Source organism: Streptomyces sp. NPDC048504, assembly GCF_043200035.1.
Classification (GTDB): domain Bacteria; phylum Actinomycetota; class Actinomycetes; order Streptomycetales; family Streptomycetaceae; genus Streptomyces.
This window is the reverse complement of record NZ_JBICXA010000015.1, coordinates 199705-314749: the sequence shown is the minus strand read 5'-3', so window position 1 is coordinate 314749 and position 115045 is coordinate 199705. Positions and strand designations below refer to the sequence as shown.

At 69.7% G+C, this 115045-nt stretch carries 97 protein-coding genes and 1 pseudogene; 38 read left to right on the top strand and 60 right to left on the bottom strand.

Going from position 1 to position 115045, the window contains the following annotated elements:
* Nucleotides 1-508: 508 nt before the first annotated feature.
* The gene (locus tag ACGFY9_RS33770) at nt 509-1756 is read left to right on the top strand and encodes an IS256 family transposase (protein ID WP_393760485.1); all 1248 of its coding nucleotides are present in this window, start codon (nt 509-511) and stop codon (nt 1754-1756) included.
* Between the two features lie 326 nt (nt 1757-2082).
* Here the strand turns inward: ACGFY9_RS33770 and ACGFY9_RS33765 are convergent, their stop codons facing one another.
* Nucleotides 2083-2334 carry a hypothetical protein gene (locus tag ACGFY9_RS33765; RefSeq protein WP_393760483.1) on the bottom strand — a complete coding sequence of 84 codons (252 nt, stop codon included), beginning with the start codon at nt 2332-2334 and terminating at the stop codon, nt 2083-2085.
* A gap of 187 nt (nt 2335-2521) precedes the next feature.
* Here ACGFY9_RS33765 and ACGFY9_RS33760 point away from each other — a divergent pair, with 187 nt between their 5' ends.
* Nucleotides 2522-3676, top strand: coding sequence for a helix-turn-helix domain-containing protein (locus tag ACGFY9_RS33760; protein ID WP_393760481.1), 1155 nt, complete (start codon nt 2522-2524; stop codon nt 3674-3676).
* A 246-nt stretch (nt 3677-3922) separates the two neighbouring features.
* Here the strand turns inward: ACGFY9_RS33760 and ACGFY9_RS33755 are convergent, their stop codons facing one another.
* Nucleotides 3923-5179: a glycoside hydrolase family 10 protein gene (locus ACGFY9_RS33755; protein WP_393760479.1), complete on the bottom strand. Its 1257-nt coding sequence runs from the start codon at nt 5177-5179 to the stop codon at nt 3923-3925.
* Nucleotides 5180-5347: 168 nt separating this feature from the next.
* Here ACGFY9_RS33755 and ACGFY9_RS33750 point away from each other — a divergent pair, with 168 nt between their 5' ends.
* Nucleotides 5348-6208, top strand: coding sequence for a 3-hydroxybutyryl-CoA dehydrogenase (locus ACGFY9_RS33750; RefSeq protein WP_318015261.1), 861 nt, complete (start codon nt 5348-5350; stop codon nt 6206-6208).
* A gap of 204 nt (nt 6209-6412) precedes the next feature.
* A complete protein-coding gene (locus ACGFY9_RS33745; protein ID WP_033282181.1) occupies nt 6413-6670 on the top strand; it encodes a hypothetical protein in 258 nt (85 codons plus the stop codon).
* A gap of 63 nt (nt 6671-6733) precedes the next feature.
* Here ACGFY9_RS33745 and ACGFY9_RS33740 read toward each other — a convergent pair whose 3' ends face one another.
* From ACGFY9_RS33740 to infC, 10 genes and pseudogenes are all read right to left on the bottom strand, one after another.
* Nucleotides 6734-7267, bottom strand: a complete 534-nt coding sequence (locus tag ACGFY9_RS33740) for an NUDIX hydrolase (protein WP_393760476.1) — start codon at nt 7265-7267, stop codon at nt 6734-6736.
* 82 nt (nt 7268-7349) lie between these two features.
* Complete coding sequence (locus ACGFY9_RS33735) at nt 7350-8690, bottom strand: transcriptional regulator (RefSeq protein WP_393760474.1); 1341 nt, start codon at nt 8688-8690, stop codon at nt 7350-7352.
* 212 nt (nt 8691-8902) lie between these two features.
* Nucleotides 8903-10033 carry a PP2C family protein-serine/threonine phosphatase gene (locus ACGFY9_RS33730; protein ID WP_393760472.1) on the bottom strand — a complete coding sequence of 377 codons (1131 nt, stop codon included), beginning with the start codon at nt 10031-10033 and terminating at the stop codon, nt 8903-8905.
* 271 nt (nt 10034-10304) lie between these two features.
* Nucleotides 10305-12809, bottom strand: coding sequence for a phenylalanine--tRNA ligase subunit beta (gene pheT, locus ACGFY9_RS33725; RefSeq protein ID WP_393760470.1), 2505 nt, complete (start codon nt 12807-12809; stop codon nt 10305-10307).
* The gene (gene pheS / locus ACGFY9_RS33720; RefSeq protein ID WP_393760468.1) at nt 12809-13936 is read right to left on the bottom strand and encodes a phenylalanine--tRNA ligase subunit alpha; all 1128 of its coding nucleotides are present in this window, start codon (nt 13934-13936) and stop codon (nt 12809-12811) included. Before pheS ends, pheT begins: the two co-directional genes overlap by 1 nt.
* Nucleotides 13937-14102: 166 nt before the next feature.
* A complete protein-coding gene (locus ACGFY9_RS33715; protein WP_393760465.1) occupies nt 14103-15230 on the bottom strand; it encodes an ATP-binding protein in 1128 nt (375 codons plus the stop codon).
* Nucleotides 15231-15286: 56 nt separating this feature from the next.
* Nucleotides 15287-16135, bottom strand: coding sequence for a TrmH family RNA methyltransferase (locus ACGFY9_RS33710; protein WP_393760509.1), 849 nt, complete (start codon nt 16133-16135; stop codon nt 15287-15289).
* Between the two features lie 173 nt (nt 16136-16308).
* Nucleotides 16309-16692, bottom strand: coding sequence for a 50S ribosomal protein L20 (gene rplT / locus ACGFY9_RS33705; RefSeq protein WP_019066261.1), 384 nt, complete (start codon nt 16690-16692; stop codon nt 16309-16311).
* A gap of 102 nt (nt 16693-16794) precedes the next feature.
* Nucleotides 16795-16989, bottom strand: a complete 195-nt coding sequence (gene rpmI / locus ACGFY9_RS33700) for a 50S ribosomal protein L35 (protein WP_019065473.1) — start codon at nt 16987-16989, stop codon at nt 16795-16797.
* A 107-nt stretch (nt 16990-17096) separates the two neighbouring features.
* Nucleotides 17097-17817 (bottom strand): annotated as a pseudogene (gene infC, locus ACGFY9_RS33695) (translation initiation factor IF-3).
* 339 nt (nt 17818-18156) lie between these two features.
* Between infC and ACGFY9_RS33690 the strand changes: the two are divergent.
* A complete protein-coding gene (locus ACGFY9_RS33690) occupies nt 18157-18528 on the top strand; it encodes a DUF1844 domain-containing protein (RefSeq protein ID WP_019065475.1) in 372 nt (123 codons plus the stop codon).
* A gap of 4 nt (nt 18529-18532) precedes the next feature.
* Here the strand turns inward: ACGFY9_RS33690 and ACGFY9_RS33685 are convergent, their stop codons facing one another.
* Nucleotides 18533-19267 (bottom strand): SseB family protein, encoded by a 735-nt coding sequence (locus ACGFY9_RS33685; RefSeq protein WP_393760462.1) that lies wholly within the window; start codon nt 19265-19267, stop codon nt 18533-18535.
* Between the two features lie 150 nt (nt 19268-19417).
* On the opposite strand from ACGFY9_RS33685, the gene ACGFY9_RS33680 reads away from it, so the two are divergent.
* Nucleotides 19418-20419 carry a serine hydrolase gene (locus ACGFY9_RS33680; RefSeq protein WP_393760460.1) on the top strand — a complete coding sequence of 334 codons (1002 nt, stop codon included), beginning with the start codon at nt 19418-19420 and terminating at the stop codon, nt 20417-20419.
* A 73-nt stretch (nt 20420-20492) separates the two neighbouring features.
* Here the strand turns inward: ACGFY9_RS33680 and mycP are convergent, their stop codons facing one another.
* Entirely contained in the window at nt 20493-21668 is a 1176-nt protein-coding gene (mycP, locus tag ACGFY9_RS33675) for a type VII secretion-associated serine protease mycosin (RefSeq protein ID WP_393760458.1), read from the bottom strand.
* The gene (locus ACGFY9_RS33670) at nt 21665-22525 is read right to left on the bottom strand and encodes a hypothetical protein (RefSeq protein ID WP_393760456.1); all 861 of its coding nucleotides are present in this window, start codon (nt 22523-22525) and stop codon (nt 21665-21667) included. Before ACGFY9_RS33670 ends, mycP begins: the two co-directional genes overlap by 4 nt.
* A gap of 3798 nt (nt 22526-26323) precedes the next feature.
* Here ACGFY9_RS33670 and ACGFY9_RS33665 point away from each other — a divergent pair.
* The gene (locus ACGFY9_RS33665; protein WP_393760454.1) at nt 26324-27526 is read left to right on the top strand and encodes an amino acid deaminase/aldolase; all 1203 of its coding nucleotides are present in this window, start codon (nt 26324-26326) and stop codon (nt 27524-27526) included.
* Between the two features lie 84 nt (nt 27527-27610).
* On the opposite strand, the gene ACGFY9_RS33660 is transcribed toward ACGFY9_RS33665, so the two are convergent.
* Genes ACGFY9_RS33660 through ACGFY9_RS33650 form a run of 3 tightly spaced genes read right to left on the bottom strand, consistent with a single transcriptional unit; the run spans nt 27611 to nt 31210 of the window.
* Nucleotides 27611-28393 carry a 3-oxoacyl-ACP reductase gene (locus tag ACGFY9_RS33660; RefSeq protein ID WP_318015271.1) on the bottom strand — a complete coding sequence of 261 codons (783 nt, stop codon included), beginning with the start codon at nt 28391-28393 and terminating at the stop codon, nt 27611-27613.
* On the bottom strand, nt 28390-29799 hold the full coding sequence (locus ACGFY9_RS33655) for an aldehyde dehydrogenase family protein (protein ID WP_393760452.1): 1410 nt from the start codon (nt 29797-29799) through the stop codon (nt 28390-28392). The genes ACGFY9_RS33660 and ACGFY9_RS33655 overlap by 4 nt, the downstream gene beginning before the upstream one ends.
* Nucleotides 29800-29839: 40 nt before the next feature.
* Nucleotides 29840-31210, bottom strand: a complete 1371-nt coding sequence (locus ACGFY9_RS33650) for a glutamine synthetase family protein (RefSeq protein ID WP_393760450.1) — start codon at nt 31208-31210, stop codon at nt 29840-29842.
* Between the two features lie 85 nt (nt 31211-31295).
* Between ACGFY9_RS33650 and ACGFY9_RS33645 the strand changes: the two genes are divergently transcribed.
* On the top strand, nt 31296-32030 hold the full coding sequence (locus ACGFY9_RS33645; protein ID WP_393760448.1) for a FadR/GntR family transcriptional regulator: 735 nt from the start codon (nt 31296-31298) through the stop codon (nt 32028-32030).
* 71 nt (nt 32031-32101) lie between these two features.
* Nucleotides 32102-32794, top strand: coding sequence for a gamma-glutamyl-gamma-aminobutyrate hydrolase family protein (locus ACGFY9_RS33640; RefSeq protein WP_393760446.1), 693 nt, complete (start codon nt 32102-32104; stop codon nt 32792-32794).
* On the opposite strand, the gene ACGFY9_RS33635 is transcribed toward ACGFY9_RS33640, so the two are convergent.
* Nucleotides 32791-33714: a LysR family transcriptional regulator gene (locus ACGFY9_RS33635; protein WP_393760444.1), complete on the bottom strand. Its 924-nt coding sequence runs from the start codon at nt 33712-33714 to the stop codon at nt 32791-32793. The two genes, ACGFY9_RS33640 and ACGFY9_RS33635, sit on opposite strands and share 4 nt — an antisense overlap.
* A gap of 70 nt (nt 33715-33784) precedes the next feature.
* Between ACGFY9_RS33635 and ACGFY9_RS33630 the strand changes: the two genes are divergently transcribed.
* Nucleotides 33785-34894: a TDT family transporter gene (locus tag ACGFY9_RS33630; RefSeq protein WP_393760443.1), complete on the top strand. Its 1110-nt coding sequence runs from the start codon at nt 33785-33787 to the stop codon at nt 34892-34894.
* On the opposite strand, the gene ACGFY9_RS33625 is transcribed toward ACGFY9_RS33630, so the two are convergent.
* The 4 genes from ACGFY9_RS33625 to ACGFY9_RS33610 all read right to left on the bottom strand — a co-directional run bounded on the left by ACGFY9_RS33625 (nt 34821) and on the right by ACGFY9_RS33610 (nt 39392).
* Nucleotides 34821-35540, bottom strand: a complete 720-nt coding sequence (locus ACGFY9_RS33625; protein WP_393760442.1) for a helical backbone metal receptor — start codon at nt 35538-35540, stop codon at nt 34821-34823. The two genes, ACGFY9_RS33630 and ACGFY9_RS33625, sit on opposite strands and share 74 nt — an antisense overlap.
* Nucleotides 35540-36106 carry an XRE family transcriptional regulator gene (locus ACGFY9_RS33620; RefSeq protein WP_327405312.1) on the bottom strand — a complete coding sequence of 189 codons (567 nt, stop codon included), beginning with the start codon at nt 36104-36106 and terminating at the stop codon, nt 35540-35542. Before ACGFY9_RS33620 ends, ACGFY9_RS33625 begins: the two co-directional genes overlap by 1 nt.
* A 384-nt stretch (nt 36107-36490) precedes the next feature.
* Nucleotides 36491-38314 (bottom strand): ABC transporter permease/substrate binding protein, encoded by a 1824-nt coding sequence (locus ACGFY9_RS33615; protein ID WP_393760440.1) that lies wholly within the window; start codon nt 38312-38314, stop codon nt 36491-36493.
* Nucleotides 38307-39392, bottom strand: a complete 1086-nt coding sequence (locus ACGFY9_RS33610) for a glycine betaine/L-proline ABC transporter ATP-binding protein (RefSeq protein ID WP_393760438.1) — start codon at nt 39390-39392, stop codon at nt 38307-38309. Before ACGFY9_RS33610 ends, ACGFY9_RS33615 begins: the two co-directional genes overlap by 8 nt.
* A 233-nt stretch (nt 39393-39625) precedes the next feature.
* Here ACGFY9_RS33610 and ACGFY9_RS33605 point away from each other — a divergent pair, with 233 nt between their 5' ends.
* Both ACGFY9_RS33605 and ACGFY9_RS33600 read left to right on the top strand, forming a co-directional pair.
* Complete coding sequence (locus ACGFY9_RS33605) at nt 39626-40555, top strand: 5'-3' exonuclease H3TH domain-containing protein (RefSeq protein ID WP_393760507.1); 930 nt, start codon at nt 39626-39628, stop codon at nt 40553-40555.
* A gap of 89 nt (nt 40556-40644) precedes the next feature.
* Nucleotides 40645-41484 (top strand): siderophore-interacting protein, encoded by an 840-nt coding sequence (locus ACGFY9_RS33600; protein WP_393760436.1) that lies wholly within the window; start codon nt 40645-40647, stop codon nt 41482-41484.
* 90 nt (nt 41485-41574) lie between these two features.
* Here the strand turns inward: ACGFY9_RS33600 and ACGFY9_RS33595 are convergent, their stop codons facing one another.
* The 3 genes from ACGFY9_RS33595 to ACGFY9_RS33585 form a co-directional block, all read right to left on the bottom strand.
* Entirely contained in the window at nt 41575-42351 is a 777-nt protein-coding gene (locus ACGFY9_RS33595) for an ABC transporter permease (protein WP_393760434.1), read from the bottom strand.
* Nucleotides 42348-43367 carry an ATP-binding cassette domain-containing protein gene (locus ACGFY9_RS33590; RefSeq protein WP_393760432.1) on the bottom strand — a complete coding sequence of 340 codons (1020 nt, stop codon included), beginning with the start codon at nt 43365-43367 and terminating at the stop codon, nt 42348-42350. Before ACGFY9_RS33590 ends, ACGFY9_RS33595 begins: the two co-directional genes overlap by 4 nt.
* Nucleotides 43368-43550: 183 nt before the next feature.
* Nucleotides 43551-44171 carry a PadR family transcriptional regulator gene (locus ACGFY9_RS33585; RefSeq protein WP_393760430.1) on the bottom strand — a complete coding sequence of 207 codons (621 nt, stop codon included), beginning with the start codon at nt 44169-44171 and terminating at the stop codon, nt 43551-43553.
* 237 nt (nt 44172-44408) lie between these two features.
* On the opposite strand from ACGFY9_RS33585, the gene ACGFY9_RS33580 reads away from it, so the two are divergent.
* Together ACGFY9_RS33580 and ACGFY9_RS33575 are read left to right on the top strand one after the other, a co-directional pair.
* Nucleotides 44409-45962, top strand: coding sequence for an amino acid permease (locus ACGFY9_RS33580; RefSeq protein ID WP_393760428.1), 1554 nt, complete (start codon nt 44409-44411; stop codon nt 45960-45962).
* A 24-nt stretch (nt 45963-45986) separates the two neighbouring features.
* Complete coding sequence (locus tag ACGFY9_RS33575; RefSeq protein ID WP_393760427.1) at nt 45987-46934, top strand: pseudouridine synthase; 948 nt, start codon at nt 45987-45989, stop codon at nt 46932-46934.
* Here the strand turns inward: ACGFY9_RS33575 and ACGFY9_RS33570 are convergent.
* From ACGFY9_RS33570 to ACGFY9_RS33545, 6 genes are all read right to left on the bottom strand, one after another.
* A complete protein-coding gene (locus ACGFY9_RS33570) occupies nt 46928-48415 on the bottom strand; it encodes a cytochrome P450 (protein WP_393760425.1) in 1488 nt (495 codons plus the stop codon). The genes ACGFY9_RS33575 and ACGFY9_RS33570 overlap by 7 nt on opposite strands.
* A gap of 52 nt (nt 48416-48467) precedes the next feature.
* Nucleotides 48468-49088 (bottom strand): ATP/GTP-binding protein, encoded by a 621-nt coding sequence (locus ACGFY9_RS33565; protein ID WP_200680124.1) that lies wholly within the window; start codon nt 49086-49088, stop codon nt 48468-48470.
* Entirely contained in the window at nt 49069-49473 is a 405-nt protein-coding gene (locus ACGFY9_RS33560) for a DUF742 domain-containing protein (protein WP_393760422.1), read from the bottom strand. The genes ACGFY9_RS33565 and ACGFY9_RS33560 overlap by 20 nt, the downstream gene beginning before the upstream one ends.
* Complete coding sequence (locus ACGFY9_RS33555; RefSeq protein WP_393760420.1) at nt 49470-49877, bottom strand: roadblock/LC7 domain-containing protein; 408 nt, start codon at nt 49875-49877, stop codon at nt 49470-49472. Before ACGFY9_RS33555 ends, ACGFY9_RS33560 begins: the two co-directional genes overlap by 4 nt.
* Entirely contained in the window at nt 49874-51460 is a 1587-nt protein-coding gene (locus ACGFY9_RS33550) for a sensor histidine kinase (RefSeq protein ID WP_393760418.1), read from the bottom strand. The genes ACGFY9_RS33555 and ACGFY9_RS33550 overlap by 4 nt, the downstream gene beginning before the upstream one ends.
* Before the next feature lie 319 nt (nt 51461-51779).
* The gene (locus tag ACGFY9_RS33545) at nt 51780-52415 is read right to left on the bottom strand and encodes a TetR/AcrR family transcriptional regulator (protein WP_393760416.1); all 636 of its coding nucleotides are present in this window, start codon (nt 52413-52415) and stop codon (nt 51780-51782) included.
* Nucleotides 52416-52590: 175 nt separating this feature from the next.
* Here ACGFY9_RS33545 and ACGFY9_RS33540 point away from each other — a divergent pair, with 175 nt between their 5' ends.
* Genes ACGFY9_RS33540 through atzF form a run of 4 tightly spaced genes read left to right on the top strand, consistent with a single transcriptional unit; the run spans nt 52591 to nt 59244 of the window.
* The gene (locus ACGFY9_RS33540) at nt 52591-53415 is read left to right on the top strand and encodes an urea amidolyase associated protein UAAP1 (protein WP_393760414.1); all 825 of its coding nucleotides are present in this window, start codon (nt 52591-52593) and stop codon (nt 53413-53415) included.
* Nucleotides 53416-53435: 20 nt separating this feature from the next.
* A complete protein-coding gene (locus ACGFY9_RS33535) occupies nt 53436-54053 on the top strand; it encodes an urea amidolyase associated protein UAAP2 (RefSeq protein WP_393760505.1) in 618 nt (205 codons plus the stop codon).
* Nucleotides 54050-57559 carry a 5-oxoprolinase/urea amidolyase family protein gene (locus ACGFY9_RS33530; protein ID WP_393760412.1) on the top strand — a complete coding sequence of 1170 codons (3510 nt, stop codon included), beginning with the start codon at nt 54050-54052 and terminating at the stop codon, nt 57557-57559. Before ACGFY9_RS33535 ends, ACGFY9_RS33530 begins: the two co-directional genes overlap by 4 nt.
* 32 nt (nt 57560-57591) lie before the next feature.
* Nucleotides 57592-59244: an allophanate hydrolase gene (gene atzF / locus ACGFY9_RS33525; protein WP_393760410.1), complete on the top strand. Its 1653-nt coding sequence runs from the start codon at nt 57592-57594 to the stop codon at nt 59242-59244.
* Nucleotides 59245-59322: 78 nt separating this feature from the next.
* Here atzF and ACGFY9_RS33520 read toward each other — a convergent pair whose 3' ends face one another.
* The 11 genes from ACGFY9_RS33520 to ACGFY9_RS33470 form a co-directional block, all read right to left on the bottom strand.
* Nucleotides 59323-62187, bottom strand: coding sequence for a DEAD/DEAH box helicase (locus tag ACGFY9_RS33520; protein ID WP_393760408.1), 2865 nt, complete (start codon nt 62185-62187; stop codon nt 59323-59325).
* Nucleotides 62188-62272: 85 nt separating this feature from the next.
* Nucleotides 62273-63235 carry a twin-arginine translocase subunit TatC gene (gene tatC, locus ACGFY9_RS33515; RefSeq protein ID WP_393760406.1) on the bottom strand — a complete coding sequence of 321 codons (963 nt, stop codon included), beginning with the start codon at nt 63233-63235 and terminating at the stop codon, nt 62273-62275.
* 48 nt (nt 63236-63283) lie between these two features.
* On the bottom strand, nt 63284-63565 hold the full coding sequence (gene tatA, locus ACGFY9_RS33510) for a Sec-independent protein translocase subunit TatA (protein WP_033283742.1): 282 nt from the start codon (nt 63563-63565) through the stop codon (nt 63284-63286).
* 259 nt (nt 63566-63824) lie between these two features.
* Nucleotides 63825-64019: a hypothetical protein gene (locus ACGFY9_RS33505; protein WP_393760404.1), complete on the bottom strand. Its 195-nt coding sequence runs from the start codon at nt 64017-64019 to the stop codon at nt 63825-63827.
* Nucleotides 64020-64038: 19 nt separating this feature from the next.
* Nucleotides 64039-64350, bottom strand: coding sequence for a hypothetical protein (locus tag ACGFY9_RS33500; RefSeq protein WP_393760402.1), 312 nt, complete (start codon nt 64348-64350; stop codon nt 64039-64041).
* Nucleotides 64347-65372 carry a WYL domain-containing protein gene (locus tag ACGFY9_RS33495; RefSeq protein ID WP_366495624.1) on the bottom strand — a complete coding sequence of 342 codons (1026 nt, stop codon included), beginning with the start codon at nt 65370-65372 and terminating at the stop codon, nt 64347-64349. Before ACGFY9_RS33495 ends, ACGFY9_RS33500 begins: the two co-directional genes overlap by 4 nt.
* A 19-nt stretch (nt 65373-65391) precedes the next feature.
* A complete protein-coding gene (locus ACGFY9_RS33490) occupies nt 65392-66345 on the bottom strand; it encodes a helix-turn-helix transcriptional regulator (protein ID WP_393760399.1) in 954 nt (317 codons plus the stop codon).
* A gap of 132 nt (nt 66346-66477) precedes the next feature.
* Nucleotides 66478-66849: an FKBP-type peptidyl-prolyl cis-trans isomerase gene (locus ACGFY9_RS33485; protein WP_033283738.1), complete on the bottom strand. Its 372-nt coding sequence runs from the start codon at nt 66847-66849 to the stop codon at nt 66478-66480.
* 94 nt (nt 66850-66943) lie between these two features.
* The gene (locus ACGFY9_RS33480) at nt 66944-67957 is read right to left on the bottom strand and encodes an FKBP-type peptidyl-prolyl cis-trans isomerase (protein WP_393760397.1); all 1014 of its coding nucleotides are present in this window, start codon (nt 67955-67957) and stop codon (nt 66944-66946) included.
* Between the two features lie 142 nt (nt 67958-68099).
* Nucleotides 68100-69461, bottom strand: coding sequence for a Pup--protein ligase (gene pafA, locus ACGFY9_RS33475; protein ID WP_033283736.1), 1362 nt, complete (start codon nt 69459-69461; stop codon nt 68100-68102).
* Nucleotides 69462-69470: 9 nt separating this feature from the next.
* Complete coding sequence (locus tag ACGFY9_RS33470) at nt 69471-70724, bottom strand: MFS transporter (RefSeq protein WP_393760395.1); 1254 nt, start codon at nt 70722-70724, stop codon at nt 69471-69473.
* Nucleotides 70725-70859: 135 nt separating this feature from the next.
* Between ACGFY9_RS33470 and ACGFY9_RS33465 the strand changes: the two genes are divergently transcribed.
* Complete coding sequence (locus ACGFY9_RS33465; protein ID WP_393760393.1) at nt 70860-71876, top strand: LacI family DNA-binding transcriptional regulator; 1017 nt, start codon at nt 70860-70862, stop codon at nt 71874-71876.
* Nucleotides 71877-71954: 78 nt separating this feature from the next.
* Here the strand turns inward: ACGFY9_RS33465 and prcA are convergent, their stop codons facing one another.
* The 6 genes from prcA to arc form a co-directional block, all read right to left on the bottom strand.
* The gene (prcA, locus tag ACGFY9_RS33460; RefSeq protein ID WP_033283733.1) at nt 71955-72701 is read right to left on the bottom strand and encodes a proteasome subunit alpha; all 747 of its coding nucleotides are present in this window, start codon (nt 72699-72701) and stop codon (nt 71955-71957) included.
* Nucleotides 72702-72770: 69 nt separating this feature from the next.
* Nucleotides 72771-73616, bottom strand: a complete 846-nt coding sequence (gene prcB / locus ACGFY9_RS33455; RefSeq protein ID WP_318015304.1) for a proteasome subunit beta — start codon at nt 73614-73616, stop codon at nt 72771-72773.
* On the bottom strand, nt 73568-74080 hold the full coding sequence (locus ACGFY9_RS33450) for an endonuclease VII domain-containing protein (protein ID WP_393760390.1): 513 nt from the start codon (nt 74078-74080) through the stop codon (nt 73568-73570). Before ACGFY9_RS33450 ends, prcB begins: the two co-directional genes overlap by 49 nt.
* Nucleotides 74081-74166: 86 nt before the next feature.
* Nucleotides 74167-74385 (bottom strand): ubiquitin-like protein Pup, encoded by a 219-nt coding sequence (locus ACGFY9_RS33445; protein ID WP_393760388.1) that lies wholly within the window; start codon nt 74383-74385, stop codon nt 74167-74169.
* A gap of 155 nt (nt 74386-74540) precedes the next feature.
* Nucleotides 74541-76052 (bottom strand): depupylase/deamidase Dop, encoded by a 1512-nt coding sequence (gene dop, locus ACGFY9_RS33440; protein WP_199811048.1) that lies wholly within the window; start codon nt 76050-76052, stop codon nt 74541-74543.
* 244 nt (nt 76053-76296) lie between these two features.
* A complete protein-coding gene (gene arc / locus ACGFY9_RS33435) occupies nt 76297-78063 on the bottom strand; it encodes a proteasome ATPase (protein WP_033283729.1) in 1767 nt (588 codons plus the stop codon).
* Nucleotides 78064-78449: 386 nt separating this feature from the next.
* Here arc and ACGFY9_RS33430 point away from each other — a divergent pair, with 386 nt between their 5' ends.
* On the top strand, nt 78450-78755 hold the full coding sequence (locus ACGFY9_RS33430; RefSeq protein WP_328686559.1) for a ferredoxin: 306 nt from the start codon (nt 78450-78452) through the stop codon (nt 78753-78755).
* A 17-nt stretch (nt 78756-78772) separates the two neighbouring features.
* On the opposite strand, the gene ACGFY9_RS33425 is transcribed toward ACGFY9_RS33430, so the two are convergent.
* The 3 genes from ACGFY9_RS33425 to ACGFY9_RS33415 all read right to left on the bottom strand — a co-directional run bounded on the left by ACGFY9_RS33425 (nt 78773) and on the right by ACGFY9_RS33415 (nt 82210).
* Nucleotides 78773-79354, bottom strand: coding sequence for a hypothetical protein (locus tag ACGFY9_RS33425; RefSeq protein WP_393760385.1), 582 nt, complete (start codon nt 79352-79354; stop codon nt 78773-78775).
* 271 nt (nt 79355-79625) lie between these two features.
* A complete protein-coding gene (locus ACGFY9_RS33420; protein ID WP_033283726.1) occupies nt 79626-80531 on the bottom strand; it encodes a tRNA (adenine-N1)-methyltransferase in 906 nt (301 codons plus the stop codon).
* A 50-nt stretch (nt 80532-80581) separates the two neighbouring features.
* Complete coding sequence (locus ACGFY9_RS33415; protein WP_393760503.1) at nt 80582-82210, bottom strand: site-2 protease family protein; 1629 nt, start codon at nt 82208-82210, stop codon at nt 80582-80584.
* Nucleotides 82211-82847: 637 nt separating this feature from the next.
* Here ACGFY9_RS33415 and ACGFY9_RS33410 point away from each other — a divergent pair.
* Nucleotides 82848-83873 carry a RecB family exonuclease gene (locus ACGFY9_RS33410; protein ID WP_393760382.1) on the top strand — a complete coding sequence of 342 codons (1026 nt, stop codon included), beginning with the start codon at nt 82848-82850 and terminating at the stop codon, nt 83871-83873.
* A 177-nt stretch (nt 83874-84050) separates the two neighbouring features.
* On the top strand, nt 84051-84722 hold the full coding sequence (locus ACGFY9_RS33405; protein ID WP_019066105.1) for a response regulator transcription factor: 672 nt from the start codon (nt 84051-84053) through the stop codon (nt 84720-84722).
* A gap of 200 nt (nt 84723-84922) precedes the next feature.
* Here ACGFY9_RS33405 and ACGFY9_RS33400 read toward each other — a convergent pair whose 3' ends face one another.
* The 3 genes from ACGFY9_RS33400 to metH form a co-directional block, all read right to left on the bottom strand.
* Entirely contained in the window at nt 84923-86527 is a 1605-nt protein-coding gene (locus tag ACGFY9_RS33400; protein WP_393760380.1) for an ABC transporter substrate-binding protein, read from the bottom strand.
* Between the two features lie 426 nt (nt 86528-86953).
* Nucleotides 86954-87652: an HAD family hydrolase gene (locus ACGFY9_RS33395; protein WP_393760378.1), complete on the bottom strand. Its 699-nt coding sequence runs from the start codon at nt 87650-87652 to the stop codon at nt 86954-86956.
* A gap of 149 nt (nt 87653-87801) precedes the next feature.
* Entirely contained in the window at nt 87802-91317 is a 3516-nt protein-coding gene (gene metH / locus ACGFY9_RS33390) for a methionine synthase (RefSeq protein WP_393760376.1), read from the bottom strand.
* Nucleotides 91318-91677: 360 nt separating this feature from the next.
* On the opposite strand from metH, the gene ACGFY9_RS33385 reads away from it, so the two are divergent.
* The 5 genes from ACGFY9_RS33385 (at nt 91678) to ACGFY9_RS33365 (ending at nt 97549) form a co-directional block, all read left to right on the top strand.
* Entirely contained in the window at nt 91678-92451 is a 774-nt protein-coding gene (locus ACGFY9_RS33385; RefSeq protein WP_393760501.1) for an IclR family transcriptional regulator, read from the top strand.
* A 390-nt stretch (nt 92452-92841) separates the two neighbouring features.
* Complete coding sequence (locus ACGFY9_RS33380; protein ID WP_393760374.1) at nt 92842-93621, top strand: MIP/aquaporin family protein; 780 nt, start codon at nt 92842-92844, stop codon at nt 93619-93621.
* Nucleotides 93622-93704: 83 nt separating this feature from the next.
* Complete coding sequence (glpK, locus tag ACGFY9_RS33375) at nt 93705-95243, top strand: glycerol kinase GlpK (protein WP_393760372.1); 1539 nt, start codon at nt 93705-93707, stop codon at nt 95241-95243.
* Between the two features lie 9 nt (nt 95244-95252).
* A complete protein-coding gene (locus ACGFY9_RS33370) occupies nt 95253-96869 on the top strand; it encodes an FAD-dependent oxidoreductase (RefSeq protein WP_393760370.1) in 1617 nt (538 codons plus the stop codon).
* Nucleotides 96870-96988: 119 nt separating this feature from the next.
* Nucleotides 96989-97549 (top strand): SMI1/KNR4 family protein, encoded by a 561-nt coding sequence (locus ACGFY9_RS33365; protein ID WP_393760368.1) that lies wholly within the window; start codon nt 96989-96991, stop codon nt 97547-97549.
* A gap of 6 nt (nt 97550-97555) precedes the next feature.
* On the opposite strand, the gene mtnK is transcribed toward ACGFY9_RS33365, so the two are convergent.
* From mtnK to ACGFY9_RS33345, 4 genes are read right to left on the bottom strand one after another with little or no spacing between them, the layout of a single operon-like run.
* Nucleotides 97556-98716 (bottom strand): S-methyl-5-thioribose kinase, encoded by a 1161-nt coding sequence (mtnK, locus tag ACGFY9_RS33360; protein ID WP_393760366.1) that lies wholly within the window; start codon nt 98714-98716, stop codon nt 97556-97558.
* Nucleotides 98717-98738: 22 nt separating this feature from the next.
* Complete coding sequence (locus ACGFY9_RS33355; RefSeq protein ID WP_393760364.1) at nt 98739-99785, bottom strand: ABC transporter permease; 1047 nt, start codon at nt 99783-99785, stop codon at nt 98739-98741.
* A 25-nt stretch (nt 99786-99810) separates the two neighbouring features.
* Nucleotides 99811-101355 carry a sugar ABC transporter ATP-binding protein gene (locus ACGFY9_RS33350; RefSeq protein WP_393760362.1) on the bottom strand — a complete coding sequence of 515 codons (1545 nt, stop codon included), beginning with the start codon at nt 101353-101355 and terminating at the stop codon, nt 99811-99813.
* Nucleotides 101342-102439, bottom strand: coding sequence for a substrate-binding domain-containing protein (locus ACGFY9_RS33345; RefSeq protein ID WP_393760360.1), 1098 nt, complete (start codon nt 102437-102439; stop codon nt 101342-101344). Before ACGFY9_RS33345 ends, ACGFY9_RS33350 begins: the two co-directional genes overlap by 14 nt.
* Before the next feature lie 570 nt (nt 102440-103009).
* Here ACGFY9_RS33345 and ACGFY9_RS33340 point away from each other — a divergent pair.
* Genes ACGFY9_RS33340 through mtnB form a run of 3 tightly spaced genes read left to right on the top strand, consistent with a single transcriptional unit; the run spans nt 103010 to nt 104948 of the window.
* Nucleotides 103010-103609, top strand: coding sequence for an acireductone dioxygenase (locus ACGFY9_RS33340; RefSeq protein ID WP_393760358.1), 600 nt, complete (start codon nt 103010-103012; stop codon nt 103607-103609).
* The gene (gene mtnC / locus ACGFY9_RS33335) at nt 103606-104331 is read left to right on the top strand and encodes an acireductone synthase (RefSeq protein WP_393760356.1); all 726 of its coding nucleotides are present in this window, start codon (nt 103606-103608) and stop codon (nt 104329-104331) included. Before ACGFY9_RS33340 ends, mtnC begins: the two co-directional genes overlap by 4 nt.
* Nucleotides 104328-104948, top strand: a complete 621-nt coding sequence (gene mtnB, locus ACGFY9_RS33330; RefSeq protein WP_393760354.1) for a methylthioribulose 1-phosphate dehydratase — start codon at nt 104328-104330, stop codon at nt 104946-104948. Before mtnC ends, mtnB begins: the two co-directional genes overlap by 4 nt.
* 74 nt (nt 104949-105022) lie before the next feature.
* Here mtnB and mtnA read toward each other — a convergent pair whose 3' ends face one another.
* Nucleotides 105023-106063, bottom strand: a complete 1041-nt coding sequence (gene mtnA / locus ACGFY9_RS33325; protein WP_393760352.1) for an S-methyl-5-thioribose-1-phosphate isomerase — start codon at nt 106061-106063, stop codon at nt 105023-105025.
* A gap of 308 nt (nt 106064-106371) precedes the next feature.
* Between mtnA and ACGFY9_RS33320 the strand changes: the two genes are divergently transcribed.
* From ACGFY9_RS33320 to ACGFY9_RS33285, 8 genes are all read left to right on the top strand, one after another.
* Nucleotides 106372-107424: a BMP family ABC transporter substrate-binding protein gene (locus tag ACGFY9_RS33320; protein WP_393760351.1), complete on the top strand. Its 1053-nt coding sequence runs from the start codon at nt 106372-106374 to the stop codon at nt 107422-107424.
* On the top strand, nt 107405-108928 hold the full coding sequence (locus tag ACGFY9_RS33315; protein WP_393760349.1) for an ABC transporter ATP-binding protein: 1524 nt from the start codon (nt 107405-107407) through the stop codon (nt 108926-108928). The genes ACGFY9_RS33320 and ACGFY9_RS33315 overlap by 20 nt, the downstream gene beginning before the upstream one ends.
* A gap of 1 nt (nt 108929) precedes the next feature.
* A complete protein-coding gene (locus tag ACGFY9_RS33310; RefSeq protein ID WP_393760347.1) occupies nt 108930-110039 on the top strand; it encodes an ABC transporter permease in 1110 nt (369 codons plus the stop codon).
* A complete protein-coding gene (locus ACGFY9_RS33305) occupies nt 110039-110911 on the top strand; it encodes an ABC transporter permease (protein ID WP_393760345.1) in 873 nt (290 codons plus the stop codon). Before ACGFY9_RS33310 ends, ACGFY9_RS33305 begins: the two co-directional genes overlap by 1 nt.
* Nucleotides 110908-111666, top strand: coding sequence for a nucleoside phosphorylase (locus ACGFY9_RS33300; RefSeq protein WP_393760343.1), 759 nt, complete (start codon nt 110908-110910; stop codon nt 111664-111666). Before ACGFY9_RS33305 ends, ACGFY9_RS33300 begins: the two co-directional genes overlap by 4 nt.
* Before the next feature lie 5 nt (nt 111667-111671).
* Entirely contained in the window at nt 111672-112967 is a 1296-nt protein-coding gene (locus tag ACGFY9_RS33295) for an amidohydrolase (RefSeq protein WP_393760499.1), read from the top strand.
* 85 nt (nt 112968-113052) lie between these two features.
* Nucleotides 113053-113724 carry a FadR/GntR family transcriptional regulator gene (locus ACGFY9_RS33290; protein ID WP_033283704.1) on the top strand — a complete coding sequence of 224 codons (672 nt, stop codon included), beginning with the start codon at nt 113053-113055 and terminating at the stop codon, nt 113722-113724.
* A 198-nt stretch (nt 113725-113922) separates the two neighbouring features.
* Nucleotides 113923-114924 carry a PAC2 family protein gene (locus tag ACGFY9_RS33285; RefSeq protein WP_366495654.1) on the top strand — a complete coding sequence of 334 codons (1002 nt, stop codon included), beginning with the start codon at nt 113923-113925 and terminating at the stop codon, nt 114922-114924.
* Nucleotides 114925-115045: the final 121 nt, after the last annotated feature.

Here is a 115045-nt window from a genome sequence, read left to right as displayed (position 1 = left end):
ATTGCCCGCCTGGCAGCCACGAGGAGTCGCGGTCCAGCACTCGAACGCCCCCAGGAACTACCGCTCCCTCGGAACGCCCTCAACAAGGGATTAGGCAGCCACCAGGGGGCGAGCCTCGAAGAACAGGGGGCCGATCGGGCTGAACACGGGCAGGCTCCAAGAGACTGCCCGATCCGCTGGCCAGCGTAAGGCCCCCCGTTCACTCGCCCCATGGCAGCTCCCGCCCAAAGCCTCTACGGCCGGCGGCGTGCCCAAACCGCGCCACTACCAGAGCAAAGCCCCACCCCCGCCAGAGCCTTTCGAGAGCGGGGGAACATCTCGATCAACTGCACCAGCGGGGGCGGGAATCGATGGTGCCCCGCCGAGTGGTGTAGCCGGTCGGGGCCCTGGAACGCGCGGGTGTCTGCCCGGGGCGTGCACCCGCTGTCGGTGACTGCTCCCTGAACAAGAGGCAGGCCACCGCGCAAGTCTCCCTGGTGAACGGGCAGTTCAACCGGAGGAGCACGCGATGGCCTTGTCCCAGTCTGACCTGATCCAGCTGCTTCAGTCACTACGTGCGGCCGATGGAGTTGAAACGATCAGGATGCTGTGCGAGCGCATCCTGCAGGAACTCATCGAGGCCGAAGCCACCGAGGCCATCGGTGCCGCCCCGGGCGAGCACTCCGACCAGCGCGCCACGTGGCGCAACGGCCACCGCGAGCGGCTGCTGACCACCCAGGCCGGCGACCTCGACCTGAAGATCCCCAAGGTGCGGACCGGATCGTTCTTCCCCTCGCTGCTGGAGCGGCGCCGGCGGATCGACCGGGCCCTGTTCGCCGTGGTGATGGAGGCATACGTGCACGGCGTCTCCACCCGCTCGGTCGATGACCTGGTCAAGGCCCTGGGCGCCGACACTGGGATCTCCAAGTCCGAGGTGTCACGGATCTGCGGCGAACTCGACGCCGAACTGACCGCGTTCAAGCAGCGGCCGCTGGATCACACGGTCTTCCCCTATGTCTTCCTGGACGCCACCTACTGCAAGGCGAGGGTGAACCACCGGATCGTCTCGCAGGCGGTGGTCATCGCGACCGGCATCTCCGCCACCGGGCACCGCGAGATCCTCGGACTGATGGTCGGCGACAGCGAGTCGAAGCCGTTCTGGACGAAGTTCCTGCGTTCCTTACGGGCCCGCGGCCTGGACAACGTCCAGCTGGTCATCTCCGACAGCCACAGCGGGCTGGTGGCCGCGATCCGCACCGTCTTCCTCGGCTCGGCCTGGCAGCGGTGCCGGGTTCACTTCGTGCGAGACGTCTTCGGCGTGATCGAGAAGGGGTCGGGAGAGATGGTGGCGGCGACCATCCGCACTGTCTTCGCACAGACCACCGGCGAGGCAGTGCGCACCCAGCTGAATGTGGTGGCCGACATGCTCGGACGGCAGTTCCCCCAGGTCAAGAGGATGCTGCTGGACGCCGCGACAGATATCACCGCGTTCGCGGACTTCCCGCCGACGCACTGGAAGAAGATCTGGTCGACCAACCCGCTGGAGCGGCTGAACCGGGAGGTCAAACGCCGGGCCGACGTCGTCCAGGTCTTCCCCAACCCTGCCGCTCTGGACCGGCTGGCCGCCGCGGTCCTGGCCGAACTCCACGACGAATGGCAAGTCTTCGACCGCCGCTACCTCTCCGAAGCCTCCATGGCCGAACTCCTCACGACGCAACCGGCCGAGGACGACCACCAGCTTCCTCCGCAGCAGGGACCGAATCAGCTCGGCCAGTGACTACACCACTCGGTGGGACACCATCCGGGAATCTGGAGTTGGGTCAAGCCAGGCGTCGAAGTGGAGGCTCAGTACGCGGAGCGAGACGGCCCATCACCCATACCGCCCGGTGCGCCACGAGCGGACGACAACCTCACGAAAGGTGCGGTGCGACGGGTTCTGGGTGGAGTGCGCCAGCACCCACCCCTGAGGGTCGGCGAAGTCCTCACTGCACACCGACGTTTCCTGACACGTCGAGCACTTCATCGCGTAGGTGGTCGCCGCCGCATCCGGCTCACTGTCCGGGACCAAGGTCCACGTCTCAGACCCGGTCACCGAACCCTCGGTCACAACCCACGCTCCGCCCGCGCATTGGCCGCCTTCACACCCGCACTCAGCCGCTCCTCCGCAGTAGCCGGACGGATCTGCTCAGGGTCCGCCTCCCACTCCCGGCCACCACCCACCGGCCGCAGCATGGCGTACGGACCGGCCTTGTCCTGGTACTCCCCAACCTTGGGTAAAACGGGGTCGTACATCAGCGCCCCACGCTCCGGGGCTCCCCCCACCGCTGCGTTCGGCGTCGTTGTACGGTTCGTCATGTCGACTCCTAGCCAGTCGGCCACGCCCCCGGGCCGTTCGCGCGGTCGCGGGGGTTCTTGTCCTAATCAGTCAACGCCTGTGGCAGACAGCCGACTTGCACACTTCTTGCACAGTCCCCAAGCGGATGGCCCAGGCTTTTGCGACCATGGGTCGTGAGGACATCACCGAGCGGGGAAGACGCAAGGTATGAGCGCTTCGCAGGTACCAGGACCAGGCGCCAATGTTGCCGCGCGCCGCAAAGAACTTGGACTGAGTCAGGTAGCCCTAGCCCGTAGGGCAGGGCTGTCGGTATCGCTTCTCAGCAAAATCGAGGTAGGAGACCGAGCGCTCACTCAGGGCGTCGGCGCTTCGCTCGCCCATGCCATGAACCTCACTCTCGATGAACTCCTGGGGAGTGCTCCGGAGCGAAACCTCAGCGATCTGGACTGGGCTATCCGGCGATTTGATATCCCCGGAGACCCGCCGGAGCACCCCGAGACTCTGCAACAGGAAGTCGATGAGCTGAATCAGCTTCGATGGAATACGGAGCTGTCCAAGGTCCTCCTGAGACTCCCGAACGTTCTCACTCGGGCAACCAATCACGCCCACTTCACCGGACAGCCAGGGGCCTGGACTCTGGTAGCCGATGCGTACGGCGTCGTCTACTGGCTCGCCGCCCGCCACAGGTGGATGCACCTTGCCGAGTTGGCCACCATGAAGCAACGCGTAGCAGCCGATCGAGCAGACCCGGTTGCAGCCATTGTCGCCGCGCGGGACGACGCAGGGACGTTCCTCAACTCTGGCGACTTCGCAGGTGGGTTGACCATCGTCGATCGCGCGGTTGTCCAGGCCGAGTCGACGCTGACCGGTCGTGACCGTGCCTACGCTCTCGGCATCCTTCACCTACGTGGCTTGACTCTCGCCGGACGCCTCAAGGACAAGCAGACGACCAACCGGCACATCGACGCAGCATGGCGAGCGGCCGCAGAGTTCCCGGAAGACATCGTCGAGCACGGAATCCATTTCGGACCGGAGAACACAGCCACTCACGTAATTTCCACGGCGTCGGACATGGACCAGCACCGCCGAGCCCTCGACACTGCGGACGACTTGATCCGAGGTGGAATGTCCCTTCCGGCAACCCGAATCGGCCCGCTGTACATGAACCTTGGCCGCTCCCAGCTCGCGCTAGGGGACCAGGACGGAACCCTGGAAAGCCTGGAAAAAGCTTGGGTAGTCGCTCCGGAGATGGCGGCGGTTCACCCGACCAGTATGGAACTGACCCGAGTCCTGGTGACCCAGCACAAGCGCAGCAACGAACGGCTGACCAAGTTGGCCAAGCGCGCCGGTATCAATCTCTGAGGCCCTCCGGCACCCCGAGGGCCTCAGAACGGAACTACCCTCGCTTTCGAACAACAACCTTGACGGAAGCCGCACGCCCCTGAGGCAGCGGAGTAACCACCCGCGCTTCTGCGCACTGCTGTCGCGGAACCGCCTCAGCCCCGAACAGCACACCAAGCAGGAGGGCCTGCTCCTGCTCACTGTGCTGATCAAGGAGTTCAGTGAGCCAGGCGTAGGAATCCTGGAGCCCCGTACCACCGCTGCCCGTCATCGCGGAGCCTTCGCGGGCTGCTGATAGTGATCGGCAACGACACGAGCCATCGCGCCGATCTTGTCCACCGCCACGTCCTTCGCTGCGAAGTACACGTGCCCGCGTACCTCGGGATGGGCGTCGGCAAGCGTGAGGTGACGCGAGAGCTCCGCCGGATCTTGCCATGCCGCTGGCTGCGCAGGGGCACCCGCCTTGTACAGAGCCTCGCCGATGTAGAGCTTCGTCTTAGTGCCCCTGGCCACCTCCGACCACCAGGGCACGAGGACGGAATAATTCGCAGGAACCTGCTGGTCAAGAGGTTGTGCCGACCAATACAGCTGCGGGACGATGTAGTCGATCCAGTTCTCGCGCACCCACGTGCGGGTGTCCGCGCAGAGGTCGTCGTACGTCTGCACCCCCGCCCGGGTGTCGGAGCCGCGCGGGTCGGTCGCGATGTTGCGCCACACGCCGAAGGGGCTGATCCCGAAGCGCGTGCCCGGGCGGATCCGCTGGATCCGGGCCGCGGTCTCGCGGATCAGCTTGTCGATGTTGTCGCGCCGCCAGGCGGCCCGGTCGGCGAATCCGCCGCCGTACTTGTCGTAGGCCGCGTCGTCGTCGAAGGTCTGGCCGGCCACCGGGTACGGGTAGAAGTAGTCGTCGAAGTGGACCCCGTCCACCGGGTACTTCTTCACCGCGTCGAGGATCGCGTCCTCGACGAAGGCGCGGACCTGGGGCAGTCCGGGGTTGTAGTAGAGCTTCCCGCCATAGACCACCACCCAGTCCGGGTGCTTGCGCGCGGGGTGCGAGGCGACGAGTTTGGTCAGGTCGGTGTTGTTGGCGATCCGGTACGGGTTGAACCAGGCGTGCAGCCGCAGCCCCCGCGCATGCGCCTCCTCCACGGCCGTCTTCAGCGGGTCCCAGCCGGGGGCCACGCCCTGGGTGCCGGTCAGGTACTGGGACCAGGGCTCGTACGGCGAGGGCCACAGCGCGTCGGCGGTGGGCCGTACTTGGAACATCACCGTGTTGAGGCGGTCGCGGACCGCGGTGTCGAGGTGGGCGATCAGTTCGGTGCGCTGCTGTGCCGGGGTGAGGCCCGGGCGGGAGGGCCAGTCGCGGTTGGCGACCGTCGCCAGCCACACGCCCCGCATCTCGGTGACCGCGCGCGGACGCCCTGCCGGCCTCGGCGCCTGCCCGGTGTCGGCCGCCGCGCTGCCCGTCGTGGCCAGCGTCGACAGCGCGGCCATCGCGAACGCCCGGCGTGACAATCGCCCCATCTGCACACCCCCATACGCTGTGGATCCGTGCCGTCACGGATCGTCTCCGCGCCCCAGGATGCCCGACCCCGGCGATCGATCATCGATACTTGCGGGTAACGTGCACGATCGGAGCAGGCGCCGAACAACGGAGTCCTGCGACAGCCGTAGATCAGCGAAGGGGACGATGTGACCGACATCGAGCGCGTCGGAGTGGTCGGCTGCGGCCAGATGGGCGCGGGTATCGCCGAGGTGTGCGCCCGCTCCGGCCTGGACGTGAAGGTCGCCGAGACCACCGGCGAGGCCCTGGAGATCGGCCGGACCCGGCTGTTCAACTCGCTGGCCAAGGCCGCCGAGCGCGGCAAGATCACCGCCGAGGAACTGGCGGAGACGCAGGCGCGGCTCAGCTTCACCACCGATCTCGGCGAGTTCGCCGACCGCGACCTCGTGATCGAGGCCGTCGTCGAGAACGAGCAGGTGAAGACCGAGATCTTCCAGGTGCTCGACCAGGTCGTGACCCGCCCCGACGCGATCCTCGCCTCCAACACCTCCTCGATCCCGCTGGTACGGCTCGCGGTCGCCACCTCGCGCCCCGACCAGGTCATCGGCATCCACTTCTTCAACCCGGCGCCGGTGCAGAAGCTCGTCGAGCTGATCCCGGCGCTGACTACCTCCGAGGGCACGCTCAGCCGCGCCCAGCTGTTCGCCGAGAAGGCGCTCGGCAAGCACGCGATCCGCGCGCAGGACCGTTCCGGGTTCGTGGTCAACGCGCTGCTGATCCCCTATCTCCTGTCCGCGATCCGGATGTTCGAGTCGGGCATCGCCAGCCGCGAGGACATCGACAACGGCATGGAGCTGGGCTGCGCCCACCCGATGGGCCCGCTGAAGCTGGCCGACCTGATCGGCCTGGACACGGTCGCCTCGGTCGCCTTCTCGATGTACGAGGAGTACAAGGAACCGCTGTACGCAGCTCCCCCGCTGCTCCAGCGCATGGTCGACGCGGGCCGCCTCGGCCGTAAGTCCGGTTCGGGCTTCTACACCTACGCCTGAGCACTTCCCTCGCGGCAACTCACCGTAATACTTTGGCGGTTGCGGGCCCGGCACTCTTCGGAGTGCCGGGCCCGCGCCATTCACACACCGTGTGCGCGCCGGGCCCGCATATGCCGCCCGCACACTCTCCCCTGGCGTCCACCAGGGGAGTTGACTCTTCATGCACATGCAAGGGATGTTCCGACTACGGAAAGGAGCGGACCCGTGACCGCCGACCCCGAGCATCCCGTGGTCCATGGAGAACTCGCAGAGTTACGCCGTCGCCTCGACGTCGCGTACGCGCGTGTCGAGGGAGGGCTGGCCCTGCTCAGTCATCGCACCGAGGAGACGGACAAGGAACTGGACGATCTGAGCGCGCGCATCGTTGCACTTGAGCACACCAGGTGGCCGCTGCCGGCTATTGCCGCCATGACCGCCGTTGGTGCCCTTGTCGTGACTATCTGGCAGGCCTTGGGACGCTAGAGCCTAGAGGTCGATGGGTCAGCTGCAGGCTCGTCGTGGCTGGTCGCGCAGTTCCCCGCGCCCCTACGGGGCGCTCCTCAAGTGGTGCAACAGCATTAACGCGGCCGCCATGTTGGCGGCCGGGACCTCCCCGCGGGCGACCATGTCGGGTACGAGTTTGAGCGGCACCCATTCCCGGCGGTCCGACTCGAAGTCGTCCACGGGGTGTCCGGTGTACTCGCCCTCCTCGGCCCAGTAGATGTGGTGCCGGGCGTCCGTGAGCCCGTTGGACGGTTCCACGCTCATCAGGTGGTGCAGGGGCCCCGGCCGCCAGCCGGTCTCTTCCTCCAGTTCCCTGGCGGCCGCGCGCGCGATGTCCTCGCCGTCCTCCACGACACCGGCCGCGAGCTCCCACCCCCAGCTGTCGGTGATGAAACGGTGCCGCCACAGCAGGAGAACCTCGTTCGCCTCGTTGACCACCGTCGCCACGGCCACCGGACGCAGCCGTATGAGGAAGTGGTCGAGGTGTCGGCCGTCGGGTAGTTCGACATCCGCGAGATTGACGCTGAACCAGCGGTTTGAGTACACAGTTTGTTCGTTCTGTTTCGTCCACTGCACGGTTCTGCCACCTTCCGTCGAGTAAGTGGCAATATCGCAGCAGGGACTGTGTTGTGGTCTACGGCGCTTTCCAGGGCGCTTTCTACAGCGGTACGCGCAGTGCCCCGTCGATGAGTTCGGCCGCCTCGGTGGTACCCGCGCAGTCGCTGCGCACCAGGTACTCGCGTACCGCGCGGAGTCTGTCGCGCAGCCGCTGGGACTCCATTCCCCGTGCCTGTTCGGCCATCTGCACCGCCGTGGCCACCGCTTTGTCGGCGTTCCCCTGGCGCAGTTCGATCTGACTGAGCATGGCCAGCCGGTGCACCCGGCCCCGGTCGTGCGCCGGAGTGTCCACGGCCGCCGTGGCGTGTTCCCCCGCCGCCGTCAGATCACCGAGGCTGAGAAGCGCCTCCGCCACCTGGACGTTCACAAGGCCCGGCTGGACATAGCCGGTCTCGTCGGGTTCGTATCCGCGCCGGATGCGTTCGGCGGCCTGCTCGGCACGCCGGATGCAGGACAAGGCGCTCGTGCCGTCGCCGAGGTGGGCGTACGCCTTCGCCTGCATCGCGTACAGGTCGGAGGCGAGCGCCGGGGTGATCTGCCGGCCCGCGGCGCGCAGCGCGGCCTCCGCGAAGGCGACGGCCTGGCGGAACTCCCGCATGAACAACGACTGGTTGACGAGCAGCGCGATGACGTACGCGCCAAGTCCCCGATCGTTACTGGCCTTTGCGAGCCGCAGCGCCTGGTGGAAGTAGCGCTGGGCGAGTCCGTGCGCGTCGGAGTCGTAGGCGCAGATGCCCGCGATGGCCACCAACCCCCCGGTGCAGCGGTGCAGTTGGCGGCCGGTGGCGTCGGTGTAGCTGCCGCGCAGCAGGGGTGCGGTCTCGGAGTTGAGGAAGCCGACGATGCGGGTGCGGGTCGCGATGCCGCCGGCCTTGCGGTACATCTGCTCGTAGTGGGCGCGGGCCGCGCGCAGCATCTCGATGTCGGCCATGCTCACCCGATGCCGGCCGCCGCGCGAGACGTCGACGTCCTCGGGTGGGTTCTCCCACTCCCACACAGGCATCACCGCGGGCGTTCCGGTGACCGCGGGGGCGCCGAGGATGTGCGGGCGCTGCTGTTCGTCGGAGCGCCACAGGGCGGTGGCCCGCTCGACGAAGCCGGAGAGGGAGGTGCCGTGCGGGGTGGACGGTTCGCCCGGTACGCCGAGGCCGATGTCGTCGAGGGTGACGGGTCTGTGCAGCCGGGTCGCGAGCACCTCGCAGATCAGGTCGGGGACCTGGCCCCGGGGGCGCTGACCCTTCAACCACCGTGCCACGGCGGTGTGTTCGTACCGTAGCGCGAGCCCTCGGGCCCGTCCCGCCTGGTTCACGTGGGCGGCGAGTCCCGCGTGCGAGATTCCCGCCTCGTCCAGGATCGCGTCGAGGAGTGTGTTGGGCTGCATGGATGGCCCCCCGGTGACTCGGTGCGGACAGAGTAGTGCGGTTCGGTTCACACCGGGTGTGAACGGAGTGCGCGAATCCGTGGCGTGTGCGCGCTGTTGCGGAGAGTTCCGAACCGGTTGACTGGATTGCCTCGCAAGAGGCCGGCCGGGCCGCCGGCTCCCCCTCGTAAGTGCGGCGGCCTGGCTTTGCGGTGGGGTTCGGAACAGTGCGACTAAACGCCGTTGGGCTGTCGGTAGTTGGTCGAGTGCGGCGCCTTCGTGGCTGGTCGCGCAGTTCCCCGCGCCCCTGAGGGTGACCATGTGGGCCTGCGGTCATTGCTTAGGACGAGTATCGCCACGTCATCCGTGGGGGTGCCGCCCGCGTGGCGCAGCAACGCCGTGAAGACTGAGCCCAGTATCGACTGCGGTGCGGGGAGCGGGTGTTGGGACGCCGCCTCTGCCAGAACATCCCGCAACGGGAAGAAACGGCCTCGCGCGTCACGGGCGTCCTCCGCTCCGTCCGTGTAGAGGAACAGCGCCTCGCCCGGGAGGAGTTGGCCGCAGCAGACGAACGGCAGCTCTTTCGGCAAGGGGAACGGGCCGAGGGGTGGAAGGGGATCGGCCCGGGCAAGCGGTTCGACGCTGGTCCCGCTCAGCAGGTACGGCCACGGGTGACCGCAATTGAGCCCCCGCACTTCCCCGTCCCTGCCGATCTCCAGCAGCAGTACGGTGACGAACTCCTCGGCGACCGGGCTGTCGGGGTCGAGGCCGCCCGAGGCGGGGTGTTCCGCGCGGGCGCGTTCGCGGAGGTGGCGGGCGAGGGCGCGCTCCAGGCGGCGCAGGACGCCCTCAAGGTCGGGTTCGTCGTGGGCGGCCTCGCGGAAACTGCCCAGGACGGCGGCGACCGTGCCGATCGCGGAGATGCCGTGGCCGCGTACGTCGCCCATCACGACCCGGACGCCGTGCTCGGTGGCGATCACCTCGTACAGGTCACCGCCGACCACCGCACCGCGCTCCGCGGACAGTTGGGCGGCGGCGATGTTCAGCCCGTCGAGGCGAGGTGGCAGCGGGCGCAGCAGGGCGTTCTGGGCGGCGCCGGCGATCTGGCGGATCTGCCGGAGTTCTCGGAGCAGGGAACGGCGCACCTGGACGATGAGACCGGTGCCGACCGCGAAGAACACCGCGCTGGTGACGATGCGTGCGCCCAGGCTGTTCTGCTGGGCGAGCGGGCAGGTGAGTTTGTAGGTGATCGCTATGGCGCCCCAGACCGTGGGCAGCCCCAGGGCGAGTGCCCTGCGCAGCGGACGGCGGGCACGCGTCCTCGGGCGCGTCCTGTGGGGCACCCCAGCCTTGATGCGGATCATGCCTGTGGCCCCCCAAATAGGCCCCGACAGCGCAATCGGACCGACCCCGAAAGGCCGGTCCGATTCTGTCGACCACATGCCCCGATCGGGCCACATCACCCAAACTTCTCACCCGAACGAGTGAGCCGACATGAGACACCCGCATTTATGCAGCTAGGACCTTGAATTCCCTAGGGGGACGCGCCCCAAAGGGGCGCGGGGAACTGCGCGACCAGCCACAACACTCCCGCAGCCGGCAAACAACAGCAACTCCCCGCCCCTTAGCCGCGAATCAACCCCGCAGCACAGCCCCGGTCAGCTCAGCGGCAAGCGAAACCGCCGCATCCCGAGCCGCAGACGCCTCATCGACGGTCAAGGTCCGATCAGCCGCCCGGAACCGCAACGCGTAGGCAAGCGACTTCTTCCCCTCACCCAACTGCGCCGCGTTCTCATACACGTCGAACAACCGGATCGACTCCAGCAGTTCACCCGCCCCCTCACGCAACGCAGCCTCAACACCCGCATGCGGCACAGCCACATCGACAACGAGCGCGACATCCTGCGTAGCAACAGGGAACGTCGAGATCTTCGGCCCCTTGGGAACCCCCGAAGAGGCCAATTCAAGGACATCCAGGTCGAGTTCCATCGCACTGGTACGCGCGGGCAGCCCCAGCGTCTTCAGCACACCCGGGTGCAACTCCCCCGCGTACCCGATGACTTGCTCAACACCCTCGACGACAACCGCGAGTTCCGCGCAGCGACCGGGATGCCAGGGCCCGTACTGCCCACCCCGCACAACGAGTTCGGTGCCGGCCTCACGCGCCAGCACCCGCGCCGCCTCGACCGCGTCGGCCCAGTCGGACGGACGCCCCTTGCCCCACCAGCCGGCCTGTTCACGCGCGCCCGCGAGGACGACCGCGGCATGCCGGGGCTGGACGGGCAGCGCCTCGGTGAGAGAGGCGATCTCCTCGTCGGTAGGACGCCGGTCGACAGGCAGCCGTACCGCGATCTTCAGCTCTTCACGCGGGTGGAAGACCAGCCCGGTCTCGAACAGGGCGAGGTCATGCGAGCCCCGACCGTCATTGCGGCGCAAGGCACCCAGCAGCCCCGGGAGCAGCGTCGTACGAAGCGCCGGCTCCTCGTCGGAGAGCGGGTTGACCAGCTTGACGACCTTGCGGTTCGGGTCGTCGGCGGTGAGGCCGAACTGGTCGAAGACGTGCTCGCCGATGAAGGGGTAGTTCGGCGCCTCGACGTAACCGGCGCCGGCCAGCGCGCGGCCGATGCGGCGGTGCAGGCGCTGGCGGTCGGTGAGGCCCCGGCCCGCGGGGGGCTTGGGGAGCGTGGAGGGCAGGTTCTCGTAGCCCTCCAGGCGGATGACCTCTTCGGCCAGGTCGTTCGGGTCGGTGAGGTCGGGGCGCCAGGACGGGACGGTGACGATCAGCTCGTCCTGCCCGTACACGTCGCAGCCGACCTGCTGGAGACGCCGTACGACGGTCTCGCGGCCGTAGTCGACGCCCGCGACCTTGTCCGGGTGGTCCGCCGGGATGGTGATGGTGTGCGGGGCCGAGGGCGCGATGACCTCGGTGACGCCCGCGTCCGCCGTGCCGCCCGCGAGGAGGACCAGGAGGTCGACCGTGCGCTGCGCGGCGGCGGAGGCGGCCTGCGGGTCGACGCCCCGCTCGAAGCGCTTGGACGCCTCGGAGGCCAGCTTGTGGCGGCGGGCCGTGCGCGAGATGGAGAGCGCGTCGAAGTGCGCGGCCTCGACGACGACCTCGGTGGTGGTGCCCTCGGTGTCGTCGATCTCGGTGTTGGCGCCGCCCATGACGCCCGCGAGGCCGATGGGGCCGCGGTCGTCGGTGATCACCAGGTCCTCGGCGTCCAGCGTGCGCTTGACGCCGTCGAGGGTGGTGAGCTTCTCGCCCTGCTCGGCCCGGCGCACGCCGATCGGACCCTGGACGCGGGAACGGTCGTAGGCGTGCAGGGGCTGGCCGAGCTCCAGCATCACGTAGTTGGTGATGTCGACGGCGAGCGAAATCGGGCGCATGCCCGCCTTCTGGAGGCGGCGCGTGAGCCAGAGCGGGGAGCGGGCGTCGGGGTCGAGGCCGGTCACCGTGCGGGCGGTGAAGCGGTCGCAGCCCATCGGGTCCGAGACCTGTACCGGGTAGCCGAAGGCGTTCGGCTGCGGGACGTCCAGGAGGGCCGGGTCGCGCAGCGGGAGGCCGTAGGCGGTGGCGGTCTCGCGGGCGACGCCGCGGATCGACAGGGCGTAGCCGCGGTCGGGGGTGACGGCGATGTCGAGGACCTCGTCGACGAGCTGGAGCAGCTCGATCGCGTCGGTGCCGACCTCGTGCTCGGGCGGCAGCACGATGATGCCGTGGGAGCCGTCGTCGCCCATGCCCAGCTCGTCGCCGGAGCAGATCATGCCGTGCGAGGTCTTGCCGTACGTCTTGCGCGCGGCGATCGCGAAGTCGCCCGGCAGGACCGCGCCGGGGAGGACCACGACGACCTTGTCGCCGACGGCGAAGTTGCGGGCGCCGCAGACGATCTCCTGGGGCTCACCCGTGCCGTTGGCCTGGCCGACGTCGACCGTGCAGAAGCGGATGGGCTTCTTGAAGCCCTCCAGCTCCTCGATGGTGAGGACCTTGCCGACGACGAGGGGGCCCTTGAGGCCGTCGCCGAGCTGCTCGACGGTCTCTACCTCAAGGCCGACGGAAATGAGCTTGGCCTGGACGTCGCGGCCGGTCTCCGTCGCCGGCAGGTCGACGTACTCCCGCAGCCAAGAAAGCGGGACGCGCATCAGATCTCCATCCCGAACGGCCGGGTGAACCGGACGTCGCCCTCGACGATGTCTCGCATGTCTTCGACGTTGTGGCGGAACATCAGCATCCGCTCGATGCCGAACCCGAACGCGAATCCGCTGTACTTCTCCGGGTCCACACCACAGGCGACGAGGACGCGGGGGTTGACCATGCCGCAGCCGCCCAGCTCGATCCAGCCCTCGGAGGAGCAGGTACGGCAGGGGCGGTCGGGGTTGCCGACGGACTCGCCCTTGCAGACGTAGCAGAGCATGTCCATCTCGGCGGACGGCTCGGTGAAGGGGAAGTAGTTCGGGCGCAGCCGGGTCTTCATCTCCGCGCCGAAGAGCGACTGGACCATGTGGTCGAGCGTGCCCTTGAGGTCGGCCATGGTGAGGCCCTCGTCGATGGCGAGGAGCTCGATCTGGTGGAAGACCGGGGTGTGCGTGGCGTCCAGTTCGTCCGTGCGGTACACGCGGCCGGGGCACACGATGTAGACCGGCGGCTCGCGGTCCAGCATGGCGCGGGCCTGCACGGGGGACGTGTGCGTGCGCAGGACGACACCGGACTCGTCGCCCTCGGTGCCCTTCGGGCCCTGGACGAAGAAGGTGTCCTGCATCTGCCGGGCCGGGTGGTCCGGGGTGAAGTTGAGCGCGTCGAAGTTGAACCACTCCGCCTCGACCTCGGGGCCCTCGGCGATCTCGTAGCCCATGGACACGAAGACGTCGGCGACGCGCTCCATGAACGTGGTGAGCGGATGCCGGGCGCCGGCCGGTACACGGTCGTACGGCAGCGTGACGTCCACCGCCTCCTCGACCAGGACGCGGGCGTCGCGGTCGGCCTCCAGCTCGGCCTGGCGGGTGGTGAGGGCCTTGTTCACCGCGCCCCGGGCCTGGCCGACGAGCTTGCCGGCCGCGGCCTTGGCCTGCGGGGGCAGCGCGCCGATCTCGCGGTTGGCGAGGGCGAGCGGGGAGGTGCCGCCGGTGTGGGCGACCTTGGCCTCCTGGAGCGCGTCGAGGTCACCGGCGGCGGCGAAGGCGGCGAGCGCCTCGTCCCGCATGCGCTCGATCTCTTCCGGTTTCAAGGCCTCGACCTCTACAGGGTCGTACGACTTATTCGGTGCCGACATCTCTTCCCGTGCTTCCGGTTGGCTGGCGGATGGTCCCCGTCCCGACTCGACTCGGGGGACGCGTAGTCGTCCCTGAAACGGGGACGCAAAGGTGCCAAAGGCCGAGTCTAACGGGGGTGAGGCAGGTGACCGCGCCCGTGGGCCCTCGTCGGCGGCTGCGGCAGGGCTACTGCAGATACGCCGGGGTGCCCACGGGCAACATAAATCGGAACTCGGCGCCGCCGCCGGGGGCGCGGCCGACCGTGATGGTGCCGCCGTGGGCCTCGACGATGCCCTTGACGATGTACAGCCCGAGGCCGGTGCCGCCGCGCTTGCTGCCCCGCCAGAAGCGGGTGAAGACGCGGTTCATGGACTCCTCCGGGATGCCTGGGCCCTCGTCGCTCACCGTCACCGAGGTGCCGGTCTCCTCCCCTTCGCGGGGGGAGGCCGAGGCCGTGACGTCGATAGTGACGGTTCCCTCGCCGTGGCGCACCGCATTTTCCAGCAGGTTGCTCAGCACCTGGTCGACCTTGTCGGGGTCGGCCCACAGATCGGGCAGCGGCTGTTCCACGCGGAGCAGGAACCGGTCGGCGGTCTGGCCCGCGGCGACGTACGCCTGGATGTGACGGCCGACAGCCGCGCCCATGTCGACGGGCTGGCGGCGCAGCTCCAGCCGCCCGGAGTCGATGCGGGAGATGTCGAGCAGCTCGGCGATGAGCCGGGTGACGCGGTTGGCGTCGGCGTCGACGGTCTCCAGCATCAGCCGCTTCTGGTCGTCGGTGAAACGTTCCCACTTGGCGAGCAGGGTAGCGGTGAAGCCCTTGACGGAGGTGAGCGGCGAACGCAGTTCGTGGGCGACGGTGGCGATCAGCTCGGCGTGGCTGCGCTCGGTGCGGCGCCGGGCCTCGGTGTCGCGGAGGGAGACGACGACCCGGCGAACAGGACCGAGGGGTTCCGCACGCACATAGCGCGCGGTGACGAGAACCTCATGGCCGCCCGGCAACAGCAAATTCCGCTCGGGCTGCCGCACCCGGATGGCCAACCCACCGTAGGGATCGGTCAGTTGCCACCAACGTCGCCCCTCCAGGTCCTCTAACGGAAGGGCCTTCTCCAGCCGCTGCCCGAGGGCGTCGGCGGCGGCGACGGAGGTGATGCGCTCGGCGGCGGCGTTGAAACAGACGACATGGCCGTGCTCGTCGGCGATGACCAGTCCGTCGGCCAGCTCGTCGGGGTCGATGCCGAGGTCGTCGTGCCGGGCCCCGGACGGCCGGGGCACACCCCGTGCTCCCGGCGCGCTGCTCGTGCCGACAGTCATCCCCGTACCCCACCTCTTCTCATACGGCGCAGGTGGCCCCCGAGCTGGTCACCCTACTAGCTGCCGGTGACAGAGCGGCACCCTCCGGAGGCGCGCTGTGCACGCGCCGACGCATACAGACATACGGCGGCGGCGGTGGCGAGGTTCAGGCTCTCGGCCTTCCCGTGGATCGGAACCCGCACAACGGCGTCCGCGAGCGCCCGAGTCTCCTCCGGAAGCCCCCACGCCTCGTTCCCGAACACCCAGGCGGTAGGCCCACCCATGGTCCCCTGATCCAGTTCATCGTCGAGGTCATCGTTCCCGGCCCCATCAGCGGCGAGAATCCGCACCCCGATCCCCTTGAGCCCGGCCACAGCCTGCTCAACGGGCACCCCGACGGCAACGGGAAGATGAAAGAGCGAACCCACGGAGGCCCGTACGGCCTTCGGGTTGTACAGATCCACAGAAGCATCGGTCAGTACGACGGCCTCGGCCCCGGCGGCATCAGCACACCGCAGAACAGTGCCGGCGTTCCCGGGATCCCGCACGTTGGCAAGAACGGCAACAAGCTTGGGACGGCTACGGAGGATCTCCTCGAACGGAGTGTCGAGAAACCGACAGACCCCGACCAGCCCCTGCGGAGTGACGGTCGTCGAGATATCGGCGATGACCTGCTCATCGGCGAGATGCACGCGGGCACCAGCCTCACGGGCCTCACCGACGATGTCCGCATACCGCTCCGCAGCTTCAACGGTCGCGAACAACTCGACAAGCGTGTCCTTGTACCCGGCCGCTTCGCGCACAGCCTGCGGCCCCTCGGCAAGAAACAGCCGCTCCTTACTCCGGAAGTTCCGCCGCTCAAGCCGCCGAGCAGCGGCGACGCGGGAGGACCGGGGAGAAATGAGTTCAGGGCCGGACGAGGACATGCTCAGCTTCACCTTCAAATCTCAGGACGAGGGTATCTCCCCTAGGGGCGCGGGGAACTGCGCGACCAGCCCCGGACGGCCCGCACCCGACAACGAACCGAACCGGGGTTGACAGCAAAGAACCCGCAGGCCTGAAAACCTGCGGGTCCTTCAACTCACGGCGAAAGCCAACGTCACGCGGCCTTGGGCGCGTTCACGTCGCTCGGCAGAGCCTTCTGCGCAACCTCGACCAGCGCAGCGAACGCACCGGCGTCGTTGACAGCCAGCTCCGCGAGGATCTTGCGGTCGACCTCGATGTTCGCCGCGTTCAGACCCTGGATGAAGCGGTTGTACGTGATGCCGTTGGCGCGGGCAGCGGCGTTGATGCGCTGGATCCACAGCCGACGGAAGTCGCCCTTGCGCTTCTTGCGGTCGTTGTAGTTGTAGACCAGCGAGTGGGTGACCTGCTCCTTGGCCTTGCGGTACAGGCGCGAACGCTGACCGCGGTAGCCGGAGGCGGCTTCGAGGATCGCCCGGCGCTTCTTGTGGGCGTTGACTGCCCGCTTGACGCGTGCCACTTGTTTAACTCCTTGTAGCGGGGCCGTGGTGGGACTCACACGGCCCGGAATCGATGGGGTCCCGGTCCAGACGTACGGCGCTCGACGGGAGCGCCGCGTACGTCACTTGCCGAGAAGCTTCTTGATCTTCTTGGCGTCGCCCGGGGCCATCTCGGCGTTGCCGGTGAGGCGACGCGTCACACGGGACGACTTGTGCTCGAGCAGGTGGCGCTTGCCGGCACGCTCGCGGAGCACCTTGCCGGAGCCGGTGATCTTGAAGCGCTTGCTGGCACCGCTGTGCGACTTGTTCTTCGGCATAGCGCCGTATCTCCTCGTCGGTGGCGCTCCGGTGCCCGGTCGTGAAACCGGGCACGGGTGGAGCGTCGCTCTTGTTTCGGTTACATCCCTGGACTGGCGTCCGGGGATCAGGCGTCGGCGCGAGCCTCGGCCGGGGCCTCGACGGTCTCGACCTCGTCGACGTTGTCCGCGTCGGCGATGTTCTCGTCGTCGAACTCGGACTCCGCGGCGTTCTGCGACTTGCCCGGGTTGGCCTTCGCTTCCGCCTTGCGGGCGGCCTGGGCCTCACGGGCCTCGGCCATCGCCTCGGTCTTCTTCTTGTGCGGGCCGAGAACCATGATCATGTTCCGGCCGTCCTGCTTCGGGTTCGACTCGACGAACCCGAGGTCGGCCACGTCCTCCGCGAGACGCTGCAGCAGCCGGTAGCCGAGCTCCGGCCGGGACTGCTCGCGACCACGGAACATGATCGTGATCTTGACCTTGTCGCCCTGCTTCAGGAACCGGACGACGTGACCCTTCTTGGTGTCATAGTCGTGCGGGTCGATCTTCGGCCGGAGCTTCATCTCCTTGATGACCGTGTGCGCCTGGTTCTTGCGCGCCTCACGGGCCTTCATGGCCGACTCGTACTTGAACTTCCCGTAGTCCATGAGCTTGCAGACCGGCGGACGTGCACTCGCCGCAACCTCGACCAGGTCCAGGTCGTACTCCTGCGCAAGCTCAAGGGCCTTGGCAAGCGGAACAATTCCGACCTGCTCGCCGCTCGGACCGACAAGTCGCACTTCGGGAACGCGAATCCGGTCGTTGATACGGGGCTCGGTGCTGATGGATCCTCCTCGGTTAGCACCACACGGCCATCTGGCGGACGGCCGCGTTTGTCTTTGGTAGACAGACCTAACCGCGCCGGAACACAAAAAATGCCCCGGACGATCACAAGACGGGGCTCCAAAACACTGCCGGAGCACCGCCGCGATGATCGCGGGGCGCGCTTTCGGGCGACTCCATCGTCCGTACGGAACGATGGTGACCGCCTGACCGGGGTGACCCGCCGTCCGTGAGGACAGTCAGGTGGGAGATCGGAGCCTCCACTTGTTGGCCGGGCACCACAGTGCCTGGCCGGTCATCACACAAGGTTAGCAGCTCCCCGGGGGTGGTGCGAACCGCCGTACACCGGGCCCTATCGTGTGGGGCATGAGTGACACGCCTCCCGAGTCCACCAATGTTGACGCCCCCGACTTCGACGCCATGGCCCGCGACATCGCGGAGGTCCCGGCGGTCGAGGTGATCGTGACGGTCGCCGTGAATCTGATGAGCGCCGCCGCCGTGAAGCTGGGTCTGACCGAGGAGGGCGACAAGTACAAGGACCTGGACGAGGCCCGCAAACTGGTCACCGCCCTGGCCGGCCTCCTCGACGCCAGCGCGACGGAGATCAGCTCGTTCCACGCGGCCCCGCTGCGCGACGGCCTGAAGTCCCTCCAGCTCGCCTTCCGCGAGGCGTCCCTCGTCCGCGACGAGCCGGGCCAGGGCCCGGGCGAGAAGTACACGGGCCCGATCTACGGCTAGCAGCTCACCCCATACGTACGTACAAGGGCTCGCCCGGAGGCGTCGCCCCGGCCGGCAGCAGTGCCAGGTCGAGGCCGCGCACCAGGCGGGCCCTCAGCGTCTCGTCGTCGGCGAGGCGCCGGGCCACCGCGCGGGCGGCCTCGGCGGCGGGCGCGGCCGGGTCGAGCACGAGCGCGAGGGTGCCGTCGGCCTGGCCGGGGCCGAGGTGCGCACGCAGTACGGCGGGCTCGGCGGCGACCGCGGTCCGTACCGCGTCCACCACCGCCGGATCGGTGAGCGGATCGGCGGTCGTCCGCCCCTCCGCCACCGCGAGCAGCGCGGAACCGCTCAGTTCGTACGGCACGGGCCCGGCCAGGTCCAGCACGATCGTGTCCGCCTTCTCGTGCACGGCGGCCTGCAGGGCCTGGTGCAGCGGTACGGCCACGGGCCGGGCCGCCGGGTCCCAGCGGGCCAGCGAGTCGGTGGACGTGAAGGCGGGCAGCGCGGTCCGGCCACCGGCCTTCAGGGTGGGCACGGCCATGTCGCTGGTCTTCTCGCGGCGCAGCCCGTTCTCGTCCTCCTCGACCTCGCCGAGGACGGCCACCACGGGCACGAGCAGCCGGGCGCCTTTGAGAGCCGCCAGGACGGGCCCTACGGCGGTGCGGTCCTCGGCCCAGGCGGCGAGTGCCGCGCTCAGTGCGGGGTCGGCCGTGCCGTCGTCGTCGGAGTAGCCGGAGTCGGGAATGTTCTTGTTCGCCACGGTGACCGACCCTATCGGGGGGATGCTGCAGGGCTTGTGCGGGTCCCGAAACGCGGAGGACACAGCTTTCACACGTTTCTCAGACACAGTTGACAGACATCTAACTTTCATCTCACGTGTCGCACAGTCACCGCCACCACGATCGCGTGCATGGAGTCTTCCAGAGCCGCCCGCCGAAACCACCGCGCGCGTCCCTCCCGACGCCGTCGGCTCCCTTACATCGCCCTCGCCACCGTGGCCGTCGTGGGCGCTACGGCGGCGGGAACCGTGTACGTGAAGGCACACGCTCACTCCGGCGCCGTATCCTCGTCGGCGGCACCGTCGGCCTCAGCGTCGGCGTCGGCGTCGGGCAGCCAGGAGGCGACGGTGGAACCTGTGACGCAGCCGACGGTCGACCACGACGCGCTGCTGGCCAAGGCGATGGCGTCGGTGACTCCGACCGGCGACCAGAAGGTGTCGGTGGCGGTACTCGATCTGACCTCCGGCGCGAGCGCCACGTACGGAAGCGCCGACTTCGACACGGCGAGCATCGTCAAGGTCGACATCCTGGCGACGCTGCTGCTCCAGGCGCAGGACGCGGGCCGGCAGCTGACGGCGACCGAGAAGTCGTACGCCACCACGATGATCCAGAACAGCGACAACGACTCCGCGACGGCCCTGTGGAACATCATCGGTACGGCGGACGGGCTCGACGCGGCGAACAAGACGTTCGGACTGACCGGCACCACGGGTGGCGCCGGCCCGCTCTGGGGCCTGACCCAGACCACGGCCGCCGACCAACTCACCCTGCTCCAGCAGGTGTTCGGGGACGACTCGAAGCTGAGCGCGGCGTCGCAGTCGTACATCCAGGGGCTGATGAAGGAGATAGAGGCCGACCAGCAGTGGGGGGTGTCGGCCGCGGCCGACGGCTCCAAGTGGGCGCTGAAGAACGGCTGGTTGGCGCGCAGCACGACCGGTCTGTGGGACGTCAACAGCATCGGCCGGGTGACCGGCACGGACGGCGACGCGTACCTGGTCGCCGTGCTGTCGAAGGGCAGCACGACCCAGACCAAGGGCATCACCCTGATCGAGGCGGCGGCGAAGGCGGGGGTCGCGGCGTTCGGTGAGAACAGCGGTTCGTCTACGGCGGCTTCGGCGTCCGCGACGGACTGACGACCGCAAGCCCGGTCCGGGGGCGGGAGTGGCTCTCTCCGGCTCGGCCAACTCCCCCTGCTCACCCCTGTGTTCAGAAGGCCTCCGGGCGTCGGCGTCGGCCGCGCCACAGGACGACCGCGGCGACGAGGAGGACTCCGCCGACGCTGCCCGCGAGGGGGCCCGCCCAGTCGGACGTGCTGCTGTCGGTCTTGGCGGCGTCCGGTCCTGAGCCGAAGTACTTCTTGCCGTAGGCGGCGGAACGCAGGCCGGTCGGCTTGAGGGCGGCGGCGGCCTTGATGGCGGCGGCGGGGTCGATGAAGCCGTAGCCGCGGGAGTCGTCGCGGCCGCCGGTCGGGGGGTTGCGGGCGGTGTCTTCGAGGAGCTTCTTGATCTGGGCCGGGGTCAGCCCCGGGTGGGCCGCCTTGATGAGCGCGACGGCGCCCGAGACGAAGGCGGACGCGGCGCTGGTCCCCCACCCCTCGTAGTACTTGTGGTCGGGGTCGGCGATGACGACGTTGACGCCGGGGGCGCTGACCGTGGCGTACCAGCGGCGGGTGGAGAAGGAGGCGCGGGTGCCGAAGCGGTCCACGGCGGTCGCGGCGATCACACCCGGGTAGGCGGCCGGGTAGGAGACGTGGTCGCCCTTCTCGCCGCCGTTGCCGGCCGAGGCGACGACGGCGACGCCCTTCTTCAGGGCGTACTGCACGGCCTCGTCCTCGGCGGGCTCGGGGTGTGCGGAGGCGGAGTCGTCGCCGAGGGAGAGGTTGATGACGTCGGCGCCGTGGTCGGCGGCCCAACGGATGCCGTCCGCAAGGGCGTTGCCGCGGGTGGTGCGGGCCTTGCCGCGGGCGGAGTCGCCGTCTTCGAGGATCACGCGGACGGGGAGGATCTTGGCCTCCGGGGCGATGCCGATGACACCGTCGGTGTCGCCGGGGCCGTGTCCGTGGCCGGCGATGATCCCGGCCATGGCGGTGCCGTGCCGGGCCCAGGCGCGGTCGCCCGGTTTGGCCCCGAAGCCGACCATGTCCTTGCCGGCGAGGACGTTGCCGGTGAGGTCGGGGTGGTCGGCCTCGACGCCGGTGTCCAGGACGGCGACGGTGATGCCCTTGCCCTTGGTGGTCTGCCAGGCCTCCTGGGTGTGCATGGCGTCCAGGGCCCATTCCTGGGCGCGTATGCCGTCGGCGTGCGCGACGGTGGACGGGACCAGGGCGAGGGAGGCGGCCAGGAGGACGCTCAGCAGACCGGCCCGGCGGACGGTGACGCTCATGAGGTCTTCTTCTCCGAGGTCTCTGAGGTCGTGGACGTCTCCGAGGTCTTCGATGTCTCGGAGGGCGAGTCGACGGTCTTGCGCAGGCTCCGCTCGACACGGTCGGCAAGCCCCTGCGCCTCGTTGCCGAGACCGGCCTGGGCGGGGGCGTCGGTGCCGCCGGACGTGACGGCTTCGTCGGCGGGTTCGGGTGCGTCGACCTTACGGCCGTCCGCCCAGCCGGAGACGGCGTAGACGACGACGGGGGCGTCGGTGAGGACGGAGACGGTCCACGAGGCCCGCTGTTTGTCGCCGAAGGCGGCGGCGAGGGTGCCCTTGGCGGCGTACGGGCGGGGCATGAGGTCGGCGCGGTTGCCGAGGTTCTCCTTCTTGAAGCGGGTGGAGAGGGCGGTCATCGCGGTGATGTCGGCCTTGGTGAAGAGGATGCCGACGGTGGTGACGTAGCTCTGGGTCGCGTCGGTGTAGGTGGCCCGCAGGAGCCGCTGGCAGCCGACGGGAGCGAGCACGTCGCGCAGGAGCGGGTCGAAGGCACCGGCACAGCCGGTGTCCGGGGCGACGGCGATCCGCGTCCAGGTACGGTCGGCGCCGCCGGGCCCGGCCCCCTGCCCCTGCACGGTGGGCGAAAAAAGCTGGTCGACGGGCACGCTGTGCCAGAGCTGCCCGGCTGCGGCGAAGGACGTGGCGCTGCTGTCCACCCCGTCATCCCCCGTGAGCCAACTCCCGGTCACCGCACCGCCGATGAGCCCGAGACCGAGCACGACACAGACGCCGACAGCGGCGGTACGCGACCGTATCCGCGCCCCCAACGGCCGCGCCCGCACCCGCTCGTCGTACCCCTCGGGTTCCCCGAACGACACAACCGGCCGTCCCTCGCCGGGGTTCAGGGGCGCGCTCCAGGAAAAGGCGGGGTCGGGGCTGGAGTTGGGGGCGGGGCGGGGCATCTCGGAGGCGGGACGGGTGGGGGTGCCGGGGGTGGAGGGGGTCCAGGCGGGGGCGTGGGGGGTGGGTTCAACTGGGGTGCTGGGAGTGGTGGTTGGCCAGGCTCGGGTGTCGGTGTTATCGGGGGTGGGGCTGGCCGGCTTACTGGGGGCGGTCGTCGACCAGGTGGTGGCGTCCTCGGTGGTCGGCCCAACTGGCTTGCTGGGAGCAGTCGCTGACCAGGCACGGGTGTCGGTGTCGTCTGCGGCGGGCCCAACTGGCTTACGGGGGGCGGGCGGTGACCAGGGGGCGGTGTCGTCGACGGTGGAACTCTGTGCGGCGGACGCGGAGGAGCCGGGGCCGGCGGGATTGGCGTCAGCCGGCCGAGTGTCGGAAGGGTAGGGCGCGTTGCCACCTGAGGGTGACCACGCACCACGGCTGGGCGCGCCGCCGGTGGGATCCGTGAACGACTCGCCTCGCCAAGGGGTTTCCGGCCGCCGGTCGGTGGTCTCCGAGGAGGGCTCCGGGGCGGGGGCGGAAGAGGGAGCTGGTGGGCGAGTGGGGGTGGAGCTCTGCCGGTCGGGCGCCTGGTGCGGGGGCTCGGTTGTCGGGCGGGGCGGGGTGGCAGCGGGACCGGTAGGTGTTGCCGGGTGAGGAGAGTCCTGGCGGAGCCGGTCGGACGGCTGGGGCGAGGGCTCTGTTGCGGGGCGGGGCGGGGTGGTGGAACCGGCAGATGTTCCCGGACGGGTCGGGACGTAGCGCTGCCGGTCGGAGGACTGACGTGGAGGTTCGGCTTCGGGGCGCGGCGGAGCGGGGGGCGTTGCCGGACGGGTCGAGTCCTGACCAAGCTTGTCGGACGGCTGACGTGAGGGCTCGCCCTCGGGACGCGGCGGAGCGACCGGGGCGGAAGGCGCTGCCGGGCGGTTCGAGTCCTGGGCCGGCCGGTCGGACGGCTGGGGCGGAACCTCGGCCGCCGAACCGGGCGGGGTGGTGGAACCAGCAGTCGTGCCCGGCCGAGTGGGGACATAGCCCTGCCGGTCCGACGACTGACGCGGAGCTTCACCCTCAGGACGCGGCCGAGCGACCGGGGCGGAAGGCGCTGCCGAGCGGTTCGAATCCTGGCGAGGCCGGCCGGATGCCGGATGCGGGGCCTGACTCGCTGGACGCGGCGGGGTGCCCGAGTCGGCAGATGTCCCCGGACGGGTCGGGACGTAGCTCTGCGAGTCGGACGACTCACGCGGAACCTCGGCCGCCGAACCGGGCCGGGTGGCGGAGCCCGCAGATGTTCCCGGCCGCGCGGGGACATAGCCCTGCGAGTCGGACGACTCACGCGGAACCTCGCCCCCCGAACCGGACGCGGTGGCAGGGCCAGCAGATGTTCCCGGCCGCGCGAGGACATAGCCCTGCGAGTCGGACGACTCACGCGGAACCTCGCCCCCCGAACCGGACGCGGTGGCAGGGCCAGCAGATGTTCCCGGCCGCGCGGGGACATAGCCCTGCGAGTCGGACGACTCACGCGGAACCTCGCCCCCCGAACCGGACGCGGTGGCAGGGCCAGCAGATGTTCCCGGCCGCGCGAGGACATAGCCCTGCGGGTCGGACGCCTCACGCGGCGCCTCGTCCACGGACCGCGGCGGAGTCGCCGGACCGGGAGAAGCTGCCTGGCGAGCAGAGTCCTGACCGAGTCGATTGGACGCTCGAAGCGGAGCCTCGCCCGCCGGACCGGGCGGAGTGGCGGAGCCGGGAGGCGTCCTCGGGCGCCCCGGGGCATGGCGAAGCCTGTCGGGCGACTCACCAGGACCCTCGCCCACGGCAGGAGGCATCTCCGGGCCCGCCGAATCCTGACGCGACCAGTCGAACGCCTCGCGCGGAACCTCACCCGCAGGACGCGGCGGCGTGGCGGAGCCGAAAGGCGTTCCAGGGCGGCCCGGGACATCGCGAAGCAGATCTGACGACCCACCAGAGGCCTCACCCCCAGCACCCGGCGGAACACCCGGAGCAGAAGGCATCCCCGAACCAACCGAATCCTGGCGCGACCAGTCGAACGCCTCACCCGGAGCCTCACCCGCAGAGCGCGGCGAACCCACGGAGCCAGGAGGTGTCGCTGCCCCGGTCACATCCCGACGAAGCCAGTCGGACGACTGACGCGGGCCCTCGCTCGCAGGGCGCGGCGGGTTGTCCGAGACGGGCGGTGTGGTCGGACGGGAAGGGGGGGCCGGCTCCGAACCGGGTTTCCACAGCGCCTCGTTGCCACCTGTCGCCGCTGCAGGGCGGTGAGGCGGCCGGGGCGGGACAGCTCCCGACGTGACACCTTCGGAGTTCGCGCGGCGTGTGTCACCGCCGGCTGCGGGCGGGGTGTCCGGGAAGCGTGCCGAAGCCGGCGGAGGGGGTGGGCTCACGGGGTCCATGGCACGGGGTGAGAAAGGCCGAAGGCCGGGAAAACGCGGCCGACCGTCAGAGGAGGCCGATGCGGAACCGGACCCGTCGCGGCCATCGGAGCCGTTGCTCTGAGACACGGTACGAGGATCAGGACCGTTGTTCGGAAAGTTCGTGCGGGCATCAGGAGCAGTACCCGGAGACACCGCGCCGGCATCAAACCCGTTGCTCGCAGACCCAGTTCGCGCATCAGGGCCGTTCCCCCGGAACATCCCGCCGACATCGGACCCATCGTTCTGCGGTGCCGTAGGCCTCCCGTTACCGCGGTCCCACCACCCCGTACTGGACCCGTCGCTCCCGCTCCCCGCCGAAGCCGCACCGGAACCCGGCGCGAACGGCTCTCGCCCACTCCTCGAAGCTCCAGCACCCCCGGCAGTCCCCGAGTTGCCCGCCCCCGACGCACCCGTGCCCATACCCGTGCCGTCGCCCGGTCGCGGCGCATCCCCCGACGCCCGTCGCCCCCGCGCATGCGCGCCCGAAGCAGGCCGCCGCTCCGACGACCCACCGTTCGTCGGCGCCCCCGGCATCCCCGGCGCACTCCACGCATCCCACGCACTCGAAGTACTCGACGCACCAGGCCTGTTCGGCGCACCCGGCGTCCCCTGCCCACCCCTCGAAGCGGAACCCGGAGCCACCCCCGAGACCGGACCCGAACCGGAACCGGAGGCCGGACCCCAAGCGGACCCCGAGGCCGGACCAGAAACAGAACCCGAGCCCGGAACCGAAGGAGAACCCGAAGCCGAACCCGGAGCCGAACCCGAAGTGGCCCCTGACCCAGCCGCCCCCGCCGTACCCGAATCCCCCACAGAACCAGAATGCGGTCGGTCCAAGTCCTCGCCCGTTGCCTCGTCGGCCGTCGGCCGCCCCGCCGAGTCCGTCACGTTCCCCGAATTCGTCCCGTTCGCCGGGTTCACCGAGCCCGGCGGGCGGTGCGGCGGCGTCGAACCCGCCGGTCCGGGGGCGCGTCGCGCTTCCGTGCTCATGCACCCCCCGTTTCCTCGTACCCGGGCCACCGTTTGTTCGCACGCGGGCCGGTGTACTCCTGCCCCTGCTCGTATACGGACCGGCGTCCACCCCGCTCTCACCCGGCACGACACAAAATCAAAGTCGTCCCGAGCACGCATACCCGCAGCGGTGGACCGCCATCCCGGGCGCGGTCGAACGACCGGCGGCGTTTCCTCCGTGCGTGCGCGTCACTCTACGGGTTGACCCCGCTCGAACGGGAACCAGTCCACACCCCCGGGGCATCTGCCCGGAACGTCCCCCTACCCTGCGGTAATCCTGTCTGGCAGGCTGCGTCCATGACTGCGCGCGCCGCCGACCGGGCCCGTTACGACCGGGCCACCGCCCACCTCGACGCCCCCGTCGCGATCGTCGACCTGGACGCCTTCGATGCCAACGCGGACGATCTCGTCCGCCGGGCCGGGGGCAAGCCGGTCCGCGTCGCGAGCAAGTCCGTCCGCTGCCGAACCCTCCTCGAACGCGTCCTGGCCAGGGACGGCTTCGCGGGCCTGATGTCCTTCACCCTCGCCGAGTCGCTCTGGCTCGCCCGTTCCGGGTTCGAGGACGTCCTCCTCGCCTACCCCTCCGCCGACCACGCCGCCTTCGGCGAACTCGCCAACGACCCCAAACTCGCCGCCGCCGTCACCGTGATGATCGACGACCCGGCCCAGCTCAAACTCATCGACGACTCACGCGACGGCGGCACCGAAGTCATCCGCGTCTGCCTGGAGTTGGACACCTCGCTGCGCATGCTCGGCGGCCGCATCCGCGTCGGCGCGCTCCGCTCCCCGCTGCGCACGCCCGCCCAACTCGCCGACATCGCCCGGACGGTGTCCCGCCGTCCCGGCTTCAAGGTCGTCGGGATCATGGCCTACGAAGGTCACATCGCCGGTGTCGGTGACTCCGTCGCGGGGCGGCCGTTCCGCTCGCGCGCCATCCGGCTGATGCAGGCCACCGCCAAGCGCGAACTCGCCGAGCGGCGCGCGGAAGTGGTGCGCGCGGTCAGGGCGGTCGTGCCCGACCTGGAGTTCGTCAACGGCGGCGGCACCGGCAGTGTGCAGCACACCGCCGCCGAGGACGCCGTGACCGAGATCGCGGCCGGTTCCGGGCTGTACGTGCCGCGCCTCTTCGACAACTACACGTCGTTCCACGGCCGTCCGGCCGCGCTCTTCGCCATGCCCGTCGTACGACGCCCGGGCGTCGGCGTCGTCACCGTCCTCGGCGGCGGCTACCCCGCCTCCGGCGCCCCCGGCCCCGACCGGCTCCCGGTGCCGTACCTCCCGGAGGGCCTGCGCTACGACCCCCAGGAAGGGCCCGGCGAGGTCCAGACGCCGCTGCTCGGCTCCCCCGCCGACGATCTCCTCATCGGCGACAAGGTGTGGTTCCGGCACGCCAAGGCCGGTGAACTCTGCGAGCGCTTCGACGTGTTGCACCTGGTCGAGGGCGACGCGGTGACCGCGACCGTGCCGACGTATCGCGGCGAGGGCATGACGTTCCTCTGACGGACCGGCAGTGAACGAACCCACAAAAACGCACGACGGCCCGGAAGTTCTTCCGGGCCGTCGCTGTGTGCTGTGCGACCGACTTCACATCGGCGTGACGTACGCCCCCGAAATCCCGCCGTCCACAAGGAAGTCGGCGGCGTTGACGAACGATGAGTCGTCGCTCGCCAGGAAGGCCACGGCGGCGGCGATCTCGGTCGCCTCCGCGAAACGGCCGACCGGGATGTGCACCAGGCGGCGCGCGGCGCGCTCGGGGTCCTTCGCGAACAGCTCTTGCAGGAGCGGGGTGTTGACCGGTCCCGGGCACAGCGCGTTGACGCGGATGCCCTCGCGGGCGAACTGCACGCCCAGTTCACGGGACATGGCGAGGACGCCGCCCTTGGAGGCCGTGTACGAGATCTGCGACGTCGCCGCGCCCATCCTCGCCACGAAGGACGCCGTGTTGATGATGGAACCCTTGCCCTGGCGGCGCATGTACGGGATCGCGGCCTTGCAACACAGGTACACCGACGTGAGGTTGACGTCCTGGACGCGCTTCCACGCCTCAAGGCCCGTGTCGAGGATGGAGTCGTCGTCCGGCGGTGAGATGCCCGCGTTGTTGAAGGCGATGTCGACACTGCCGTAGGTGTCGAAGGCCGTTTTGAAGAGCGCCTCGACCTGTTCGGGGTCGGTGACGTCGACCTTCACGAACAGCCCGCCGACCTCGTCGGCCGCCGCCTTGCCGTGCGTCTCGTCGATGTCGCCGCAGACGACGTTGGCGCCCTCGGAGGCGAGCCGGCGCGCGGTGGCGAGACCGATGCCGCTGCCGGCTCCGGTGATGACGGCGGTACGGCCGACGAGACGCCGGCAAACAATCTCTGAGGTCACTGTGCGGGGCCCTCCGTGCTGGTGGAGACGTTGGTGGGGGAGACGTCGCTGATGAAGACGTTCTTGGTTTCGGTGAAGGCGGTGAGCGCGTCCGGGCCCAGTTCGCGGCCGATCCCCGACTGTTTGAAGCCGCCGAAGGGGGTCCAATAGCGGACGCTGGAATGGGAGTTGACGGACAGGTTGCCCGCCCGGACGGCCTGCGAGACGCGCAGGGCGCGGCCGACGTCGCGGGTCCAGATGGAGCCGGAGAGGCCGTAGTCGGTGGCGTTGGCCAGCGCCACGGCTTCCGCCTCGTCCTCGAAGGGGAGGACCACGGCGACGGGTCCGAAGACCTCCTCGACGGCCACGCGCGCGTGCGGGTCGACGCCGGTCACCACTGTGGGCGGGAACCAGAAGCCGGGGCCCTCGGGCGCCTTGCCCCGGATGCCGGCCAGGTCGTCCGTGACGTACGAACGGACGCGCTCCAGCTGAACCTTGGAGATCAGCGGGCCCATGTCCGTCGTCTCGTCGGCCGGGTCGCCGACGCGGACAGACTCGACAGCCGGAGCCAGCAGCTCCAAGAACCGGTCGTAGACCGAGCGTTGGACGAGGATGCGGGTGCGGGCGCAGCAGTCCTGGCCGGAGTTGTCGAGGAAGGACATGGGGGCGGCGGCTGCGGCGGCCTCGATGTCCGCGTCGGCGAAGACGATGTTGGGGCTCTTGCCGCCGAGTTCGAGGGTGACGCGCTTGAGGAGCGCCGAGCCCTTCGCCAACACCTGTTTGCCCACGGCCGTAGACCCGGTGAACACGATCTTCGCGACGCCCGGGTGCTCGACGAGGGCGGTGCCCGTGACCGGGCCGTGGCCGGGCAGCACCTGGAAGAGACCTTCGGGAAGGCCTGCCTCCAGGGCGAGTTCGGCCAGCCGGAGCGCGGCCAGCGGGGTCGTCTCGGCCGGCTTGAGGATGACGGCGTTGCCGGCCGCGAGCGCCGGGGCGGTGCCCCACGCGGCGATCGGCATCGGGAAGTTCCAGGGGGCGATCACGCCCACCACGCCCAGCGGTTCGAGGATGGTGATGTCGAGGCCGCCCGCTACGGGGATCTGCCGCCCCGTCAGCCGCTCCACTCCCCCGGCCGCGTAGTCCAGCAGGTCACGGACGTTGCCGGCCTCCCAGCGGGCGTTGCCGACCGTGTGCCCGGCCTCCCGCACCTCCAACTGGGCCAGTTCTTCGAGGTGTTCGTCGACGGCGGCCGCGAAGCGGCGCAGCAGCCGGGCCCGGTCCGCGGGCGGCAGGGCCGCCCACTTCCCCTGGGCCCGAGCGGCGCGTACGACGGCGGCGTCCACGTCGGCCGCGGTGGCGGCGGGGACGGTGGCGAGGACCTCCTCGGTGGCGGGGTTGAGTACTTCCAGCGGGTGCTCGGCAGGCAAGGGTGTCCTCACAGACGGTCGTCGGCGGGCAAAGCGGTCCTCACAGACGTTCGAAGGAGCGGCGCAGCTCCCAGTCGGTGACGGCGGCGTCGAAGGCGTCCAGTTCGACGCGTGCCATGTTGCGGTAGTGCGCGACGACCTCGTCGCCGAAGGCGGCCTTGGCGATCGGGCTGTTCTCCCACAGCTCGGCGGCCTCGCGGAGATTGGTGGGGACGTGCGCGTAGTCGCCGCTGTAGGCGTTGCCCGCGCAGGCCTCCGGCAGCTCCAGCTTGTGCTCGACGCCGTAGAGCCCGGCCGCGACGAGCCCCGCCACCGCGAGGTGGGGATTCACGTCCCCGCCGGGCAGCCGGTTCTCGAAGCGCATCGAGCGGCCGTGGCCGACGATCCGGAGGGCGCAGGTGCGATTGTCGTAGCCCCAGGCGACGGCGGTCGGCGCGAACGAACCCGGCTGGAACCGCTTGTACGAGTTGATGTTCGGGGCGTAGAGCAGCGAGAAGTCGCGGAGCGCGGCGAGCTGTCCGGCGAGGAAGTACCGCATGACCTCGGACATGCCACCGGGGTCGTCCGACGTCCCCGCCATGGCGTTGCCGCCGTCCGCGTCGGCGAGCGAGAGGTGGATGTGGCAGGAGTTGCCCTCGCGCTCGTTGTACTTCGCCATGAAGGTCAGCGAGACGCCTTCCTGGGAGGCGATCTCCTTGGCGCCGGTCTTGTAGATCGCGTGCTGGTCGCAGGTGACGAGGGCGTCGTCGTAGCGGAAGACGATCTCGTGCTGGCCCGGGTTGCACTCGCCCTTGGCGGACTCGACGGTCAGCCCGGCGACGGTCATGTCGTTGCGGATCCGGCGCAGCAGCGGCTCGATACGCCCGGTCCCCATCACCGAATAGTCGATGTTGTACTGGTTGGCCGGGGTGAGCCCTCGGTAGTTGGCGTCCCAGGCCTGTTCGTACGTGTCCTTGAACACGATGAACTCCAGCTCCGTACCGACCTGCGCGGTGAATCCGTGCTCGGCGAGGCGCTCCAGCTGGCGGCGCAGGATCTGGCGGGGTGCGGCGACCACCGGCGATCCGTCGTTCCAGGCGAGGTCGGCGATGAGCAGGGCGGTGCCGGCGTTCCAGGGCACACGGCGGAGGGTGGTCAGGTCCGGGTGCATGGCGAAGTCGCCGTAACCGCGCTCCCAGGAGGACATGGCGTAGCCGTCGACCGTGTTCATCTCGGTGTCGACGGCGAGGAGGTAGTTGCAGCCCTCGGTGCCGTGCCGGAGCACGTCGTCCAGGAAGAACTGGGCGGCGAACCGCTTGCCCTGCAGCCGCCCTTGCATGTCGGGGAAGGCCAGGACGACAGTGTCGATCTCACCACTGGCGACGAGGCGTTGAAGTGCCTCGACGCCCAGTGGGGGTGTGCGGTCTGCCACGGGAAAGCCTCCTTCGGCTTCTACGGTCAGCCGGAAGCCATAAGGTATTGCGGAGAACCATTGCTTGGGAAGGGGGTGCCGCCATATGTCGCTGGATGCGGAGAACGGGCTTGAGGACCGGTTGACCCCGGTACTGCGGCCGGTGCGGGCGGGCAACGGCTTCGAAGAGGCGCTGGAACAGATTCTGCAGGTCGTACGGCTGGGTCTGGTGCCGGGGGGCGAACGGTTGCCGGCCGAGCGGGAACTGGCCGAGCGGCTCGGGATCAGCCGGGTGACGCTGCGCGAAGTTCTGAAGGTACTGCAGGACCAGGGTCTAGTGGAGTCGCGGCGCGGGCGCTACGGCGGGACGTTCGTTCTGCCGAAGTCGGACGCGGGCGGCGAGGACGAGCTGCGGCGGCGGATCAGCGCGGTCGACATCGAGGACGTGCTGCGCTTCCGGGAGGTGCTGGAGGTCGGCGCGACGGGCCTGTGCGCGACCCACGGCCTGAGCGGTGAACAGGCGGGCCGCCTGCGCGACGCCCTGGCCCGCACGCACGACGCCCCGCTCGCCGACTACCGCCGCCTGGACACCCTGCTGCACCTGACCCTGGCCGAGCTGTGCGGTTCACCGACCCTGACCGCACAGTACGCGGCGGTACGGGCCACGGTGAACGACCTCCTCGACTGCATCCCCCTCCTGGTCCGCAACCTGGAGCACTCGCAGCGCCAGCACATCGCGCTGGTCGAGGCGGTCCTGGACGGGGACGCGGACGGGGCGCGGGAGATGATGCGGGAGCACTGCGCGGGGACGGCGGCGCTGCTGCGGGGGTTCCTGGCATGACCGCCTGACCAGCGGGGTAGTTCAATGGTTCCCACGGAGTCCATTCAATTCGCTTCACGTCGGAGGGGTGCATGGCGGGCAGGCCGCTGATCGGTATCAGTACGTATCTGGAGGCCGGAGCGCGTTGGGGCACCTGGGAGTTGGAGGCGGCCCTGCTGCCGGCCGGCTACCCACGGCTCGTGCAGCGCGCGGGCGGCCTCGCCGCGATGCTGCCCCCCGACGCCCCCGAACACGCCGCAGCCACCGTGGCCCGCCTGGACGCCCTGGTGATCGCGGGTGGCCCCGACGTGGAACCGGTCCGCTACGGCGCCGACCGCGACCCCCGCACCGGCCCGCCGGCCCCCGCCCGGGACGCCTGGGAACTCGCCCTGATCGAGGCCGCGTTGACCGCGGGCATCGCCCTCCTGGGCATCTGCCGGGGAATGCAGCTCCTGAACGTCGCCGTGGGCGGCACCCTCGTCCAGCACATCGACGGCCACGCGGAGACACCGGGCGTCTTCGGCCACCACCCGGTCAAGCCGGTACCGGGAACCCTGTACGCCTCCGCGGTACCGGAGGAGACCTCGGTCCCCACCTTCCACCACCAGGCCGTAGACCGCCTGGGCGCGGGCCTCACGGTGTCGGCCTGGGCCGGGGACGGCACCCCGGAGGCCGTCGAACTCCCGTCCGCCGACTGGGTGTTGGGGGTCCAGTGGCATCCCGAGATGGGTGAAGACCTGCGGGTGATGCGGGCGTTGGTGGAAGCGGCCGCGAAAGCCCGCTAGCCCTGCGTCAGCGAGAGCAGTTCCCGCGCCGGTCCCGTCGGCCGGTGGCCCGTGGGCCAGACCGCTCTCAAGTCCCGGGCGAGCGTGACCCCTTCGACCGGGATGCGCACCAGCCTCCGCATCGACAGCTCCTCCCCCACGGCGAGTTCGCTCAGCACCGCGGGCCCGGCTCCGCTCACCGCCGACGCCTTGACCGCCGTGGTGGACGACAACTCGATGAGCGGGCGGGCCAGGCCGCCCAGCGCCGCGTCCAGCACCTGCCTCGTGCCCGAGCCCTTCTCCCGCAGGATCAGCGGCGTCGACGCCAACTCCTCGGCCGGGACCGGGCGTTGGCGGCGGGCCCAGGGGTGGGTCGGGGCCGTGACGACGATCAGGCGGTCGTGGGCGATCACCGTGGAGTCCAGGCCGGGTGGGACCGACAGGCCCTCCACGAAGCCCAGGTCGGCCTCGTCGGCGAGGAGGCGTTCCGCGACCGTGGTCGAGTTGCCGGCCAGCAACGAGACGGCCGTGTCGGGGCGTTGGGAGTGGAGGGCGAGGAGCCAGCCCGGGAGGAGGTACTCGGCGATGGTCATGCTGGCGGCGACGCGGAGGCGGGAGTCGCGGCGGTGCCGCAGGGCCTGGGCGCCCGCGTCGAAGGCCGCGGCCGCCTCGACGACGCGGCGGGCCCAGTCCGTGACCAGGGCCCCGGCGTCGGTCAGGCTCGATCCGCGCGGTGAACGGTCGACCAGGGCCACGCCGAGCTGCCGCTCCATGGAGCGGATGCGGCTGCTGGCGGCCGGCTGGGTGATGCCCAGTTCGCGGGCCGCGGCGCCGAGGCTGCCCAGCCGTGCCACGGCAAGCAGCAGCTCCAGCGCCCCGAGGTCCGGTACCCGGTGCGCGATCGACCCGCCCCGCTGATCGTCCGTCTCACTCCCGCTCATAAATCCAGTTTATGTCCCCATAGACACATACTCCCTGGTCGCGTGTCTCAGTCGGCGAGACGGTGGAGGCATGGTCACCGCAGTTCGTCATCTCGGACCCAACTGGTACGCCTCCGTCATGGGCACCGCCATCGTCGCCACGGCCGGTGCCGGGCTCCCGCTCCACCTCCCGGGACTGCGCACGGCCTGCACCGCCGTCTGGGCCCTCTCCCTCGCGATGCTGCTGGCCCTGCTCGCCGCCCGGACCCTGCACTGGACCCACCACCGCGACCAGGCCCGCGCCGATCTCCTCGACCCGACCATGGCCCCGTTCTACGGCTGCCTCGCGATGGCCCTGCTGGCGGTGGGCGGCGGCACCCTGGTCGTCGGCCAGGACTGGATCGGGCTCCGGGCGGCGGTCGTGCTCGACACCGTGCTGTTCGGCACCGGCACGGTCATCGGACTCACGGCCGCCGTCGCCGTCCCGTTCCTGATGGCCGTACGGCATCACGTGCATCCCTCGCAGGCGACCCCCGTGTGGCTGCTGCCTGTGGTCGCGCCCATGGTGTCCGCGGCCCTCGGTCCGCTCCTGGTGCCCCACCTGCCGCCCGGGCAGCCCCGGGAGACACTGCTCCTCGCGTGCTTCGCGATGTTCGGACTGAGCCTGCTGGCAACGCTGTTGATGCTGCCGCTGGTCTTCGCCCGGCTCGTCACCGGCGAACCGCTGCCCCTCGCACTCACCCCGGCACTGTTCCTCGTCCTGGGCCCACTGGGCCAATCCACCACCGCCGTAGGCAAGTTCGCGGACTTCGCCCCCGGCGTCGTACCCGCCGCGTACGCCCAGGGCTTCAGCCTCCTCGCCGTCCTCTACGGCGTCCCCGTCATGGGCTTCGCGCTGCTCTGGTCCGGCCTCGCCACCGCACACGTCGTCCGCGCCCGCCGCCAGGGCATGCGCTTCACGATGACCTGGTGGGCCTTCACCTTCCCGGTCGGCACCTGCGTCACCGGCGCCGAGTCCCTGTCCCACCACACCGGCCTCGCCGTCTACGACGTGCTCGCGATCGTCCTCTACGGCGTCCTGGTCGCCGCCTGGGTCACCGCCGCCGTGCACACGGCCCGCGGCCTGCTCAGCGGCGAGCTGCTCGCAGGGCCGCGGCCAGCACCCGTGGCGCTTCGCCCAGTGACGGCCCGTACCAGGTGAGATGCCGGCCGCTGACGAGCGCGCAGGCCAGCCCCTCGAAGGCCTCCGGTCCGTCGTCGGCCGTGAAGCGGTACGGCTCGTCCGGGAGGACCACCAAGTCCGGTGCCGCCGCCCGTAGTTCGTCGACCGTGGCGCGCGGGTAACGCTCGGCGTGCGTCGCGTACAGGTGGTCGACTCCCAGCCGAGACAGCACATCACCGGCGAAGGTGTCCCGGCCCAGCACCATCCAGGGCCGACGCCAGACGGGGACCACAGCGGTTCTGCGGTCGTCCGGTTCCGGCAGCTCCGACCACGCCCGCTCCGCCTCGTCCAGCCAGCGCGGTCGTGGCGGAGCACCGCATGCGTCCAGGACCCGGGTCAGTTCGCGGAAGGCCTGCGGTACGTCGCGCACCTCGGTGACCAGGACCTCGACTCCCGCCTCGCGCAAGGCCGTCAGGTCCGGTGCGCGGTTCTCCTCCTCGTTGGCGATCACCAAGTCGGGGGCCAGGGCGAGGATCTGGTCGAGTTTCGGGTTCTTGGTGCCGCCCACACGCGTCACGTCGAGGTCCGGCGGATGGCTGCACCAGTCCGTCGCGCCGACCAGAACTCCCGGCAGGGATACGGCGATCGCCTCGGTGAGCGACGGTACGAGGGAGACGACGCGCATCAGCGCTGGCGGTCCTGGACGGCCTCGATGTGCTCGGCCACCGCGACCACGACGACCCGGGTGTCCGGCACGGTCGCGCGCCAGCGGTGACGGACACCGCCGGTCAGGTACATCGTGTCGCCGCGCACCAGCCGGTACGCGCGCCCCTCCGCCTCGATCTCCACGGCGCCGTCCGCGACGTACATCAACTCGTCGTTGCGGTGCTGGAACTCGCGCCCGGCGTCGTGGTCGCCGGTGAACTCCGAGGCGTGCAGCTGGTGGTGACCCCGTACCAGCGAACGCATCCGGGGTGCCCCGACCGACTCGGGCTCCTCCGCGCGGACGACGTCGACGCTGCACGCGGGGTCGGCGGCGGCGAGGAGTTCGACGGCCGTGGTGCGCAGGGCGTCGGCCACCTTCTCCAGGGAGCTTCGGCTGGGGCGGGCCCGGTCGTTCTCGACCTGGCTCAGGAAGGGCACCGACAGGCCGCTGCGTTCGGCCACGACGGCGAGGGTCAGGGACAGCGCGCGGCGGCGTCGCCGTACGGCCGCGCCCACCCGAAGGGGCTGTTCTTTGTGGTCGCCCATCGCTCCGGCTCCCTCCTTCGCTCGTCGGTTTTCAGTTGCCTCTGATGAGTTCTCTGCACCCTACGCATGTTCGGCAAACCGTTTCATGCGCCTGTCACATCCACGTCACACAGCGTGCGATCGGACGTCATGATTCTGGCCAGTCCGTACGGGCCGGCCGACCCTCGATCGGCGCGGGACTACCTCTCTACTCTTCAATGCGTACGCGGTCGACTGTGTTCCCGCTCACCTCTCGGGCCTGATTGCGGGGTTTCGTAGCGCTATGTGGTTGGCCGGATCCTTTTCGTACCGGATCGGGGCACCGACAAAGGTGGGCCCCGCCGCACGAAGGGGGGAACGTGCGGTGAGGCCCACCTCTGGGACGGCGGCTCCGGGACTGTCAGGTCACCCGGCCGCCTGGCTCTTCTGGTTCTTCGCGACCGGCGCCAACTGGTCGACGAGGCCGGGGTGCTGCTTCAGCCAGGTGCGGACGGCGTCCTGCTCCTGGCCCTTGCCGGACTTCTGGATCTGCGCCTCCAGACCGGTGAGCTGGGACTCGGTCATCCTGAAGTCCTTCAGCCACTTCCCCACGTCGGGGTTGCCGTCGGCGAAGCCCTTGCGCGCGACGGTGTGCACGCCGTCGCCCTTGCCCCAGGCGTTCTTCGGGTCCTTGAGCTTCTTCAGCTTGTAGTCGCTGTACGCCCAGTGCGGCGACCAGAGCGTGACGACGATCGGCTGCTTCTTGGCGTACGCCCGCTTCAGCTCGGCCAGCATCGCCGGGGTGGAGCCGTCGACGACGTCGTAGGAGCCCTGGAGGCCGTACTCCTTGAGCACCTTGGTCTTCAGGAGGCCCATCATTCCGGCGCTCGGTTCGATGCCGGTGATCCTGCCGCCGAACTCGGAGGCGTGGGTCTTGAGGTCCGCGAGGGTGTTGACGTCCTTCACGTACGACGGGACGGTCAGCTCCAGGGACGTGGAGCCGTACCAGCTGCCGAGGTCGTCGAGCTGCTTGCCGTACTTCTTCCAGTACTCGGCGTGCGTGGTGGGCAGCCAGGAGTCGGTCTGGAAGTCGACCTGGCCGGTGGCGAGGCCGGTGTACAGCGGGCCGGCCGCGTACTGGGTGGTCGTCACCTTGTAGCCGCGCTCCTCCAGGATCTCCTTCCAGAGGAAGGTGGAGGCGATTCCCTCGTCCCAAGGGATGTAGCCGATGGTGATGTTCTTGCCCTTGCCGACGTCGGTGGCGGAGGCCGCCTTCGTGCCGGAGGAGGAGCCGAAGACGCCGATGCCGCTGGCCACGAGGGCGAGGACGACCACGCCGATCACGGCGAACGCCGGGCGGGGGCGGTAGTTCCAGGGCTTGGCGGTGCCGGCCGCGCGGGCCTTGGCGGCGGCGCGGCGGCCGAGCGGGGAGATCTGGGTGCCGAGTGCGCTGGTCATACGGTCGAGGTAGATCGCGAGGACGACGATGCCCACGCCCGCCTCGAAGCCGAAGCCGATGTCGAGCTGGCCGATGGCCTCGTTGACGGCGCCGCCGAGGCCGCCGGTCCCGACCATGCCGGCGATGACGACCATCGACAGGCCCAGCATGATGACCTGGTTGATGCCCGCCATGATCGTCGGGAGCGCCAGCGGCAGCTGGACGCGCAGCAGGGTGTCGCGCGGTGAGGTGCCGAACGCCTCGGCGGCCTCGACGAGTTCGGCGTCGACCTGGCGGATGCCCAGCTCGGTCATGCGGACGCCGGGGGCGAGCGCGAAGATCAGGGTGGCGATCACGCCTGCCGAGGTGCCGAGCCCGAAGAAGAGGATCGCCGGGATCAGCAGCACCATCGACGGCATCGTCTGGAGCAGGTCGAGAGCGGGCCGTACGACCGTGCTGACCGTCTTGGAGCGGGCCGCCCAGATGCCCAGCGGGATCGAGATCACCAGGGCGATGACGGTCGCGACGAGCACCAGGGCCAGGGTCGACATGGCCCGGTCCCACAGGTCGAGCGAGTCGATGAGCAGGAACCCGGCGAAGGCCAGGACACCCGCGACCAGTCCGCGCAGCCACCAGGCGATCACGGCGAAGATGCCCGCGAGGAGCAGGGGTTCGGGGGCGGTGAGGACGGCGTTGATGCCGTCGTACATGCCCTCGACGACGGTCTTGATCGCGTCGAAGAGCCAGGACATGTGGGCGAGGAGCCAGTCGACACCGGAGTCGACCCAGTCGCCGAGCGGGAGCCTAGGCATGGGCGGTCACCTTCTCGCCGCCGTCGCGCGGACTGACACAGGGGGTGGGTTCGTGCTGCTCGTCGCCGAGGAAGGCGACCAGGCGCTGCCGCGGGACGACACCGACGAGTTCGTGGTCCTTGTCGAGCACCGCGACGGCGTGCGTGAGGCGGGCGCTGATCGCGCACAGGTCGTTGAACGGCGTGTCCGGCGTCGCGGTCTCACAGGCGCAGTCGGCTTCGTCGCCGCGCAGGTCGGTGTCCATGACGGAGCTCGCGGTGAGGACCCGGGAGCGGTCGACGTCCTGGATGAAGGAGGAGACGTAGGCGTCGGCGGGGCGGACGAGGATGTCCTCGGCGGTGCCGGTCTGGACGATGCGGCCGTCGCGCATGACGGCGATGCGGTCGCCCAGGCGCATGGCCTCGTTGAGGTCGTGCGTGATGAAGACGATCGTCTTCTTCAACGACTTCTGCAGTTCCAGGAGTCGGTCCTGCATGTCCCGGCGGATCAGCGGGTCGAGCGCGCTGAACGACTCGTCCATGAGAAGCAGGTCGGCGTCGGTGGCGAGGGCGCGGGCCAGGCCGACACGCTGCTGCATACCGCCGGACAGCTCGTCGGGCCAGGAGTCCTCCCAGCCGGCCAGGCCGCACAGGGCGAGCGCCTCGTCGGCGCGGGCTTCGCGCTCGGCGCGGGGCACGCCCTGCACGGACAGGCCGTAGGCGGCGTTCTCACGGACGCTGCGGTGCGGGAAGAGCGCGAAGTGCTGGAAGACCATGCTGATCTTGCGGGCGCGGACCTCGCGGAGTTCGCGATCGCCGAGCGCGGTCAGGTCCTGGCCGTCGAAGAGGACACGGCCCGCGGTGGGCTCCAGGAGTCCGTTGAGCATCCGCAGGAGGGTCGACTTGCCGGAGCCGGACAGGCCCATGACGACGAAGATCTGGCCCGGTGCGACGGAGAAGGAGGCGTCGATCACGGCGGCTGTGGTGCCGTCGGCGCGCAGTTCCTCCCGGTCGGCTCCTTCACGGAGCCGTTCGACTGCCTGGTCGGGTCGTCTGCCGAACACCTTGTACAGATGCTCGGCTTCTAGCCTGGCTGACACGCGTACCTCTCGATCGGGGGCAGGACGGGAGGCGACGGCGAGAGACCTGAAGGGCCCTCGACGGTTGAATGTGCAACCGGCATCGCTCCGAGGCCGCGCCTTCCCAGGCTTCCCGGGCGCAAACACAGGAGTGGTCCAGCTCACCAGCCAGGGGTGTCCGCGCTTCCGGAGCCGGCGGTGCTGGTCGCTCCGGGTGACAGGGAGGGGTGGTCGTCGCCCCGTCGTGCGGCATGATGCGAGGCGTGACCGGACGACTGATGCTTCTCGACACCGCCTCGCTCTACTTCCGCGCCTACTTCGGCGTCCCGGAGTCCGTGAAGGCGCCGGACGGGACGCCGGTGAACGCCGTGCGCGGGCTGCTCGAATTCATCGACCGGCTGGTCAAGGACCACCGCCCCGACCAGCTGGTGGCGTGCATGGACGCGGACTGGCGGCCGCAGTGGCGGGTCGACCTGATCCCCACCTACAAGGCGCACCGCGTCGCCGAGGTGCGCGAGAGCGGCCCGGACGCGGAGGAGATCCCGGACACGCTCTCGCCACAGGTGCCGATCATCGAGGCCGTCCTGGACGCGCTCGGCATCGCGCGCGTGGGCGTCGAGCCGTACGAGGCCGACGACGTGATCGGCACGTTCACGGCGCACGCGAAGGGCCCGGTCGACATCGTCACCGGCGACCGCGACCTGTACCAGCTCGTCGACGACGCCCGCGGGATCCGGGTCCTGTATCCGATCAAGGGCGTCGGCTCGCTCCAGGTCACCGACGAGGCGTTCCTGCGCGAGAAGTACGGCGTCGACGGCCGCGGCTACGTGGATCTGGCGCTGCTGCGCGGCGACCCCAGCGACGGTCTGCCCGGCGTCCCCGGCATCGGCGAGAAAACGGCGGCGAAACTCCTCGCCGAGTTCGGTGACGTGCCCGGCATCATGGCGGCGATCGACGACCCCAGGTCGAAGCTGACGCCCTCGCAGCGCAAGCGCCTCGACGAGTCGCGGCCGTACGTCGCGGTCGCGCCCAAGGTCGTCCGGGTCGCCGACGACGTACCGCTGCCCGATGTCGACCCGGCGCTGCCGCACGCCCCGCGCGACCCGGAGCTGGTGGGCGCACTGGCGGAGCGCTGGGGGCTGGGCGGATCATTGCAGCGACTGCTCACCACGCTGGGCGCGTAAGCATTGTTCTTGCCCTTTCTTTCTTGCCTTTCACAGAGAATGTAGTGCTAGCTTAGGTAAGCCTAAGCATGGGAATCTGGGAGGCCGTCATGGCAGAACGTCCGGCACGGAAGCCGCGTAAGCCCCACTCCGCGCAGGTCGTCCGCACCGAGCGCCTGACCCCTCACATGCAGCGCGTGGTGCTCGGTGGCGAGGGTCTGGCCGGGTTCTCGGCGGACACCTGCACCGACCATTACGTGAAACTGCTGTTCCCGGCCGGGGGCGCGGTCTACCCCGAGCCCTTCGACGTGGAGCGCATCCGCGCCGAGTTCCCGCGCGAGCAGTGGCCGGTGACCCGCACCTACACCGTGCGCGCCTGGGACCCCGAGCACCTCGAAATGACCCTGGACTTCGTGATCCACGGCGACGAGGGCCTCGCCGGCCCGTGGGCGACCCGCGTCCAGCCGGGCGAGACCGTCCACTTCATGGGCCCCGGCGGCGCCTACGCCCCCGACGCGGGCGCCGACTGGCATCTGCTCGCCGGTGACGAGAGCGCGCTGCCCGCGATCGCCCGTGCCCTGGAGTCGCTGCCCAAGGGCGCCACGGCCCACGCCTTCGTGGAGGTCTCCGGCCCCGAGGAGGAGCAGAAGATCGACTCCGACATCGAGGTCGTCTGGCTGCACCGCGGCGACCGTCCCGTCGGCGAGGCGCTCGCCGAGGCCGTACGGGCGCTGGAGTTCCCGGAGGGCCGGATGCACGCGTTCGTGCACGGCGAGGCGGCCTTCGTGAAGGACCTCCGCGCCCTGCTGCGCGTCGAGTTGGCGATCCCGCGCGAGGACCTCTCGATCTCCGGCTACTGGCGCCTGGGCCACAACGAGGACGGCTGGCAGGCGTCGAAGCGGGAGTGGAACGCGAAGATCGAGGCGGAGCAGGAGGGCGTTGCCGCGTAGGTGCGCCACAGGGGGTGCCACGACGGAGCATTGGCGTCTGCCGCGCCGTCGTGGCTGGTCGCGCCGTTCCCCGCGCCCCTTTCGGGGCGCTTATACCGACCGTTGGTATGACCTGAACGTGCGGATCGACAGCCAAACCGCTGCCACCGCGAGTGCCAGCAGCGCGCCGCCGCGGGTGAGCACGTCGCCCCAGTCGGGGTGCTCGCTCATCGCTGAACGGCCCGCCACCATCGCCCAGTTGAGCGGGTTGAAGTCGGCGATGTGCCGCATCCACGAGGGCATCTGGGACGGCGCCATGAAGGCGCTGGACAGGAACGTCAGCGGCAGCAGCAGGAAGGTGTTGATGCCGATGATCGACTCCCGCTGCCGCACCAGCATGCCGAGCGCGTTGGACAGTGCCCCGAAGACCGTGCCCAGCAGCACGGAGGCCACGATCAGGATCGCGATGCCGGCGATGCCGCCCGGGTAGTCGGCGCCGCCGAGCAGACCGAGCAGCACGATGATCGCCGACTGGAGCGCGGTGACTAGGCCGTTGTTGACGACGTTGCCGTTCATCAGCGCGGCCCGGCTGACCGGAGTGGTCAGGAAGCGGTTCAGCGTGCCGCGCTGGATCTCCTCCAACGTGCCCATGCCCGCCCACATGTTGGAGCTGAGGGCGCTCATCACGACCACGCCCGGGACGAGGTAGTCCAGGTACGAGGTGGTGCCGAAGCCGCCGAGTTCGACGACCTTCTTGAAGAGGTTGCCGAACAGGAACAGCCAGATCACCGGCTGGATGAGGGTGATGACCGCGAAGGCGGGCTGCCGTGCGAACACCATGAGTTGACGCTGCGTCATGTACCAGGTCTGGGAGACGGCGGTGCTCATCGCGCACCTCCGGCGACCGCGAGCTGCCCGGTGCTGTTCGCGTCGGCCTCGGAGTAACGGCGGCCCGCGTAGCGGAGATAGACGTCGTCCAGCGAGGGACGGGCGACGGTCGCGCTGGCGACTCCGACTCCGGCCCGCTCGAACGCCGCCAGCAGGACGGGCATCGCGGCCGCTCCGTCGTCGGCGCGGGCACTGACCCGGCGCCCGTCGACCAGCACCTCGCGCACGCCCGGCAGTCCGACGAGGGTGTTCCGCAGCAGCGTACGACCGGCGTCGCCGACCCCTTCCCCCCGCAGCTCCAAGTGGACGGCGTCGCCCCGGAGTTCGCCCTTGAGCGAGTCGGGGGTGCCCTCCACGACGACCCGGCCGCGGTCGACGATCGCGATGCGTTCGGCGAGCCGGTCGGCCTCTTCGAGGTAGTGCGTGGTGAGCAGGATGGTCAGCCCCTCCTCCCCCGCGAGCCGGCCGATCTCGTCCCACATCGCGGTGCGGGCCTCCGGGTCCAGGCCGGTGGTGGGCTCGTCGAGGAAGAGCACCTCGGGCCGGTGCACCAGGCCGAGCGCCACGTCCAGGCGGCGGCGCATACCGCCGGAGTAGCCCTTCACCGGACGCTTCGCGGCCTCGGCGAGGGTGAAGCGGTCGAGGAGCTCGTCCACCCGCTTCGCGAGGGCGGTGCCCCTCAAGCCGTAGAGCCGGCCCTGGAGTTGGAGGTTCTCGCGGCCGGTCGCCGTCGGGTCCGCGCCCGAGTTCTGGGCGACCACGCCGATCGCGCGGCGGACCCGGTCGGGGTGGCGCAGCACGTCGTGGCCGGCGACGGTGGCCGTGCCGGAGTCGGGCCTGGCGAGGGTGGTGAGGATCTTGACGGTGGTGGACTTGCCGGCGCCGTTCGGCCCGAGGAGGCCGAAGACGGTGCCGGGCTCGACGGTGATGTCCATGCCGTTGAGGGCGGTGACATCGCCGGAATAGGTCTTGATCAGTTGACGCGCCTCGACCGCGGGCGCACGGGTACTGCCCATGACAGCTCTCCAAGGAATGAGCGGATGTGCGATGTGAAAGGTCACGACTGATCCGCGTGAAGAGCGCCCGGCTATCCTGGGTGTGCCGCACCTCGATCGCCTGGCTTCGCCGCACGGCGGGTCAGTTCGGGGTTCGTGACCCCGGCGGGGCTGCTCCAACAGCCCGGTCGGGGTTCTTCGTGTCTAGGTGAACTCCGTCGGCAGCTCCCCCGTTTCGTGGAAGCGGCGCCAGCCCTCGACGCCGGGCAGTGAGCCCTTCTTGATCTCGTCGACGAGACCCCGGATCCACTCCGCCTGCGCCCGGACCATGTGCAACTGGTACTCGCTCTCCACCAGGAAGAGCCGGGGCAGCGTCTCGTACAGCTTCTCCAGCGCACCGCGCGCGCTCGCCGCCTGGAGGTCGAGGTTCTGCACCCGCTCCTCAAGAAGCCGCACCACCTCGTCAGGGTGGATGACCCCGACGAGCGGAAGCGCGGTCTCGAAGATCGGGAACTCCTTGACCGGCACGGCCAGCAGGTCGGAGAGCCACTCGACGGCTTCCTCGCGGCCCGCGTCGGTGATGCCGTAGACCGTGCGCTCGGGGCGGTTCCCCTGCCGCTCCACGTCGGTGACCTCGACGAAACCGTGTTTCTCCAGGTTCTGCACGACCGTGTAGAGCGAGCCGTAGTTGATCTTCGTGGTGCTGTCCTTGCCCTGGCGGCGCAGGGTCTGGGCGATCTCGTACGGATGCATCGGGCCCTGCCAGAGGGTGACCAGCACGGTGAGTGCCAGCGGGTTGCCGAGCTTGCGGCGCCTGGGCGGCATGGCCATACCTCGCTTCCGAATATCCGTGGCCGAACATATCGCGAGTGCGCGCCAAGCGTCAACACACACGATGTATCGCGTTTTGACGGCGAAGGCAAGAGCGTGAGGACTTAGGCCCGCCGCGGACACGGCGGCGTGACGCGGCCGAAACAGCCTCTCCCTAATTTCTGTCACCCGACAGGAATTCCGCTGTCGCCGTCAGGATTCCGCTCTCCTGCGCCGAAGGCAGGTGCCGCCGTGACCACAACCACCACCTCCGACATACGCCCCGACCCGCCCCACTCCTCCCCTTCCCCCGACGACGCCTCACTCGCGGAGTTCGGCTACCGCCAGGAGCTGCACCGCAGCCTCGGCCGGTACGCGTCGTTCGCGGCCGGGTTCTCCTTCATCTCCGTACTGACGACCGTCTTCCAGTTCTTCGCCTTCGGGTACGCGTTCGGCGGCCCCGTCTTCTTCTGGGCCTGGCCGATCGTGCTGGCCGGCCAGCTCCTGGTGGCCGCCTGCTTCGCGGAACTGGCCGCGCGCTACCCGATCTCGGGCGCGATCTACCAGTGGTCGTCACGCCTTTCCAACGCGACCTTCGGCTGGTTCGCGGGCTGGATCATGGTGATCGGCCAGATCGTGGTGGTGGCGGCGGCCGCCCTGGCCCTTCAGATGGTGCTGCCGGCGATCTGGTCGGGCTTCCAGCTGGTGGGCGGCGACCCGGCCCCCACCTCCCCGGACGGCGCGGCCAACGCGGCGGTCCTGGGCGTGATCCTGCTGGTCCTGACGACGCTGGTGAACATCCTCGACAACCGCGTGATGTCGGTCATCAACCGGGTCGGCGTGACGGCGGAGATCATCGGCGCGATCCTGATCGTCGTCCTCCTCCTGACCCACTCGAAGCGGACCCCGAGCATCACCTTCCACACGACCGGCAGCCTGGAGGGCGGACTGCTCGGTGCCCTGCTGGTCGGCTCGTTCACGGCGGCGTACGTAATGATCGGCTTCGACAGCGCGGGCGAGATGAGCGAGGAGACCCACAACCCGCGCCGCACCGCGCCCCGCACGATCCTCACCGCGCTCAGCGCCGCCGGCCTGCTCGGCGGCCTGATCATCCTCGGCGGCCTGCTCGCGGCCCCCAGCCTGACCGACGGCCACCTGGGCGTCGACGGCCTCAGCTACGTCCTCACGAGCAGCCTCGGCGACGGCGTCGGCAAGGCGTTGCTGGCGGACGTGGTGGTGGCGATCGCGGTAGCGACCCTGGCCATCCAGACGGCGGCCTGCCGCATGCTCTTCTCCATGGCCCGGGACGGCCAACTCCCGTTCTCCGCCCGCCTGTCCAAGGTCAACCCCCGCACCGGCATGCCCAGCGCCCCCGCCATCGTCGTGGGCATCCTCTCGGCCGCCCTGCTCCTCCTCAACTTCGCCTCCCCGGACGCGTTCCTCGCCATCGGCACCACCTGCATCGTGATGCTGTACCTCGCGTACGCGATGGTGACGGGCCCGCTGCTGTTCCGCCGCGTGCGCGGCGAGTTCGAGGTGGCCGGCACGGACGAGACGGGCGCGCGCCTCTTCTCCCTGGGGCGGTGGGGAGTACCGGTCAACGCCTTGGCGCTCGTCTACGGCCTCGTCATGACGGTCAACCTGGCGTGGCCGCGGGCCGCCGTGTACGACCCGGCGGGTGGGCACTGGTACTTCCAGTGGTTCACGGTGTTGTTCCTGGTGGTGACGGTGGGGGCCGGCTTCGGGTACCGGGCGTACCGCGCCCGTACGGTCGCGGAGGAGGCTCCCGAAGCGGTCCCCGCCTGACCCCACCGCCTACCCTTGACCCCAATGACCCGAAAACGCCGTATCCCGCCCTCCCCCCTCCCCCAGCGCGCCGGAGTCGACCCGGTGCGGGTCCGTCTGCCCCCCGAGGAGTCGTGGGCCACCGTGCGCGAGTACCTGGTGGACCGGCTCTCGGGGGCGGGTGACGGGGTCGTCGACCAGATGATGGACGACGGGCTGTTCGTCGGGGTGGACGGGACGAGCGTGGCCGGGTCGCCGTACGAACCCGGGATGTTCGTGTGGTTCCACCGGGAGCTGCCCGTCGAAGTGCCGGTGCCCTTCCCCGTGGACGTCGTCTACCGCGACGAGCACATCGTCGTCGCCGACAAGCCGCACTTCCTCGCGACCACCCCGCGCGGCAGTCACGTCGTCGAGACGGCGTTGGCGCGACTGCGCAGGGAGTTGGGGATCCCGGATCTCGGCGCCGCGCACCGGCTCGACCGACTCACCGCCGGGCTCGTGCTGTTCACGGTGCGGCCCGAGGAACGGGGCGCGTACCAGGCGCTGTTCCGGGAGAAGCGGGTACGGAAGGAGTACGAGGCCGTCGCGTCGTACGACTCCGGGCTCGACCTTCCTACGACCGTGCGCTCCCGCATTGTCAAGGAGCGTGGGGTGATGGCCGCCCGGCAGGTCGAGGGTGAGGTCAACGCCGTCAGCCGGGTCGAGTTGGAGGAAGAGCGGGGGGACGGGCTCGCCCGGTACCGGCTGGTGCCCAGTACCGGGCAGACGCATCAACTGCGCGTCCACATGAGCGCGTTGGGCGTGCCCATCCTCGGTGATCCACTGTATCCCTTGGTCGACGACCCCGTGCCGGACGGTGATTTCCGGCGGCCGCTCCAACTGCTGGCGCGGGCACTGGAGTTCACCGATCCGGTCACGGGGACCGAGCACCGGTTCCGTAGCGGGCGGGTGCTCGAAGCCTGGTCCTCGTACGAGGACTGGGCCGGTCAGTAGCCCCGCCACCACCTCAAGAACCGCTGCCACGCGCCGAGTTGACGTACCGGTTCCGGAGTCGGAGCCGGCTCCGGCGGAGCCGTCACCTCGACGGGTTGCGGCATCGCGGCGGGCGCGGGCTGCGGGTCCGACGGCATGCCCACGTGCCAGGTGTGGCGGGGTTGCGGGACCGCCGCGTGGCCCGGCTTCTCCGAGACGTCCTGCGGGGGCTTCGGGGCGAACTGCACCGGCAGCTCCACCAGGTGGCGGGAGGCGATCGACGACGTCCAGCTCAACTCGCCCTCGTCGCAGTCGAGTTCGATGTCCGGGAGCCGCATCAGCAGCGCGTCCACCCCGGTGTCGGCGATGGCGCGGCCGATGTCCTGGCCGGGGCACTCGTGCGGCCCGCCGCCGAAGGCCAGGTGGGAGCGGTTGCCCATCATGTTGGCCTTGAGGTCGGGACGCACCCGGGGGTCGACGTTCCCCGGCGCCGGTGCGAACAACAACCCGTCGCCCTTGCGGATGCGCTGGCCGCCCAACTCCGTGTCCTGCTTGGCGAAGTACGCGAAGACGGTGCTGAACGGCGGCTCGTCCCACAGCGACTGCTCGACCGCCTCCGGCACCGTCATCTGCCCGCCGTTGAGCTGGGCGCGGAAGCGCGGGTCGGTGATGACCATGCGCAGCGCGTTGGCGAGGAGGTTGGTGGTGGCCTCGTAGGCGGCGAAGAGGACGAGCCGCAGGTGCTCCCTGACCTCGTCGTCGCTGAGCCCCGCCGGGTGCATGACGAGGTGGCTGGTGAAGTCGTCCGCGGGTTCGGCCCGGCGCAGGGCGGTGAGCCGGGTCAACGCGTCCATGACGTACTGGTGGCTGGTGATGGCGGTCGCGGTGCCCTTGAGGGCGTCGCGGGCGGCCTCCACCATCTGGTCGTTGTACTCGTCGGGCATGCCGAGGATCTCGCACAGCACGGCCATCGGCAGGTGCTCGCAGAACTGGCTGACGAGTTCGGCGTGCCCCTGCTCGCAGAAGGTGTTGGCGAGGATCTGGGTGTAGCGGTTGATGTGCCGGCGGATGCCGCGCGGGTCGATGGTCGACATGGCGCCGGTGACCGCGCCGCGCAGCCGCAGGTGTTCGTCGCCCTCGGCGTGCGAGGCGATGGGCTGCCAGGCGATGTGCGGCATCAGCGGGTGGTCGGGCTTGACCATGCCCTCGCGCAGCGGCGTCCAGATGCGGCTGTCCCGGCTGAACTGCGAGGGCGTACGCACCATGTGCAGGTTCTCTGTGTGCCCGAGGACGACCCAGATCGGTACGTCGTCGTGGAGCAACACCGGTGCCACGGGGCCGTGTTCGGCGCGGAGCTGCTCGTAGAGGGCGCCCAGGTCCGCCGCGTCGGGGCCGTACAGCCGGTGCAGTCCCCCGGGCCCCTGGCCGTGCGCGGGGCAGCCGGGGGGCGGGCCGAGCCTGGTGTCGTCCGTATCGGTCGGGAAGGTGTGTTCAGGCGTCACGGTGATCGCTCCGAGAACTGAAGTGAATCCGGTGTCGGGGGAGTTGGGCGGGTCAGGTCAGTGAGCCCGTCATCGCCAGGGAGTGCAGGAAGCGCATCAGCGTCATCAGGACGTCCCGGCTGGAGGCGCGGCGGCGCGCGTCGCACTCGATGATGGGGATGTCCGGGGACAGGTCGAGCGCCGTACGCAGGTCCTCGATGGGGTAATGCGGGCCGTCCGGGAAGGAGTTGACCGCGATCACGAACGGCACCCCGCGCTCCTCCAGCCGTCCTATGACGTCGAAGCTGACTTCCAGGCGCCGCGTGTCGATCAGCACCACCGCGCCGAGCGCGCCCTCGAACAGCCCGTTCCACAGGAACCAGAAGCGTTCCTGGCCGGGGGTGCCGAACAGGTACAGCACCAGTTGGTCGGTGATGCTGATGCGGCCGAAGTCCATCGCGACGGTGGTGGCCGTCTTGCTCTCCGAGCCGTAGTTGTCGTCGACGCCGACGCCGGCCTGCGTCATGGTCTCCTCGGTGGTCAGCGGCCTGATCTCGCTGACCGAACCGACCATGGTCGTCTTGCCGACCCCGAAGCCGCCGACGATCACGATCTTCACCGCGGCCTGGGCCGTGTGCGGGAGATGGTCCTCGGTCCGAGGGCCCGTGATGGTGTCAGAGCTTTTGAAGTCCATGCATCACCGCTTCGAGGAGGGAACGGTCGGGGAGCGCCTGGCGGACGATCGGGGCGCGCGCCTGCACCAGTTCGGCCGCCAGCAGCTCGGTGAGCAGGACGGTCACCACGCTGTACGGCAGGTTGAGATAGGCCGACAGCTCGGCCACGGACAGGGGGGAGATACAGAGCCGGAGCAGGGTCGCCTGCTCGGGGGTGGCGGACTGCGGCACGTCGGCGCGGGCCACGATCAGCGTCACCAGGTCGAGTTCGGCCCGGTCGCCGTCCTCGGCCGCGCCGGTGAGCACGTACAGCCGCTCGGGGATCTTCCCTTCGCCCGGTTTCTTGCCGGGTTCGGGCGGCGGTTTCTCCGCGGGTTGTCGCCGCTGGCGTTGCGGAGGAGTCATACGGTCTGCCCGTTGCGCCTCGGCGGGCTGGTGAGGTGGGCGCCGATTCTGACGACGAGGTCACGCATGCGGTTGCTCATCAGGCCGGGCTCGGCGACCACGTCGGACAGGACGGCCAGATAGGCGTTGGCACCCGCGGCCATCAGATAGAAGTAGCCGCCGTTGATCTCGATGATGACCATCTTCATCCGGCCGTCACTGCGCGGGATCTCGGAGGCGACGGCACTCGCCAGGCTCTGCAGTCCGGCGCAGGCCGCGGCGACGCGGTCGGCCGCGTCGGGGTCGCCGCCGTAGCGGGCGATGCGCAGCCCGTCGGCGGACAGGACCACGATCTGCTGGATGCCGGGCACGCCGTCGGCGAGATCCTTGAGCATCCAGTCGAAGTTGGCTCGCTGCTGGATCACTTGAGGTCCCCCTCGTCGTCGGCCTCGACTCGGGCCGGCTCGGTCTTCTGGGTGAAAGCGGTCGGGTCCGGGTCACCCTTGAGGCCTTCCATGAACGCCTCGACCCACAGGCCCGGTTCGGGTTCGTCCTTCTTCTCCGGCTCGGGCTCGGGCGTGCCCCAGGCGGAGCGGGCCTCCCGTGCGGCGGCCTCGGCGCGCTCGGCGGCGGCCTGTTCGGCGTACCGCTGGGCGAGCGGGACCTTGACCCGGCTGCGGCGCTGCGGCAGGCCGCCCGCCGTCCACTCGGTGACCTCGGGAACCTCGTCCTCCATGCTCACCGAGGCCGGGATGCGCGGGCTCGTGGGGCGGCGCCGCTTGATCGTGCGCTTGGGACCGTCGACCGCGCCGAGCTCCGCCTTGGGCAGGGCGGTGGCGCCGATGCCGTGGGCGAGTCCGGGCGCGGTGCCGGGGGTGAGCATCTCGCTGGGCACGATGAGGACGGCACGGACGCCGCCGTACGCCGAGGCACGCAGCGAGATCTGCATGTTGTACGTCGCACACAGCCGGCCGACGACGGCCAGGCCCAGGCGCGGACTCTCACCGAGGTCCTGGAGGTCGGTGCCGGCCTTGGCGCGCTCCAGCATGCCCTCGGCCCGCGCCCGCGACTCCTCGCTGAGGCTGACGCCGCCGTCCTCGATCTCGATGGCGACACCGGTCTGCACCTCTACGGCGGTGACGTGCACCTTGGTCTGCGGGGGCGAGTAACGCGTGGCGTTGTCGAGGAGTTCGGCCGCCGCGTGGATGACCGGCTCGACGGAGATGCCGCGGATGTTGACCTTGGCGATGGAGTGCAGCTCGATGCGGCGGTACTCCAGGATGCGGGACATGGCGCCGCGCAACACGCTGTACAGCGGCACCGGTTCGGGCCACTGGCGACCGGGACGGCCACCGCCGAGCACCGAGATGGAGTCGGCGAGACGGCCGATCAGCGCGGTGCCGTGGTCGATGCGCAGGAGGTCGTCGAAGACCTCGGGGTTACGGCCGTGGTCCTCCTCCATCTCCCGGAGTTCCTTGGCCTGTTGGTGGACGATGGCCTGGACACGGCGGGCGATGCTGACGAAGGAACGCTGCGCGGAGTCACGCATGTTCTCCTCGCGCTGGACGATGTTGAGCACCGTCCTGAGCAAGTCGCGCTGCGGCTGCGGAAGTTGCCGCCAGTCGGGATCGGCGTCGACGACTTGGCGAATCACCTCTCCGGGGGATTCTCCGCTGCTGAGCCGGTAGAGCGTGGCGGGCAGGATCTCCTTGCCGAGCCGGAGCATCTCCGTGTTCTGGTCGGCGAGCCGCCGTTCCAGATACGCGGTGTGACGGTCGTGCTCGGCGCGAGCGTCCCGCAGGTTGCGGCCACGGCGTACCGCTTCGGCCGCAGTCACGATCACCAGAAGGGTGGCGACGGCTCCGCACCAGCCGACGGCGATCCGGGCAGGCCCCGCCACCAGGGCGACGGCGGCCCCGGTCGCCGCGGCCATCACTATGGCAGGCGGCAACAGCACGCGCGCGTAGGGAAGTTCACGGCCACCGGGGGGCGATTGAACACTCACCATGTATGCCCTCTAAAGACGGGTCGGCTGGGGGGATCAAGGAAATCTGGGGGGAGCTTCTGCATCTTTTGCATGTTTGGGAACAAGCGCACGAATACAGCCCAACTCGGTGCGCTGCGGGCGAGCTTAGTCCGACCGGATCACCGCTGTGTCATATTCGGCAAGCCCCTGAAAAGGGACACAGAAGGGGAGTACCCTCAGCCCATTTACACGCTGAGGCTTCAATCGCACACAGCGAGTCACAGTGAACGGGCATACGAAAATCACTCACCGTAAGGAGTGAAGCACCGATTCCGGCTCGGGTTCGGGCCCGAATTCCGGATCAGATTCCGGCGATGCGCAATGCCGCGTCGGCCGTCGCCTCCGCGAAGGCGGACACCGGCCGCTCGGGGTCGGAGCGGTGCACGAGGATGACACCCTCGATCAGCCCGAAGACCAGATCCGTCCGCAGCTCCAACTCGCTCTTGGCGAGCGCCCCGCCCGCCGCCGTCGCGGCGAGCAACTGCCGGTAGGCGTCCTTGAGTTCGGCACGCACGGCATGGAAGCCGGCGAAACGCTCGGCGCGCACTTCGGGCAGCAGATAGAGCCCGCCGAGGTTGTGCGAGCCGCCGCACAGCAGCTCGACGTCGGTACGGCACAGCTCCCACAGCCGGTCCTCGGCCGGGGTCGCGTCGTCCGCGAGGAGTTCCCGGGCGTAGGCCAGCGACGGGGTGACCGTGGACTCCAGCAGATCCGCGAGCAGCTCCTCCTTGCCGGAGACGTAGTGGTACATCGACGCCTGCCGCATGCCCGCGCGCTCGGCGACAGCCCGGGTCGTGGTGGCGGCGTAGCCGCGGGTGGTGAACAACTCGGCGGCGGCGGAGAGCAGTTCGGCGCGCGGGGACAGGCCACTGTCCGGCCGCTGATCGGCCCGCGGCCTGCCGACCCGGCGGCCCCCCTGTGCACCTGTCGTCCCCATGCGTTCGATCCTCGCACACGGCCCCGGACCACGGACTCCTGGTGATCTTCGTGAGGGCTCGGTAACCGAGCGGCAACACCCGGGCAACCCCGGCGACCCGCCCGCCTCCTAATTTCTGTCGAGCGACAGAAATGCCGCACGACCAAGACGTCCCCGCAGCCGGAGGTCCCCCGCGATGGCGACAGCGACCACTTACGGAGCCCGCGACCACGCCCGCGCCCAGGAGGGCGAGCGGGCCGAGGCGATGCCCGTCGTCCCGGCCGGCGACTGGCCGGCGCCGCCCTGCGAGGCGGGCCACCTGGTGTGGGCCGAGACCGTCGCGGGCGGCAACTACACCCACCGCGTCCTGGCCCGCGGCACCGAACTCCGCCTGACCGACCTGCGCGGCGACGCCTGCGCCCACCTGCTCCTGTACGCGGCCGACCGACCGTGGGAACGCCTCAACGTCGCCGACACGGTCAAGGTCCAGTGGAACGCCTACCTCGGCGAGGGCCAGCTCCTCCTCTCCGACCAGGGCCGCGTCCTCGCCTCCCTCGTCGCCGACACCTCCGGCCGCCACGACGCGCTGTGCGGCACCTCCACCCTGGTCCGCAACACCGAGCGCTACGGCGACGGCACCCCGCAGTCCGACTCCCCTGCCGGGCGGGAGCTGTTCAAGCTCGCCGCCGCCAAGAACGGCCTGGAACCACGCGACTTGCCACCCTCGCTCTCCTTCTTCCAGGGCGTCCAGATCCGCGACGACGGCTCCCTCGACTTCACCGGCTCGACCGGCCCGGGCGGCAGCGTCACCTTGCGCGCCGAACAGGACGTGACCGTACTGATCGCGAACGTGGCGCATCCGGCCGACCCGCGCACCGAATACGTCAACACCCCGCTGGAAGTGCTCGCTTGGCGCGCCGAGGCCACCAAGCCGGGCGACCCGCTGTGGGAGGCGACCCCCGAGGGCCGCCGCGCCTTCCTGAACACCGCCGAATTCCTTGCCGCGAGGGGGCTCATATGAAGACCGAGGACGTACCGGCCATGAAGACGGTGGAAGTACCGGCCCGCGCCGCCTGGTCCGCCGTGGTCCGCACGGGCCAGACCCTCACCATCACCGACCTGCACGGCAACCAGGCCGTCGACTTCCTCGTCTACGACGCCCACGACACGTCGGTCCGCTACAGCGCCCCCGACACGATCCACGCCCAGGGCAACCTCTTCCTGACCACCGGCAGCGTGCTGATGTCCAACGAGCACACCCCGCTGATGACCGTCACCGCCGACGAGGTCGGCCGGCACGACACGGTCGGCGGCGCCTGCTCCAAGGAGTCCAACACCCTGCGCTACGGCCACCACACCTGGTCGCAGCACGCGTGCGTGGACAACTTCCTCGCGGAGGGCGCCCGTTACGGCCTCGGCAAGCGCGACCTGGTCTCCAACATCAACTGGTACATGAACGTGCCGGTCGAGAAGGACGGCACCCTCGGCATCGTCGACGGCCTCTCCGCCCCGGGCCTCGAACTGACCCTGCGCGCCGAACGCGACGTCCTGGTCCTGGTCTCCAACTGCCCCCAGATCAACAACCCTTGCAACGGCTTCGAGCCGACGGCAGTGGAGATGACGATTACCGAGGCCACCTCCCAAGGGGATGCCGGATGACCTTCGACACGCTGCTGATCGCCAACCGGGGCGAGATCGCCGTCCGCATCATCCGCACGGCCCGCGAACTCGGCCTGCGCACCGTCGCCGTGTACTCCGACGCCGACCGCTCGGCACCCCACGTCCGGCTCGCCGACGAGGCGGTACGACTCGGCCCGGCACCCGCCAAAGAGTCATACCTGGACGCCGACTTGGTGCTGAAGGCGGCCAAGGACACGGGCGCGGGCGCGATCCACCCCGGCTACGGCTTCCTCTCCGAGGACGCGGCCTTCGCACGGCGCTGCGAGGACGCGGGCATCGTGTTCGTCGGCCCAACTCCCTCCCAACTGGAGCTGTTCGGCGCGAAGCACACGGCACGGGCGGCGGCCGAGGCGGCTGGAGTCCAACTAGCCCCCGGCACAGGCCTGTTGGCGGACCTGGACGAGGCACTCACCCAAGCAGCCCTGATCGACTACCCCGTCATGCTCAAGGCGACCGGTGGAGGCGGCGGCATCGGCATGTCGGCCTGCCACTCCCCCGCCGAACTCACGGAGTCCTGGGAGCGCGTGCAGCGCGTCGCCGCGGCCTCCTTCTCCTCCGCCGGCGTCTTCCTGGAACGCCTCGTCGAGCACGCCCGCCATGTCGAGGTACAGGTCTTCGGCGACGGCGAGGGCAAGGTCGTCACCTTCGGCGACCGCGACTGCTCCCTCCAGCGCCGCAACCAGAAGGTGGTGGAGGAAGCCCCGGCACCCGGCCTCCCCGACCACATACGCACCCAACTGGCGGCATCCGCCCGCGACTTGTGTGCCTCGGTCGACTACCGCTCCGCAGGAACAGTCGAGTTCGTCTACGACGCGACCCGCGAGGAGGCCTACTTCCTGGAGGTCAACACCCGCCTCCAGGTGGAACATCCGGTCACCGAGGAGGTCTACGGCGTCGACCTGGTCGCCTGGATGCTACGGCTGGCCCAGGGCGAGTCCGACGTCGTCCGCGACCCCGGCACCCCCCGCGGCCACGCCGTCGAGGCCCGCGTCTACGCCGAGGACTCGTCCCGTGAACACCGGCCCAGCGCGGGCCTGTTGACCCGGGTCGAGTTCCCGGACGGCGTACGCGTCGACGGCTGGGTGGAGACCGGCATCGAGGTGACGACGTCGTACGACCCGATGCTCGCGAAGGTCATCGCCTACGGCCCTGACCGCGCCCACGCCCTCCAACGCCTCGACGAGGCACTGGCCCGCACCCGCGTGGACGGCATCGAGACGAACCTGGGCCTGGTCCGGGCGGCGTTGGCGGAGCCGGACTTCCGTACGGCCACCCACTCCACGGCGACCCTCGCCACCGTCACGGACCCCACGCCCCGCATCGAGATCGTCTCCGGCGGCACCCTCACCACGGTCCAGGACTGGCCGGGCCGCACCGGCTACTGGCAGGTCGGCGTACCGCCGTGCGGCCCGATGGACGACCTCTCCTTCCGCCTCGGCAACCGCGCGCTGGGCAACGAGGAGGGCACCCCCGGCCTCGAATGCACCCTCCAGGGACCGACGTTGAGGTTCACCCAAGCCACCACGGTGTGCGTGACGGGCGCCCCGGCACCGGTGACGGTCGACGGCACGCCGGTCCCGCAGTGGGAGCCGGTGACGGTACCTGCGGGCACGACCCTGGAGATCGGCGCCCCGGCCGAACACGGCCTGCGGACCTACGTGTTGTTCGCGGGCGGCCTGGACGTACCCGCGTTCCTCGGCAGCGCGAGCACCTTCACCCTGGGCCGCTTCGGCGGACACGGCGGCCGGGCCCTGCGCACCGGCGACGTCCTGCACGGCGGCACGGTCGCCGAGGGCACACCCGTACCCACCGCCGACCGCCCGGCCTTCGGCGCCGTATGGGACGTAGCAGCGGTCGAAGGCCCGCACGCGGCACCGGAGTTCTTCACCGAGGACGACATCCGCGACTTCTACGCCGCCGACTGGAAGGTCCACTTCAACTCGGCGCGCACGGGCGTCCGCCTGGTCGGCCCGAAACCCCGCTGGGCCCGCACCGACGGCGGCGAGGCGGGCCTGCACCCGTCCAACATCCACGACACCCCGTACTCGGTGGGCGCCGTCGACTACACGGGCGACATGCCGGTCCTGCTGGGCCCCGACGGACCCTCGCTCGGCGGCTTCGTCTGCCCGGCCACGGTCATCAGCCAAGAGCGCTGGAAACTGGGCCAGTTCAGGCCCGGCGACACGGTCCGCTTCGCCCCGGTGAACGTCGACGGCTCGCCCCGCCCCGCCATCGTGGACGGCGGAATCCTGGCGAGGGACGGAGACGTCACCTTCCGCCGCAGCGGCGACGACAACCTCCTCGTCGAATTCGGCCCCATGCAACTGGACTTGGCGCAGCGCATGCGGGTCCACGCCCTGATGGAGGCGGTGGCGGAGGCCGACTTCGAGGGCGTCACGGACCTCACCCCGGGCATCCGCTCCCTCCAGATCCAGACGGACCCGAGCCGCCTGCCACAGTCCGAACTCCTGGCCGCGGTAAGGGAGACAGCAGCTTCCCTGCCCCCCACCGACCAACTGATCGTCCCCTCCCGCACGGTCCACCTCCCCCTCTCCTGGGACGACCCGGCCACGCGCGAGGCCATCGCCCGCTACATGGCCGGCGTCCGCGACGACGCCCCTTGGTGCCCCTGGAACATCGAGTTCATCCGCCGCGTCAACGGCCTGGACTCGGTACAGGACGTCTACGGCACGGTCTTCGACGCGGAGTACCTCGTACTGGGCCTGGGAGACGTCTACTTGGGCGCACCCGTGGCGACCCCTCTGGACCCCCGCCACCGCCTGGTGACGACGAAATACAACCCGGCCCGCACCTGGACGGCCGAGAACTCGGTCGGCATCGGCGGGGCGTATCTCTGCGTCTACGGCATGGAGGGCCCCGGCGGCTACCAGTTCGTGGGCCGTACGACACAGGTGTGGTCGGGCTGGCAGCAGCGCGGCGCGTTCGAGCAGGGCTCCCCCTGGCTCCTCCGCTTCTTCGACCGCATCAAGTGGTACCCGGTGGAACCGGACGAACTCCTCGAACTCCGGGCCGACATCACCTCCGGCCGCTTCGTCCCGCGCATCGAGGATGGCACGTTCTCGCTCGCCGAGTACGAGGCGTTCCTCACCGAGAACGCCGAGTCCATCGCGGAGTTCAGGTCCCGCCAGCAGACCGCGTTCGGCGCGGAGCGCGATGCCTGGGAGGCGGCGGGCGAGTTCACGCGGGCGGAGGCGGTCGCCGCCCCGGCACCACCGCAGGCCGAGGTGACGATCCCGGCGGGCGGACGCCTGGTGGAAGCCGAATTCGCGGCGTCCGTCTGGCAGTTGAACGTGGAGCCGGGCGACGAGGTGACGGCGGGCCAACCCCTCCTGGCCCTGGAGGCGATGAAGATGGAGTCCAGGGTGCACGCGCCCATGGCCGGCATAGTCACCGAGATCCTGGCCAGGCCCGGCGACCAGGTGGAAGCGGGCACGGCGTTGCTGGTCCTCGCCCCCGCAAGCTGAACCTCAAGCCGAACCGCAAGGAGCGAGAAGAGATGTCGACCACCGTGTCCCGAGTCCGCGCCGCCTACGCCCGCATAGAGGCGGTGAACCGCCCAGAGATCTGGATCGACCTACGCCCGCAGCCGGACGTGGAGTCCGAGGCGCAGGCAATCGACGAGCGAGTGACGGCGGGCGAGCAACTCCCCCTCGCCGGGCGCCTGTTCGCGGCCAAGGGCAACATAGACGTCCACGGCCTCCCGACCACGGCGGGCTGCCCGTCGTACGCCTACACCCCGGAGACCGACGCCCCGGTGGTCGCCCGTCTCCGCGCGGCCGGCGCGATCGTGCTCGGCACCACGAACCTCGACCAGTTCGCCACGGGCCTGGTCGGCACCCGCTCCCCGTACGGCGCGGTCCGGGGCGCCCACGACCCGGAACGGATCAGCGGCGGCTCCAGCGCGGGTTCGGCCGTCGCCGTGGCCCTGGGCATCGTCGACTTCGCCCTCGGCACCGACACGGCGGGCTCGGGCCGGGTCCCCGCCGCGTTCAACGGCATCGTCGGCCTGAAGCCCACCCGGGGCCTGGTCCCCACGACGGGCGTGGTCCCGGCCTGCGCCTCGATCGACTGCGTGACGGTCTTCGCCCGCACCCTCCCCGAGGCCGAACAGGCCCTGTCTTTCATGACCTCCCCACCCGACCGTGACCTCCCGCCCCTCCCCCAGCGCAGGCCGGGCCCGTGGCGCATCGCGGTAGCGGCGCGCGAACAACTCGGCGAACTGGACGAGGGCTGGGCGGAGGCCTACGAGGCGGCGGTGGAGCAGCTCAAGGGCGCGGGCGCCGAGATCCGCACCCTCGACCTCACCCCCTTCACGGAGGCGGCGGCGATGCTCTACCAGGGCGCGTTCGTGGCCGAGCGCTACACAGCGGTGGGGAGCTTTATCGACAAAGCAATTGCGGACGGCACCGAGGGCCTGGACCCCACGGTCACCGGCATCATCACCCGAGCCCGAGACATCCCGGCCCACCAGCTGTACGCGGACGAGGAACGCCTGGCCGCTCTCCGCACCCGAGCCCTCTCCGAACTGGCAGACGCAGACGCCCTGTTGCTCCCGACGACCCCTGGTCACCCCACCCTGACGGAGGTAGCGGCCAACCCCTTGGGCGCCAACGCCCGCCTGGGCCGCTTCACCAACTCCACCAACCTCTTCGACCTGGCAGCGGTGGCAGTCCCGTCCGGCGAGGCAAACGGGTTGCCCTTTGGCGTGATGCTGATCGGCCCGGCATTCACAGACGACCGCTTGGCGCGAATAGCGCGCGAGTTGGAGCCGGAGACCCACATCGCCGCAGTAGGCGCCCACCTGACGGGCCAGCCCCTCAACCCCCAACTACTGTCCCTGGGCGCCCGCTTGGACCGCACGACTACGACGGCCCCGGTCTACCGCTTGCACGCTCTGGCGACGACTCCGCCGAAGCCGGGCTTGGTTCACGTGGGCGAAGGCGGAGCGGCGATAGAGACGGAGATATGGCGCCTACCGGCAGAGGGCCTGGGCCGCTTGCTGGCGACCCTGCCCCGCCCGATGACACTGGGAAGCGTTGAGCTGGCGGACGGTACAAGTGTGCCGGGTTTCTTGTGCGAGCCGGCGGCACTGGAAAACGCCGAGGACATCACAAGCCACGGCGGCTGGCGACCGTACCTGGGCTCTTAAAGAGGCGCAAGGCCACCCCCCTAGGGGCGCGGGGAACTGCGCGACCAGCCACAGCGAACCCGCACCCGCCCCAAACCGCTACCCCACCGACGAGTAGGCCACAACCCCCCGCAACAACAACTCAACAGCCTTCCGCGCATTCTTCGCCACGGTCGACGACGCCTCGCCCCCAGTAACCGGCGCCGCAGCAGAAATCTGCCCCAACACATCGATCACCTGCTTGCACCACCGAACAAAGTCCCCGGCCGGCATCTCCACCTCCCGAAGCACCTCGTCCAACCCCTTCCCACTGGCCCACATGTACGCGGCCCAGGCAAACCCAAGATCAGGCTCCCGCTGTCCGACCCCCTCGGTCTGAGTGATCCGGAAATCCTCCTCAAGGGCATCAAGCCGCCCCCAGATCCGCACCATCTCCCCGAGCGCGGCCTTGGCCGCACCCGACGGCACCTTGGGAACCGTCGCATCGTCACTGACCCGCGCCTCGAACACCAACGCCGAGACACACGCGGCGAGTTCGGCAGGAGAAAGCCCCTCCCAAACCCCCTCGCGCAGACACTCACTGGCGAGCAGATCAAGCTCGCCGTACAGCCGGGCCAGCCGCTTGCCGTGCTCGGTGACCTCGTTGCCCCGCAGATAGTCCAGGTCGGTCAGGAGCGCGACGATCCGGTCGAAGGTCCGGGCGATCGTGTTGGTCCGCCCCTCGATCCGCCGCTCCAACTGCGTGGTGTCCCGCTGCAGCCGGTGATACCGCTCGGCCCAACGGGCGTGATCCTCACGGTCGCTGCACCCATGACACGGATGCGCCCGGATCGCCGTACGCAACTGTGCGATCTCCCGGTCGTCCGCGGCCTGCGAGCGCTGCTTGCGGGCCCGCTCCGGCGGGATGTGCCCGGCCTTGGTGCGCAGCGCGGACGCCAGGTCCCGACGGGACTGCGGGGAACGGGGGTTGAAGGACTTCGGGATCCGCATCCGGTCCAACGCCTCGACGGGGACGGGGAAGTCCATCGACGCGAGCCGCTTGACCTGCCGCTCCACCGTCAGGACCAGCGGACGCGGCCCGTCGTGCTGCTCGAACCCACGGTGGCCGTTGGACCGCCCGGCGGGCAGTCCCGGGTCCAACACCAGTGCCAGACCGGCGTACTTGCCGGTCGGGACGTGGATGACGTCTCCCGGCTTGAGCTTCTCCAGCGCGACGGCGGCCTCCGCGCGCCGTAGCGCCACGCCCTGGCGGGCCAGCTCGGTCTCGCGGTCCTTGAGCTCGCGGCGCAGCCGCATGTAGTCCTCGAAGTCGCCCAGGTGGCAGGTCATGGAGTCCTTGTAGCCCTCCAGGCCCTCCTCGTTGCGCTGCACCTGCCGCGAGATCCCGACGACCGACCTGTCCGCCTGGAACTGCGCGAAGGACGTCTCCAGCAGCTCCCGCGACTTGTGCCGCCCGAACTGCTCGACGAGGTTGACCGCCATGTTGTACGACGGCTTGAAGCTGGAGCGCAGCGGGTACGTGCGCGTGCCGGCCAGTCCCGCGAGGTGCTCGGGGCTGATCCCGCGCTGCCACAGCACGACGGCGTGGCCCTCGACATCGATGCCGCGGCGGCCGGCCCGGCCGGTCAGCTGGGTGTACTCGCCGGGGGTGATGTCGGCGTGCTGCTCGCCGTTCCACTTGACGAGCTTCTCCAACACCACCGAGCGCGCGGGCATGTTGATGCCGAGCGCCAGGGTCTCCGTGGCGAACACGGCCTTGACGAGCCCGCGCAGGAACAGCTCCTCCACGACCTCCTTGAACGTCGGCAGCATGCCCGCGTGGTGGGCCGCGATGCCGCGCTCCAGGCCTTCCAGCCACTCGTAGTACCCGAGGACATGCAGGTCCTCGTCGGGAATGGACGCCGTGCGCTCCTCGACGAGCGCACGCACCTTCTCCCGCGCCTCGTCGTCGTTGAGCCGCAGCCCGGCGTACAGACACTGCTGTACGGCGGCCTCGCAGGCGGCGCGGCTGAAGATGAACGTGATGGCGGGCAGCAGGTCCTCGTTGTCCAGCCGCTCGATGACCTCGGGGCGTCCCGGTGTCCACACCCGCGAACGCGATCTGCGCTCCCGCTCCCGGTCGGCCTCGCGCATGGCACGGCCGCGCTTGCGGTCCTGGTACGAGGGGCGCTGGGCCTCCATGCGGGCCAGGCGGGTGAGGTCGGGGTTGACGGCCTTCTTGTTGCCCTCGCCCTCCTCGAAGAGGTCGTACATCCGCCGCCCGGCGAGCACGTGCTGGAACAGCGGCACGGGCCGGTGCTCGGAGACGATCACCTCGGTGTCGCCGCGGACGGTGTCGAGCCAGTCGCCGAACTCCTCGGCGTTCGACACGGTCGCCGACAGGGAGACCAGGGTCACCGACTCGGGGAGGTGGATGATCACCTCTTCCCATACGGCGCCGCGGAAGCGGTCGGAGAGGTAGTGCACCTCGTCCATGACCACGTAGCCGAGGCCGAGAAGGGTCTGCGAACCCGCGTACAGCATGTTGCGCAGCACCTCGGTAGTCATGACGACCACCGGGGCTTCGGAGTTGACGCTGTTGTCGCCGGTGAGCAGGCCGACCTTGTCCGCGCCGTAACGGCGGCACAGGTCGGCGTACTTCTGGTTCGACAGGGCCTTGATGGGGGTCGTGTAGAAGCACTTCTTGCCCTGCTGGAGGGCGAGGTGGACGGCGAACTCGCCGACGATCGTCTTGCCGGAGCCGGTGGGCGCCGCCACCAGCACGCCCTTCCCCGCTTCGAGCGCCTGGCAGGCCTCGATCTGGAAGGGGTCGAGACCGAAGTCGTACATCTCGCGGAAGTCCGCGAGCGCGGTGGCCTGCTCGGCTGCCCGCAGGCGGGCTGCCGCGTACCGCTCGGCCGGGGAGAGGTCCTCTGTCATCGTGCTTTCGAGCGTACCGGGCGCCACTGACAACAGGACGATCATTATCCGTTCCCACGGGTCCTCCACACACGGAGACCGGCCGCCCGCACTGCGGGAACGGCCGGTCTCGGCGGTGTTCGGGAGGTGATCAGGTCACGTCGTCATAGCCGTTGACCCGGTCGGAACCCGTGCCGCCGGCCTGCTCGGGCAGGGCTGCCCGGCCGGCCGAGACGGTCTCGACGTCGCCGATGTCCTCGGGGGTGAGGTCCAGGTCCGAGGCCTCGTCGTCGTCCGGTCCCTCCGCGTCGCGGCGGCGCTTGCGCCGGTCGTTGAGCAGGGAGAAGACGACAGCGGCGAAGTACAGCACCCAGATCGGCCCGGCCAGCGCCAGCATGGTCAGCGGGTCGGTGCTGGGGGTGGCGACGGCTGCGAAGACCGTGATGCCGAGGATCATGGCGCGCCACCAGCCGAGCATCCGCTTGCCGGTCAGCGCGCCCGTGAGGTTGAGCATGATCAGCAGCAGCGGGAGCTCGAAGGAGAGGCCGAAGACCAGCACCATGCGCGTGACCAGGTCGAGCAGGTCGTCGAGCGGCAGCAGGTTGTTGACATCCTTCGGCGTGAAGCCGATCAGGACCTGCGCCGTGGTGGGCAGCACCCTGTAGGCGAAGTAGGCACCGCCGAGGAACAGCGGGACGCCGGTGCCCACGAAGGAGAGCGCGTACTTCTTCTCGTTCTTGTGCAGGCCCGGGGCGACGAAGCCCCACAGCTGGTACAGCCAGACCGGGGAGGCCAGTACGACACCGGCCATCAGGGACACCTTCAACGCCAGTGTGAACGGCGTCAGCAGACCGTTGATCGTGATCTGCGCGCACGGCTGGGACGTCTTGGACGCCCTCGACAGTTCCTCGAAGTTCTGGGAGCAGCCGACCGAGTGCAACACCGGCTTGGTGATGATGTTGACGATGTCGTTGTAGAAGAAGGCGGCCACGCAGGTCACCACGATGATGGCGAGCATCGCCTTCGCGAGCCGGTTGCGCAGCTCGCGCAGATGGTCCGCGAGGGGCATCCGCCCCTCGGGGTCCTTCTCCTTCGTGCGGGCAGACTTAGGCAACCCACGTCCTCATCTCGTGCGGCAGGCCGAGGGGGTCCCGGCCCTGCGTCAGCGCTTGGTCGTGTCCGACGGCTCGGTGACGGGACGCGCACTGGTCACGTCGCCGGGGGCCGCCTGGATGGTGCGCTGCACGGACTCGTCGGTGTTCGGCGGGCCGGCGGGGGTGGGCGTGGTGTTGCCCTCTTCCTTCATCGCCTTGGCTTCGCTCTTGAGGATGCGGGCGGACTTGCCGAGCGAGCGGGCCATGTCCGGAAGCTTCTTCGCGCCGAACAGGAGCACGATGACGACGAGGATGAGAATGATCTCGGGTGCTCCGAGCCTTCCGAACATAAGTCTTTACCTTCTCACCGAGGCGGCTGGGGTGGGGTGCTGTCCGATCGGTCGGACATCTGTCCGACCTTCGTGCTGCCAGCGATCGTAACGCTCAGGGGTAAACGTGAGGCAATCCCCGTGCGTACTCCCGGTCCGCGCTCCGGGCCTCGTTATCCGGACCGCGATCAGCAGCGTACCCGCCTCCACCGACAACGTGACAGGGCAAAGTGACGCGAAGCGCATGAGCCGCGCAACTCACACCCCGCCCATATGTGACTCACAGTGCGTCCACGGAACGCGCCGTCGACACCGCCGCCCGCTCCAGGTCCTCGGCCGCCCGGTTGATGCGCTGCGCGGCGTCACTGACCTGGAGTCCGAGCCGCCGCGCCTCCAGGAAGACCCGGACGGCGAGCACGCCGAGCACGGCGAGACCCAGGAAACCCACAGCTACCGCGACCATCGCCCAGAACATGGGGCGAGCCTAGACCCTGCTACCCGACGGAGGTCAGCCGCAGGGTCCTGACCCCGCCGCCGGTGAGCAGCTCGACGATCCGCTCGCCCGCGGGCTTGCGTACGGCCGCGCCGCAGTCGGGGCAGGTGAAGGAGTAGAACGTGGTACGGCTGGTGGCGCCGATGGCGAGGCGCAGAGCGCTCGCCGCCAGTTCGAAGTTGCTCCGGCAGTCCGGGCAGCCCGCTCTGAACATCACGGGGACCACGCTCTTCATCCCGGCGAACGCGGCGGCCACCGTCATCTCCGGACCACCCGAGACGCCCGGGACACCCGTCATCGTCGACTCGCTCACAGCCCCTGCTCCTGCCTCTCGTCAACACCGTGCACTGCGTCAACAACACCCTGCGGACCGTCGTACGCCGCCAACGCCTCGCGTGCGGCCCGGCGGGCGCTGTCGGCGAGGTCGCTCGGGGAGACGATCCGGCCGTCGCGCCCGAGCCGTAGGGCCAGTCGTCGCAGGGACGTCGGGTCGGGGGTGCGCAACGTAATACGCAGCCCGCCGTCGGGAAGCTCATCGGCACTGTCGTGCGGGTAGTACTCGGCGACCCAGCGCCCTCCCGGGCCGACCTCCACGACGACCTCGGGGTCCTCGGCGGCGGGCTGCACCAACGCCTCCGAGAGGTCCCGCAGTTCGATCTCGGGCGGGGCGGACGGCTCGTCGAGGATCTTGATCTCGGCGACCCGGTCGAGGCGGAAGGTGCGGCGCGCCTCGGAGCGCCGGCACCAGGCCTCCACGTACGTGTGCCCGACGCTGACCAGGCGGATGGGGTCGATCTCGCGCTCGCTCAACTCGTCGCGGGCGGGCGAGTAGTAGCGGATCCACAGGCGGCGGCGCTCCGAGATCGCCCGGTCGACGTCCGCGAAGACCCCGCCCTCGGACTCGAAGGTCACCGAAAGGCGTGCGCTGGCCCCGGCCGCCTCACCGGCCGCCGCCTCCACCTTGGCGTTGGCCCGCAGCAGCGCCTGCCGGTCGCTCTCGCGCAGGCCCGGGAGGGTCGATACGGCGCGGGCAGCGACCAGGAGCGCGGTCGCCTCGTCGGCGGCGAGCCGGAGCGGTTCGGCGACGTCGTCCGGGTTGTGCCACCAGATGCGGTCGCCGTCGGTGTCGATGTCGAGCAGGTCGCCGCCCCGGAAGCTGGTCCCGCACATGGGCAGCACGTCGAGGTCGGAGACCAGTTCGTCCTCGGTGATCCCGAAGGCACGGGCGACGTCCTCGACGCGCGCTCCGGGTCGCTCCTTCAGGTAGGTCACCAGGGAGAGCATCCGCCGGGTCTGGTCGATGGCGTTGACGGGCCTGACCGGTTTGCCTGCCACAGTTCTCTTCCGCTCCCCCTCAGCCCTTGGCCACGGCACGCAGCCGGTCCACCACGTCGGCCCGCAGCTCGGCGGGCTCCAGGACGACCACGTCGGGCCCGAACTCGACCAGCCAGGCGTCCAGTCCGTGGCCGTACGGAATCTCCAACTCGTCCCAGCCGTCCCCGAGTTCCCGCACCGCCGCGGCTTTCGCCCGCAAGGGGTAACCGGAGCCCGTGCGCAGCCGGATCAGCGCGGAGCGGTCGGCGGTCTCCCCCGCCCAGCTCGCGACGGTCTCCCGCACGGTGACGACGTCGGGGATCTCCGCGGTGAACCGCCCGTTGCGCGAACGCACCTTGCCGGTGATCCGGGACAGCCGGAAGACGCGCTCGGCGCCCCGGTCCCGGTCCCAGCCGGCGAGGTACCAGTGGCCGCGCCAGCACTCCAGCGCCCACGGCTCGACGTTGCGGGGTTCGGGGCGGGCGGCGGTGGCCTTGCGGTAGTCGAAGACGACGGGACGGCGGTCGCGGCAGGCCAGCATCAGCGGCTCGAACGACGCCTCGTGCACCGGGATGCGCGGCTCCAGGGCGCCGTGCGGCTCGTACGGGTCGAGATCTTCTGGCATCCCGGCCGCGCGCAGCTTCTGCAGGGCGCCGCTCGCGGCACCGGCGAGCCGGGCCTGCTGCCACACCTTGGCGGCGAGACCGAGCGCGGCGGCCTCCTCGGCGTCGAGGGTGATGGGCGGGAGACGGTTGCTGTCGCGGCGGGCGAGATAGCCGACCTCGCCGTCCAGGTTCTCCACCGTCTCGATGACGAGCCCGAGTTCGCGCAGATCGTCCTTGTCGCGCTCGAACATCCGGTTGAAGGAGTCGTCGCTGCCCGCTTCGAGATAGGCCTCGATGGACTCGCGCAGCTCACGCTTGCTCAGCGGCCGCCGTGTCCCGAGCAGACACAGCGCGAGGTTCATCAGCCGCTCGGCCTTGGCAATGGCCATCGACGCCCTTCGCCTCCCTGAATGTGCTTACGAACGATGACCGTACCGCCCCGCGGATGCCTGGCAAAAGCCGAGGGCCCATGCCCTCGCAGGCATGGGCCCCAGGTGATCGGGTCCGGTCGGAACCGGTGATCAGACGGCGATGAGGTCGACCACGAAGATCAGGGTCTCGCCCGGCTTGATCGCGGGGGTCGGGCTCTGGTTGCCGTAGGCGAGGTGCGCCGGGATGGTCAGCTGGCGGCGGCCGCCGACCTTCATGCCCTGCACGCCCTTGTCCCAGCCCTTGATGACGCGGCCGCCACCGAGCGGGAACTTGAACGGGGTACCGCGGTTCCAGCTGGCGTCGAACTCCTCGCCGGTGCTGAAGGCCACGCCCACGTAGTGGACGGTGACGTTCTGGCCCGCCACCGCGATCTCGCCGTCACCCTCCCAGAGATCCTTGATCTCCAGGTCGGCCGGGGCTTCGCCCTCCGGAAAGTCGATCTCGGGCTTCTCGATGCTCACGTCTCTGGCTCCTGCTATGTGTACGACAAGACAACTCGGACAGTCTCGCATCCCGGCCGGTGTCGCGCTCCGGCCAGGCCGATCCCCGGAGGGGTCACATGGCGGCCAGGATGTCCACGGAGAAGACGAGGGTGTCGCCCTTCTTGATGGCGCCGCCGCTCGGCGGGGTGTTCCCGTAGGCCAGGTCGGCGGGCGCGACGATCATGATGCGGCTGCCGACCTTCTTGCCGGTGATGCCCTGGGCCAGGCCCTTGACGACCGACTCCATGTCCTTGATCGCGAACTGGCTCAACCGGCCCTGGGAGTACGTCGATTCGAACTCCTTGCCCGTGCTCCAGACGACGCCCTTGAACTGGCAGAGGATCGACTGGGCCTCCTTGACGACGGCTCCGTCGCTCTCCAGGACGTAGTTCGACACCAGCTTCTTCGGCGGGTCCGCCTTGGGGATGGTGACCGAGGGGGCCTTGCCGTCGGTGTTCGTGCCGACCTTGGGCAGATCGGCGTCGGACTGCGCGACGGTCGAACCCTTGGCGGAGCTCTTGGCGTTGAAGGAGTCCTGGATGTCGATCACGAAGACCAGCGTGTCGGTGCCCTTGATGCCGGCCTGGGGGCTGCCCGCCGTGCCGTATCCCCAGGTCGGCGGGATGGCCATCTCGACGCGGCTGCCGACCTTCTTGCCTGCCAGGCCGTAGCGCCAGCCGTCGATGATGCCGCCCTGGGCGAGCTGGATGACCAACGAGGTGTTGCGGTCGTAGGAGTTGTCGAAGACCTTGGCCGTCGACCAGATCTGGCCGAGGTAGTTCACCTTGACGAAGTCGCCCTCCGCCACGGCCTTGCCGCCGCCCGCGATCACCGTCTTCACCGCGAGGTCCTTCGACGGATCACCGCTGCCCTTGGCGACGGTCGGCTTCTCGTCGAACTTCGTGCCCGCGGTGATCGCCGGCAGCGGACCGTCAACGAGCTTCGGCGGCGGCACCGTCGAGGCCGAGGAGGACGGCGAGGGCGACGGCGACGCGCTGGCCTTGCTGGAGGAGGAATCGCTGTCACCGCACCCCGCGATCGTCACAAGTCCTGCGGGAACAGCGATAAGAACGGAGCGTCGGCGCACGGTGAAGGCCTCGTAATCGGTCGATCTTGTTGATGGCGTGCGCGCAACTCTACGGCGTGGCACGGGCCCCGTACGTGAAACGTACGGGGCCCGTGTGGCGTACCGAATATGTATCCGGACGTCGGTATCCGGATGTTTTTGCCTACATTCCGGCGATCAGTTTCTCCACCCGGTCGTCCACGGAACGGAACGGGTCCTTGCACAACACCGTGCGCTGGGCCTGGTCGTTGAGCTTGAGATGGACCCAGTCGACGGTGAAGTCCCGCCGCTGTTCCTGAGCCCTGCGGATGAAGTCGCCGCGGAGCCTGGCCCGAGTGGTCTGCGGCGGAACGGACTTGCCCTCGAAGATCTTCAAGTCGTTGCAGATCCGGGCGGCTTGGCCCTTCCTCTCCAGGAGGTAGTAGAGCCCTCGGCGACGGTGGATGTCGTGGTAGGCGAGGTCGATCTGCGCCACCCGCGGGTGGGACATGGTCATGTTGTGCTTCGCCCGGTACCGCTCGATGAGCTGGTACTTCATGACCCAGTCGATCTCGGTGCCGATCCGGTCGAGGTCCTCGGCCTCGATCGCGTCGAGCGTGCGGCCCCACAGTTCCAGGACCTGCTCGACGGTGCCGGTACGGATGCCGCGGCGCTCGACGAAGTCCACGGCCTTCTCGTAGTACTCGCGCTGCACCTCGATCGCGGAGGCCTCGCGTCCGCTGGCCAGACGCACCTTGCGCCGGCCCGTGATGTCGTGGCTGACCTCGCGGATCGCCCGGATCGGGTTCTCCAGGGTCAGGTCGCGCATCACCGTGCCCGCCTCGATCATGCGCAGCACCAGGTCGGTGGCGCCGACCTTGAGCAGCATGGTCGTCTCGGACATGTTCGAGTCGCCCACGATGACGTGGAGACGGCGGTAGCGCTCGGCGTCCGCGTGCGGTTCGTCCCGCGTGTTGATGATGGGCCGGGAACGCGTCGTCGCCGAGGAGACGCCCTCCCAGATGTGTTCGGCGCGCTGGCTGACGCAGTACACGGCGCCGCGCGGAGTCTGGAGCACCTTGCCCGCGCCGCACAGAAGCTGACGCGTGACCAGGAACGGGATGAGGATGTCCGCGAGCCGGGAGAACTCGCCGTGCCGTGCCACCAGGTAGTTCTCGTGGCAGCCGTACGAGTTGCCCGCCGAGTCGGTGTTGTTCTTGAAGAGGTAGACGTCGCCCGCGATTCCCTCCTCGTGCAGGCGTCGTTCGGCGTCCACCAGGAGTCCTTCGAGAATGCGCTCGCCGGCTTTGTCGTGGGTGACCAGTTCGGTCACGTTGTCACATTCGGGGGTCGCGTATTCCGGATGTGAGCCCACGTCGAGATAGAGCCGGGCGCCGTTTCGCAGAAAGACATTGCTGCTGCGGCCCCATGACACGACACGGCGGAAGAGGTACCGAGCCACTTCGTCGGGAGACAGACGCCGCTGTCCCCTGAACGTACACGTGACGCCGTACTCGTTCTCCAGCCCGAAAATGCGGCGGTCCATGACTGAACATTACGCCCGATCGCCTGTGCTGAAACGGGGTTCGGCAGCACGGTTTGGATCATTTTCCGATGAAGCCGCAACCACCGCACCCCCGGCGGGAGCTGCGAGGACCCGCCCGGTGGCCAGCAGAACCAGCAAGGACACAGCCCCCGCGACCCCCGGCACGGCGAACCCCCACAGGGCCCCACCGGCCTGTACGACCGGCCCCGCGACGCCCGTTCCGATCGACGCCCCCACGGTGAACGTCGTCACAAGCCACGAGAAAGCCTCGGTGACCGTGCCCTTCGGAGCGTGCCGGTCGACGATGATGAAGGCGCAGGCGAGGGCGGGCGCGAGGAACACCCCGGCGAGCACGGTGAGCAGCACCATGGCGACCGCGCCCGGCATGAGCATCAACGGCAGGTAACACACCGCCAGCAGCCCCACCAGGACCCGCAGTCGCCGCTCCGGCACCCCGGTCCACTGCCGCGCCCCGTAGACGGTCCCGCCCAGCAGCGCGCCCAGCCCGATCGCCGCCATCAGCCAGCCGTACACCACGTCACCGCCGTGCCCGTCCGCGTACGGCACGGACGCGACCGTGATCGACCCGAGCGCCATCCCCACGAACAGGAACGCGCCGAGCAGCGCCAGGAGTCCCGGCGAGCGCAGGGCGCCCAGCCAGTGCGCCTCGCGCGGAGCCGAGCGCCACGCGCGCGAGGGCGGCGACACGACTACGGAGAGGGCGCCCAGCACCCCGATGACGTTCAGCACGAGCAGCGCCACGGGGGCGGACCACAGGGACACGAACACCGTCACGAGCAACGGCCCCACGGTGAACATGACTTCCTGGGCGACCGCGTCCATGGCGTACGCCGTGTGCACCTGCTCCTCGCGACGGAGCACGGCCGGCCACAGCGCCCGCAGACCGCCCTCCAGGGGCGGCGCGAAGAGACCGGCGGCCGCGACGGCGACGTAGGCGAGCGGCAGCGGATCGGTGCCCCCGAAGGCGAAGACGGCCATCGCGAGCGCCGACAGGACCGCGGCGGGCAACTGCACGCGCGGCTGCCCGTGGACGTCCACCAGGCGCCCCAGGAGGGGCTGTCCGACCGCGTTGGCGATGCCGTAGACGGCCGCCAGCGCCCCCGCGAGGCTGTAGGTGCCGCCCTCGGCGCGGATGAACAGCACGATCGCGATCGCGGCCGTGGCGTTCGGCAACCGGCCCACCAACGTGCCCACCAGCAGGCGGGTGGCGTGCCTCGCCCTGAGGATCTCCAGATATCCCACGGCCTCGAACCGCCCTCCCCCTCACCGTCGCGCATGAGGTTTTACGTATAACGTCCGCTGTCATACGTACCATGTGCGCTGTTCACGCGTCCATACGGAGTCCCTACGCAGTCCTCACCAAGGAGCAGGCCGACCGTGGCACCAGCCAGCACCCGCCCCACGAGCCGCGACGTCGCGCAGGCCGCCGGCGTCTCCCAGGCCGCGGTCTCCCTGGTGCTCGGCGACAAGTGGCGCGGCCGGGTCTCGGCCACGACCGCCGAACGCGTCCGCGAGGCCGCCCGCGACCTGGGCTACCGCCCCAACCTCGCCGCCCGCAACCTCCGCCTGGGCCGCACCCGCACGGTCCTCCTCGTCGTCCCGGTGCTGACGACGGAGTTCTTCGCCGGCGTCTACACGGGCGCCGCCCGCGTCGCCGCCGAACACGGCTTCGGCGTGGTCCTCTACCCCTCCCCCGAAGGCATCGGCCCCGCCCGCGACCCCTTCGCCTCCGCCCAGGCCGCCCTGGACGGCGTGATCGCCTCCTCCATGGCCGCCGACGCCCTCACCGCGATCCGCGGCGACCAACTCCCCCTGGTCATGCTCGACAGCGACCCCGAGGGCAGCCTCGGCGCGGCCACCGTCAACCTGGACATCGCCGACGGCATCCGCCAGGTCGCCGATCACTTGCTGACCCTGGGCCACCGCCACTTCCTGCACCTCGCCGCCGACGTACCGTCCTGGACCTTCGAGGTACGCGCGCGTGAACTGGCCGCACGGGTGGGCTCCGTGGCAGGCACCTCGGTACGGACGACCCGGGCCCCCATCTCGATCGAGGGCGCCCTGGCCGCAGCCGAGGCCGCGCTCTCAGCCCCGGGGTCGCGGGTGACCGCCCTGGTCTGCGACGACGACAAACTCGCCGCCGGCGCCTACAAGGCGGCTCGCCGCCTGGGCCTGCGCATCCCCGACGACCTCTCGATCACCGGCCTCGACGACCTCGCCCTCGCCACCGCCATCGACCCGGAACTCACCACCGTCCGCCTCGACGCCGAGCTCTTCGGCGAACACGGCATGCGCGCCCTCCTGGCCGTCCTGGACGGCCGCGTACCGGAGGAGGGGGACATCCCGGTGGAACTGGTCGTCCGCGGCTCCACGGCGCCACCAGGCACCGCCTGACGCCTCTGTGGCCCCCACAACGCCGCGTGCCCCGGCCGATGACCGGCCGGGGCACGCGAAAGGCTGGGTGAGGTCGACTCACTCCTCGTCGTCGCCGTCGGACTCCTCCGACGACGTGTCCGCGTTCTCGCCCTCCAGCAGACGGGACAGCTGACGGCCGACGATGCGCTTGAACTTGCGGGCCTGCGGACGCGTACGGTCCAGGACCGCGACCTCCAGGCGCTCGGCGGGGATCTCCCGCTCACTTCCGTTCGTGTCACGGGACAGGGACTGCACGGCCAGCTTGAGCGCCTCCGCGAGGGTCATGCCGTCACGGTGGCGCTGGTCCAGATAGCTGCTGATCGTCTCGGCGTTGCCACCGACCGCGACCGAGCCGTGCTCGTCCACGATCGAACCGTCGTGCGGCAGCCGGTAGATCTGATCGCCGTCCGGAGTGTCCCCGACCTCCGCGACGACCAGCTCCACCTCGTACGGCTTCTCGGCCGCACTGGAGAAGATCGTGCCGAGCGTCTGGGCGTAGACGTTGGCGAGACCGCGGGCGGTCACGTCCGCACGGTCGTAGGTGTAACCGCGCATGTCGGCGTACCTGACGCCGCCGATCCGCAGGTTCTCGTACTCGTTGTATTTTCCGGCGGCCGCGAACCCGATCCGGTCGTAGATCTCGCTGAACTTGTGCAGCGCACGGGACGGGTTCTCGCCGACGAAGACGATGCCGTCGGCGAACTGCAGCACGACCAGGCTGCGGCCACGGGCGATGCCCTTACGGGCGTACTCCGCCCGGTCGGCCATCGCCTGCTGGGGTGAGACATAGAACGGCGTCGACACCGGTATCCGTCCCTCTCTTTAAAGTTCCGTCGAAATCAGTGGATCACCTTGTGAAGAACGGGCCCTCGGTCAGAGCAGCGCGGCGCGCGGGCCGTCGGGCTGCTGCAGTCGCCGCTCCAGGATCGAGCGGGCGATCTCGGAGGACTCGTCGTCGGTGAGCCGGCGGAAGCCGTCCTCGGTGATCACGGTGACGATCGGGTAGATCCGGCGGGCGACATCGGGACCGCCGGTCGCCGAGTCGTCGTCGGCCGCGTCGTAGAGGGCCTGGACCACGAGGGTCGTGGCCTCGGCCTCGGTCAGCTGGTCGTGGAAGAGCTTCTTCATGGCACCGCGCGCGAACACCGAACCGGAGCCGGTGGCCGCGTAGCCGAGCTCCTGGGAGCGGCCGCCCGTCACGTCGTAGGAGAAGATGCGGCCGATGCCGCGGTCCACGTCGAAGCCGGCGAAGAGGGGGACCACGGCGAGGCCCTGCATGGCCATGCCGAGGTTGGAACGGATCATGGTGGACAGGCGGTTCGCCTTGCCCTCCAGGGAGAGTTGGGCGCCTTCGACCTTCTCGAAGTGCTCCAGCTCCAGCTGGAAGAGCTTGACCATCTCGACGGCCAGACCGGCGGTGCCGGCGATACCGACGGCCGAGTACTCGTCCGCGGGGAACACCTTCTCGATGTCCCGCTGTGCGATGACATTGCCCATGGTGGCCCGCCGGTCACCGGCGAGCACGACGCCACCGGGGAACGTGACAGCGACGATCGTCGTGCCGTGCGGGGCCTCGATGACGCCCTGCATGGGCGGCAGTTGCCGGTTGCCCGGAAGCATCTCCGGCTGGTGGTCGGAGAGGAAGTCCATGAAGGACGACGACCCAGGCGTCAGGAAGGCAGCTGGTAGACGCCCGGGGCTACGAGTGTTGGCTTCCACGAGGATCCTTCCAAGTAGGCGGCAGCCCGACGAACAGCGTCGGGATCATCTCCCAACTTGCCGATGGCCGAATTGCAGTTGAAGCACAGTACGCCACGGACCCTACCCGTCTCGTGGCAGTGATCCACATGAACCGCAGGAGCTTTCAAACAGATCACGCGGAGCCCCATTTGAGAGGCGACCATGGCGTCACGCTCGGCCCAGGTGATGCCGTACTTGCGCTTGAAGTGACTCTGCTGGTTCCGGTCAGCCCGGCACGCCTTGCAGTAACTCGCGTAGCCATCTGACGTCGTCGCGTTGAGTTCCCACTCCGAGTGGGCCTTGATCTCCGCGCACTGAGGACATCGCTTGTGTCCGCGCGGCACTGGCACCTTGGCACGGACAGTCTTGCCCCTCGCCTCCTGGCGCTGCCTGTAGTACTCAGCAGAGCACTCGCGGCAGTACGCCTGAAGTCCGTCACGCATGGCCTCGTTCTTGGCGAAGGCTGCCCGCGGCAAGATCCGACTGCGACGCGGGCAACCTCTCCCGACGGCCAATTGGACATTACGCCTTATTCGCCACCTTTCTGGACAAACGACCTCACGAAGTCCTCGGCATTCTCCTCGAGGACATCGTCGATCTCGTCCAGAACCGAGTCGACATCGTCGCTCAGCTTCTCGTGGCGCTCCTTGAGGTCCTCGGAAGCCTCCGTCTCAACGGCCTGCTCCTCGACCTCCTCGGTAGAGCGCGTCGCCTTCTGCTGTCCGCCGCCGGTGTCCTTGGTCGCCATCACCCTCACCCCGCTCGGTTCGACGTTCTTGATCAGACCCTACTTGCAGGGACTGACATCGGCCCCGCAGTTCCTACAACGTACGGCGGCCACTTCGATGATTCCCGGCCACCGGACATTCCACCCTGTCCGGCGCCCCGGATCCGAGGGTCCTGTCAGCCGCCCGACAGGACCCTGACCAGGTCTTCCGCGGTTCGACAGCGGTCAAGGAGCTCCTTGACGTGATTACGCGTTCCGCGAAGCGGTTCGAGGGTTGGGACCCGCTGGAGCGAGTCCCGGCCCGGGAGATCGAAGATCACGGAGTCCCAGGAGGCCGCCGCGACGTCATCGGCGTACTGCTCCAGACAGCGTCCCCGGAAGTACGCGCGCGTGTCCTCCGGAGGCGTCGTACGCGCCCGCTCGACCGTGTCCTCGTCCAGCAGCCGCTTGATGCGGCCGCGGGCCACCAGGCGGTTGTAGAGGCCCTTCTCGGCCCGTACGTCCGCGTACTGGAGGTCGACCAGCTGGAGCCGGGCCGCGTCCCAGTCGAGACTGTCGCGGCGCCGGTAGCCCTCCATGAGCTCGCGCTTGGCGACCCAGTCCAGTTCGCCGGCCAGGCTCATCGGGTCGTTCTCCAGGCGGTTGAGCGTGTCCTCCCAGCGGGCCAGGACGTCCTTGGTCTGGTCGTCCGCGTCGGAGCCGTAGCGCTCCTCGACGTATTTGCGGGAGAGCTCGAAGTACTCCATCTGCAGCTGGACCGCGGTGAGGGTCCGGCCGCTGCGGAGGGTGACCAGGCGCTTGAGGGTGGGGTCGTGGGAGACCTGGTGGAGGGTGCGGACCGGTTGGTCCACCGCCAGGTCCACGGCGATGAAGCCGTCCTCGATCATGGAGAGGACGAGGGCTGTCGTGCCGAGTTTGAGGTAGGTCGAGATCTCGGAGAGGTTCGCGTCGCCGATGATCACGTGCAGGCGGCGGTACTTCTCGGCGTCCGCGTGCGGTTCGTCGCGGGTGTTGATGATCGGGCGCTTGAGCGTGGTCTCCAGGCCGACCTCGACCTCGAAGTAGTCGGCGCGCTGGCTGAGCTGGAAGCCGTGTTCGTGCCCGTCCTGGCCGATGCCGACGCGGCCCGCTCCGGTGACGACCTGGCGCGAGACGAAGAAGGGTGTCAGGTGGCGCACGATGTCCGAGAAGGGGGTCTCCCGCTTCATCAGGTAGTTCTCGTGCGTGCCGTAGGAGGCGCCCTTGTTGTCGGTGTTGTTCTTGTAGAGGTGGATCGGCTGCGCGCCGGGCAGTTGGGCCGCGCGCTCGGCGGCCTCGGCCATGATGCGCTCGCCGGCCTTGTCCCACAGGACGGCGTCCATGGGGTTGGTGACTTCGGGTGAGCTGTACTCCGGGTGTGCGTGGTCGACATAGAGCCGTGCGCCGTTGGTGAGGATGACATTGGCGAGGCCGATGTCCTCGTCGGTGAGCTGGCTGGAGTCGGCGGCCTCCCGGGCGAGGTCGAAGCCTCGCGCGTCCCGCAGCGGGTTCTCCTCCTCGAAGTCCCAGCGGGCCCGCCGGGCCCGGTGCATCGCCGCCGCGTAGGCGTTGACGATCTGGGACGAGGTGAGCATGGCATTGGCGTTGGGGTGGCCGGGGACGGAGATCCCGTACTCCGTCTCGATGCCCATTACTCGCCGTACGGTCATGCGGCCCTCCTTGCCCGGCGGCGCCCTCGGTCGGGGACGCTGCTCAAGTACCGCTGGCGCTCCGGTGCGTGTGCGGTGCCCGTCCCCGCACTGCGCGACTCGGCGGTACCGAAGAGCCTAGAACGGCTTTGCGCTGGTGGGGAGATCATTTGCGTCATTGCCTCGCGCGCCCCTTGTTCGGTCATGGCCTGAAAAACAGTCGGCTGCGGGTACCCGCCGAGGGCACCCGCAGCCGCCCTGTTTTTTACAGGTACTGACCGGTGTTCGCCACCGTGTCGATGGAGCGTCCGGTGTCGGCGCCCTGCTTGCCGGTGATGAGCGTACGGATGTAGACGATCCGTTCGCCCTTCTTTCCGGAGATCCGGGCCCAGTCGTCCGGGTTGGTGGTGTTGGGCAGGTCCTCGTTCTCCTTGAACTCGTCCACGCACGCCTGGAGGAGGTGCGAGACGCGGATGCCCTTCTGCTTGTGGTCGAGGAAGTCCTTGATGGCCATCTTCTTGGCCCGGCCCACGATGTTCTCGATCATGGCGCCGGAGTTGAAGTCCTTGAAGTAGAGGACTTCCTTGTCACCGTTGGCGTAGGTGACCTCCAGGAAGCGGTTCTCCTCGGATTCCGTGTACATGTGCTCCACGGCCGTCTGGATCATGCTCTGGACGGTGGTGGTCTTGTCGCCGCTGTGCTCGCCGACGTCGTCGGGGTGGAGCGGGAGGCGTTCGGTGAGGTACTTGGCGAAGATATCCTTGGCTGCCTCGGCGTCGGGACGCTCGATCTTGATCTTCACGTCCAGGCGGCCGGGGCGCAGGATGGCGGGGTCGATCATGTCCTCGCGGTTCGAGGCGCCGATGACGACCACGTTCTGCAGGCCTTCCACGCCGTCGATCTCGGCGAGCAGCTGGGGGACGATGGTGTTCTCCACGTCCGAGCTGACACCGGAACCACGGGTGCGGAAGAGGGATTCCATCTCGTCGAAGAAGACGATGACGGGGGTTCCCTCGCTGGCCTTCTCACGAGCGCGCTGGAAGACCAGGCGGATCTGCCGCTCGGTCTCACCGACGTACTTGTTGAGGAGCTCGGGGCCCTTGATGTTGAGGAAGAAGCTCTTGCCGGTGGCCTGGCCGGTGACCTCGGCGACCTTTTTGGCCAGCGAGTTGGCGACGGCCTTGGCGATGAGCGTCTTGCCGCATCCGGGGGGCCCGTACAGCAGGACGCCCTTGGGCGGCCGCAGTTCGTGCTCCTTGAAGAGGTCGGGGTAGAGGTACGGCAGTTCGACCGCGTCGCGGATCATCTCGATCTGGCCGCCCAGACCGCCGATCTGCTCGTAGCCGATGTCGGGGACCTCTTCGAGGACGAGTTCCTCGACCTCGCTCTTCGGGACGATCTCGTAGACATAGCCGGAACGGGGTTCGAGCAGCAGGGCGTCGCCGGGGCGGATGGTGATGTCCAGCAGCGGCTCGGCGAGCCGCACCACCCGCTCCTCGTCGGTGTGCCCCACCACGAGGGCGCGTTCGCCGTCCTCCAGGATCTCCTTGAGGGTGACGATGTCGCCGACACGCTCGTACTCCATGGCCTCGACCACGTTGAGCGCTTCGTTGAGCATTACTTCCTGGCCGCGGCGGAGCTCTTCGAGTTCCACGCTTGGGCTGACGTTCACCCGCAGTTTGCGGCCGCCGGTGAAGATGTCCGCTGTGCCGTCCTCGTTGGCCACGAGGAAGACACCGAAGCCGGCCGGCGGCTGTGCGAGCCGGTCGACTTCTTCCTTGAGGGCCACGATCTGGTCGCGGGCCTCACGGAGCGTGTTGGCGAGTCGCTCGTTCTGGGCGGACACCCCGGCCAGATTGGTCTGCAGCTCGACGATCCGCTCTTCGAGAATCCTCGTGTGTCGCGGAGAGTCGGCGAGCTTACGTCGCAGGACGGCGATCTCCTGCTCAAGGTAGGCAATCTGCCCGGACGGGTCGTCGGACCCTCGTCCCGGGCGGATGCCGCGGTTCATGTCGTCGTCGTGGGCTGCCACGGTCCTCACCTCCTCCAAGGGGAGCTGGACGCTTCCAGACCCTACCTGGGTGGGTGTCGATTGAAACCCCTAGATCACAAAGACTGTCAAGGTGTGTCGTCGGTCACCCTGCGCTCTCCCTCACGCCGTGTGGATACCCACTCAACGTGATTCAGAAGCCGACTGTTCCAACGCCGGGTTGGTCAAAAACCTTCACGGCGGACGTGAGTTGCCGTGCGGACGGGTTCTGCGCCCGACGGAAACCGGCCAAGGCGCCCCTGACTGAGAGTGTCCATGCGGACAGTGTCCGTCATGCGGGGGCATGAAACCTGAGATCGCGGAGAAAGGTCGTTCGGGCGGGCGGAGGTAGGGTCGACGATGTCCAACACCCGGCGGAAACAGGAGACATCACCGTGCAGGACGAGGCCGCGGCCGACGGCGAGGCGCTGGAGGTCTGGATCGACCAGGACCTCTGTACCGGCGACGGCATCTGCGCCCAGTACGCCCCTGAGGTCTTCGAGCTGGACATCGACGGCCTGGCCTATGTGAAGAGCCCGGACGACGAGTTGCTGCAGGACAAGGGCGCCACCACGCTCGTGCCGCTGCCGCTGTTGGTCGATGTCGTGGACTCCGCCAAGGAGTGTCCCGGTGACTGCATTCATGTGCGCCGGGTCGCGGACCGGGTCGAGGTGTACGGGCCCGACGCGGCCTGAGGATCAGCGGCTCGTCGTCAGACGTTCTGGGCGTTGCCGGGGGTGGAGCGGACGAACGTGCCGTTCTGCCACTGCCACTTGGCGGTTTCCTTCACGTCGGGGCAGCAACTGGGCACGTCCGCCGTCGAGTAGCCGAGCAGTGTCGCGAGCACCGCGCCGTCGCGTACGGCGAAGGTGGTGACGGTCTCGCGTGCCTTCGGGGCGACCAGGGTGGCGACGACGCGCGGCTTGGCGGCTCCGGCGCCCTGGGTGAGGACGTAGACGCCGTCGGGCGGGGTGCCCATGCCCGCCTCGCAGTGGACCACGGCGACCGTCTCCGGACGGCCGTCGCCGTCGAGGTCTCCGGATGCCTTCTTCTGTACGACGGCCTTCACGGGGCCGCAGTCGAGGGGGAAGGCGACTCCTGTGGTCGCGGGGGCCGAGGCGGCGGGCGCGGACTTCGTGTGCGGGCCGGCGGCCTGGGCGGCGTGCGCGGAGTCGGGCTGCAGGCCCGAGGAGAGGGCCACGACACCGGCGAGAGCCGTGGCGGTGGCGACCCAGTGGATGGGGCGGGTGGTGGTGTGTGCCAGTTCCAGTTCCGGGACGGCGGAGTGCTGCACTAGGAGTGTCTCCTGTGAGGGCTGTGCCGGTGGGGGTGGCCTGCATGCTGCCACACGGCACGGTGCGGGGGAACGGCGGGGTCGGCAGTTCGTTCGCCCGGTCACACGGGAGGGTCCGACGGTGTCGGTACGGCAGAGGTCGGTACGTCGGTCGGTGCGCCAGTCGGTGTGTCAGAAGAAAGACGCCGTGGCCGAGTTCCGGAGGATTTCCGGGAACTCGGCCACGGCGTTCGTGCGTTGAGTGCGGCACAGGGCCGCCCTTGCGTGCGGCTCAGCGGCCGGCGGCGCCACCGGCGGCGTTGGGGCCGTCGTAGTCGTCGCCGTAGGCGCCCTTGGCGGGGCGGCGGCGGCGCATGGGGGGCTCGACGCCGTCCGCGAGGCGGCGGGCGGTGAGGAGGAAGCCGGTGTGGCCGATCATCCGGTGGTCGGGGCGGACGGCCAGGCCCTCGACGTGCCAGTTGCGGAGCATCGTCTCCCACGCGGTCGGCTCGTTGAAGGAGCCGATCTCGCGGATGGACTCGACGGTCCGCGCGAGCTGGGTGGTGGTCGCGACGTAGCAGCACAGGATGCCGCCGGGCACGAGCGCCTTGGAGACGGCCTCCAGGCACTCCCAGGGGGCGAGCATGTCGAGGATGACACGGTCGACGTCCAGGTCGGACAGGTTGTCCTGGAGGTCGCCGACGGTGAGCTGCCAGGCGGGGTGCGGGCCGCCGAAGTAGCGCTCCACGTTCTGCTGGGCGATCTCGGCGAAGTCCTCGCGGCGCTCGTAGGAGTGCAGCATGCCCTGGTCGCCGATGGCGCGCAGCAGGAAGCTGCTGAGCGAGCCGGAGCCGACGCCCGCTTCCACGACGCGTGCGCCGGGGAAGATGTCGGCGAAGGCCAGGATCTGCCCCGCGTCCTTGGGGTAGACCACGGCGGCGCCGCGGGGCATGGACAGGACGTAGTCGGGGAGCAGGGGGCGCAGCGCGAGGTAGGCGACGTTTCCGGTGGTGCGGACAACGCTGCCCTCGGGAGCACCGATCAGTTCGTCGTGCGGGAAGGAACCCTTGTGGGTGTGGAAATTCTTCCCGGCTTCGAGCGTGAACGTGTAGTGGCGGCCCTTGGGGTCGGTCAGCTGAACCTGGTCCCCGACCTTGAAGGGCCCGCGCCTGCGGGCGGCACCGGTCGGTTCGGACATGTGACCAGCCTACCGGCGTTTGCGGGGGCCGCCGACCACGCGCGCGTGCCTCAGTTGGGGCGGGCCATGGCCTTCACGAAGGCACGCTCGACGTCGGCGGCGGACAGGACGCCGTAGATCTCGCCGGTCTCCTCGACCACGAGGTACTCGGTGGCCGGGGTGGCGCGCAGGGCGTCCAGGAGGTCCTCTCCCGCCAGCTCCGCCGAGACGCGCATGCCGTCCGTGAGGTCCTGGGCGAGGCCGCTGACGACGACCCAGGGGCGGCGGTGTTCGGGGACCCCGACGATGGCGGCCTCGCGGACGAGGGAGAGGGGCTGGCCGTCGGCGTCGACGACGACCAGGGCGCGGGCGCCGGCGGCGTTGGCGCGGCGCAGTGCCTCGGAGAGCGGGGTGTTCGTCTCGACGGGGACCGCGCGGCGGGTGAGGTTGCGGGCGCGGAGTTCCGGGAGGTGTTCGCGGAGTCGGGCCATACGGAGGCTGTTGCCGGCGCCGGTCCAGATGATCGCGGCGAGGATCGCGGCGAGCAGGGCGTCGGTGACGGTGTCCATGCCGCTGATGTCCTCGGTGTTCGTGCCGAGGGCGCCGGTCTGGGTGAGCAGCGGGAGGCCGATCAGGACGGAGACGGCGAGGGCGCGGCCGACCCAGGCGGCTGCGATCGTGCCGCTCATGGGCCTGCCGGTGATCTTCCAGACGACGGCGCGGAGCATGCGGCCGCCGTCGAGGGGCAGCCCGGGCAGGAGGTTGAAGGCGGCCACGATGAGGTTGGAGACCATCAGTCCGGCCAGCAGGACGCCGGGGACGGTGCCGGGTTCGACCGGCAGCATGGCCAGGTAGAAGATGCCCGAGAGGATCAGCGAGAGCAGCGGGCCGACGAAGGCCAGCACGAACTCCCTGCCGGGGGTCTCGGCCTCCTTCTCGATCTCGGAGACTCCGCCGAAGAACTGCAACTGGATACGGCGGACCGGGAGTTTGAAGCGGAGCGCGGCGACGGTGTGGGCGAGCTCGTGCACCAGGACCGAGCCGTAGAAGGCGACCGCGAAGAAGAGTGCCACGAGGTAGCGGGCGGCGCCGAGTTCGGGCAGCACACGGTCCAGCTGACCGCCGAACACCCAGGTGATGAGCGCGGCGACGAGGAACCAGCTGGGGGCCACATAGACGGGCACGCCGAAGGGGCGCCCCATCAGCAGCCCGCCGCCGGGCTCCTTGGGGCGCTGTGGGGGGCGGCCTTTGGCGATGCGGGGGTCTGCGTGGGGTTGGGCGTCGGGGTCGGTGTGGGCGTAGGGGAGGTTCGGGTGGCTGGGGTGGTTGGGGGTGCGGTCGTGGTCGCTGCCCGTGGGCGCGCCGTCGCGTTTCGGTTCACCGTTCAGGTGGGCGGGGGTTGGGGCGGGCGACGTACCGGTTGCCTCGGGCGCCGTGCGGTGGTTCGTGGTGGGGCCGGAGGAACCTTCGGTCGCCTCCGCCTCCGCGGCGCCGTTCGCGGCGGCCCCGGACGGTGACTCCTGCTCCGTACGGCCCTCCGCGGCCGGCCCGGACGACGAGCCCGGCTCCAAGTCGCCGTCACGCGTGGCGTGTTCGAGCGACGTGGTCGCCTCCTCGCGGTCCTCGGGCGACGTGTTGACGTCCCCTCGGGTCTCGGACGGCGTGCTGGAGTCCTCACGGGGCTCGGACGAAGAGCGCACGTGCTCGCGGTCCTGGGGCGTGGCTGCGGCCGCACGTTCCCCGGACGACGTGCTCCCGTCCCTGTGGTCCTCCGACGACGTTCCCGTGTCCCTGCCCTCTCCGGACGAGGTGCTCGCGTCCCCGCGGTCCTGTGAGGTCGCGTCCGTGGTCCCACGCTCCCCGGACGAGGTGCTCCCGTCGCCGCGGAGCTGGGATGGCGTACCCGCGTCCTTGCCGTCACCGGAAGACGTGCCCGTGTCTCCGTGCTCTCCGGACGGCGTACCCGTGCCCCTGCTTTCTCCGGACGACGGGTTCGCGTCACCGTGCTCCTGGGCGGAAGCCCAGGGCTTCTGGTGGGTGGAGTCGTCGGGTTTCGGTTCGGGGGTGCCGGGGGCGGTGGCCGGGGGCGTGGCGCCCGGGGCGTGTTCGGTCGGCTCGTTGGTGCCGGACCGCGGCTGCCCGCTCCCGCCGCTCTCGTCCACGGTGTCCCCTCGTTCGAAGCATCCTCCGCGCCAGCCGGGCGGAGGGGTCTCGGGTCGATGGTATGCGGCGGTCGCGACGCGTTCCGCCCCGGCACCCCCCGCGTTTCCCCGGCCGTCGCGGGTGTGTGGGGCGGGATCGGGTCACTGTCAGTGGCGGGCCGTAAGGTCTGTGGGCATGGAGACCAGTGCGGAGGGCGTCGCGGGAACAGTCGGCGACGAGGGCGCGGCGGCGGAGCCGGCCGCGGCGGTGACGGTGGAGACGGGGACGGTGGGCGTGGTCGAGCGCGTCGCCATAGCGCCGGCCTCGTTGTCGCCCTCGCGTGCCAGCGACTTCATGCAGTGCCCGTTGCTGTACCGGTTCCGGGTGATCGACCGGCTGCCGGAGAAGCCCAGCGAGGCGGCGACCAGGGGGACTCTGGTGCACTCGGTGCTGGAGCGGCTCTTCGACGCGCCGGCGGCCGAGCGTACGGCGCCGCGGGCCAAGTCGCTGATCCCCGGGCAGTGGGACCGGCTGCGGGAGTCCCGGCCGGAGGTCGTGGAGCTGTTCGCCGATGATCCCGAGGGCGAGCGGCTGGCGCGCTGGCTCGGGGAGGCGGAGCGGCTGGTCGAGCGGTGGTTCTCCCTTGAGGATCCGACGCGGCTGGAGCCCGCCGAGCGGGAGATGTTCGTCGAGGCCGAGCTGGATTCGGGGCTGAAGCTGCGCGGGATCATCGACCGGGTCGATGTGGCGCCCACGGGCGATGTGCGGATCGTGGACTACAAGACGGGCAAGGCGCCGCGGCCCGAGTATGCCGAGGGTGCGCTGTTCCAGATGAAGTTCTACGCCCTGGTGGTCTGGCGGCTGAAGCAGGTCGTCCCGCGCCGGCTCCAGCTGGTGTACCTGGGCAGCGGGGACGTGGTGACGTACGACCCCGTCATCGCCGACCTGGAGCGGGTGGAGCGCAAGCTGCTCGCCCTGTGGGAGGCGATCCGGCTGGCCACGGAGACGGGCGACTGGCGACCGCGCCCGACCAAGCTGTGCGGCTGGTGCGACCACCAGGAGGTGTGCCCGGAGTTCGGCGGCACTCCCCCGCCGTATCCGTTGCCGGTGCGGAGGGCCGACGGCGGTTCTGACGGGGGTGTTGGGGCGGCCGGCGGTACTTCCGCCGAAGGTGCCTCGGGTCCGGAGGCTGCGGGCGGTCTCTCCGATACGGGGGCGTAAGCGCCGCACCAACCCTTCCGCCAAGGGTCCGTACGACGCCCCCGCCACAAGCCCGGACACCGCACACCGCGTCCATACAGCCACTCCCGCCAAGACCCGACAGCCGCCCCCAAGGCCGGTCGAGTCGCCCGGCCGCGCGCAGGGCAGAATGGGCCCGGGCTAGCGAAGGAGATTCACGTGGCCATCCGCGTCCTACTGGTTGATGACCAGCCGCTGCTGCGAACCGGGTTCCGGATGATTCTGGAGGCGGAGCAGGATCTCGCGGTCGTCGGTGAGGCCGGTGACGGTCTGCAGGCGCTCGACCAGGTGCGGGCTCTGCAGCCCGACGTGGTGCTGATGGACATCCGTATGCCGCGGATGGACGGGGTGGAGGCGACCCGGCAGATCACCGGTCCCGGGCGGGACGGCCCGGCGAAGGTGCTCGTGCTGACCACATTCGATCTCGACGAGTACGTGGTGGAGGCGTTGCGGGCCGGTGCCAGTGGCTTCCTGCTCAAGGACGCGCCGGCCAATGAACTCGTGCAGGCGATCCGGGTGGTGGCCGCCGGTGAGGCCATGCTCGCGCCCAGCATCACGCGGCGGCTGCTCGACAAGTACGCCGGGCATCTGCCGTCCGGTGACGAGCCCGTCCCGGACGCCCTGCACACGTTGACCGAGCGTGAGGTCGAGGTGCTGAAGCTGGTGGCACGCGGGCTGTCGAACGCGGAGATCGCCGCCGACCTGTTCGTCAGCGAGACCACCGTCAAGACGCATGTGGGGCATGTCCTCACCAAGCTGGGCCTGCGCGACCGGGTCCAGGCCGCGGTGTACGCGTACGAGAGCGGGCTGGTGCGCCCCGGCGCGCAGTAGCCGTCACCGTGGCGGCAGGCAGCCGTACATACGGAGAGGGCGCCCCTTCCTGACGGGGGCGCCCTCTCCGTATGTACGGGACCGGTCAGCCCTCGGTGAGTTCCCCGAACCGGAACACCGCCGACAGGCCGGTGGCCAGTCCCGCCGTGTTCGGCGGTACTGGCCACTGGTCGAGCTTGTTCACCGTGCGGTCGGGGCTGTCAGTTGCCCACGCCTCGGCCCAGCTCCCAGAGCTGGAGGGTCGAGGAGGAGTTGAGGGCGTACGCGGTGCCCGTGACGTCGTCGCGGGCGGCGACGTACTGCTTGCCCTGCCACAGCGGGATCAGCGGGACGTCGGTGGCGACGATGTCCTGGATGGCCGTGAGGCTCTTGGACGCGGCGAGCCGGTCGGCCTCGCGACGCGACTCCGGGATCAGCGTGCTCCTGATCTTGGTGTTGGCGTACGGCGAGCCGAGGGTGTTGTCCTTGTCGAGGAAGGGCGCGAGGTAGTTGTCGGCGTCGGGGAAGTCCGGGAACCAGCCCATCCCGTAGACGTCGTACTTGCCCTTCTGCTCGGCCGGTCGGAACGTCGCCCAGGGGGTGCCCTTGATGCTGACGTCGAACAGGCCGCTGTCGTTGAGCTGCTTCTGGAGCTGCTCGAACTCTTCCTTGGTGGCCGAGCCGTAGTGGTCGGTCGTGTAGTTCAGGGTCAGCTTCACCGGAGTGGTGATGTTGGCCCCCTCCATCATCAGCTTGGCCTTGGCGACGCTCGGGTCGCCGTACTTGTTGAAGAACGAGTTCGAGTGGCCGGTGATGGTCGCCGGGACCATGGAGTAGAGCGGCTCGGCCTCGGTGCCGTAGACCTTGGAGACGAGTTCCCCGCGGTCGATGATCTGGGCCATCGCCTCGCGGACGGCTTTCGTCTTCACGGTCGGGGCGTTGGTGTTGAAGCCCAGGTAGCGGATTTCGAGGCCGGGCATCTCGACGAGGTCGACGTCGCCGTCCGTGTCATCGCTGAGCTTCTGGATCTGCTCCGGCGACATGGTGCGCGTCATGACGTCGATGTCGCCCTTGCTGATCGCGCTGCCCATGGCGTCGGCGTTGTCGAAGGTCCGCATCTCGACCTTGTTGTTGTTCACCTTCAAAGCACCCTTGTAATTGGGGTTCTTGGTGAACGTGGCCGTGGTGATCGCGTCGCCCTTCGTGGACGCCGAGAGGGTGTACGGGCCGGAGCCGTCGATGTCGAAGCCGTCGCGCAGCTTGTCCTTCTGGTAGTCGTCCGGATTCACGATGCCGGCGACGGGAGTGGACAGCTTGTACGGGAACGTGGCGTCGGCCGTCTTCAGGTGGAAGATGACCTCGCGGTCGCCCTGGGTCTCGATGGTGTCGACGGTCGACAACAGGGCGAACACGCCGCTGTCGGCCTTGATGCGCATCGCGCGGTCGATGGAGTACTTCACATCTTCCGCGGTGATCTTGTCGCCGTTGGCGAACTTCAGACCCTCGCGCAGGGTGCAGGCGTAGCGCTCGTTGCCGGTGTCGGTGAAGCCGCACTTCTCGGCGGCCTCGGGCACCGGGTCGCCCTCGCCCTTGGGCTGGATCATGAGGGTCTGCACGGTCTGGCGCAGGATGTTCCAGGTGCCGACGTCGTAGGCGTAGGCGGGGTCGAGCGGCGCCGGAGCGTCCTTCGTCGCCTCGAACCGGTCCGTGGTGCCGACGATGATCGCATCGTCGCTGGAACTCCCGCTGCCGGAGCCGCCACACGCGGCGAGCACCGGCGCGAGCAGGCCGACGACGGCCGGCAGCACCAAAGTCTTGCGGTTCATGCGGGAGTTTCTCCAGAGCTGTTCGAGTCCGTGTACCCGACATACATGGGGTGGTGATGTCGATCACGGGGGTATAGGGCGATGTTCTCGCGTTGAGATTAGTCCGGACCCGCACGGGGGTTCACGGTCACCGTAGTTGAGTTCCCATCACGCAGCGGAACCGGCTGTGGACAGACCGAAAACCCGCCGAGGGAAGGATTAGTGCAGGGTTTCACCAATCGGGACACAAGGGTGTGCGATCGGCCTCAGAAATGGGGTGAACAGCACAGGGCGACGACGATGTCGACCCTCCGGCACGTGGGGAACCTCACACGCATCAACTCGGTTGGAGAGCAACGGAATTCGGCCGGTCGGCCGAGTCCGAATTCTTTTCCCCATTGGCCCCATTGGACTTTGCACGCTCGGTGAACAGCTGACGCATTTCCGTCATGAGCCGACCATCAGTCCGTGCAGAAATGCCAGGTCGACGACTTCCAGCGAGGTCACGACGGTGCGCCGGGCGGCCGGGGCGATGGGCGCCACGGACGGTACGGCCACCACCAGGCAGCCCGCCGCCTCCGCCGCCGCGACACCGGTCGCGGTGTCCTCCACGACCGCGCAGCGGGCCGGGTCGACGCCGAGTCCGGCGGCGGCGAGCAGATACGGGTCGGGGTACGGCTTGGTGCGCGTGACCTCGTCGCCGGCAACCGTCAGCGCGAAGTGCTGGGGGCCGAGCGCGGTCAGGACGCGGTCGATGATGCGCCGGTGCGAGGCCGAGACCAGAGCCGTCGGGATCTCGTACTCCGCCAGCTCGGCCAGGAGTCTGGCGGCACCCGGCATCAGCGGCAGGCTTCGCCCGATGCGGTCCTCGAAGCCCGCGTTGAGCAGGACGGACAGCTCGGCGAGGGTGATGTCGGCGCCGGTGGCCTCGATCAGGAAGCCGGCGCTGCGGGTCATGGGGCCGCCGACCACGACATGGCGCCAGGAGTCGTCGAGGGTGTGCCCGAGGGCGGCGAAGACCTCGACCTCGACCTCCCACCAGAAGCCCTCGGTGTCCACCAGGGTTCCGTCCATGTCGAGGAGTACGGCCTGGAGTGCTGAGCCTTCGGCCGTACGGGTTCCGAGCGCGGGGACCGTGCTGGTCATCCTGGCGCACCTCCTTGAGGGACGATCAGGCCGGCCGCCCCTGATACCAACAAGGGCGACCGGCCTGCGGTGGACCGACCAGTGTACGACTTATCCGATCAGTGTGCTTGTTCGTTCCGCGCGCACACCCGATCGGCGCGCTCGTCCGCTCAGCGCGCGTTGAAGTACTTCGCCTCCGGGTGGTGGATGACGATCGCGTCCGTGGACTGCTCCGGGTGCAGCTGGAACTCCTCGGAGAGGTGGACGCCGATGCGCTCCGGCTCCAGCAGGGCGGCGATCTTCGCGCGGTCCTCCAGGTCGGGGCAGGCGCCGTAGCCGAGGGAGAAGCGGGCGCCCCGGTACTTGAGGGCGAACATGTCCTCGACGTCGGTGGGATCCTCGCCGGCGAAGCCGAGTTCGGAACGCACGCGCGCGTGCCAGTACTCGGCGAGCGCCTCGGCCAACTGGACGGACAGGCCGTGCAGTTCGAGGTAGTCGCGGTAGGAGTTCGCCTCGAAGAGCTTCGCGGTCTCCTCGCCGATGCGGTTGCCCATGGTGACGATCTGGAAGCCGACGACGTCGGTCTCGCCGGCCTCCTCCGGGCGGAAGAAGTCGGCCAGGCAGAGACGGCGGCCGCGGCGCTGGCGCGGGAAGGTGAAGCGGGTGCGCTCGTTGCCCTGGTCGTCCAGGACGATCAGGTCGTCGTCCTTGGACACGCAGGGGAAGTAGCCGTAGACGACGGCCGCTTCGAGGAGGTTCTCGGTCTGGAGCTTGTCCAGGAGGCCGCGCAGGCGGGGGCGGCCCTCGGTCTCGACCAGTTCCTCGTACGTCGGTCCGTCGCCCGTGCGGGCCTGCTTGAGGCCCCACTGGCCCTTGAAGAGGGCGCCCTCGTCCAGCCAGGACGCGTATTCCTTGAGCTGGATGCCCTTGATGACCCGGGTGCCGCGGAACGGCGCCTCGGGGATCGGGTTGTCGACGGACACGTCGGAGCGGACATGGCCCTCCTCGGGGCGCTCCTCGACCTCCACGGCCGCGCTCGCCCGCACCCGGCGCTGCTTCAGCTCGGGCAGCTTCGCTCCGGGCACGCCCCGCTTGACGCCGATCAGGGCGTCCATCAGGCGCAGGCCCTCGAACGCGTCGCGGGCGTAACGGACTTCGCCCTCGTAGATCTCGTGCAGGTCCTGCTCGACGTACGCCCGGGTCAGCGCGGCCCCGCCCAGGATGACCGGGTAGTCGGCGGCCATCTTGCGCTGGTTGAGCTCCTGGAGGTTCTCCTTCATGATCACCGTGGACTTGACCAGGAGGCCCGACATGCCGATGACGTCGGCGCGGTGCTCCTCGGCGGCTTCCAGGATCGCGGAGACCGGCTGCTTGATGCCGAGGTTGACGACGTTGTAGCCGTTGTTGGACAGGATGATGTCGACGAGGTTCTTGCCGATGTCGTGGACGTCGCCGCGCACCGTGGCGAGCACGATGGTGCCCTTGCCCTCGGCGTCCGACTTCTCCATGTGCGGCTCCAGATAGGCGACCGCGGTCTTCATGACCTCGGCGGACTGGAGCACGAACGGCAGCTGCATCTGGCCGGAGCCGAACAGCTCGCCGACGACCTTCATGCCGTCCAGGAGCGTCTCGTTGACGATGTCGAGGGCGGGGCGGGTCTGCAACGCCTCGGCGAGGTCGGCCTCCAGGCCGTTCTTCTCGCCGTCGATGATCCGGCGCTTGAGCCGCTCGTCCAGCGGGAGGGCGGCCAACTCCTCGGCCCTGCCCGCCTTCAGGGACTTGGTGGTGGCGCCCTCGAAGAGCGCCATCAGCTTCTGCAGCGGGTCGTAGCCCTCGGCGCGGCGGTCGTAGATGAGGTCGAGGGCCGTCTGCACCTCCTCCTCGCTGAAGCGGGCGATCGGGAGGATCTTCGAGGCGTGCACGATCGCGGAGTCGAGGCCCGCCTTGACGCATTCGTCGAGGAAGACGGAGTTGAGGAGCATGCGGGCGGCCGGGTTGAGGCCGAAGGAGATGTTCGAGAGGCCCAGGGTGGTCTGCACGTCGGGGTGGGCGGCCTTGAGGCGGCGGATCGCCTCGATGGTGGCGATGCCGTCGCCGCGGGACTCCTCCTGGCCGGTGCAGATGGTGAAGGTCAGGGTGTCGATGAGGATGTCCGACTCGTGGATGCCCCAGTTCGTCGTGAGGTCCTCGATGAGCCGCTCGGCGATGGCGACCTTGTGCTCCGGGGTGCGGGCCTGGCCCTGCTCGTCGATGGTCAGCGCGATGAGGGCGGCGCCGTGCTCCTGGGCGAGCTGGGTGACCTTCGCGAAGCGGGACTCGGGGCCGTCGCCGTCCTCGTAGTTGACGGAGTTGATGACCGCGCGGCCGCCCAGCTTCTCCAACCCGGCCCGGATGACCGGGACTTCGGTGGAGTCGAGGACGATCGGGAGGGTGGAGGCGGTGGCGAAGCGGCCGGCCAGTTCCTCCATGTCGGCGACGCCGTCGCGGCCGACGTAGTCCACGCAGAGGTCCAGCATGTGGGCGCCCTCGCGGATCTGGTCGCGGGCCATCTCCACGCAGTCGTCCCAGCGGCCGTCCAGCATGGCCTCGCGGAACTTCTTCGAGCCGTTGGCGTTGGTGCGCTCGCCGATCGCCAGGTACGCGGTGTCCTGGCGGAACGGGACCGTCTGGTAGAGGGAGGCGGCGCCGGGCTCGGGCTGGGGGTGGCGCTCGGTGGGCGCGGCCTCGCGGACGCGCTCGACGAGCTGGCGCAGGTGCTCGGGGGTCGTACCGCAGCAGCCGCCGACCAGGTTCAGGCCGTAGTCGTGGACGAAGTGCTCCTGCGCCTCCGCCAGGCCCTCGGGGTCGAGCGGGAAGTGGGCGCCGTCCTTGGTGAGGATGGGCAGGCCGGCGTTCGGCATGCAGAGCAGCGGGGTGCGGGAGTGGCGGGCGAGATAGCGCAGGTGCTCGCTCATCTCGGCCGGGCCCGTCGAGCAGTTCAGGCCGATCATGTCGATGCCGAGGGGTTCGAGCGCGGTGAGCGCGGCGCCGATCTCGGAGCCCAGGAGCATGGTGCCGGTGGTCTCGAAGGCCATCGAGACGAGCAGGGGTACGTCGACGCCGGTCGCCTCCATGGCGCGGCGGGCGCCCAGGATCGACGACTTGGTCTGGAGGAGGTCCTGGGTGGTCTCCACGATCAGGGCGTCGGCGCCGCCGGCGAGCAGGCCCTCGGCGTTGGCCTGGAAGCCGTCGCGGAGCGTGCCGTAGGCGATGTGGCCGAGGGTGGGCAGCTTGGTGCCGGGGCCGATGGAGCCGAGGACCCAGCGCTGGCGGCCGTCGCGGGCGGTGAAGTCGTCGGCGGTCTCGCGGGCGATGCGGGCGCCGGCCTCGGAGAGTTCGTGGACGCGCTCGGGGATGTCGTACTCGGCCATCGCGGAGTGGTTCGCGCCGAAGGTGTTCGTCTCGACGCAGTCCACGCCGACGCCGAAGTACTCCTCGTGGACCGAGCGGACGATGTCCGGGCGGGTGATGTTCAGGATCTCGTTGCAGCCTTCGAGGTTCTCGAAGTCCTCAAGGGTGGGGTCCTGTGCCTGGAGCATGGTGCCCATGGCTCCGTCGGCGACCACCACGCGGGTGGCGAGTGCCTCTCGGAGCGCGGACACACGGGTCCGGCTGTCGGCAGAAGGGGTCAGTGGCGACGAGGCCATGAAGGGGCTCCCTGGAGTGCGACGGCTGTCGGCTTTGCGGCTTCCCTGGGAACCTCTCACGGAACTCCCCGGGGAGCGTGCACGTCGCCAGAGTAACGGGGTCGGGCCGGGAGATGCTCGATGCGTCCATGGGGCGGACCGGGTCGGCGGGTAGGCGGACCGGGGTGAACGGGACGCGGACCGGGGTGACGTGCGGGTCAACGCCGTCTAGGTTCTCGCGACGAGTGACGTAACAGAGACGTGACTGGAATCGGCCGACCATTAGCGGGAGGTCGGCATGGACCGGTAGTGTTCGACATTGCCGAACGGCGGCAGCGGCGTCGCGCGTCGACGGTCGAACGGGACGGAGGCAGTACGGCGATGGCACGGAACATCCAGTCGCTCGAACGGGCGGCCGCGATGCTGCGCCTGCTCTCGGGCGGCGAGCGACGGCTCGGCCTCTCGGACATCGCCTCGTCGCTCGGTCTCGCCAAGGGCACGGCCCACGGCATCCTGCGCACCCTCCAGCAGGAGGGCTTCGTCGAGCAGGACGACGTCTCCGGGCGCTATCAGCTCGGCGCCGAACTGCTGCGCCTGGGCACCACCTATCTCGACGTCCACGAACTGCGGGCCCGCGCTCTGGTCTGGACGGACGACCTGGCCCGCTCCAGCGGCGAAAGCGTGCACCTGGGGGTGCTGCATCAGCACGGCGTCCTGATCGTGCACCACGTCTTCCGGCCCGACGACAGCCGGCAGGTCCTGGAGATCGGGGCCATGCAGCCGCTGCACTCCACGGCCCTGGGCAAGGTCCTGTCGGCCTACGACCCGGTGGCGCACAGCGAGGCCCTGGAGGCCGACCGCAAGCCCTTCACCGACCGCACGGTGTCCGAGCTGGCCGACTTCGAGCACATCCTCGACGTCACGCGCGCGCGTGGGTACGCGGCCGACGTCGAGGAGACCTGGGAGGGCGTCGCGTCCATCGCCGCGCCCATCCACGACCGGCGGCGCATGCCGGTCGGCGCGGTCGGCATCACGGGCGCGGTGGAGCGGCTGTGCCGACCCGACGAGGACGGCGCGCTGCGCCCCGAGCTGATCGCCGCGGTACGGGACTGCGCCCGCGCGGTGTCGCGGGACCTGGGCGCCGGGCGGTTCTGACCAGCCCGGATCCATCCCCGATTCACAGCGAAAAGGAACCGGAACGTCATGTGGACGTTCCGGTTCCAGTCGTACCCTGGACGACAAAGTCGGCCAAAACGCCAAATCACCACACACGGTGTCCACTTGATAGCCGTCCGCATCGATCGCGCGATCGATAGCCCACAGCAATCAATAACGATCGTGTTTTCGATAACAGCACTCTTGACGCGCCTGTAACCCCGGAGCAAGACTCCCGTCCATCGGTCGGCATTGTCGAACACCTACCGGCAATACGCGCTAGAGTGTGGCAACGCCAAAGGCCGGCATCGCTCTCACCCCCGAGGGCGCACGAACCCCCGGCGGGACCCGGGGTTCGGCTTCCCTGGACGAAGGACAAAGGAGTCGCGGGTGTCCAGCTCCGACATCTTCATCGGCGAGACCATAGGTACCGCCGTGCTCATCCTGCTGGGCGGTGGCGTCTGCGCCGCCGTCACGCTGAAGGCCTCCAAGGCCCGTAACGCCGGCTGGCTCGCCATCGCCTTCGGGTGGGGTTTCGCCGTCATGACGGCCGTGTACATCTCGGCACCGCTCTCCGGTGCCCACCTCAACCCGGCCGTGACGCTCGCACTCGCGATCAAGGACGGTGGCTGGGACAACGTCCCGATCTACTGGGCGGGGCAGCTGCTCGGCGCCATGATCGGCGCGACCCTGGTCTGGGTGGCCTACTACGGCCAGTTCCAGGCCCACCTCACGGACAAGGAGATCGTCGGCGAGCCGACGGTCAAGTCCGTGGAGGCGGAGGAGAAGGGCGCCGGACCTGTCCTGGGCATCTTCTCCACCGGTCCTGAGGTCCGCAACGTGGTGCAGAACCTCGCCACGGAGATCATCGGCACCGTCGTCCTGATCCTCGCCATCCTGACGCAGGGTCTGAACGACAAGGGCAACGGCCTCGGCACCCTGGGCGCCCTGATCACCGCGTTCGTGGTCGTCTCCATCGGTCTGTCGCTCGGCGGCCCGACCGGTTACGCCATCAACCCGGCCCGTGACCTGGGCCCGCGCATCGTGCACGCGCTCCTGCCGCTGCCGAACAAGGGCGGCTCCGACTGGAGCTACGCCTGGATCCCGGTCGTCGGTCCGCTGATCGGCGGCGCGATCGCTGCGGGTATCTACAACCTCGCCTTTGCTTAGAACCGGATGAGAACCGGAACTCAGAGCACTGAAGCAGCAGTAGAACCAGTCCTCATGACCACGGAACCCCTCAGGAGCACACAGTGACCGACGCGCACACCGCCGGACCGTTCATCGCGGCCATCGACCAGGGCACGACCTCCAGCCGTTGCATCGTCTTCGACCGGGACGGCCGTATCGTCTCCGTCGACCAGAAGGAGCACGAGCAGATCTTCCCGAAGCCGGGCTGGGTCGAGCACAACGCCACCGAGATCTGGACCAACGTCCAGGAGGTCGTCGCCTCCGCCATCGCGAAGGCCGGCATCACCCGCGACGACATCAAGGCCATCGGCATCACCAACCAGCGCGAGACGACTCTCCTCTGGGACAAGAACACCGGTGAGCCCGTCCACAACGCCATCGTCTGGCAGGACACCCGCACCGACGCGCTCTGCAAGGAGCTGGGGCGCAACGTCGGCCAGGACCGCTTCCGCCGCGAGACGGGTCTCCCGCTCGCGTCGTACTTCGCAGGACCCAAGGCCCGCTGGCTGCTCGACAACGTCGAGGGGCTGCGGGAGCGCGCCGAGGCGGGCGACATCCTCTTCGGCACCATGGACAGCTGGGTCATCTGGAACCTCACGGGCGGGGTGAACGGCGGCAAGCACTACACCGACGTCACCAACGCCTCCCGCACCATGCTGATGAACCTGCACACCCTGGCGTGGGACGAGAAGATCGCCGAGTCCATCGGCGTCCCGATGAACATGCTCCCGGAGATCCGCTCCTCCGCCGAGGTCTACGGCGAGGTCACCGGCGGCCGTCTCGGCGAGCTGCTCGGCGGCATCCCGGTCGCCTCCGCGCTCGGCGACCAGCAGGCGGCCCTGTTCGGCCAGACCTGTTTCGCCGAGGGCGAGGCCAAGTCCACGTACGGCACCGGCACCTTCATGCTGATGAACACCGGCGAGAAGATCATCAACTCCTACTCGGGCCTGCTGACCACGGTCGGCTACCGGATCGGCGACGAAGCGCCGGTCTACGCCCTGGAGGGCTCGATCGCCGTCACCGGTTCGCTGGTGCAGTGGATGCGCGACCAGATGGGCCTCATCTCCACCGCCGCCGAGATCGAGACGCTCGCGCTCTCGGTCGAGGACAACGGCGGCGCCTACTTCGTGCCCGCCTTCTCCGGTCTGTTCGCCCCGTACTGGCGCTCCGACGCCCGCGGTGTGATCGCCGGTCTGACCCGGTACGTCACCAAGGCGCACCTCGCGCGTGCCGTCCTGGAGGCCACCGCCTGGCAGACCCGTGAGATCACGGACGCCATGACGAAGGACTCCGGTGTCGAGCTCGCCGCGCTCAAGGTCGACGGCGGCATGACCTCCAACAACCTGCTGATGCAGACGCTCTCGGACTTCGTGGACGCCCCCGTGGTGCGCCCGATGGTCGCCGAGACCACCTGCCTCGGCGCCGCCTACGCCGCCGGCCTGGCCGTCGGCTTCTGGACCAGCACCGACGACCTGCGTGCCAACTGGCGCCGGGCCGCCGAGTGGACCCCCAACATGGCCGCGGAGAAGCGCGACCGTGAGTACAAGAGCTGGCTCAAGGCCGTGGAGCGGACCATGGGCTGGCTCGACGACGAGGAGTAAGAACCCCACATGACCAGTCAGTCCACCCTGCAGTCCGTGCCTGCCCTCGGTACGCACCCGGCCTCCGGCTCGAACCCGAGCCGGGCCGAGACCCGGGAGCAGCTCTCCAAGGCGACGTACGACCTCCTCGTCATCGGCGGCGGCATCCTGGGCATCTCCACCGCCTGGCATGCCGCGCAGTCCGGGCTGCGGGTGGCCCTGGTCGACGCCGGCGACTTCGCCGGCGCCACCTCTTCCGCCTCCTCCAAGCTCCTCCACGGCGGTCTGCGCTATCTGCAGACCGGCGCGGTGAAGCTGGTCGCGGAGAACCACTTCGAGCGCCGCGCGGTCTCCCGCCAGGTGGCCCCCCACCTGGCGAACCCGCTCACGTTCTACCTCCCCGTGTACAAGGGCGGTCCGCACGGTGCGGCGAAGCTCGGGGCGGGCGTCTTCGCCTACTCCGCGCTCTCCGCGTTCGGCGACGGCGTCGGCCACCTCCTGTCCCCCGCCAAGGCGGCGCAGGACGTGCCGGAGCTGCGCACCCAGAACCTCAAGGCCGTCGCCGTGTACGGCGACGACCAGATGAACGACGCCCGCATGGCGCTGATGACGGTCCGCGCGGCCGTCGAGGCGGGCGCGGTCGTCCTCAACCACGCCCAGGTCACCGGCCTGCGCTTCACCCAGGGCCGGGTGACCGGAGCGGAGCTGCGCGACACCACCTCCGGCGACGAGTTCGGCGTGAGCGCCCGCCTAGTGCTCAACGCGACCGGCCCGTGGGTCGACCACCTGCGCAAGATGGAGGACCCGAACGCGGCCCCCTCCATCCGCCTGTCGAAGGGCGCGCACCTGGTCCTGAAGCGGACGTCTCCGTGGAAGGCCGCTCTCGCCACCCCCATCGACAAGTACCGCATCACCTTCGCCCTCCCCTGGGAGGACATGCTCCTGCTCGGCACGACCGACGAGGAGTACGAGGGCGACCCGGCGGACGTCTCGGTCACCGAGAAGGACATATCCCAGATCCTGGACGAGGCCGCGTTCTCGGTCCGCGACCAGCAGCTCTCCCGTGACCTGATCACGTACTCCTTCGCGGGGCTCCGCGTGCTGCCGGGCGGCCCCGGAAGCACGGCCAAGGCCAAGCGCGAGACGGTGGTGACCGAGGGCAAGGGAGGCATGCTGTCCGTCGCGGGCGGCAAGTGGACGACGTTCCGGCACATCGGCCGTACGGTCATGCAGAAGCTGGAGGCTCTCCCCGGCCGCCCGCTCGGCGAGGACTTCGAGCCGATCTCCTCCCTCCCGAAGAAGCTCCCGCTGCCGGGCGTCGCCAACCCGCGCGCGGTCGCCCACCGCCTCCTGGTCGACAACCCTGCGCCGGGCCCGCGCATGGCGGCCGACACGGCGAAGCACCTGGCCACGCACTACGGCTCCCTGGCCTTCGACATCGCCCGACTCGCCAACGAGAACCCCGAGTTGGGCCAGCGCGTCCACCCCGACGCCCCCGAGATCTGGGCCCAGGTCGTCTACGCCCGCGACCACGAGTGGGCGGAGACCCAGGACGACGTGCTGCGTCGGCGTACGACGCTGACGATCCGGGGGCTTGCCACGGACGAGGTCCGGACGAAGGTGCAGGATCTGCTCGACAAGAAGTAGGCGATACAACGCCGGTCGCTACGGCGGCTTTCGCTACGGCGTGAAAGGGGCGGTTCCTCATGGAGGGAGCCGCCCCTTCGGCGCGCCCGGTTGTCAGTGCCGGGTGTTTTCATAGGCGTATGAACAACGATCAAGCCTCCGCCGATGAACTCGCCGCGCTGCGGGCGGCGTTCGGCCTGCACGACGGCGGGGAGTCGGCGCTCGGCTGGGACGCGGTGCACGCGTTCGAGGCGGAGCACGGGGTGGTGCTGCCGGAGCCGTACCGGACGTTCGTGGCGGAGATGTCCGACGGGTCATTCCAAGGGCCGCCGGAGTACGGCCTGGTGGGGCTGGCCGAGTTGCCGGACGACTGGGGCGACGGTGAGGAGGACCGGGACCTGGGCAAGCCGTTCCCGCTCGCCGCGGGGTGGCTGTGGGAGGAGGACGACGGGCCCTACGAGGACCCCGACGCGGTCGTCGAGCAGGTCCAGAACCACGGCTCCATCGTGCTCGGGACCGACGGCTGCGCGATGAACTGGCACCTGGTCGTCACCGGCCCCCAGCGCGGGCACATCTGGCACGTCACCGATGTGGGCGCCATGCCGTTCGGCGCGGAGTTCGGGTTCACGACCTCCGCGCCGGGGTTCGCCGGCTGGGTGGCGCACTGGGCGGCCGGCAAGGAGTGGTTCGACGCGGAGTGACGCCTCTCAGACCAGCGCCCTGATGTGGTCCGGCGACCTCAACTCCGCCCGCCGCACGATCAGTTCACGCCCCAGCAGCAACGTTCGCCTCGACGCCGGAACCGGATCCGGCAGCGTCGTCAGGTCGGTCAGGTGGGCGAAGCCGATGATGCGGCGGACGATCTCCGTGCCGGCGTAGCCGACCGAGTCGGTCCAGACGCGGGAGAGGAAGCGGTCGAGGTAGGTGTCGTCGAAGAAGGTGTCGACGCGGGTCGGCCAGAGGCGGCGGAACTCGGTCTCGAACGCCCGCCAGGAGAGGCGGAGTTGGTCGGCGTGGTCGGACAAGGTGCCCAGTTCGCGGGCCCGTTCCTCCGACACCAGCACGTTGGCCCAGTACAGGCCGAGGTCGTAGCCGATCGGGCCGACGAAGGAGAACTCGGGGTCGAAGACCCGTACTACCGGGGCGCCTTCGCGCTCGCCGACCATGACGCTGCCGGTGTGCAGGTCGCCGTGGAGGAGGGCCTGCGCACTGGTCATGAACGTGTGGCGGAGGTCCGCTACCTCCGTGCGCAGGCGGGCGTCCGCGCGGAACTCGGCGGCCAGGTCCGTCAACTCCGGGAGCCAGTGGTTGTGTTCGTGTTCGATGTACGGCTCGGAGAGGACCACGTCCTCGGTGATCTTGCACAGCTCGGGGCTCACCGAGGTCGCGATCAGCGCCTTGCGGTCGGCGGAGGACATGCCGAAGTCGCTGGTCGCGAAAGCGAGTTGGGCGACGAACTCGCCGATCCGGGCCGAGGTGTCCGGGCCGTACGACGCGCCCTCGTTGAGGACCGTGCGCAGGACCTCCAGGTCGGACATGTCCTCCATGACGAGGGCGTAGTTGTCGGCGTCGTAGCCGTGGATCGCCGGGATCTTGTCGGGGGCCACGCGGGCCACCTGCTCGTACGCCCTTGCCTCGGCGTCGGCGCGCTCGGGGCTCATCGGCCAGGAGGGGCCGGCGACCCGCACCCAGGGCAGCGCCTGCTTGACGGCGAGGCTGTGGCTGCCGTCGGCGTTCGACGCGAGGAACACCCGGTTCATGTTGCCGTCCGACACCTCACGGACGTGGATGTCGGTCACGTCGTCCCAGTGGCCGCGTTCGTGCAGGTAGCCGGGGATGTCGTCGGTCTCCAGGATGCGGTAGCCCATCGTACGAACTCCTCGAACTTCCTTATGCGGTGCGGCGCTTGGACAGGGTGAAGCTGAAGACCAGGGCGAGGATGAGGACCGCGCCCTCGACGACGTCCTGGGTGTAGTACGGCAGGCCCTTGATGGTCAGGCCGGTGGTGATGATGCCGATCAGCACCGCGCCGATGGCCGTGCCCCAGACGTTCGGGCGGCCCCGGCCCAGGACCGAGGTGCCGACCAGGGCTACGGCGACCGCCTCCAGCAACTGCGAAGTGCCCGCGCTCACGTCACCCTGTCCGATGCGGGACGCCAGGATCAGGCCGCCGATGGAGGCGAGGACGCCGGAGAGGACGTAGGCGAGGGCCCGGTACGCGCCGACGCGGATGCCCGCCAGGCGGGAGGCCTCGGGGTTGGCGCCGATCGCGTACAGGATGCGGCCCCAGCGGGTGCGGGCCAGGAAGACCCAGGCGATGACCGTCAGCGCGCCGAAGATCAGTACCGAGATGGGGATGCCGAGGAGGGTGCCGCGGTCGATGCGCAGGAAGCCGTCGGTGAACTTGCCGGGGGCCGTGCTGCCGTCGGACTCGGTCATGCCGGCGGAGATGGACTGGCCGTCGACAAGGATGAGTTTGGTGCCCTGGATGACGAACATGGTGCCGAGGGTGGCCAGCATGTCGGGGATCTTCATCACGACGATGAGCAGGGCGTTCAGGAGTCCGGCGAGCGCGCCCGCCGCGATCACGGCGAGGATCGCGACCGTGCCGACCTGGTTGTACGTCACCATCGTCTTCGCGGCGACGGTGACCCCGAGCCCGGCGACCGCGCCGACGGACATGTCCATCCCGCCGACGGCCATGGTGAGGGTGACGCCGAGACCGAGGATCGCGGCGACGGAGACGTACCGGAGGGTGTCGAGCATCGTCGCCGACTCCCGGAAGGAGCCCTCGCTCAGCGCGAAGTACAGGAACAGCGCGACCGTGACGAAGATGAACCCGTACTTGATGACGGCGTTCTGGACGAGCACGGCGGTGGAGACGGCGGGCGGGGCCAGTGCCTTCGGTGCGGCCTCGGAGCTCTGGGTGGTGGTCATCGGGTGCTTCCTGAAGGGGCCGGCATCACACGGACGCCGAGATGGTCTGGATCACGCGGTCGCGTTCCGCGTCTTCGCCGTACGCGTCGAGGTGGACCTCGCCGGCCGCCAGCACGACGACCCGGTCGGCGATCTCCAGCACCTCGTCCACGTCGGCGGAGAGGACGAGGACTGCGGCGCCCTCGGCGGCCAGCGCGCGGGCCCGGCGGCCGATGTCTCGGCGGGCGCCGATGTCCACACCTCGGAACGGCTCGTCCAGGATGAGGACGCGGGGGGTCTCAGCCAGCCAGCGGCCGACGACGACCTTCTGCTGGTTGCCGCCGGAGAGCTCCTCCACCGTGCTGTGTTCGTCGCGGGCTACGACGCCGAGGGCGGCGACGGTCTCGCGGCCGAGGGCGTCCTCCTTCGTCGTGTTCACGAGCCCGCCCCGGGACAGGGACTTGAGGAACGGCAGCGAGATGTTCTGGGCCACCGACCAGCCGGGGACGAGCGCGTCGGCGTGCCGGTCCTCGGGGACGAGGTGGACGCCGGCGCGGATCGCGTCGGACGGGCGGCGGGGTGCGTACGGCTTGCCGTCGAGTTCGACCGTGCCGGTGGGGAAGGGCTCGGCGCCGAACAGACCCCGGGCCAGTTCCGTCTTGCCCGCGCCCAACAGGCCTACGACGCCGGTGACTTCGCCGGCGCGCAGGTCGAGGTCGAGGGGTGCTCGGCCTTCGAAGAGGTGGACGCCGTGCAGGGCGAGGACGACGTCCCCGTGCTCGCCGCTGCGCTGCGGGCGGGCGCTCGTCGCCTCGTGGGCCTGGGCGAGCATCGCGCGCAGGGCGCTGTCCCAGTCGAAGGGCTTGACCTGGTCGTCGGTGAGACCGCCGTCCCGCAGGACGACCAGGCGGTCGGCGAGCGCGTCGATCTCGCCGAGGCGGTGGGAGACGTAGAGGACCGCGATGCCGTCGTCGCGCATCTTCTCGACGAGGGCGAAGAGCCGTTCCGCCTCGGTGGCGGAGAGCGCGGAGGTCGGTTCGTCGAGGATGAGCAGCCGGGGGCGGGTGGCGAGGGCGCGGGCCAGGATGAGCAACTGGCGGTCGGAGATGCCGAGTTCGGTAACGTCGCGGCGCAACACGGCGTCGCTCCAGTCGAGTCCGAGCGCATCCTGGATCTCGCGGGCGCGGGCCAGCACGCGGCGGCCGTTGAGGAACGGGTTGCCGCGGCGCTGGGCCAGCTCCTCGAAGACCAGGTTCTCGGCGACCGTGAGGCCGGGCACGATGCCCTCGCCGATCCGCTGGTGGACCGTCTGGATGCCCAACTGCCGGGCGGCGAGCGGCGACTGGAGAGCTGCGGGCTCCCCTGCGACCCGTACCTCCCCGCCGTGGTCCGTGTGCACGCCCGACAGGATCTTGATCAGTGTGGACTTGCCCGCGCCGTTGGCGCCGAGCAGCGCGACCACGCTGCCCGGTGCGATGTCGAGCGAGACGGACTCCAGTACCGTCTTGCCGCCGAAGGCCATGCTGACGTCGCGGAGGGAGACCGCGGCGTCAACGGCCGCCACGTCAACCGCCTTGTCAGTGGGCGACATTGGGGATCCAGTCCGCAGTGCTCACCTTGGAGAGGTTCAGGGCGGGCAGGGCCGCGCGCAGCTGGTCCATGTTCTCGATCTTGTTCTTGCGCAGGAAGTCCTGGGTGATGGCGACGGCCGGGAAGTCGACGGAGGTCTTGTTCAACTGGCCCGCCAGCTCAAGGGCCGCCGTACGGACGACGGCCGCGCCGACCGCCGACGGGTCGGTGCCTGCCGTGGCGACCCACGGGCTGTTGGCGGCGGTCATGTTCTGGATGTCGGCGTTGGAGACGTCCGCGCCGAAGACCTTCACCCTGCTCTGCAGCTTCTTGTTCTGCACGGCGAGGACGGTGCCCTTGGCCAGCTCGTCGTAGGGGGCGAACACGCCCGCCACGTCGGAGTGCTGGGTCAGCGCGGCGGAGACCAGGGGAACGTTGTCCGTGGCCGTGGAGTCGGTGACCTTGCCGACCTTGAACTGCTGCTTCCAGCCGTTGGCGTCGACCGCGGTCTTCCAGACCGAGTTGCGCTTGTCGAGGGCCGCGTAACCGGCCACGTTGACGTAGCCGACCTTGGCGTTCTTGCCGACCGTCTTGGCCATCACGTCGAGGACGGCCTTCGCCATGCTGGCGTCGTCCTGCTCGGTGCTGATCACGGACTTGTTGGTCTGGTCGACGTCGTAGACGACGACCTTGATGCCCTTCTTCACGGCCTGGTCGATCTCGGGCTGGATCGTCGAGGGGAAGCCGTGGTCGACGATGATCGCCTGCGCGCCGGAGTTGATCGCGGAGGACAGGTCGGTGGCCTGCTTGGCGTTGTCGGCCTGCGCGTCGTAGACCGTCAGGTCGATGCCGAGGGCCTTGGCCTGCGCCTTCGCGCCGTTGCCCCACTGCTCGAAGTAGTCGCCGGCGCCGCTCTGCCGCACCAGCGCCACCTTGACCGTGCCCTTGCTGAAGGGGGCCGGCTTCTTGCCCGTGGCGGCCGAGGCCGAGGCCGCGGTGTCGTCGCTGCTCTTCGAGGCGTCCGTGGACTGCGAGCAGCCCGCCAGGAGAAGGGCGGAGACGGAGGCCAGCGAGAGCGCGGCGAGGGGGACGCGGGTACGGGACATGAGTGGCTCCAGGTGCGGGGTACTGCCGAGATGAGAGAAGGACGGAGTGCTCACCCGGAGCAGGGGGCGAAAACGCGCCATCGCACGAGGCGTGCGCCACCGCACGAGCGGCGGGACAGGCGGCGGACGGCCCGCGATGCGGGGCGCGCCAATGGCTCCGGGTGTGGTCAGCGACAGCTGGCTGTGGTCGACCGGAGCAAGTCCACGTACAGCCGCCGCACGAGCAGCAGCGTCTTCATAAGGAGATCATGAGAACGTTTTCGGCCATTGGTCAAAGGGATGGAAGCGGTTTCTCAACAGATGAGACAACGACTACGTCACACCCGGTCCGTTCACCGGCGGCGGTTACCATCACGGGACCGGCTCCCGACCCGGCACAGTGAGGCCCCGATGAAGACACTTCGCGCGACGACACCCCCCATGAGCTGCATGCGGTGCTGTCCCGACGCGCGCTGTCCGGGCTGACCGACTGTCCGCCGCCGTCGCCCCGCCGCCCTTTCTTCGTCTCCCCCACCCGTCCGGCGCTCGTCCCAGCATCCGGACATCCCTCCCACCTTTCGGAGTTGTTCCATGACGCTGCTCACCACCTGGGCCGAGTCCGGCCCCGAGACCCTCGTGCGCCGTACCGCCGACCCCGTCGAGATCGCCGCCGCGCTCGCCCCGATCGGTGTGCGCTTCGAGCAGTGGCCGATCCGCGAGGACGTCCCGGCCGACGCCGACAGCGACACCGTCTTCGCCGCCTACGGCCCGGAGATCGACAAGCTCAACGCCGAAGAGGGCTTCACCACCGTCGACGTCCTCGGCCTGCACCCCAGCGACGACCCGGAGTACCCGGCGAAGGCGGCGGGCGCCCGCGCGAAGTTCCTCCAGGAGCACACGCACGACGACGATGACGAGGTCCGCTTCTTCGTCTCCGGCTCGGGCATCTTCTACCTGCACGTCAACGGCGAAGTGAACGCCGTCTACTGCGAGAAGGGCGACCTCATCGGCGTCCCGCGCGGCACCACCCACTGGTTCGACATGGGCACCGAGCCGGCCTTCACCGCGATCCGCTTCTTCCACGAGGAGGACGGCTGGATCGGCAACTTCACCGGCTCGACCATCGCCTCGCGCTTCCCCGACTACGACACGATCCACGCAGGCTTCCAGCAGGACAAGGCCGCCGCGTGACCTTGCAGTTCGCCGTGGACGCCGTGGTGCTCGACATCGAGGGCACCACGAGCGCCACGGGTTTCGTCGTCGACGTGCTCTACCCGTACTCCCGCTCGCGCTTCGCCGCGCTGCTCGCCGAGCGGAGCGAGGATCCGGCGGTGGCCCGGGCGGTCGCGCAGGTGCGCGAGCTGACGGGCGAGCCGGACGCCGACGCCGTACAGATCGAGAAAACGCTCAACACCTGGTTGGACGAGGACCGCAAGGCCACGCCCCTCAAGACCCTCCAGGGCATCATCTGGTCCGAGGGCTTCGCCCGCGGCGACCTCGTCTCACACTTCTACGACGACGTCGTACCGGCCCTGCGCGCCTGGCACACGGCGGGCCTGCGGCTGTACGTCTACTCGTCCGGCTCGGTGGCCGCACAGCGCGCGTGGTTCACGTCCAGCCCGGAGGGCGACCTCCTGCCGCTGGTCTCCGGTCTCTACGACACGGAGAACGCCGGCCCCAAGCAGGACCCGGCGTCCTACCGCCGTATCGCGGACGCGACCGGCGTCGAGCCGTCCCGGCTGCTCTTCCTCTCCGACCGCCCCGGCGAGCTGGACGCGGCCGTGGCCGCGGGCTGGCACGCGGTGGGCGTACGGCGGCCGGGCGAACCGTATTTCGAGCAAGGCGTCGGCGACCACGCGCAGGCGGGGACGTTCGACGAGATCGGCATCACCAGTTCAAGGAGCACCACGTGACCACCGAGATCAGTGACCTCGACCTGAAGGAGGCGGGGGCTCAACTCGCCGCCGAGTCCGCCCGGTTCGCCTCGTTCGGCTGGATGAGGGGGACCTCCGGGAACTTGTCTGTCGTCGTGGGCCGGGATCCCCTGCGGCTGGCTGTGACGGCTAGCGGGCATGACAAGGGTGAACTGACGCCTGACGATGTGGTGTTGGTGGATGCCGATGGTGCGGCTGTCCGGGGTGGTAAGCCGTCTGCTGAGGCTGAACTGCATGCGCGTGTTGCCGCGTTGACCGGTGCGGGGGCTGTCGTCCATGTGCACACCGTGGCGTCCGTTGCCATGGGACGGCGGGAGCCGGGTGGGATCGTGTTCACGGACGTCGAGATGCTCAAGGGTGTTGGTCAGCCTGCGCATGATGTCGAGGTGACGCTGCCTGTTATCGCCAACAGCCAGGATATGAAGGTGCTGGGCGATCGTTTGGAGGCGGCTCGGGATCCTCGGATGCCGGCGGTGGTTGTGGCTGGGCACGGGTTGTACGTGTGGGGTGCTGATGCGCGGCAGGCTCGGCATCACACCGAAGTAGTTGAGTGGTTGCTGGAGTTGGAGCTGAGCACTCCGCGGGAAGCGTCGTAGTCAAAGCGCGGGCCGGTGGGGGCTGGTCGCGCAGTTCCCCGCGCCCCTTAAAAAACAGGGGCGCGGGAGCTTGCCTAGTTCAAGTGGTCGGCCGGGAGTTCGCCTGCCGACACCTCCAACACACCCCGTTCCGTGACCAGTCCGGTCACCAAGCGGCCCGGGGTTACGTCGAAGGCGGGGTTGTGGCCGCGCGACTCGGCGGGAGCCGTCCGCACTCCCGACCACTCCAACACCTCGGCCTCGCTGCGGAGTTCGATGTGGATCTCGTCGCCGGTCTTGGTGGAGAGGTCGACCGTGGTTGTCGGGGCCGCCACCAGGAACGGGATGCCGGCGTCGGCGCAGGCGAGGGCGACGCCGACCGTGCCTACCTTGTTAGCGGTGTCGCCGTTTGCCGCGATGCGGTCCGCGCCGACGATGGCCGCGTCGACCTCGCCGCGCAGAATCGTTCCTGCGGCGGCGCCGTCGACCTGGACGTAGTGTGGGATGCCCTCTTGGACCAACTCCCAGGCGGTCAGGCGTGATCCCTGGAGCAGGGGGCGTGTCTCGTCGGCGTAGACGACCTCCACCAGCCCGCGCGCGTGCAGTTCGCGGATGACGCCGAGCGCGGTGCCCCAGCCGGCGGTCGCCAGCGCGCCCGTGTTGCAGTGCGTCAGGAGCCTCAACGGCCGCTCCACGCCCACCTGCTGGAGCCTTTCGAGCAGCCAGTCCGCGCCGAACGCGCCCATCGCGCGGTTGGCCGCGACGTCCTCGCGCTGAACCGCGGCGGCCTCCTCCAGCACCGCGTCGATACCCTCGTCGAAGCGGGTCATGACCCGGTCCACGCACACCATGAGGTTGACCGCGGTGGGGCGGGCCTCGCGGACGCGGGCGACGGCCGCGCGGGTCTCGGCCTCGGTCCAGCCCTTGCGTTCGCCCTCGATGAGCGCGATCGCGACGCCGTACGCGCCCGCCGCTCCGATCGCGGGTGCGCCGCGCACCACGAGGCGCTGGATCGCGTCGACCAGAGTGTCCACATCGTGGACATCCACCGTCTCGTTGCGATGCGGGAGCAGGGTCTGGTCTATGAGCGCGAGACCGGTTCCGGTCCAGTCGACCGCGCGCAATTCCTGGGACATAACGGGACACTCCTGCTGTTCCGATGGTGTCGGTCACCGTACATGACCTGGAAGAACCACAGTTCGAGACAGTCGAGCGGGTGTCTCAAAACGAATGTTAAAGTCCAGCACCCGCAGCCCGAGGCCGAGACGAAGGAGGGCGTGTGCTGCTGACCATGCGCCGTTTCCTCGATCACGGCCGCTGCGCGAGCGACTGCTGTCGACGCTGACCTGTCCCTCTCGCGTCCACCCCTCGTCTCATCCCGTCTCACCATCTGGTCGCACGCGCTCCCTCCGGAGCGCGCCTTGCCGTACCCCGGAAGGTCCCCATGCTCCGCAGATCACGTCGCACCCTGCAGCTCGTCGCCGCCACCACGCTCATGGTCACCGCCGCCACCGCCTGCAACGCCGCCGCGAAGACCGACGCCTCGGACAGCGCGAGCGGCGGCAGCGGCAAGTCGTTCACGCTGGTCACACCGGACGCCGTGGGGCAGAACGAGTTCCTGAAGCTCGCCGTCACCGGGGTGAAGGCCGCGGCGAAGACGCACGACGGCACGGAGAAGGTCTACGAGTCGACGGACACCGCGTCCCAGCAGCAGAACGTCCAGGCCGCCGTGGACGCGAGCCCGAACGTGATCGTGCTGGTCGGCTTCGAGTTCGCCGACATCGTCGCGCAGCAGGCGAAGGCGCACCCCAAGCAGCAGTTCCTGATGATCGACGCGTGCACGACGAAGACGTATCAGAACGTCACCTGCGCGGTCTTCCGCGAGCACGAGGGTGTCTATCTCGCGGGCGCCGAGGCCGGGTTGCTCAGCAAGAGCGGCAAGGTCGGCGCGGTGGACGTGCTCGACACTCCCCAATTCCGGCGCTACAGCGACCCGTTCGCGGCCGGTGCCAAGAAGGTCGCCGCGAAGACGTCCGCGTCGACGCGTTTCGTCGGCGGCCAGTCCCCGTTCGACGACTCGGCGCGCGCCAAGGAGCAGGCCAACTCCCTTCTCTCCAAGGGCACGGACCAGATCATGGCGGCGGCCGCGGCCGGCAACTACGGCGTCTTCGAGGCCGCGAAGGCCAAGGGCGCGTTCGCGTACGGCGTCGACGTCAACCAGTGCGTCTCCTCCCCCGGCACGGTCGTCGACAACGTGATCAAGAAGACGGACGTCGCCGTGGAGAAGGGCGTCGAGCAGGTCCTCGCGGGCAAGACCGGCACCTCCGTGTCGTACGGCCTGAAGGAGGGCGGCATCAGCCTCACCGGTCTTGAGGCGGGCGTCGACTCGTCGAAGTGCGTGATCGCCCTGCACAAGGACGTCCTCACGAAGGTCGAGGCGCTGCGCGACCAGATCGTCTCCGGAAAGCTCAAGGTCGATGACCCGGCCGCCAGTTGACCCAGCGGTCGAGCTCCGGGGAATCACCAAACGGTTCTCCGGCACGCTCGCCAACGACTCCGTCGACCTGACCGTCGGGCGCGGCGAGATCCACGCCCTCATGGGCGAGAACGGCGCCGGCAAGTCCACCCTCATGTCGGTCCTCTACGGCATGGAGCGCGCCGACGCCGGGTCCATCCGGATCGACGGGCGCGAGGTGACCTTCGGCGATCCGAGCGCGGCCATGGCCGCCGGGCTCGGCATGGTCCACCAGAGCTTCAAGCTGTTCGACTCGCTGACGGTCGCCGAGAACGTCGTCTACGCCGCCAAGCCGCGCCGTTTCGGCCTGGTGGACCGGACCGCGGCCCGCCGCCGGGTGCGGGAGCTGGCGGAGGAGCACGGGCTCGCCGTGGATCCGGACGCCCGGGTCGGCGACCTGCCGGTCGGGCTGCGGCAGCGCGTGGAGATCCTGAAGCTGCTGCATCGCGGTGCCCGCACGCTGATCCTGGACGAGCCGACCGCCGTGCTCACCCCGGCCGAGGCGGACGCCCTGTTCGCGGTCCTCAAGTCGCTGGCCGCGCAGGGTCGTACGGTGATCCTTGTCACCCACAAGCTGCGCGAGGTCCTCGAAGGCAGCGACAACGTGACCGTGCTGCGGGACGGCCGGGTGGTCGCCCGCCTGGTCACCGGGGACACCTCCGCCGACGAGATCGCGGCCGCGATGACCGGCCGCGCGGTCGACCTGGACCGTGTGCACGCGCCCGGGACACCCGGTGACGTGGTCCTGGACGTGAGAGACCTCACCACGGACGCCGTCCACGATGTGGGACTCACCGTCCGCGCCGGGGAGATCGTCGGCATCGCGGGCGTCGCCGGCAACGGCCAGAGCGAGCTGATCGAAGCCCTGGCCGGGCTACGGCCAGTCGCGTCCGGACAGGTCAGCCTCAAGGGGCGGGACATCACCCACGCCTCGGCCACCGAGCGCCGAGCCCAGGGCCTCGCCTACGTCCCCGAGGACCGGCACGCGGTCGGTACGGCACCGGCGGCCTCCGTCGCGGACAACCTCGCGATGGGCCACCACCGAACGTCCTTGTCCAGCAAGGGACTTCTGCCGCCCGCGGCCGTACGCGCCCACGCCGGGCGGCTGATCGGGCGCTTCGGCATCAAGGCGGCCACCCCCGAGGTGCCCGCCTCCGCGCTGTCCGGCGGCAATCTGCAGAAGCTGCTGATCGGCCGCGAACTCGCCCACGACGCACCGCTGTTGCTCGTCGAGCAGCCCACGCGCGGGGTCGACATCGGCGCCATCCAGAACATCCACGACCAGATCGTCGCCTACCGCGACGCCGGTCACGCCGTCCTCCTCGTCTCCGCCGAACTGAGCGAGATCCGGGGCCTCGCGGACCGGGTCCTGGTCATGTACGAGGGCCGGGTCACGGCGACGTACACGAAGGACGAGGCGGAAGAACGGGCACTGGGACTCGCCATGGCGGGCGGAGCCGTAGCGCCGACGGAGGCCGTCGACTGACATGACGCACACTCAGATACCGCGCATATCAGGGGTGTTGCGCTCCCCCATCACCTTCTCCGTGCTCGCGGGCCTGGTCATCGGCGCCCTGTTCCTCGTCGGCACCGGCGCGGACCCGTTCACGGCGTACGGCGCCGTCCTCACCGGCTCGCTCGGTGCGGACGGCATCGGCTCCACGCTGAGCACCGGCACCAGCGTGCTCGGCATGGCGCTCGCGCTGGCGATCCCGCTGCGCGCCGGGCTGATCAACCTCGGCGGCGACGGACAGATGGTCCTCGGCGGCATCACGGCGGCCGTGACCGGTCTGTACTCACCGCTGCCCGCGCCGCTCACCGTCGTCCTGGCACTGCTCGCGGGCATGGCAGCGGGCGCCGCATACGCTGCCCTGGCCGCCCTGTGCGAGAACCGTCTCGGCGTTCCACTCCTGGTCAGCAGCCTGCTGCTGAGCTACCCGGCGGTCTCGCTCGCCTCCTACCTGGCGCGCTATCCGCTCAAGGAACCCGGCTCCAGCCTCCCGCAGACCGGGACGATGCCGGACGGCGTGGCGCTGCCCGCGTTCGGCGACTCGACGGTCAGCATCGGGCTCATCCTCGTCGTCCTCGCGGCGGCCGCCTACTTGTTCACCGACAGGCGCACGGCGTTCGGCTACGAGATCCGCATGACCGGTCTCAACTCCCGCTTCGCCGCCTACGCGGGTGTCGAACGCCGGGGCCTCACCCTCAAGTTGATGTCCGTCTCCGGCGCACTGGCCGGACTCGTGGGCGCCATCGGGGTGTTGAGCTTCCCGTACCGCTTCGTCGACGGCTCGCTCACCGCACCCGGCTACACCTGGACGGGACTTACGGCCGCCCTGCTCGCCGCGGCGGCCCCGCTCGGCACGGTCGTCGCCTCGTTCTTCTTCGCCGTCCTCGCGGTCGGCGGACTGGCGATGGAGCGGACGACCGAGGTGCCGCGCGAACTGACACAGGTGCTGCAGGCCATCGTGATCGTGTTCCTGGCGGCCCGACTGCGCTTCCCCGGCGGGTGGTTCAGGAGACGTGCCCAGGAAGACCCGCACGAAAGCTCTCGGGAAGCCTCTCCGGAAACCTCTCAGGAAATCGGGGCCGTGTGATGTTCTTCGACTCCGATCTGCTGATGTCGGCGCTGCGCGCGCTGACCCCGATCCTGCTGGCCGCGCTCGGCGGTGCCCTGTGCGAGCGTGCGGGCGTCTTCAACATCGGCCTCGAAGGCATGATGCTGATGGGCTGCTTCACCTCGGTGGCCACGAGCTGGTTCACCGGCAGTGCCTGGCTCGGCGTCCTGGCGGCGGCGCTCGCGGCGGCCGCGTATTCGTTGATCCTCGCCGTCGGCGCGGTAACTCTGCGCGGAGACGCGGTCGTTCTCGGAATCGCCATGAATCTCCTGGCAGTTGGCCTGACCAGCTTCCTGCTGCGTACGGTCTTCGGTGTGCAGGGCACTTTCGACGATCCGTCACTCGCCGGGCTGCCGTTGGTCGGTGGCTTCACCCCGCTCGCGTATCTGGCGTTCGTCGCGGTCGCGGTGGCCGCGCTGATGCTGTCCCGGCATGTGTGGGGGCTGCGGCTGCGCGGGGTCGGCGAGGCGCCGGACGCGGCGGCCACGCTCGGGGTGAATCCGGCGAAGTACAAGTACGCGGCCGTGCTGATCTCGGGGGTCCTGTGCGGGCTCGCGGGGGCCCAACTCGCGCTCGGCAACGTCACGTTGTTCTCCGAGAACATGACGGCGGGCCGGGGCTGGATCGCGGTCGTCGCGGTGATGCTCGGCCGCGCGGCACCCGTCGGTGTGCTGCTCGCCGCGCTGCTCTTCGGTCTCGCCGAGGCCGCCGGCTTCCGCCTCCAGGGCGTCGGCCTGCCCCAACAGGCCACCGACGCCGCGCCGTACGTCGTGACGCTCGTCGCCCTCTTCCTCTCGACGGCCCGCCGCCGTCGCCGTACCGCCAACTCCCCTTCCGGAGCCACCACATGACGCAGGACCTGCTGCCCATCACCCGCATACCGCGCACCGGACTTCCCGCGCACGCGGTCGTCGTCGGCGACCCGGCGCGCGCCGCCGCCGTCGCCGAGCTGCTCGACGGTGCCGAGGAGGTGTCGTACCACCGCGAATACCGTGTGTTCAGCGGGAGTTGGAAGGGCCTGCCGGTCACCGTCGCCTCGCACGGGGTGGGCGGACCGGGCGCGATCCTGCTGTTCCAGGAACTGGCGGACGCGGGGGTCCGCACCTTCCTGCGCTTCGGCACGGCGGGCGCGATGAAGCCCGGCATCGGCGACGGCGACCTCGTCATCGCGGAGGCGGCCGTACGGGACGACGGTGTCACCCAGCAGTTGCTGCCCCCGGAGTATCCGGCGGTCGCCGCCCCCGAGGCCGTCTTCGCCCTCCAGCGCGCGGCCCGCGAGGCCGACGCCCCGCACCACCGCGGCATCGTCTGGACCCGCGCGGCCTTCCAGCCCGGCCTCCTCCCCCTCTTCTCCTACGACGGCGCCGGGCTCGCGGCGATCGAGATGGAGCTGTCGGCGCTGCTGGTGACGGCCTCGCTGCGCGGTCTTGTCGCGGGCGGGGTGCTGGTCATCGACGGCGCCAACGCCGACGAACTGGTCGACGCGGAGACCACCGGCGGGTACGACCCGCACCGGGAGGTCGTCGCGGCGGGCGTCGAGCGGGGCGCGGTCGTCTCGCTGGAGGCGCTCCGACTGCTCGCGGAGGCCGAGGAGTTGGCGGCGTGAGCACCTTGAGCATCGACCTGTTGGTGCACGGCGGTGACGTCCTCACCGTGGACGAGGCCGGAACGGTCGTACGGGACGGGGCAGTTGCCGTCCACGAGGGTGAGATCGTCGCCGTAGGACCGGCCGAGGAGCTGACAACCCGGTTCACAGCGGCGGAGTCCATTGACGCCTCGGGCTGCCTTGTTCTGCCCGGGCTGATCAACACGCACACGCATCTCGCGATGACGCTGCTGCGCGGCCGGGCCGACGACGTCACTCTGCAGGGCTTCCTGGAGCGGGTGTTGAAGTGGGAGGCCGAGCTGCTGACGCCGAAGAACGTGGCGGCGGCGGTGCGGCTCGCGGTGGCCGAGAGCGTGCGGGCCGGGGTGACGTCGGCGCTCGACATGTACTGGTTCCACGAGGCGGCCGAGCAGGCGGCCCGTGAGGCGGGCTGGCGACTGCACACCGGCCCCACCTTCATGGACGTACCGGAACCGCCGGACCGTATCGCCTATGAGGACCGACTCGACTGGGCGCGGCGGGACTTGGCGGCCCGGGGTGAGGCACGCCCCGGCCTGCGCCCGGTCCTGTTCGCGCACTCGACCTACACCCTCGCCCCCGACCAGCTCGTCGAAATCGCCGCCCTGGCACGGGAGTTCGGGGCGCTGCTGCACATCCACGCGGCGGAGAACCCGACCGAGGTCGCGACCGTCGAGGTCAAGTACGGGAAGCGGCCTGTGGAGTTGCTCGACTCGCTGGGGCTGCTCGGTCCCGATCTGCTGCTCGCGCACGCCGTGGACCTGACCGGCCCGGAGATCGCGGCGCTGGCCCGCACGGGCACGTCGGTCGCCCACTGTCCGGTGTCCAATCTGAAGTTGGGCTGCGGAATCGCGCCGGTGCCACGGCTGTTGAGCGCGGGCGTCACCGTCGGCCTGGGCACGGACGGCGCCGTCAGCTCCAACACGCTGGACGTGCTGGGCGCCGTACGGCAGGCGGCTCTCGTCCACAAGGCGGGCGGCGACCCCACGGCGGTCGGCGCCGAACAGGCCGTACGGATGGCGACGATCGAGGGCGCGCGGGCGCTGGGCCTGGCGGATCACCTGGGTTCGCTGGAGGTCGGCAAGCGGGCCGATCTCGTCGTGCTCGAACTGGACGCTCCGCATCTGCGGCCGCTGCACGACCCGTGGTCGACGCTCGCGTACGCCGCGCACGGGGCGGACGTACGGGACACGGTCGTCGACGGACGGGTCCTGATGCGGAACCGGACACTGGGCACGCTGGACGAGGAAGCCGTGCTCGCGGAACTCGAAGCACTTGTCTGAGCTGTGGATTTCCCTCCCGTTCAGCCCACTGAACCCCCATAATGCACGTGATACATCGGATGTCTGAGCAACAGGGAGGCCGGCCATGGCAGTCACCGATGAGGCGATCGAGAAAATCAAGGGAATGATCGTCTCCGGCGCGCTGCGTCCCGGGGACCGGCTGCCCAAGGAGAGCGAACTCGCCGCCGAACTGGGCCTGTCCCGCAACTCCCTGCGGGAGGCCGTGCGCGCCCTGTCGCTGATCCGCATCCTGGACGTGCGGCAGGGCGACGGCACGTACGTCACGAGCCTCGATCCCCAACTCCTGCTGGAGGCGCTGAGTTTCGTCGTCGACTTCCACCGCGACGACACAGTCCTCGAATTCCTGGCCGTACGGCGGATTCTCGAGCCGGCGGCCACGGGGATGGCGGCGCTGCGGATCAGCGAGCAGCAACTGGACGCGCTCTCCGCCCAGTTGGACGCACTCGGCGGTGCCCCTTCGGTGGAGGAACTGGTCGCGTGCGACCTGGAGTTCCACCGGGGCATCGTGCAGAGCTCCGGCAACTCGGTGCTCTGCTCGCTCCTCGACGGTCTGTCCGGCCCCACCACGCGGGCCCGGATCTGGCGCGGGCTGACGCAGGAGGACGCGGTCAGCCGGACGCTGCACGAGCACCGGGCGATCCTGGGCGCGCTGCGCGACCGGGACGCGGAGGCGGCGCGGTCGTGGGCGACGGTGCACATCGCGAGTGTGGAGCAGTGGCTGCGTTCGACCCTGTGATCGAGTGATGCGCCCCGTTGATCCATCGGAGGAGTGACCGGCCGGGGCGGGTCCGCACCGGATGGCGATCTTGTGTGTCCGACGGTCCCGGACGGGGCAGGCATGGGTTCACTCCCCCGTGCAAGGGGGCTGCGGGCGCCCCCGTCGGACGCCGTAAGGTTGGGGCGTAGGCGAGGGCAGATCGGAAGGAGGCGCTGGGTGATCGAGCTGGAGGGGGTTCCCGAGCTGATCGACCCAGTGATGGTGGCCGCGTTCGAGGGCTGGAACGACGCCGGCGACGCCGCCTCCACCGCGGTCGCGCACTTGGACAGAGAGTGGAAGGGCGAGGTGTTCGCGGCGCTCGACGCCGAGGACTACTACGACTTCCAGGTCAACCGGCCCACGGTGTGGATGGACGCCGGCGTGCGAAAGATCACATGGCCGACAACGCGCCTCTCGGTGGTCCGGGTCGGCGGCGAGAAGCCGCGCGATCTCGTGCTCGTCCGAGGTATCGAACCGTCGATGCGCTGGCGTTCGTTCTGCAACGAACTGCTGGGCTTCGCGCACGAGTTGGGCGTGGAGCTGGTGGTGATCCTGGGCGCGCTGCTCGGTGACACCCCGCACACGCGTCCGGTGCCGATCAGCGGCACCACGTCGGACTCGGACCTGGCGCAGCGGATGGACCTGGAGGAGACCAAGTACGAGGGTCCCACCGGGATCGTCGGCATCCTCCAGGAGGCGTGCACGCACGCGGGCGTACCGGCCGTGTCGCTGTGGGCGGCGGTGCCGCACTACGTGTCGCAGCCGCCCAACCCGAAGGCCACCCTGGCACTGCTCAACCGCCTGGAGGACCTGATCGACGTGCGCATCCCGCTGGGCGAGCTGCCCGAGGACGCGCGCGCCTGGCAGGTCGGCGTGGACCAGCTGGCCGCCGAGGACAGCGAGGTCGCCGAGTACGTGCAGACGCTGGAGGAGGCCCGCGACACCGCGGAGCTGCCGGAGGCGTCGGGGGAGGCGATCGCGCGTGAGTTCGAACGCTATCTGCGGAGGCGGGACGGCGGTGGCAACCCGACGCCCGGTGGTCACGCCACGGCGGACGGCAGCGACAGCGCGACGTATCTCCGCGACAACCCCGGTGGCCGTACGAAGCCGCAGAGACCGGCGAAGCCGGACACGGAGCCGGAGGCCGACGCGGACGACGAGGACTCCTCCGAGGAGTGAGTCCGCCGTTCAACAGCGCACAGAACAGGGGCGGGGGGGGCCCCGCCCCGGGGCGCCCCCCCCCTGAGGGTGGAGGGTGGGTTTGAGGGGGCGCCCCCAATGCGGGGGCGGGCCGGGGGGC

Coding starts and splice junctions, on each gene's coding strand:
- ACGFY9_RS33770 (WP_393760485.1), top strand. CDS start 509: ATGGCCTTGTCCCAGTCTGACCTGATCCAGCTGCTTCAGTCACTACGT.
- ACGFY9_RS33765 (WP_393760483.1), bottom strand. CDS start 2,334: ATGACGAACCGTACAACGACGCCGAACGCAGCGGTGGGGGGAGCCCCG.
- ACGFY9_RS33760 (WP_393760481.1), top strand. CDS start 2,522: ATGAGCGCTTCGCAGGTACCAGGACCAGGCGCCAATGTTGCCGCGCGC.
- ACGFY9_RS33755 (WP_393760479.1), bottom strand. CDS start 5,179: ATGGGGCGATTGTCACGCCGGGCGTTCGCGATGGCCGCGCTGTCGACG.
- ACGFY9_RS33735 (WP_393760474.1), bottom strand. CDS start 8,690: ATGCAGCCCAACACACTCCTCGACGCGATCCTGGACGAGGCGGGAATC.
- ACGFY9_RS33730 (WP_393760472.1), bottom strand. CDS start 10,033: ATGATCCGCATCAAGGCTGGGGTGCCCCACAGGACGCGCCCGAGGACG.
- pheT (WP_393760470.1), bottom strand. CDS start 12,809: ATGCGCGTCCCGCTTTCTTGGCTGCGGGAGTACGTCGACCTGCCGGCG.
- pheS (WP_393760468.1), bottom strand. CDS start 13,936: ATGTCGGCACCGAATAAGTCGTACGACCCTGTAGAGGTCGAGGCCTTG.
- ACGFY9_RS33715 (WP_393760465.1), bottom strand. CDS start 15,230: ATGACTGTCGGCACGAGCAGCGCGCCGGGAGCACGGGGTGTGCCCCGG.
- ACGFY9_RS33710 (WP_393760509.1), bottom strand. CDS start 16,135: ATGTCCTCGTCCGGCCCTGAACTCATTTCTCCCCGGTCCTCCCGCGTC.
- rpmI (WP_019065473.1), bottom strand. CDS start 16,989: ATGCCGAAGAACAAGTCGCACAGCGGTGCCAGCAAGCGCTTCAAGATC.
- ACGFY9_RS33690 (WP_019065475.1), top strand. CDS start 18,157: ATGAGTGACACGCCTCCCGAGTCCACCAATGTTGACGCCCCCGACTTC.
- ACGFY9_RS33680 (WP_393760460.1), top strand. CDS start 19,418: ATGGAGTCTTCCAGAGCCGCCCGCCGAAACCACCGCGCGCGTCCCTCC.
- mycP (WP_393760458.1), bottom strand. CDS start 21,668: ATGAGCGTCACCGTCCGCCGGGCCGGTCTGCTGAGCGTCCTCCTGGCC.
- ACGFY9_RS33665 (WP_393760454.1), top strand. CDS start 26,324: ATGACTGCGCGCGCCGCCGACCGGGCCCGTTACGACCGGGCCACCGCC.
- ACGFY9_RS33645 (WP_393760448.1), top strand. CDS start 31,296: ATGTCGCTGGATGCGGAGAACGGGCTTGAGGACCGGTTGACCCCGGTA.
- ACGFY9_RS33640 (WP_393760446.1), top strand. CDS start 32,102: ATGGCGGGCAGGCCGCTGATCGGTATCAGTACGTATCTGGAGGCCGGA.
- ACGFY9_RS33635 (WP_393760444.1), bottom strand. CDS start 33,714: ATGAGCGGGAGTGAGACGGACGATCAGCGGGGCGGGTCGATCGCGCAC.
- ACGFY9_RS33630 (WP_393760443.1), top strand. CDS start 33,785: ATGGTCACCGCAGTTCGTCATCTCGGACCCAACTGGTACGCCTCCGTC.
- ACGFY9_RS33625 (WP_393760442.1), bottom strand. CDS start 35,540: ATGCGCGTCGTCTCCCTCGTACCGTCGCTCACCGAGGCGATCGCCGTA.
- ACGFY9_RS33620 (WP_327405312.1), bottom strand. CDS start 36,106: ATGGGCGACCACAAAGAACAGCCCCTTCGGGTGGGCGCGGCCGTACGG.
- ACGFY9_RS33615 (WP_393760440.1), bottom strand. CDS start 38,314: ATGCCTAGGCTCCCGCTCGGCGACTGGGTCGACTCCGGTGTCGACTGG.
- ACGFY9_RS33605 (WP_393760507.1), top strand. CDS start 39,626: ATGCGAGGCGTGACCGGACGACTGATGCTTCTCGACACCGCCTCGCTC.
- ACGFY9_RS33600 (WP_393760436.1), top strand. CDS start 40,645: ATGGCAGAACGTCCGGCACGGAAGCCGCGTAAGCCCCACTCCGCGCAG.
- ACGFY9_RS33595 (WP_393760434.1), bottom strand. CDS start 42,351: ATGAGCACCGCCGTCTCCCAGACCTGGTACATGACGCAGCGTCAACTC.
- ACGFY9_RS33590 (WP_393760432.1), bottom strand. CDS start 43,367: ATGGGCAGTACCCGTGCGCCCGCGGTCGAGGCGCGTCAACTGATCAAG.
- ACGFY9_RS33585 (WP_393760430.1), bottom strand. CDS start 44,171: ATGCCGCCCAGGCGCCGCAAGCTCGGCAACCCGCTGGCACTCACCGTG.
- ACGFY9_RS33575 (WP_393760427.1), top strand. CDS start 45,987: ATGACCCGAAAACGCCGTATCCCGCCCTCCCCCCTCCCCCAGCGCGCC.
- ACGFY9_RS33565 (WP_200680124.1), bottom strand. CDS start 49,088: ATGGACTTCAAAAGCTCTGACACCATCACGGGCCCTCGGACCGAGGAC.
- ACGFY9_RS33560 (WP_393760422.1), bottom strand. CDS start 49,473: ATGACTCCTCCGCAACGCCAGCGGCGACAACCCGCGGAGAAACCGCCG.
- ACGFY9_RS33550 (WP_393760418.1), bottom strand. CDS start 51,460: ATGGTGAGTGTTCAATCGCCCCCCGGTGGCCGTGAACTTCCCTACGCG.
- ACGFY9_RS33545 (WP_393760416.1), bottom strand. CDS start 52,415: ATGGGGACGACAGGTGCACAGGGGGGCCGCCGGGTCGGCAGGCCGCGG.
- ACGFY9_RS33540 (WP_393760414.1), top strand. CDS start 52,591: ATGGCGACAGCGACCACTTACGGAGCCCGCGACCACGCCCGCGCCCAG.
- ACGFY9_RS33535 (WP_393760505.1), top strand. CDS start 53,436: ATGAAGACGGTGGAAGTACCGGCCCGCGCCGCCTGGTCCGCCGTGGTC.
- ACGFY9_RS33530 (WP_393760412.1), top strand. CDS start 54,050: ATGACCTTCGACACGCTGCTGATCGCCAACCGGGGCGAGATCGCCGTC.
- atzF (WP_393760410.1), top strand. CDS start 57,592: ATGTCGACCACCGTGTCCCGAGTCCGCGCCGCCTACGCCCGCATAGAG.
- ACGFY9_RS33520 (WP_393760408.1), bottom strand. CDS start 62,187: ATGATCGTCCTGTTGTCAGTGGCGCCCGGTACGCTCGAAAGCACGATG.
- tatA (WP_033283742.1), bottom strand. CDS start 63,565: ATGTTCGGAAGGCTCGGAGCACCCGAGATCATTCTCATCCTCGTCGTC.
- ACGFY9_RS33505 (WP_393760404.1), bottom strand. CDS start 64,019: ATGTTCTGGGCGATGGTCGCGGTAGCTGTGGGTTTCCTGGGTCTCGCC.
- ACGFY9_RS33490 (WP_393760399.1), bottom strand. CDS start 66,345: ATGGCCATTGCCAAGGCCGAGCGGCTGATGAACCTCGCGCTGTGTCTG.
- pafA (WP_033283736.1), bottom strand. CDS start 69,461: ATGGACCGCCGCATTTTCGGGCTGGAGAACGAGTACGGCGTCACGTGT.
- ACGFY9_RS33450 (WP_393760390.1), bottom strand. CDS start 74,080: ATGCGTGACGGACTTCAGGCGTACTGCCGCGAGTGCTCTGCTGAGTAC.
- ACGFY9_RS33445 (WP_393760388.1), bottom strand. CDS start 74,385: ATGGCGACCAAGGACACCGGCGGCGGACAGCAGAAGGCGACGCGCTCT.
- dop (WP_199811048.1), bottom strand. CDS start 76,052: ATGACCGTACGGCGAGTAATGGGCATCGAGACGGAGTACGGGATCTCC.
- ACGFY9_RS33420 (WP_033283726.1), bottom strand. CDS start 80,531: ATGTCCGAACCGACCGGTGCCGCCCGCAGGCGCGGGCCCTTCAAGGTC.
- ACGFY9_RS33410 (WP_393760382.1), top strand. CDS start 82,848: ATGGAGACCAGTGCGGAGGGCGTCGCGGGAACAGTCGGCGACGAGGGC.
- ACGFY9_RS33400 (WP_393760380.1), bottom strand. CDS start 86,527: ATGAACCGCAAGACTTTGGTGCTGCCGGCCGTCGTCGGCCTGCTCGCG.
- ACGFY9_RS33395 (WP_393760378.1), bottom strand. CDS start 87,652: ATGACCAGCACGGTCCCCGCGCTCGGAACCCGTACGGCCGAAGGCTCA.
- metH (WP_393760376.1), bottom strand. CDS start 91,317: ATGGCCTCGTCGCCACTGACCCCTTCTGCCGACAGCCGGACCCGTGTG.
- ACGFY9_RS33385 (WP_393760501.1), top strand. CDS start 91,678: ATGGCACGGAACATCCAGTCGCTCGAACGGGCGGCCGCGATGCTGCGC.
- ACGFY9_RS33370 (WP_393760370.1), top strand. CDS start 95,253: ATGACCAGTCAGTCCACCCTGCAGTCCGTGCCTGCCCTCGGTACGCAC.
- ACGFY9_RS33365 (WP_393760368.1), top strand. CDS start 96,989: ATGAACAACGATCAAGCCTCCGCCGATGAACTCGCCGCGCTGCGGGCG.
- mtnK (WP_393760366.1), bottom strand. CDS start 98,716: ATGGGCTACCGCATCCTGGAGACCGACGACATCCCCGGCTACCTGCAC.
- ACGFY9_RS33355 (WP_393760364.1), bottom strand. CDS start 99,785: ATGACCACCACCCAGAGCTCCGAGGCCGCACCGAAGGCACTGGCCCCG.
- ACGFY9_RS33350 (WP_393760362.1), bottom strand. CDS start 101,355: ATGTCGCCCACTGACAAGGCGGTTGACGTGGCGGCCGTTGACGCCGCG.
- ACGFY9_RS33345 (WP_393760360.1), bottom strand. CDS start 102,439: ATGTCCCGTACCCGCGTCCCCCTCGCCGCGCTCTCGCTGGCCTCCGTC.
- ACGFY9_RS33340 (WP_393760358.1), top strand. CDS start 103,010: ATGACGCTGCTCACCACCTGGGCCGAGTCCGGCCCCGAGACCCTCGTG.
- mtnA (WP_393760352.1), bottom strand. CDS start 106,063: ATGTCCCAGGAATTGCGCGCGGTCGACTGGACCGGAACCGGTCTCGCG.
- ACGFY9_RS33320 (WP_393760351.1), top strand. CDS start 106,372: ATGCTCCGCAGATCACGTCGCACCCTGCAGCTCGTCGCCGCCACCACG.
- ACGFY9_RS33315 (WP_393760349.1), top strand. CDS start 107,405: ATGACCCGGCCGCCAGTTGACCCAGCGGTCGAGCTCCGGGGAATCACC.
- ACGFY9_RS33310 (WP_393760347.1), top strand. CDS start 108,930: ATGACGCACACTCAGATACCGCGCATATCAGGGGTGTTGCGCTCCCCC.
- ACGFY9_RS33305 (WP_393760345.1), top strand. CDS start 110,039: ATGTTCTTCGACTCCGATCTGCTGATGTCGGCGCTGCGCGCGCTGACC.
- ACGFY9_RS33300 (WP_393760343.1), top strand. CDS start 110,908: ATGACGCAGGACCTGCTGCCCATCACCCGCATACCGCGCACCGGACTT.
- ACGFY9_RS33290 (WP_033283704.1), top strand. CDS start 113,053: ATGGCAGTCACCGATGAGGCGATCGAGAAAATCAAGGGAATGATCGTC.